At 70.5% G+C, this 111,572-nt stretch carries 107 protein-coding genes, 3 pseudogenes and 1 riboswitch (1 of these 111 running past the window's edge); of the genes and pseudogenes, 44 read left to right on the top strand and 66 right to left on the bottom strand.

Going from position 1 to position 111,572, the window contains the following annotated elements; all coding sequences use genetic code 11:
• The 3 genes from GA0115234_RS39835 to GA0115234_RS39845 form a co-directional block, all read left to right on the top strand.
• Positions 1-199, top strand: a 199-nt coding sequence (locus tag GA0115234_RS39835; protein ID WP_141718544.1) for a transposase, incomplete at its 5' end; no start/stop codon positions are given.
• A gap of 260 nt (positions 200-459) precedes the next feature.
• A complete protein-coding gene (locus GA0115234_RS39840) occupies positions 460-1,374 on the top strand; it encodes a transposase family protein (RefSeq protein WP_176729414.1) in 915 nt (304 codons plus the stop codon).
• 445 nt (positions 1,375-1,819) lie between these two features.
• On the top strand, positions 1,820-2,065 hold the full coding sequence (locus GA0115234_RS39845) for a hypothetical protein (protein ID WP_141718545.1): 246 nt from the start codon (positions 1,820-1,822) through the stop codon (positions 2,063-2,065).
• A 17-nt stretch (positions 2,066-2,082) separates the two neighbouring features.
• On the opposite strand, the gene GA0115234_RS39850 is transcribed toward GA0115234_RS39845, so the two are convergent.
• From GA0115234_RS39850 to GA0115234_RS42685, 4 genes are all read right to left on the bottom strand, one after another.
• On the bottom strand, positions 2,083-2,643 hold the full coding sequence (locus GA0115234_RS39850; protein ID WP_093552001.1) for an SMI1/KNR4 family protein: 561 nt from the start codon (positions 2,641-2,643) through the stop codon (positions 2,083-2,085).
• A 617-nt stretch (positions 2,644-3,260) separates the two neighbouring features.
• Entirely contained in the window at positions 3,261-3,809 is a 549-nt protein-coding gene (locus GA0115234_RS39855) for a DUF1062 domain-containing protein (RefSeq protein ID WP_093551605.1), read from the bottom strand.
• A 596-nt stretch (positions 3,810-4,405) separates the two neighbouring features.
• Positions 4,406-5,074, bottom strand: a complete 669-nt coding sequence (locus tag GA0115234_RS39860; RefSeq protein WP_093552003.1) for a response regulator — start codon at positions 5,072-5,074, stop codon at positions 4,406-4,408.
• A gap of 180 nt (positions 5,075-5,254) precedes the next feature.
• Entirely contained in the window at positions 5,255-5,497 is a 243-nt protein-coding gene (locus GA0115234_RS42685; protein ID WP_093551607.1) for a hypothetical protein, read from the bottom strand.
• A 457-nt stretch (positions 5,498-5,954) separates the two neighbouring features.
• Here GA0115234_RS42685 and GA0115234_RS44560 point away from each other — a divergent pair, with 457 nt between their 5' ends.
• Both GA0115234_RS44560 and GA0115234_RS39875 read left to right on the top strand, forming a co-directional pair.
• Positions 5,955-6,161: a transposase gene (locus tag GA0115234_RS44560; RefSeq protein WP_218107206.1), complete on the top strand. Its 207-nt coding sequence runs from the start codon at positions 5,955-5,957 to the stop codon at positions 6,159-6,161.
• Between the two features lie 56 nt (positions 6,162-6,217).
• Complete coding sequence (locus GA0115234_RS39875; protein ID WP_093551609.1) at positions 6,218-7,009, top strand: class I SAM-dependent methyltransferase; 792 nt, start codon at positions 6,218-6,220, stop codon at positions 7,007-7,009.
• Positions 7,010-7,694: 685 nt separating this feature from the next.
• Here the strand turns inward: GA0115234_RS39875 and GA0115234_RS39880 are convergent.
• From GA0115234_RS39880 to GA0115234_RS39950, 16 genes and pseudogenes are all read right to left on the bottom strand, one after another.
• Positions 7,695-8,717: a S66 peptidase family protein gene (locus GA0115234_RS39880; RefSeq protein ID WP_093551611.1), complete on the bottom strand. Its 1,023-nt coding sequence runs from the start codon at positions 8,715-8,717 to the stop codon at positions 7,695-7,697.
• A gap of 432 nt (positions 8,718-9,149) precedes the next feature.
• A complete protein-coding gene (locus tag GA0115234_RS39885) occupies positions 9,150-10,802 on the bottom strand; it encodes a hypothetical protein (protein WP_093551614.1) in 1,653 nt (550 codons plus the stop codon).
• A 112-nt stretch (positions 10,803-10,914) separates the two neighbouring features.
• Complete coding sequence (locus GA0115234_RS42690; RefSeq protein WP_161275750.1) at positions 10,915-13,035, bottom strand: hypothetical protein; 2,121 nt, start codon at positions 13,033-13,035, stop codon at positions 10,915-10,917.
• The gene (locus GA0115234_RS39895; protein ID WP_107405849.1) at positions 13,035-16,043 is read right to left on the bottom strand and encodes an ATP-binding protein; all 3,009 of its coding nucleotides are present in this window, start codon (positions 16,041-16,043) and stop codon (positions 13,035-13,037) included. The genes GA0115234_RS42690 and GA0115234_RS39895 overlap by 1 nt, the downstream gene beginning before the upstream one ends.
• The gene (locus tag GA0115234_RS39900) at positions 16,040-17,902 is read right to left on the bottom strand and encodes a hypothetical protein (RefSeq protein ID WP_093551618.1); all 1,863 of its coding nucleotides are present in this window, start codon (positions 17,900-17,902) and stop codon (positions 16,040-16,042) included. Before GA0115234_RS39900 ends, GA0115234_RS39895 begins: the two co-directional genes overlap by 4 nt.
• 388 nt (positions 17,903-18,290) lie before the next feature.
• Positions 18,291-19,265, bottom strand: coding sequence for an alpha/beta hydrolase (locus GA0115234_RS39905; RefSeq protein WP_093551620.1), 975 nt, complete (start codon positions 19,263-19,265; stop codon positions 18,291-18,293).
• A gap of 385 nt (positions 19,266-19,650) precedes the next feature.
• Positions 19,651-20,094 (bottom strand): cupin domain-containing protein, encoded by a 444-nt coding sequence (locus GA0115234_RS39910; RefSeq protein ID WP_093551622.1) that lies wholly within the window; start codon positions 20,092-20,094, stop codon positions 19,651-19,653.
• Positions 20,095-20,276: 182 nt separating this feature from the next.
• Positions 20,277-20,669, bottom strand: a complete 393-nt coding sequence (locus GA0115234_RS42050) for a VOC family protein (RefSeq protein WP_093551624.1) — start codon at positions 20,667-20,669, stop codon at positions 20,277-20,279.
• A 104-nt stretch (positions 20,670-20,773) separates the two neighbouring features.
• Complete coding sequence (locus GA0115234_RS44025) at positions 20,774-21,628, bottom strand: hypothetical protein (protein WP_093551626.1); 855 nt, start codon at positions 21,626-21,628, stop codon at positions 20,774-20,776.
• A 62-nt stretch (positions 21,629-21,690) separates the two neighbouring features.
• Positions 21,691-22,206 (bottom strand): annotated as a pseudogene (locus GA0115234_RS44565) (FAD-binding protein); the annotation flags it as partial.
• A complete protein-coding gene (locus GA0115234_RS39925; protein WP_093551628.1) occupies positions 22,152-23,477 on the bottom strand; it encodes a cytochrome P450 in 1,326 nt (441 codons plus the stop codon). The pseudogene GA0115234_RS44565 and the gene GA0115234_RS39925, both read right to left, overlap by 55 nt.
• Positions 23,474-24,418 carry a terpene synthase family protein gene (locus GA0115234_RS42700; protein ID WP_093551630.1) on the bottom strand — a complete coding sequence of 315 codons (945 nt, stop codon included), beginning with the start codon at positions 24,416-24,418 and terminating at the stop codon, positions 23,474-23,476. Before GA0115234_RS42700 ends, GA0115234_RS39925 begins: the two co-directional genes overlap by 4 nt.
• Positions 24,419-24,892: 474 nt before the next feature.
• A complete protein-coding gene (locus tag GA0115234_RS39935) occupies positions 24,893-26,485 on the bottom strand; it encodes an oleate hydratase (RefSeq protein WP_093551633.1) in 1,593 nt (530 codons plus the stop codon).
• A gap of 311 nt (positions 26,486-26,796) precedes the next feature.
• Positions 26,797-27,201 carry a GFA family protein gene (locus GA0115234_RS39940; protein WP_093551635.1) on the bottom strand — a complete coding sequence of 135 codons (405 nt, stop codon included), beginning with the start codon at positions 27,199-27,201 and terminating at the stop codon, positions 26,797-26,799.
• Between the two features lie 904 nt (positions 27,202-28,105).
• Positions 28,106-28,276, bottom strand: a complete 171-nt coding sequence (locus GA0115234_RS44035) for a hypothetical protein (RefSeq protein ID WP_237542126.1) — start codon at positions 28,274-28,276, stop codon at positions 28,106-28,108.
• Positions 28,277-28,906: 630 nt separating this feature from the next.
• The gene (locus GA0115234_RS39950) at positions 28,907-29,818 is read right to left on the bottom strand and encodes an ATP-grasp domain-containing protein (RefSeq protein ID WP_256088931.1); all 912 of its coding nucleotides are present in this window, start codon (positions 29,816-29,818) and stop codon (positions 28,907-28,909) included.
• A gap of 233 nt (positions 29,819-30,051) precedes the next feature.
• On the opposite strand from GA0115234_RS39950, the gene GA0115234_RS39955 reads away from it, so the two are divergent.
• Positions 30,052-30,309, top strand: coding sequence for a hypothetical protein (locus GA0115234_RS39955; RefSeq protein WP_256088932.1), 258 nt, complete (start codon positions 30,052-30,054; stop codon positions 30,307-30,309).
• A 32-nt stretch (positions 30,310-30,341) separates the two neighbouring features.
• On the opposite strand, the gene GA0115234_RS44040 is transcribed toward GA0115234_RS39955, so the two are convergent.
• Complete coding sequence (locus tag GA0115234_RS44040) at positions 30,342-30,488, bottom strand: hypothetical protein (RefSeq protein WP_237542130.1); 147 nt, start codon at positions 30,486-30,488, stop codon at positions 30,342-30,344.
• Between the two features lie 62 nt (positions 30,489-30,550).
• On the opposite strand from GA0115234_RS44040, the gene GA0115234_RS44045 reads away from it, so the two are divergent.
• A complete protein-coding gene (locus tag GA0115234_RS44045) occupies positions 30,551-30,829 on the top strand; it encodes a hypothetical protein (RefSeq protein ID WP_237542131.1) in 279 nt (92 codons plus the stop codon).
• A gap of 75 nt (positions 30,830-30,904) precedes the next feature.
• Here the strand turns inward: GA0115234_RS44045 and GA0115234_RS39965 are convergent, their stop codons facing one another.
• From GA0115234_RS39965 to GA0115234_RS39975, 4 genes and pseudogenes are all read right to left on the bottom strand, one after another.
• Positions 30,905-31,612: a B3/B4 domain-containing protein gene (locus tag GA0115234_RS39965; protein ID WP_093551639.1), complete on the bottom strand. Its 708-nt coding sequence runs from the start codon at positions 31,610-31,612 to the stop codon at positions 30,905-30,907.
• Positions 31,613-31,656: 44 nt separating this feature from the next.
• Positions 31,657-31,851: a hypothetical protein gene (locus tag GA0115234_RS44570; RefSeq protein WP_365356529.1), complete on the bottom strand. Its 195-nt coding sequence runs from the start codon at positions 31,849-31,851 to the stop codon at positions 31,657-31,659.
• A gap of 80 nt (positions 31,852-31,931) precedes the next feature.
• Positions 31,932-32,303, bottom strand: a pseudogene (locus GA0115234_RS44575) (FMN-binding negative transcriptional regulator); the annotation flags it as partial.
• Between the two features lie 44 nt (positions 32,304-32,347).
• Positions 32,348-33,184 (bottom strand): EamA family transporter, encoded by an 837-nt coding sequence (locus GA0115234_RS39975; RefSeq protein ID WP_093551640.1) that lies wholly within the window; start codon positions 33,182-33,184, stop codon positions 32,348-32,350.
• A 116-nt stretch (positions 33,185-33,300) separates the two neighbouring features.
• On the opposite strand from GA0115234_RS39975, the gene GA0115234_RS39980 reads away from it, so the two are divergent.
• Positions 33,301-33,885 carry a helix-turn-helix domain-containing protein gene (locus tag GA0115234_RS39980; protein WP_093551642.1) on the top strand — a complete coding sequence of 195 codons (585 nt, stop codon included), beginning with the start codon at positions 33,301-33,303 and terminating at the stop codon, positions 33,883-33,885.
• Between the two features lie 175 nt (positions 33,886-34,060).
• Here the strand turns inward: GA0115234_RS39980 and GA0115234_RS39985 are convergent, their stop codons facing one another.
• The 3 genes from GA0115234_RS39985 to GA0115234_RS39995 form a co-directional block, all read right to left on the bottom strand.
• Positions 34,061-36,286 carry a WD40 repeat domain-containing protein gene (locus GA0115234_RS39985; protein WP_161275751.1) on the bottom strand — a complete coding sequence of 742 codons (2,226 nt, stop codon included), beginning with the start codon at positions 36,284-36,286 and terminating at the stop codon, positions 34,061-34,063.
• 4 nt (positions 36,287-36,290) lie between these two features.
• Complete coding sequence (locus GA0115234_RS39990) at positions 36,291-38,201, bottom strand: outer membrane protein assembly factor BamB family protein (RefSeq protein ID WP_161275752.1); 1,911 nt, start codon at positions 38,199-38,201, stop codon at positions 36,291-36,293.
• A 227-nt stretch (positions 38,202-38,428) separates the two neighbouring features.
• Entirely contained in the window at positions 38,429-39,019 is a 591-nt protein-coding gene (locus GA0115234_RS39995) for an isochorismatase family protein (protein ID WP_093551648.1), read from the bottom strand.
• Between the two features lie 371 nt (positions 39,020-39,390).
• On the opposite strand from GA0115234_RS39995, the pseudogene GA0115234_RS44050 reads away from it, so the two are divergent.
• Positions 39,391-39,549: pseudogene (locus GA0115234_RS44050) on the top strand (histidine phosphatase family protein); the annotation flags it as partial.
• A gap of 264 nt (positions 39,550-39,813) precedes the next feature.
• Here the strand turns inward: GA0115234_RS44050 and GA0115234_RS40005 are convergent.
• Positions 39,814-40,830, bottom strand: coding sequence for a carbon-nitrogen hydrolase family protein (locus GA0115234_RS40005; RefSeq protein WP_093551650.1), 1,017 nt, complete (start codon positions 40,828-40,830; stop codon positions 39,814-39,816).
• A gap of 447 nt (positions 40,831-41,277) precedes the next feature.
• On the opposite strand from GA0115234_RS40005, the gene GA0115234_RS40010 reads away from it, so the two are divergent.
• Entirely contained in the window at positions 41,278-41,895 is a 618-nt protein-coding gene (locus tag GA0115234_RS40010) for a TOPRIM nucleotidyl transferase/hydrolase domain-containing protein (RefSeq protein ID WP_093551652.1), read from the top strand.
• Between the two features lie 565 nt (positions 41,896-42,460).
• Here GA0115234_RS40010 and GA0115234_RS42705 read toward each other — a convergent pair.
• The 3 genes from GA0115234_RS42705 to GA0115234_RS40025 all read right to left on the bottom strand — a co-directional run bounded on the left by GA0115234_RS42705 (position 42,461) and on the right by GA0115234_RS40025 (position 44,884).
• Positions 42,461-42,634 (bottom strand): hypothetical protein, encoded by a 174-nt coding sequence (locus GA0115234_RS42705; protein ID WP_176729407.1) that lies wholly within the window; start codon positions 42,632-42,634, stop codon positions 42,461-42,463.
• Positions 42,635-42,864: 230 nt separating this feature from the next.
• Positions 42,865-43,377, bottom strand: coding sequence for a hypothetical protein (locus tag GA0115234_RS40020; protein ID WP_093551654.1), 513 nt, complete (start codon positions 43,375-43,377; stop codon positions 42,865-42,867).
• Positions 43,378-43,453: 76 nt separating this feature from the next.
• On the bottom strand, positions 43,454-44,884 hold the full coding sequence (locus GA0115234_RS40025) for an amidase (protein WP_093551656.1): 1,431 nt from the start codon (positions 44,882-44,884) through the stop codon (positions 43,454-43,456).
• Positions 44,885-45,025: 141 nt separating this feature from the next.
• Here GA0115234_RS40025 and GA0115234_RS40030 point away from each other — a divergent pair, with 141 nt between their 5' ends.
• Positions 45,026-45,670 (top strand): TetR/AcrR family transcriptional regulator, encoded by a 645-nt coding sequence (locus GA0115234_RS40030; RefSeq protein WP_093551658.1) that lies wholly within the window; start codon positions 45,026-45,028, stop codon positions 45,668-45,670.
• Between the two features lie 45 nt (positions 45,671-45,715).
• Here GA0115234_RS40030 and GA0115234_RS40035 read toward each other — a convergent pair whose 3' ends face one another.
• The gene (locus GA0115234_RS40035) at positions 45,716-46,672 is read right to left on the bottom strand and encodes a LysR family transcriptional regulator (protein WP_093551659.1); all 957 of its coding nucleotides are present in this window, start codon (positions 46,670-46,672) and stop codon (positions 45,716-45,718) included.
• 92 nt (positions 46,673-46,764) lie between these two features.
• Between GA0115234_RS40035 and GA0115234_RS40040 the strand changes: the two genes are divergently transcribed.
• Positions 46,765-47,610 carry an alpha/beta hydrolase gene (locus tag GA0115234_RS40040; RefSeq protein WP_093551661.1) on the top strand — a complete coding sequence of 282 codons (846 nt, stop codon included), beginning with the start codon at positions 46,765-46,767 and terminating at the stop codon, positions 47,608-47,610.
• A gap of 102 nt (positions 47,611-47,712) precedes the next feature.
• Here GA0115234_RS40040 and GA0115234_RS40045 read toward each other — a convergent pair whose 3' ends face one another.
• On the bottom strand, positions 47,713-48,663 hold the full coding sequence (locus GA0115234_RS40045) for a helix-turn-helix domain-containing protein (RefSeq protein WP_093551663.1): 951 nt from the start codon (positions 48,661-48,663) through the stop codon (positions 47,713-47,715).
• Positions 48,664-48,733: 70 nt separating this feature from the next.
• Between GA0115234_RS40045 and GA0115234_RS40050 the strand changes: the two genes are divergently transcribed.
• The gene (locus GA0115234_RS40050) at positions 48,734-49,066 is read left to right on the top strand and encodes a cupin domain-containing protein (protein WP_093552005.1); all 333 of its coding nucleotides are present in this window, start codon (positions 48,734-48,736) and stop codon (positions 49,064-49,066) included.
• A 222-nt stretch (positions 49,067-49,288) separates the two neighbouring features.
• On the opposite strand, the gene GA0115234_RS40055 is transcribed toward GA0115234_RS40050, so the two are convergent.
• Positions 49,289-50,230 carry an SDR family oxidoreductase gene (locus tag GA0115234_RS40055; protein WP_093551665.1) on the bottom strand — a complete coding sequence of 314 codons (942 nt, stop codon included), beginning with the start codon at positions 50,228-50,230 and terminating at the stop codon, positions 49,289-49,291.
• A 122-nt stretch (positions 50,231-50,352) separates the two neighbouring features.
• Between GA0115234_RS40055 and GA0115234_RS40060 the strand changes: the two genes are divergently transcribed.
• Positions 50,353-50,916 (top strand): TetR family transcriptional regulator, encoded by a 564-nt coding sequence (locus tag GA0115234_RS40060; RefSeq protein WP_093552006.1) that lies wholly within the window; start codon positions 50,353-50,355, stop codon positions 50,914-50,916.
• A 130-nt stretch (positions 50,917-51,046) separates the two neighbouring features.
• Here GA0115234_RS40060 and GA0115234_RS40065 read toward each other — a convergent pair whose 3' ends face one another.
• On the bottom strand, positions 51,047-51,283 hold the full coding sequence (locus tag GA0115234_RS40065) for a hypothetical protein (protein ID WP_176729409.1): 237 nt from the start codon (positions 51,281-51,283) through the stop codon (positions 51,047-51,049).
• Positions 51,284-51,638: 355 nt separating this feature from the next.
• Between GA0115234_RS40065 and GA0115234_RS40070 the strand changes: the two genes are divergently transcribed.
• Positions 51,639-52,598 carry an SDR family oxidoreductase gene (locus GA0115234_RS40070; protein ID WP_161275753.1) on the top strand — a complete coding sequence of 320 codons (960 nt, stop codon included), beginning with the start codon at positions 51,639-51,641 and terminating at the stop codon, positions 52,596-52,598.
• 51 nt (positions 52,599-52,649) lie between these two features.
• On the opposite strand, the gene GA0115234_RS40075 is transcribed toward GA0115234_RS40070, so the two are convergent.
• The gene (locus tag GA0115234_RS40075) at positions 52,650-54,158 is read right to left on the bottom strand and encodes a carotenoid oxygenase family protein (protein ID WP_093551669.1); all 1,509 of its coding nucleotides are present in this window, start codon (positions 54,156-54,158) and stop codon (positions 52,650-52,652) included.
• A 536-nt stretch (positions 54,159-54,694) separates the two neighbouring features.
• Here GA0115234_RS40075 and GA0115234_RS40080 point away from each other — a divergent pair.
• Entirely contained in the window at positions 54,695-55,219 is a 525-nt protein-coding gene (locus tag GA0115234_RS40080; RefSeq protein WP_093551671.1) for a GNAT family N-acetyltransferase, read from the top strand.
• A 66-nt stretch (positions 55,220-55,285) separates the two neighbouring features.
• Here GA0115234_RS40080 and GA0115234_RS40085 read toward each other — a convergent pair whose 3' ends face one another.
• Positions 55,286-56,089, bottom strand: coding sequence for a sulfite exporter TauE/SafE family protein (locus tag GA0115234_RS40085; protein ID WP_093551673.1), 804 nt, complete (start codon positions 56,087-56,089; stop codon positions 55,286-55,288).
• Positions 56,090-56,174: 85 nt separating this feature from the next.
• Here GA0115234_RS40085 and GA0115234_RS40090 point away from each other — a divergent pair, with 85 nt between their 5' ends.
• Both GA0115234_RS40090 and GA0115234_RS40095 read left to right on the top strand, forming a co-directional pair.
• Positions 56,175-56,957, top strand: a complete 783-nt coding sequence (locus GA0115234_RS40090) for an AraC family transcriptional regulator (RefSeq protein WP_093551675.1) — start codon at positions 56,175-56,177, stop codon at positions 56,955-56,957.
• Positions 56,958-57,109: 152 nt separating this feature from the next.
• Positions 57,110-58,321, top strand: a complete 1,212-nt coding sequence (locus GA0115234_RS40095) for a hypothetical protein (RefSeq protein WP_093551677.1) — start codon at positions 57,110-57,112, stop codon at positions 58,319-58,321.
• A gap of 112 nt (positions 58,322-58,433) precedes the next feature.
• On the opposite strand, the gene GA0115234_RS40100 is transcribed toward GA0115234_RS40095, so the two are convergent.
• The 4 genes from GA0115234_RS40100 to GA0115234_RS40115 all read right to left on the bottom strand — a co-directional run bounded on the left by GA0115234_RS40100 (position 58,434) and on the right by GA0115234_RS40115 (position 62,935).
• Positions 58,434-59,357, bottom strand: a complete 924-nt coding sequence (locus GA0115234_RS40100) for a carbohydrate ABC transporter permease (RefSeq protein WP_093551679.1) — start codon at positions 59,355-59,357, stop codon at positions 58,434-58,436.
• Positions 59,354-60,502, bottom strand: a complete 1,149-nt coding sequence (locus GA0115234_RS40105) for a carbohydrate ABC transporter permease (RefSeq protein ID WP_237542134.1) — start codon at positions 60,500-60,502, stop codon at positions 59,354-59,356. Before GA0115234_RS40105 ends, GA0115234_RS40100 begins: the two co-directional genes overlap by 4 nt.
• 5 nt (positions 60,503-60,507) lie before the next feature.
• Positions 60,508-61,752 carry a sugar ABC transporter substrate-binding protein gene (locus GA0115234_RS40110; RefSeq protein WP_093552012.1) on the bottom strand — a complete coding sequence of 415 codons (1,245 nt, stop codon included), beginning with the start codon at positions 61,750-61,752 and terminating at the stop codon, positions 60,508-60,510.
• Positions 61,753-61,885: 133 nt separating this feature from the next.
• On the bottom strand, positions 61,886-62,935 hold the full coding sequence (locus GA0115234_RS40115; RefSeq protein ID WP_093551681.1) for a LacI family DNA-binding transcriptional regulator: 1,050 nt from the start codon (positions 62,933-62,935) through the stop codon (positions 61,886-61,888).
• Between the two features lie 221 nt (positions 62,936-63,156).
• Here GA0115234_RS40115 and GA0115234_RS40120 point away from each other — a divergent pair, with 221 nt between their 5' ends.
• Complete coding sequence (locus GA0115234_RS40120; protein WP_256088934.1) at positions 63,157-65,184, top strand: glycogen debranching N-terminal domain-containing protein; 2,028 nt, start codon at positions 63,157-63,159, stop codon at positions 65,182-65,184.
• A gap of 113 nt (positions 65,185-65,297) precedes the next feature.
• Here GA0115234_RS40120 and GA0115234_RS40125 read toward each other — a convergent pair whose 3' ends face one another.
• The gene (locus tag GA0115234_RS40125) at positions 65,298-66,413 is read right to left on the bottom strand and encodes an AI-2E family transporter (protein WP_093551685.1); all 1,116 of its coding nucleotides are present in this window, start codon (positions 66,411-66,413) and stop codon (positions 65,298-65,300) included.
• 398 nt (positions 66,414-66,811) lie between these two features.
• Between GA0115234_RS40125 and GA0115234_RS40130 the strand changes: the two genes are divergently transcribed.
• Positions 66,812-68,128: a phosphatase PAP2 family protein gene (locus tag GA0115234_RS40130; RefSeq protein WP_093551687.1), complete on the top strand. Its 1,317-nt coding sequence runs from the start codon at positions 66,812-66,814 to the stop codon at positions 68,126-68,128.
• A 65-nt stretch (positions 68,129-68,193) separates the two neighbouring features.
• Here the strand turns inward: GA0115234_RS40130 and GA0115234_RS40135 are convergent, their stop codons facing one another.
• From GA0115234_RS40135 to GA0115234_RS40155, 5 genes are all read right to left on the bottom strand, one after another.
• Positions 68,194-69,075 carry an alpha/beta fold hydrolase gene (locus tag GA0115234_RS40135; protein ID WP_093551689.1) on the bottom strand — a complete coding sequence of 294 codons (882 nt, stop codon included), beginning with the start codon at positions 69,073-69,075 and terminating at the stop codon, positions 68,194-68,196.
• Between the two features lie 68 nt (positions 69,076-69,143).
• Positions 69,144-69,617 carry a nuclear transport factor 2 family protein gene (locus tag GA0115234_RS40140; protein WP_093551691.1) on the bottom strand — a complete coding sequence of 158 codons (474 nt, stop codon included), beginning with the start codon at positions 69,615-69,617 and terminating at the stop codon, positions 69,144-69,146.
• Between the two features lie 27 nt (positions 69,618-69,644).
• Positions 69,645-70,202 carry a TetR/AcrR family transcriptional regulator gene (locus GA0115234_RS40145; protein ID WP_093551693.1) on the bottom strand — a complete coding sequence of 186 codons (558 nt, stop codon included), beginning with the start codon at positions 70,200-70,202 and terminating at the stop codon, positions 69,645-69,647.
• A 10-nt stretch (positions 70,203-70,212) separates the two neighbouring features.
• Positions 70,213-70,794 (bottom strand): sugar O-acetyltransferase, encoded by a 582-nt coding sequence (locus GA0115234_RS40150; protein ID WP_093551695.1) that lies wholly within the window; start codon positions 70,792-70,794, stop codon positions 70,213-70,215.
• Positions 70,795-70,889: 95 nt separating this feature from the next.
• Positions 70,890-71,792: a LysR family transcriptional regulator gene (locus GA0115234_RS40155; protein WP_093551697.1), complete on the bottom strand. Its 903-nt coding sequence runs from the start codon at positions 71,790-71,792 to the stop codon at positions 70,890-70,892.
• A gap of 69 nt (positions 71,793-71,861) precedes the next feature.
• On the opposite strand from GA0115234_RS40155, the gene GA0115234_RS40160 reads away from it, so the two are divergent.
• From GA0115234_RS40160 to GA0115234_RS40170, 4 genes are all read left to right on the top strand, one after another.
• Positions 71,862-72,770, top strand: a complete 909-nt coding sequence (locus tag GA0115234_RS40160; protein ID WP_237542138.1) for an EamA family transporter — start codon at positions 71,862-71,864, stop codon at positions 72,768-72,770.
• 167 nt (positions 72,771-72,937) lie between these two features.
• The gene (locus GA0115234_RS42710; protein WP_161275754.1) at positions 72,938-73,105 is read left to right on the top strand and encodes a hypothetical protein; all 168 of its coding nucleotides are present in this window, start codon (positions 72,938-72,940) and stop codon (positions 73,103-73,105) included.
• Between the two features lie 65 nt (positions 73,106-73,170).
• Positions 73,171-74,124, top strand: a complete 954-nt coding sequence (locus tag GA0115234_RS40165) for an N-acetylmuramoyl-L-alanine amidase (RefSeq protein ID WP_093551699.1) — start codon at positions 73,171-73,173, stop codon at positions 74,122-74,124.
• Positions 74,124-74,366: a holin gene (locus GA0115234_RS40170; RefSeq protein WP_093551701.1), complete on the top strand. Its 243-nt coding sequence runs from the start codon at positions 74,124-74,126 to the stop codon at positions 74,364-74,366. The genes GA0115234_RS40165 and GA0115234_RS40170 overlap by 1 nt, the downstream gene beginning before the upstream one ends.
• Before the next feature lie 36 nt (positions 74,367-74,402).
• Here the strand turns inward: GA0115234_RS40170 and GA0115234_RS40175 are convergent, their stop codons facing one another.
• Positions 74,403-74,945 carry a CGNR zinc finger domain-containing protein gene (locus GA0115234_RS40175; RefSeq protein ID WP_093551703.1) on the bottom strand — a complete coding sequence of 181 codons (543 nt, stop codon included), beginning with the start codon at positions 74,943-74,945 and terminating at the stop codon, positions 74,403-74,405.
• A 172-nt stretch (positions 74,946-75,117) separates the two neighbouring features.
• On the opposite strand from GA0115234_RS40175, the gene GA0115234_RS40180 reads away from it, so the two are divergent.
• The gene (locus GA0115234_RS40180; protein WP_093551705.1) at positions 75,118-76,695 is read left to right on the top strand and encodes an FAD-dependent monooxygenase; all 1,578 of its coding nucleotides are present in this window, start codon (positions 75,118-75,120) and stop codon (positions 76,693-76,695) included.
• A gap of 164 nt (positions 76,696-76,859) precedes the next feature.
• Here the strand turns inward: GA0115234_RS40180 and GA0115234_RS42715 are convergent, their stop codons facing one another.
• Complete coding sequence (locus GA0115234_RS42715) at positions 76,860-79,820, bottom strand: hypothetical protein (protein ID WP_093551707.1); 2,961 nt, start codon at positions 79,818-79,820, stop codon at positions 76,860-76,862.
• Between the two features lie 202 nt (positions 79,821-80,022).
• Between GA0115234_RS42715 and GA0115234_RS40190 the strand changes: the two genes are divergently transcribed.
• The gene (locus GA0115234_RS40190) at positions 80,023-80,682 is read left to right on the top strand and encodes a hypothetical protein (RefSeq protein WP_202554685.1); all 660 of its coding nucleotides are present in this window, start codon (positions 80,023-80,025) and stop codon (positions 80,680-80,682) included.
• 82 nt (positions 80,683-80,764) lie between these two features.
• Here the strand turns inward: GA0115234_RS40190 and GA0115234_RS40195 are convergent, their stop codons facing one another.
• The 3 genes from GA0115234_RS40195 to GA0115234_RS40205 all read right to left on the bottom strand — a co-directional run bounded on the left by GA0115234_RS40195 (position 80,765) and on the right by GA0115234_RS40205 (position 84,296).
• Positions 80,765-82,867 (bottom strand): HEAT repeat domain-containing protein, encoded by a 2,103-nt coding sequence (locus tag GA0115234_RS40195; protein WP_093551711.1) that lies wholly within the window; start codon positions 82,865-82,867, stop codon positions 80,765-80,767.
• 180 nt (positions 82,868-83,047) lie between these two features.
• Positions 83,048-83,266 carry a hypothetical protein gene (locus tag GA0115234_RS40200; RefSeq protein ID WP_141718550.1) on the bottom strand — a complete coding sequence of 73 codons (219 nt, stop codon included), beginning with the start codon at positions 83,264-83,266 and terminating at the stop codon, positions 83,048-83,050.
• Between the two features lie 214 nt (positions 83,267-83,480).
• On the bottom strand, positions 83,481-84,296 hold the full coding sequence (locus GA0115234_RS40205; RefSeq protein ID WP_093551715.1) for a hypothetical protein: 816 nt from the start codon (positions 84,294-84,296) through the stop codon (positions 83,481-83,483).
• A gap of 178 nt (positions 84,297-84,474) precedes the next feature.
• On the opposite strand from GA0115234_RS40205, the gene GA0115234_RS44055 reads away from it, so the two are divergent.
• Positions 84,475-84,651 carry a peptidoglycan-binding protein gene (locus GA0115234_RS44055; protein ID WP_256088936.1) on the top strand — a complete coding sequence of 59 codons (177 nt, stop codon included), beginning with the start codon at positions 84,475-84,477 and terminating at the stop codon, positions 84,649-84,651.
• Between the two features lie 73 nt (positions 84,652-84,724).
• Here the strand turns inward: GA0115234_RS44055 and GA0115234_RS40215 are convergent, their stop codons facing one another.
• The 3 genes from GA0115234_RS40215 to GA0115234_RS40225 all read right to left on the bottom strand — a co-directional run bounded on the left by GA0115234_RS40215 (position 84,725) and on the right by GA0115234_RS40225 (position 87,252).
• Positions 84,725-85,300 (bottom strand): cysteine hydrolase family protein, encoded by a 576-nt coding sequence (locus tag GA0115234_RS40215; protein ID WP_202554686.1) that lies wholly within the window; start codon positions 85,298-85,300, stop codon positions 84,725-84,727.
• 67 nt (positions 85,301-85,367) lie between these two features.
• Positions 85,368-86,690, bottom strand: a complete 1,323-nt coding sequence (locus GA0115234_RS40220) for an MFS transporter (RefSeq protein WP_370804803.1) — start codon at positions 86,688-86,690, stop codon at positions 85,368-85,370.
• A 97-nt stretch (positions 86,691-86,787) separates the two neighbouring features.
• Positions 86,788-87,252, bottom strand: a complete 465-nt coding sequence (locus tag GA0115234_RS40225; protein ID WP_093551721.1) for a MarR family winged helix-turn-helix transcriptional regulator — start codon at positions 87,250-87,252, stop codon at positions 86,788-86,790.
• Positions 87,253-87,396: 144 nt separating this feature from the next.
• Between GA0115234_RS40225 and GA0115234_RS40230 the strand changes: the two genes are divergently transcribed.
• The 3 genes from GA0115234_RS40230 (at position 87,397) to GA0115234_RS40240 (ending at position 89,485) form a co-directional block, all read left to right on the top strand.
• The gene (locus GA0115234_RS40230) at positions 87,397-88,287 is read left to right on the top strand and encodes a metalloregulator ArsR/SmtB family transcription factor (protein ID WP_093551723.1); all 891 of its coding nucleotides are present in this window, start codon (positions 87,397-87,399) and stop codon (positions 88,285-88,287) included.
• Positions 88,284-88,886: a dihydrofolate reductase family protein gene (locus tag GA0115234_RS40235; protein ID WP_093551725.1), complete on the top strand. Its 603-nt coding sequence runs from the start codon at positions 88,284-88,286 to the stop codon at positions 88,884-88,886. The genes GA0115234_RS40230 and GA0115234_RS40235 overlap by 4 nt, the downstream gene beginning before the upstream one ends.
• A gap of 74 nt (positions 88,887-88,960) precedes the next feature.
• Entirely contained in the window at positions 88,961-89,485 is a 525-nt protein-coding gene (locus GA0115234_RS40240; RefSeq protein WP_093551727.1) for a hypothetical protein, read from the top strand.
• 105 nt (positions 89,486-89,590) lie between these two features.
• On the opposite strand, the gene GA0115234_RS40245 is transcribed toward GA0115234_RS40240, so the two are convergent.
• From GA0115234_RS40245 to GA0115234_RS40260, 4 genes are all read right to left on the bottom strand, one after another.
• Positions 89,591-90,049: a PaaI family thioesterase gene (locus tag GA0115234_RS40245; RefSeq protein WP_093551729.1), complete on the bottom strand. Its 459-nt coding sequence runs from the start codon at positions 90,047-90,049 to the stop codon at positions 89,591-89,593.
• Between the two features lie 86 nt (positions 90,050-90,135).
• Positions 90,136-91,404 carry an MFS transporter gene (locus tag GA0115234_RS40250; RefSeq protein WP_176729415.1) on the bottom strand — a complete coding sequence of 423 codons (1,269 nt, stop codon included), beginning with the start codon at positions 91,402-91,404 and terminating at the stop codon, positions 90,136-90,138.
• A gap of 11 nt (positions 91,405-91,415) precedes the next feature.
• The gene (locus GA0115234_RS40255) at positions 91,416-92,030 is read right to left on the bottom strand and encodes an ArsR/SmtB family transcription factor (protein ID WP_093551733.1); all 615 of its coding nucleotides are present in this window, start codon (positions 92,028-92,030) and stop codon (positions 91,416-91,418) included.
• Positions 92,031-92,115: 85 nt separating this feature from the next.
• Positions 92,116-93,246 (bottom strand): hypothetical protein, encoded by a 1,131-nt coding sequence (locus GA0115234_RS40260; protein ID WP_141718551.1) that lies wholly within the window; start codon positions 93,244-93,246, stop codon positions 92,116-92,118.
• 275 nt (positions 93,247-93,521) lie between these two features.
• Here GA0115234_RS40260 and GA0115234_RS40265 point away from each other — a divergent pair, with 275 nt between their 5' ends.
• A complete protein-coding gene (locus GA0115234_RS40265) occupies positions 93,522-94,124 on the top strand; it encodes a dihydrofolate reductase family protein (RefSeq protein ID WP_093552019.1) in 603 nt (200 codons plus the stop codon).
• A gap of 209 nt (positions 94,125-94,333) precedes the next feature.
• Here GA0115234_RS40265 and GA0115234_RS40270 read toward each other — a convergent pair whose 3' ends face one another.
• On the bottom strand, positions 94,334-95,251 hold the full coding sequence (locus tag GA0115234_RS40270) for a hypothetical protein (protein WP_093551736.1): 918 nt from the start codon (positions 95,249-95,251) through the stop codon (positions 94,334-94,336).
• 282 nt (positions 95,252-95,533) lie between these two features.
• On the opposite strand from GA0115234_RS40270, the gene GA0115234_RS40275 reads away from it, so the two are divergent.
• Both GA0115234_RS40275 and GA0115234_RS40280 read left to right on the top strand, forming a co-directional pair.
• Positions 95,534-95,887 (top strand): hypothetical protein, encoded by a 354-nt coding sequence (locus GA0115234_RS40275; protein WP_093551738.1) that lies wholly within the window; start codon positions 95,534-95,536, stop codon positions 95,885-95,887.
• Positions 95,888-95,971: 84 nt separating this feature from the next.
• The gene (locus GA0115234_RS40280) at positions 95,972-96,484 is read left to right on the top strand and encodes a GNAT family N-acetyltransferase (RefSeq protein ID WP_093551740.1); all 513 of its coding nucleotides are present in this window, start codon (positions 95,972-95,974) and stop codon (positions 96,482-96,484) included.
• A 34-nt stretch (positions 96,485-96,518) separates the two neighbouring features.
• Here GA0115234_RS40280 and GA0115234_RS40285 read toward each other — a convergent pair whose 3' ends face one another.
• Entirely contained in the window at positions 96,519-97,070 is a 552-nt protein-coding gene (locus GA0115234_RS40285) for a MarR family winged helix-turn-helix transcriptional regulator (protein ID WP_093551742.1), read from the bottom strand.
• 179 nt (positions 97,071-97,249) lie between these two features.
• Here GA0115234_RS40285 and GA0115234_RS40290 point away from each other — a divergent pair, with 179 nt between their 5' ends.
• The 8 genes from GA0115234_RS40290 (at position 97,250) to GA0115234_RS40325 (ending at position 106,231) form a co-directional block, all read left to right on the top strand.
• Complete coding sequence (locus GA0115234_RS40290; RefSeq protein ID WP_093551744.1) at positions 97,250-98,047, top strand: SDR family NAD(P)-dependent oxidoreductase; 798 nt, start codon at positions 97,250-97,252, stop codon at positions 98,045-98,047.
• Between the two features lie 177 nt (positions 98,048-98,224).
• A complete protein-coding gene (locus GA0115234_RS40295; RefSeq protein WP_093551746.1) occupies positions 98,225-98,719 on the top strand; it encodes an NUDIX domain-containing protein in 495 nt (164 codons plus the stop codon).
• A gap of 126 nt (positions 98,720-98,845) precedes the next feature.
• Positions 98,846-99,946: a helix-turn-helix domain-containing protein gene (locus GA0115234_RS40300; protein ID WP_093551748.1), complete on the top strand. Its 1,101-nt coding sequence runs from the start codon at positions 98,846-98,848 to the stop codon at positions 99,944-99,946.
• A 276-nt stretch (positions 99,947-100,222) separates the two neighbouring features.
• The gene (locus tag GA0115234_RS40305) at positions 100,223-101,176 is read left to right on the top strand and encodes an alpha/beta hydrolase (RefSeq protein WP_256088937.1); all 954 of its coding nucleotides are present in this window, start codon (positions 100,223-100,225) and stop codon (positions 101,174-101,176) included.
• A 116-nt stretch (positions 101,177-101,292) separates the two neighbouring features.
• A complete protein-coding gene (locus GA0115234_RS40310) occupies positions 101,293-102,918 on the top strand; it encodes a flavin-containing monooxygenase (protein ID WP_093551752.1) in 1,626 nt (541 codons plus the stop codon).
• Positions 102,915-103,826 carry an SDR family NAD(P)-dependent oxidoreductase gene (locus GA0115234_RS40315; RefSeq protein ID WP_093551754.1) on the top strand — a complete coding sequence of 304 codons (912 nt, stop codon included), beginning with the start codon at positions 102,915-102,917 and terminating at the stop codon, positions 103,824-103,826. The genes GA0115234_RS40310 and GA0115234_RS40315 overlap by 4 nt, the downstream gene beginning before the upstream one ends.
• A gap of 91 nt (positions 103,827-103,917) precedes the next feature.
• Complete coding sequence (locus tag GA0115234_RS40320; RefSeq protein ID WP_093552021.1) at positions 103,918-104,523, top strand: acyl-CoA-like ligand-binding transcription factor; 606 nt, start codon at positions 103,918-103,920, stop codon at positions 104,521-104,523.
• Between the two features lie 100 nt (positions 104,524-104,623).
• Positions 104,624-106,231: an MDR family MFS transporter gene (locus GA0115234_RS40325; protein ID WP_093551756.1), complete on the top strand. Its 1,608-nt coding sequence runs from the start codon at positions 104,624-104,626 to the stop codon at positions 106,229-106,231.
• Between the two features lie 116 nt (positions 106,232-106,347).
• Here the strand turns inward: GA0115234_RS40325 and GA0115234_RS40330 are convergent, their stop codons facing one another.
• Positions 106,348-107,124 carry a hypothetical protein gene (locus tag GA0115234_RS40330; RefSeq protein WP_093551758.1) on the bottom strand — a complete coding sequence of 259 codons (777 nt, stop codon included), beginning with the start codon at positions 107,122-107,124 and terminating at the stop codon, positions 106,348-106,350.
• Between the two features lie 244 nt (positions 107,125-107,368).
• The gene (locus GA0115234_RS40335) at positions 107,369-108,205 is read right to left on the bottom strand and encodes an alpha/beta fold hydrolase (protein ID WP_093551760.1); all 837 of its coding nucleotides are present in this window, start codon (positions 108,203-108,205) and stop codon (positions 107,369-107,371) included.
• 58 nt (positions 108,206-108,263) lie between these two features.
• Between GA0115234_RS40335 and GA0115234_RS40340 the strand changes: the two genes are divergently transcribed.
• Positions 108,264-108,851 carry a TetR/AcrR family transcriptional regulator gene (locus tag GA0115234_RS40340; protein ID WP_093551762.1) on the top strand — a complete coding sequence of 196 codons (588 nt, stop codon included), beginning with the start codon at positions 108,264-108,266 and terminating at the stop codon, positions 108,849-108,851.
• A 51-nt stretch (positions 108,852-108,902) separates the two neighbouring features.
• Here the strand turns inward: GA0115234_RS40340 and GA0115234_RS40345 are convergent, their stop codons facing one another.
• A complete protein-coding gene (locus GA0115234_RS40345) occupies positions 108,903-109,769 on the bottom strand; it encodes a bifunctional 5,10-methylenetetrahydrofolate dehydrogenase/5,10-methenyltetrahydrofolate cyclohydrolase (protein WP_093551764.1) in 867 nt (288 codons plus the stop codon).
• 21 nt (positions 109,770-109,790) lie between these two features.
• Positions 109,791-109,877: riboswitch (ZMP/ZTP riboswitch) on the bottom strand.
• Positions 109,878-109,969: 92 nt separating this feature from the next.
• Positions 109,970-110,827, bottom strand: coding sequence for a class I SAM-dependent methyltransferase (locus GA0115234_RS40350; protein WP_093551766.1), 858 nt, complete (start codon positions 110,825-110,827; stop codon positions 109,970-109,972).
• Positions 110,828-110,937: 110 nt separating this feature from the next.
• Between GA0115234_RS40350 and GA0115234_RS44060 the strand changes: the two genes are divergently transcribed.
• Both GA0115234_RS44060 and GA0115234_RS44065 read left to right on the top strand, forming a co-directional pair.
• Positions 110,938-111,330 (top strand): ankyrin repeat domain-containing protein, encoded by a 393-nt coding sequence (locus GA0115234_RS44060; protein ID WP_107405855.1) that lies wholly within the window; start codon positions 110,938-110,940, stop codon positions 111,328-111,330.
• A gap of 159 nt (positions 111,331-111,489) precedes the next feature.
• A protein-coding gene (locus GA0115234_RS44065) for a DUF1203 domain-containing protein (protein ID WP_107405856.1) crosses the window boundary here: on the top strand, positions 111,490-111,572 show its start. Its footprint extends 589 nt past the window's final position; 83 of the gene's 672 nt are visible here — the first part of the coding sequence; its start codon is at positions 111,490-111,492; its stop codon lies beyond the right edge, outside the window.

Here is a 111,572-nt window from a genome sequence, read left to right on the forward strand (position 1 = left end):
GACCCGGGACCTGGTCCGCCTCGCGAAGTTACGGTGGCGCATCGAGCACGACTACCGCGAGCTGAAGACCACCCTCGGACTCGACCACTTCGAAGGCCGCTCATTCACCGGCCGGCACCGCCACGTCACCCTCGTCACCGCCGCCCACCTGTTCCTGACCGAACAGCGGACCTGCCCAAAAGTCCCTGCCAGGGCCTGACCCTCTACCAGGCCCTGGACCTCCTCCAACATCTGCTGGCCACCTGGACCGGAACCTGCCCCACCTGCCGACAACCCACCCCATGGCAGCCCTACGACACCACCTAACAAAGCCCTACTAGGGACTGTCCGATGGGTCATGCAATGGCGTTCGTGCATGCGGAGTCGCCCCCCGGCAGCCTCAGGCCGGTTCACGAGTTGGTGCGTGATAACGGGTGGGGCGTCGTTGCTGGCAGGTGGGATGATTCGGGTGTGGCGATCATGGTCAATCGGACGGTGCTGGCGCATCGGCTGTTCACGGGGCCCTCCCGGCATCATCTTGCATGTCTGGTCGCGGAGTTGGCCGAGCCATGGCAGGCCGGGGTCGAGGGTCGTCGCCATGCTGCGCGAGGCGGGGCCCGTAAGCGGGCCGCAGGAGCCGGCGCCCGCCATCAGCTGGTGTTCGTCGACCGGCTGGTGGCCACGCTGATCCATCTGCGGCACGACCTGCCGCATGCCGTTTTGGCCCTGTTGTACGGGGTGGACCGTTCCACTGTCACCCGGGCGATCGGAGAGGTGCGCACGCTCCTGGCGGAGCGGGGGTGCGCGGTTCCCGACCGTCCCGGCCTGCGGCTTCGGACGCTGACGGACGTGTTCGCCTACGCCCGGGTCGAAGGCGTCGAGCTGCGTATGGATGCCACGGAGGTCCAGGTCCGCCGGCCACCGGCCCACCGCGGCGGCCGGCGCGCGTTCGTCTCGGGCAAGAAGAAGCAGAACACGATGAAGGCCACCGTGATGGCCGACCGGCGGGGCCGCACATTATGGACCGATGCCCTGCGACCTGGGCGTATGCACGATGCCACGGCCGCACGCAACGAAGGCATCGCCGTCTGCTTCCGGCACTTCCCCGACGTCGATGTCCTGTTGGACGACTGCTACCTGGGCCTGAGCCGCGACCACCGCGGGCAAGCGATCACACCGCCGAGAAAACCCCGGCCGGGAGCACTGCCCGGCAGAGTCGAACAGTGGGAACGCGACCGCCACGGCCACTCGTCCGACCGCATCACCGTCGAACACGCCCTCGCTGATCACAAGCGCTGGAAGCAACTGACCCGCTGGACACATCGCCGCGACCGCCTGCCCGACACCTACCGAGCCATCGCCGGCCTCGTCTCCGACCGCACCAACAACATCTGAAGGCCGCCGTGAGCAAGACAAACACACCTCACCCGCTATCACGCACCAACTCGTCAACCGCCGCGCTCGCCGGAACCGGCTACGACTTTCGGCAGGTCCTGGACTATGGCGGCCACGGCCTCCACCAAAGTGGCCTCCTGCTCCCCGATGTCCTCCGCTGGCTACGGTGATCCGACAAGGCTGAGTTCCGCCTGGAGTTGGTCAGCAACCTTGAGGGGCGGGGACACTCGGCGTCACGTGCTCCTCGCCACCGCTGTCTCCCGGACGAGCTCGGAAATTCAGCCGGTGCAGGTCCAGGACCAGATCGCGAGGCCGGTGGTGACCGGGCAGGCCAAGGCGGCGGTGAAGAGCGGGCGATCGTCCGCGGTCCAAGCAGCATCGCACTCCCTCCAACTCGCCGTCCCACAACGCGCCTACCAGAAGTTGCTCGCGAAACGCGCAGCGTGTGGCCCCAGGCATTGGTGCCGACCACGAGCACGGCTGGGCGATGTATCTGGACGGCAATCACCTGATCGGTCTGCCCTACACCGTGCGCCGCCCGATGTCAGTCCCGTACTCGCACTGGCGCCCGGGGCCTGATCTGCTCAACTCGCCGAAGCTGCGGTTTTACCCGGTCAGGCACGCACAGATGGTGGGCCACGCCCTTGCCGCAGGTTGCGAGGTCGATTCCGGCAGCGGAGGCGAGCTCTGATCAGAGTCGTTCGCGCGTCATTCCACGTCGAACCAGGGCTTGTTGGCAGCCCAGTGCTTCACCCAACCTGCGAATCCGGGTTCAGCCGTGGTGGACCCGAATCCGGCTCCGAATGGAGTCGCCCCTTCGCCGGCGATGAACCATATGTGTCCGCGATGTGGACCAGTGACGACGAGGTGCCAGTACATACCGCAGCCGTCTGTCCCGAGCACGATTGTCCCGTGATTGAACATCTGGTCCAGAATCGGCTCGATCTCCTCCTCCGGCCTTGAGTCTTCGTCCCACAGCCAACTCGAGGTGAGCGGGAAAGGCCGACTCAGATCGCGTTCCCCCCGGCCGTCACCCCAGTCATCAGGCATCTCTGCCAGCCCCACCAACCCATAGTCCGGCGGACCGGTGTGCGATCCGTTGGTGACCTCGGCGACGAAGGTCCGGTAGGGCTCTGGCAGGACTATGCCGTGCTCTGCCTCGAAGGCTTGCACTGCTTCCCAGCCCAGCGCGGACTCACCGCCGTCGTCGACGTCGAAGGCCGCACGAATCGCAGCGAGGTCGTGAGGATCTGCATGCTCGGTGTTCATGCAACCCATTGATACCAGCCAGCAGTGACAGCGACTCTGGTGCATGGCCCTGGGCTGACTACTGCCGCTCCCCTCTGGGTCCTGAACGGCCTCGACGTTACGAACTGAGTCTGCTTCGAAGCGGTCGAGGTACTCGGACATGGGCCCGTCCCTTCCTCATGGCCCGTGCCCGGGACTGTGGAAGTGGAAGTGGGAGTGGAAGAAGACCATGCCGCTCGGATACGGGGGGCTGCCTGCGAGCTCGCACCTGCCTGCACAAGAAGCGCACGTCGCACGGCCGGGTTGGGGTCTCGGCACCGCTCAGGTGGTGCGACTGGTCGATGATTCGGCAATGCGACGGCGGTCTCACCCCGTGACCGGAACCCGCTTGGGGGTGCTTCGGACGATCGAGGCCCTTCGAGAATCGTCAGGCCAGGAAGGGCGGCCGAACCGCCTCCTGGACGGGCTTTCGGCCTCGGCAGCGTGAACCGACCAAACGGTGGTGACCGGGGCAGCCCGAGTAGACCATCGGGATGCCCACCATGCGGGTGGGCATATTGCCCTCGTTGCTTCAGTTCATCTGGACCGGGGCCTGCCCGACAGATGTTGCCGGACAGACCCTCGGTCGCGAGGAGGGCTCAGCGCTTGAGTGTGAAGGTGAAGTCTCCGGAGAGCTTGCTGGTCAGCCGGACTGCCGAGACGAGCTTCCCCTCCGTGATCAGTCGCTCGGCCTCGGCCCTCGAAAGACCGCAACCTTCAGCGATCAGTCGCACCGGCCGGACAGGGATCCGCGCCGCGAAGCGGACCGAGACGTCGACCACCTCGCGGTCCAAGTGATCCGATCCGCCGGTGTCCAGGCGCCACGCGTTGTCCCAGTCGAGCGCGATGCGATTGCGGCGCCGTACGACCGGATCCTGGAGCAGTTCGGCTATCAGGCCGGTGTCGTTGTCATGCAGCCGGTCCAGCAGTCCAGGTCGTACGGAGCGTACGTTCATCCGCTCCAGGACCGTGAGCTTGGCAGTTTCCCCGCATGCGGTACAGAGCACGAGGAGCCAGGCATCGATGAGCTTGTGGTTTGCGTTGACACGAAATCTGCCGCTTGCCCGAAAGCGATCGGACGCGCATATGTGGCAACGACGGATCACGAGCGGCAGGCAGGTGGGAGCGACCACCCAGTTATTGAGCACAGAAGTACACCGGTTTCAGTGAGCAGTCCGCAGCAAAAAGGAGCACGGCGCAGATGCGCGACGCGCGACGATTCAGCGCTTGGGAGGTCTCACAGGGTGTACAACGGCGTGTCCTTGTTCAGACGACTTGGTTCGGCAGCACGGTAACGGCCCACAGCGCGCTGCTCCACTGGTTTTCCAGCACCTCACCGCCAGGTTCTGTCCGGCGAATCATGGACGGAGCCGAGGCCGGATCGCGGTGCTGGTGACGGTAGCGGTGCCGAGGAAAACGTAAGCCCGTTGGTCGTGCCTCGTGGCCACGGCCCGGAAGTGATTGAGCCTCAGGAATCCACCAAGACAACAGTCCGAGTGGCTGTCGCGGTTGGTGCGTGAGTGGGGTGGTGACGCCGCGAGTTGGTCGGCCCCCGCGCCATTCGCTGGCGAAGTGGGTGCTGCTGATCACTATTCGTCGGCACCCGAACCTCACCACGCGGCAGCTCACACCTCTGTTCGGCGTCTCGTAAGCCGTCGTGTGCCAGGGCACCCGGCAATGGGCCCTCAGTTCGCCGTCCGCTCCCGGCTGTGGTGTGTGCGGAATGCTCGTGTGCGTCGCTGTCTCAGAAAGGCTCGACCAGGCGATAGCCGATCCTGCGGACGGCCTGGATCAGGTCCGGGGGTCCGAGCCGACGGCGGAGAGTGCCGATCAACGCGTCGACCGCGTGCGATGTCGGCTGGTCCCGTTCGGCAGCACAGGCCCTGGCCAGGTTGTCCCGGGTGACCAGTGCGCCGCCGGCCAGGATCAATGCCCGAAGGACCGCAGCCTCCATGACGGTCAAAGACAGCGGTACCCCGGCGCGGGTGAACGCGTCGTTGCTTCGGCACCATTCCAACTCGCCCACGCATAGCCGGGGCGCCTGGGCGAGAGTCACAGGGAGACGGCAGAGGTTGCGCATCCGACTGGCCAGTTCGGCGGTACTGAAAGGCTTGACCAGGTAGTCGTCCGCGCCCTGCTCGATGAGAGCTGCTCGTTCGGCGTGCGAATCGAGTGCGGTGAGCATCATGACCGGGCGAGTCCAGCCTGCCCTGCGATGGGCGGCAACCAGGCGAAGGGCGTCTCCGTCGGGCTGGGCTCGATCGGCAACAAGGCCATGGCACTCAGTAGTGCCCAACTTGAGCTCGGCGTCGGCGAGATCGGCAGCCACGTCGACGGCAAAGCCAGTGCTTCGTAGACACTCGGCAATCGCTGCCGCCAGCTCCGGGTCGTGCTGCACGACAAGTATCCGCATGCTGTCCGATTTTAGGCGACGAGTGCCACAGCCGAAGGCCCTGAGGTGAGCGGACCAGACCGAGGCGAGGACAGCCTTGCCCACTCGGGAGTCCGCAGAGCATCGGCTGACAGGCCCCCTCACTCACCTTGCGCAGCGCTCCATCCGCCATGCCTCGCCGAAGGAAGTCCTGGCAACTGGTCACGGAACGGCCGACTCCAGGCGCTCTCCCGGCACCTCCACCCTGGGCTGATGGCCGTCGGGCCGCAGGGCGAATACCAATAAGGCCGCTCCGATAGGTGCGATCACCATCGTCCACACCGCGGTGCCGTGCATCGCGTGGATGAATGCGTCGTCGGCAAGGAGATGCTCCGCGGACTGGAACAGGAGGGGCTGATCGAACAGTTCGGGAATCCGGTCGATCGGCGCAGCCACCAGATCCACGTCACCGAGTCGGAGGTAAAGCGCCCTTGATCACTTCACCCCGGCTAGTTTCTCCACGCCGGCCACCCGGACAGACCTTCGCCCGCCGCGCCCCAGATGTCGAGACGGTCGGCCAGGGCGCCGCGGCAGTTCCTCCTCGCGGACGAACTGCTGGGCGAGCACGTCGGGGTCGGCCATGGGCGACGGTGGCGACGACCAGACGGAGGGAAGGGCAGCGGCCATGAGCGGCGACATATCGGCTGCCGCCCACGCTCCCCGGGACCGTCAGGCTCGTGGTCGCCCTGAAGCCGCGCCGAATTCCTCCTGGACCTGCTTGCCACCGCCCGGACCCGCCTGGACCGGGAGCAGGTCCGCGATCTGCTGTACCGGTTCTACCGCCGATGCGCCGATGCGCCGATGCGCCGACCTTCCCGAACTGCAGCGCCTGGCCGCAACCGTCGAGACATGATGGCCAGAGATCCTTGCGTTCCTGCACACCGGGATCACCAACGCCGGCTCCGAAGGCACCAACCGGGTCATCAAGACCATCGCCCGCGACGCCTACGGCTTTCGCAACCCCGGCAACCAGCGCATACGCACCCGCTGCGCACCACCCGTCGAGCCCGTGGACACCTCGATGCCCGCTAATTTCGTTGAGCCCGCACCCTGCAATCGTGTTGGCTAGCGGCACCGAACCGTCAGTACCGCAGGTGTCTGCTTGGCTGTAGCAGGGAGTTAGACGTGCAGGACATTGTTGTCGACCCCGTTGCCCACAATCGGGCAGCCTGGGACAAGTATGTTCAAGAGGGCAACGAGTGGTCGAGGCCGGTGAGTGCTGAGGATGTCGAGCGCGCCCGCATGGGCGACTGGTCGATTGTTCTCATCGGGCGTGAGCCAGTCGACCGCTCCTGGCTGCCGACGGACCTGACCGGCAAGAACGTGTTGTGCCTGGCCTCCGGCGGTGGCCAGCAGGGTCCAATCCTCGCCGCCGCAGGGGCGCGGGTCACCGTATTCGACAACTCCCCCCGCCAGCTCGGCCAGGACCAGATGGTGGCGGCGCGCGACGGACTCGAGCTGCGCACCGTCCTAGGCGACATGCGCGACCTCAGCGCCTTCGGCGACGCAACATTCGACGTCGTATTCCATCCGGTCTCTAACCTATTCGTACCAGACCTGGCACCGGTGTGGCGTGAGTGCTTCCGCATCCTGCGACCGGGCGGAACTCTGCTCGTGGGCTTCCTCAACCCTGATGTGTACTTGTTCGACCACGAGGCGCTCGACGAGCGCGGCGAGCTGATCGTCGTGCACAAGCTGCCCTACAGCGATGTCACGCAGTACTCCGCCGAGGAACGCGCCACGAAGTTCGGCGCGGATGCCCCTCTTGAATACAGCCACACCCTCACCGACCAGATCGGCGGGCAACTCGCCGCGGGGTTCGTCCTCACCGGCCTCGCGGAAGCGCCGCACCAATCCAACGCATCCGCTCAATACATGTCGCACTATTTTGCGACGCTGGCGGTCAAGCCGGGCTGACCCAGCCGTGGGGCCGGCCGAGACGGCCGTGTATCCGAATGGCCAAGTGGAGCGCTGTGCCAGCCCGACCCCACTGACTTCGCTGAGCCCATATGCCGCGTCCCCGGAGTGCGGGACTTGGTCCAGCCGTATTCACGGTTCGTACCTGCGGTTTCCCGCGGGCTGGGGCAGCGGGTGCCATCGTTGAGCGAGGGAGTCCGAGCAGCTTGCGTGTGTGTCCGGGATGTCACTGGTGTCGAACGCGCGGAGGACCAGTCGCGTGCTGTGCAAAACCGTCCCGGGGAACATATCCGGCTCCGTTCGCAACCGACCGATTGGTCCGAGAGAGGGTAGCGAGAGCCGCCGGTCCGAAGATCGGCGACCTGTAGCCAACTTACTTCCGCCGCATACGCCACCAAGCGCCCCGAGTAGGAGCCCACCGTAAGGCTCGCCAGGGAGATCTTCCCCCTCCGGCGTCGTCGCTCTCGTCGTCAATGAAACGCAAGCGTCTCAACTGTGGCATCGAACTCTCCATGTTCACTGAGTGGTTGAAGGAGAGGAACGACGAATCTCCAAGCGTTGAAGGATGAACTCGCCTCCTTCGCAAGTGAATACGAGCGGAGCAACAACACTCGGGTGCCAGACACCAGAGCATGAGTCGGCCCCGGGGTACCGCCGAGGTCGTCGGCTCACTGATCGGCTTCGCTCAGTCGCCCTGGCCCGTCACCATGAGCGGCCGGACCGCAGGTTCGAGCAGCGACAACGTCCGCTGCTGCGCATCCAGGCCGGCGTGGATGCCGACCGGCATCGGCAGATTCGGGCCGGCATGCCCGAACTCGACGTTGCCCAGGACTGGGATGTCACGGTCGCCGAGGACATCGAGGACGATCTCGGGGAGGGGCGGGGTCGCGTCGGACGTCCCAAGTCCGCCGATCTCGCGCGGCACACCCACGACCATGCCGGAGATCCGGTCGAGGACGCCGCAGTGCCGCAGCACCTGCAGATCACTCCACACCCACGATGCTTGGCCGCCCATCTCTTCCCAGAACAGCACCGCGCCGTCGAACCATTCGAGCGGCAGCGCGAAGCGCGTCGCCTGCGCCCGTACAATGCGGTTGAGCACCCCGCCGATCAACCGCCCTTCGGTACGACCGGCACGCCAGCACTCCCACGACGGGCTTGCAGGCAGCGCACCGATCGCCTCCGCACCGGTCAGCAGTGTCGCGTAGAGCCTCTCAAGTTCTGCTCTACGCGCAGCGGGCGCAGCCTGCCACGCCCCACCGAGTCCAGGCGTGGCCAAGTCGGCATGAAACCCGACCAGACCGGTGCGCGCATACAGCACCAGATGCAGGAGCGAGATGTCGCTGTAGCCGAGAATCGGCTTGGGGTCGGCAGTGATCGCTTCAACATCGATCAGGTCGAGGTAACCCAGCACCGTCTGGCCGCCGTCATGCGCGATGATCGCGCGCACCTCAGGATCACGCAGAAGAGCGTTGAACTCCTCGGCGATCTCCGCCGACGGAGCCGCGCTCCACCAATGCTGCCGCCCTGTTTCGAGTAGCGGTGCCCGCCGCACGCGGAATCCCATCCGCTCAAGCACGGCCACCGACCGCTCAAGTTCGGGCACCTGGCCGATATCGAGCGGGCCGGACAGCGATGCAATGACGACTAGATCTCCAGGCGCCAGGGCGCGAGGCCGAAGCGGTTGAGGCAGTGCAGCACGGGTCATCGACGCAGTATCCCGACACCCACAACAACACGCGACACATTTACTGGCTGGATGATCACTGGCTCGCCGTTTCCGCCGATGGAGGCCAGTAATATCGCTCGGCAATGACGCATCGAGTCGGCCCGGCCCGGCGCACGATCTGTAGCTGTTTCGCCGCCTGAGCCGTCCCCGCGGGCGGCGCTTCGGGCTATGGCTCCACGGTGCCGTCGCCGCAGCGTTCGGGCGGCGGATCAGCGTCCGGTCCTCGTGGTCGGCGCGGTGCCAGTTGTGGATTCGCGACGAGGTTGCCGATTACGTCCAGAGGTGGCTGCATCTCGGCAGCCAGCGCGAAAGGAGATCGGGCCGGGCAGCTCGATGAACTCCCAGCCCACCGCTCCCCCACCCCGAACGCCCCGTCGGCCGGATCACGGCCGCGCTACTGCCAGCCGCCCCTCACTCCTGCTCCTTCGGCACGGCATCCGTCTCCATCTCTCCGACGCGGTGGATGAATATGGGCGTGGTCATCTCAATGTTTGGGTTGTGCGGGTCCTTGGCGCGTTTCAGGAGTTCCTCAGCCCGGTGGTTTCCCTGCCCTATCACACCCGGATTGTCAATGTGTGTCGATATGTACTGCCCGTCACGAGGCGCAAAGACAGAGTTGATCAGATCTCCATCCGGGCGGAGCTTCGCATTGACGTCCTTGTATCCGATGACACCATTTCCTCGCCCGATCTTTTCCAGGTCGGCGACCACCGCGTTGGCCGGAGGGCGCGCGCCATCAAGACTCCGGTGCAATGCGCGATTACTCTTCCACGGCTCCATGGGCCTTCCTGCCAGAAGGCGTCCGAGATAAGTGTCGTTCGCCCAGTTCCTCGCCGCTCCGACCGCCTGTCGTATTCTTTCCTGAATGTTCGAGGGTGGCTGCCTGGAGTCTGCCTCAAGCTCCGAATCCGTCTGTCCGCGTGAATCGGGTCCACCCTGTTGTACGTCAGAGTCTTCCTCTGCCCGGGAATCGCCTGCGGCTGCACCGTCTTGGGGTTCCTGGGTCCGGGATTCATGGGTATCCGATTCCGTTGCGGCGTTCTCGGCTCCTTCCTCCAGTTCGGCGTCCCCTGTCGTTTCGGCCGCGCTGTCGGACTCCGCGACGTCGATGGCTTCACCGACGCTCCCGGCCTCCGGTGACCGCTCCTCGCTACCTTCAGCGAGGCGCGCTTCCGCTGGTTCCTCCGATCCTTCAGTGGGCTCTGCCTTGTCGTCGGGCCCGGCGTCGGACTCGTGCGGCACGGGGATGGTGTCGGCATCGCGGGCCTCCCCGGCATCGCCGGTCTCGGCTGCCTCGGTACGGTTTGGGGCAGCCGGGCCCGTGTCCCTCTCCCTGCTCGCTTCCGGGGCGGGTGGCTGCTGTTCCTCGGCCTGTTCGAGGGGCGTCGGCTTCTCTTCAGGATCGCCCGGCTGATCGGAACGTGCTGTTCCGGCGGACGTGTCATCCGCATCACCTTGTGCCTCGTCCGGCGCAGCCTCGGCCTGCTCGAGGCGTTCGGCTGCCTCCCGCCGCTGCGACGGGTCATCCGCCGGGGCGGCTGGGGTGTTCTCCGGCTCGGAGTCCGAGTCCGACTTCAGGCTCCGGTCCGGGCGGTCCACCGGCGTCGGGGAATCATCAATCGCCACCTGATCCGTAGCAGTTGGGGAATCCGAAAGCTTCCGATTCCTCCCCGCCTCCTCGACCGCGATCGGTTCCTCCGGCGGCACGGAGCGGTCCGGGCGGTCGGGCGGGTCCGCGGACGTCGGCGGTCGTGGTGGTTCGGTGCCGCCCGGTGGCTGCTGTCCCGCCGACGCCGGTTCGACCGCCGACTGTTCCGCCGTCGTCTCGCGCACGCCGATGTCACCGTCCCCGAACTCCTCGGCGCCAGTGGCCTGCACCTCCGCCGTGTGCTCGGGATCAGGGACGTCGCCGTCCCCTGCGTCGTCCGCCGCCACCTGTCCTGCATTCTCCACACCACTGCCCGCGTCGCCCTCCTCCGGGACGTCCCCGTCGCCGGGCGCCTTCGCGTCGACCGGAGGCGGCGGAGACGGAGGTGCGTCGGAGATGTCGTTGACTTCGCTCATGAACTATTCCTCTCCCGTCGGTGCGCAACTTCGCCCCCGTGCTGCCGTCTTCCTCGCCATCTGGCGCGGTTGCGGCACCTCGACGTAGGCGCCGGTGTTCAGCCTCCACCATTCACCCCAGGCCCAGGCCCTTCCCGAGGCCCAGCCCCCGGCGCTGTGCCAGATCCTGTCGCAGGGCCTTGGTGACGCCTGGCGCCACGTCGGGCACACTGTTCACGCGGTTCACCGTGGCCCGGGTCACGTCGGCGAAGCCCAGTGCGGCGACGTTGCGCGATGGCTCAAGGGCCCGCTTGTTCGGTTTCCCCGGTGCTTCGCGCTCCTGGTCCGGGCTCTCCCGGCCTTCCTGAGCCCGGTTCGCTCCCTCCCGGTCCTGGGCCTGTCGCGAAGCGTCGTGCGCCTGTTGGGCCTCCATGGCTCGGGCCCTTCTGGCCTCGTGCATGCGCTCGGCATCCGGTTCGAGCTTGAGCTCCTCGGGCTTGAGTTCCCTCGTCTCGACGTCGGACCGATCCTCGTCGTCCCCACCCTTGTCGTCACGGGGCGAGGCACTGAGGTGGGCAGGGGTGTCGTCGGCGTCGGATTCGCCGGAGTCTGCGGATTCCGCGGGCGCGGGCTCGCCCGGTACGTCTTCGTCCTCGGGATCGTCACCGGGGTCGTCCGGACGGCTCGGACTGCCCGGACCGTCCGGAGGCACCCTGGCTCCCCCTCCGTCCGTTGCCGCGTGCGTCGCTGGTTGGCCAAGGTTGAGCCACGGGTTGGGGCGCTGCTCACTGATCGTCCCGGCCTGCTCCGGCTCCTCCATACCTGCCGCCGGAGGGTCACCATCCTCCCACTCACCGTCCGACGCCCTGCCCTGCGCGGGCGTTACTGCGTCCGATCGCGTGTCCGGCGTCCCCTCGACGGCGGCCCCCGCACGAGCGGCATCGGCCTCGAAGGATGCGCTGCCGACAGCCTCGTCCAAGGCATTCATGGCCTGCCCGACAAGGCCCACAGCAGTCTCCGCCACGGCGACGGCGACCTTGGCCACTCCGCCGGCCGTCGCCTCCACGGCCTGGTTGGCCTCGTCTCCCGGGCTCGAAGAGGTCTGGCCGTCCCAGGCGTCAGGCTCCGATTGTTCCTGGCGGTCTGGATCCAGGTCCCGGTTCGTGGCGCTATCCGGGGCTTCTGTGGCAGCGTACGGCTGCTGCTGGTCGTCCTGGTCGGGGACGTCCGACTGCTCGGGCCGGGCAGGCCCGGCGGACGTATGGTCCGGGCTGTCCCCTTCATCGGACGCAGCCTCGGTCCCGTCCGCAGCCCTGGCCTCGGTCCGATCAGGCGCCTCGGACGGGGCTTCTGTCGAGTCACTCAGCTGGGTGCCGTCCGGCACATCCTCCGTTGCCTGACTTTCGCCCCCGGGCTCCTGTACTGGCCTCTCTTCTGCCTTGGATTCAGCCTCGGGCTGGGACTCCGGGGCAGCTTCCGCCTGCGGGCCGGGCTCAGGATCGAGTTCGGGGCCGGGCTCGGGCTCGGGATCGGATTCGGGGTCGGGCTCGGGATCGGATTCGGGATCGGATTCGGGCTCGGGATCGGGATCGGATTCGGGGTCGGGCTCGGGATCGGATTCGGGATCGGGTCTCGCCTCCGGCTGCGATTCCTGCTCACGCGCAGGTGTGCGTTCCGGGTCCGGATCGGCCTCAGGCTCAGGCTCAGGCTCAGGCTCAGGCTCCTGCGAAGGCTCAGCCTCCGGTTCCGGTTCCGGTTCCGGTTCCTGCGAGGGCTCAGGTTCCGGTTCGGGCTCAGGTTTCGAGTCTGGTTTCTTGTCAGACTCCGGTTTCTGGTCAGACTCCGGGTCCGGCTCAGGTTGGTCCGGACCCGTTGGCGCGTCCCCCGTCGGGGGCTCGTCCGGCGGCTCCGTGGAATCCGGCCCGTCCGCTGGAGAGTCACCGTCCTTTGGAAAGTCACCCTCCGCCGAAGAGTCACCCTCTGCCGGAGGATCACCATCCGCTGGGGTTTCAGCGGCAGGCGGCAGCGGCTCGGCAGGTTCGGGGGCGGGTTCCTGGGCGTCGTCACGCTCCGGGGCATCGGAACTCCGGGCGTCGTCCGCCCGCTCCGGGGTGGCCTCCCGCGGCACCCCGGTGTTCTCGTCGGACCCGTCCGGTACGTCTCCGTCCCCGCGAGCATGCGCGTCCTTCGGCGGCGGGGGCGGTGGAGGGGGTGGTGGGGCGTCGGGAACTCCGCCGCCGAGTTCGCTGCTCATCAGCGGGCTCCCGTCGCACCGGCGCACACCTGCGCCACGCGTGCCGCCGTCTCCGCCACCACCGCGCGCAGACGCGGGCCGTCCGCGCAGGCCAGGGCGAAGGCCCGCCGTACGTGTTCCTCTGTCGTGCCGCCCGTCACCGCCGCCACCGCGTCACGCAGACCGCTGCGGTGCACATCGCCGATCCGGGCATGGACCTTCTCCGGACCGTACCCGGGCAGGGCGCGGACCTGGAGGCGGTGCTCAGCGCCCGAGGTTCCGGTCAGGACCAGGCCGCGCGACGCCCATTCGGCCTCGTGTTCCGGGTAGCTGTGGGGCCCGTCCGGGGCGGCCTTCCGGGCCCGTTGGACGGCTTCCAGCACGTCCCGGAAGCGGTAATTGGCGAACGTGTAGCGGCGTCGGTCCCCGGCCGGAGGCGACTCCGCGCCCGACAGCCCGGCCGACAGCACGGCGTACAGGCGCTCCGCGAAGTCCGCCGGGTCGACCTCGTCGCGCATCAGGGCCTCCCGCGCGGCGACGGCGCGCTCCGCCGCGTAGACAAGGGTGCACTCCAGATCGCGCGCGGCGAGCGCCGTCAGCGCCGTCCGTACTCCCGTGGCCGGATCGGGGGCGACCATGCCCATCGCCTGCGCGCAGGCGGCCGCCTCCACCCAGATCAGGTGCAGCGGCTTCATGGACCGGTGATGGGCATCGTTCATCGTGCGCAGGGTGCAGGGTGCACTGCGGCACGAGGCCCCGCAGAGGCGGCTGCGGCTGCCGAGCAGCGGTGGGTCTCCGCAGGCCCCCTGTGTGCTCTCGTCGTGTTCACCGTGCGGGATCGCCGTGAGGACGGGCCGGTCCATGCCGTCGGCGGCGACGGCGGCGCGCCCCGGCGGCAGGGCGACGACGTTCTCGCTCTGTTCCTGCTGGAGGTTCATGGTGGCGCCCACGGAGCGGCGGTCGTCCTCCGCCGGCAGCCTGTGCATGATCTTCAGTGCGCTGTTCTTGATCACGTCGGGGAGGATCTTGCTGGGGATCTGCTCCACGATGACGACGCCCTCGCCGTACGCCCGGATCTCGGCGAGCAGCGAGGCGAACAGTTCGACGGCCGCGGCCGCGGGCCCGTCCTCGACGTTCTTGAGGAGCCGGTGCGCCTCCTCCACGACGACCACGTGGCGCAGGGGCACGCCGCCCGCGCCGTGGTGAACCCTGAGGTGTTCCACGAGGCGGATGAGGACGGCTCCGATGAGAAACGCCTTGTCCTGGTCGTTCGTGATCGTTTCGAGTTCGAGGACCACGTTCCCGGAGAGCAGGCCTGCGATGTCCAGTGGGTGGCCGCCCTCGAAGAACCGTCCCGGTGTGCCTTCCCGCAGCGATCCCATACGGACGTCGACGAAGCCCCGTACGTCGGCGGTGACCTCCTTGCCGTACCCGATCATCTCGACGACCTGACCGGCGGTCGCCTGGAGTTCACCGAGGGTCGGGTAGACCGCCGTCCGGGGCGCGTCGGGCTCGTCCAGCACGAACTTCGGCTTGTGGGCGGGGCGCGGCTCGCCCGTCACGAGGTCCCATCCGGCGTCCGTGTAGCACTGGGAGAGCGCCCGCGCCAGGACCTGGGGGAAGGGTTCGTGCCCCTCGAAGGCGGCCAGGAACAGGGCCCGTACCAGGTCCACGTGGCTCTGCAGCGGGAAGCCGGGTTCCGGTTCCAGCGGGTTGAGGGAGGCGGGCGGGACGTCCACATCCCCCGGGCGGATCACGGTGACCCGCCGGGCACCCTTCGGTCCGCTCGCCGCGCCGAGGCGCCCGGCCATGCGCGCGTACTCGGCCTTCGCCGGTTCGATCGCCAGCCAGGGGACGGGCCGTTCGTGCGTGGACAGGGCGCTGAGCAGGCTCCGTACGGTCTGGGACTTGCCCGAGCCGGTGGCTCCGCAGACGAAGGCGTGCCGATTGAGGGTCGAGCGCGACACATGGACCCGGCCCGCTGCCGACAGCGACTCGTCGAGGATCTCGCCGATCAGGAAGCCGTCGGTGGCCGTGGCCTCCGCCGTGTCGTCGGAGGTGACGTCGAAGGAGTTCGGCGCCACCGTGCGGATGCCCGGGAGTTCCCGCTCCGGTGGCCGGGCGAGCGCCGCCACGAGTTCCGCGGGGGCGACGAAGGGGGTGCTGCCCGGCGGTCCGGGTCCGTCGGTGGCCGGGATGATCGTGCTCAGCGCGTCGGCGAGAGGTACGGGGCGCCGTACCGGGACGAGGACGTACGGCAGTTCGTCCAGGTCGCCCGAACCGCACAGCAGCGCCGCCGCGGCGAGCGCCGGACCGGGCTGCTCGGCGCCGACCAGCACGCGTACGTTCCACACCCCGGTGGCGCGTGCCCTCGTGAGCTCCCGGTAGCGGGCCTCGGCCCGTTCGGCCGCCACCCGGTCGGGCGCGGAGTTCTCCCGCTGGCGCAGCCGGGGCAGCTGTACGGACAGCGCGGCGCGCTCCTGTTCCAGCCGCTCGTACGGAAGGGGTTCGGCCAGGAGCAGCCAGGCGAAGGCGTCCGGGAGATGGGCGACGGCGTCGTCGAACGATCCGCGGCGTTCCGTGGGCAGCGCGCGCTGGTCGTCGCCCATGCGCAGGACGTCGTGGGAGCCGAGGCAGGGCAGCCAGTACGGCATCCGCTCCAGCAGTGCGGCTGCCTCGCCGGGCGGGACGTCGCGGGCCGTCGCCCCGGGCGGGTATCTCAGCGGGTGCTCGGCCGTGTCGGGGGGCCGGTCCCCGGCGGGCGGGAAGAAGGGGGCGCCGCCCACGAGGAAGTGCATCGGCCGGTGCGGGCCGGGGCGTACCCACGCGGCGGCGAGCCCGGCCGGCCGGCCGTCGCCGTGCCGGCCGAGCACGGCGTGGGCCGCTGTCACCGCCGCAGTCAACTGGGCGGCCGTACGGTCTTCCGTACGGGGGTCCTCCGGTCGGCGGGGCACGGTGAGCAGGCGGTGGAAGCGGTACGCGCCGAGCGCGGAGAGCCCACCCTGGCCGGCCCCGACGCCTGCGGTCATGTCAGGCTCGCGCGGGGCCGGGAGGACAGCCGGGGAAGGAAGTTGATTCCGGGGTTGCAGTCCCCGAACACGACGCGTCGGCCGCCCGGACCGGCTTCGACGAGGACCAGTCCGGTCACCGGTAGGGCCTGGAGCTGGGTGGGTTCGACCGCGAACTCGTAGACACGGCTGAGGTTCTCGCCAGTTGTCGTCGATTGGGCGGTCGAGGTGTTGGTGGAGTCCTGCCAGCTGCGGGAGAGGGAGGTCGAGAAGGAACGTGAACTCCCCCAGTTGCTGCCGGACATGCCGCCGCCCCGGTTGAAGCCGTCCGTGTCCGACACACCCCGCTGGTAGCCGTAGCTGCTGCCGCGGCCCTCGGTGAGGGTCTCCCCGGTCTGCCGGGTCAGCTGGTTCACGAGGAATTTGTGCTCCTGCCCGATGAACTGCGCGGCTGCCTTGGCCTCCTCGCCGTTGCCCATGCGCATGAACACGGTTGCGCTGTCCGACCCACCGGCCACCTGCACGGTGTCTTCGCGCAGGTGTTCGAGGAGAAACACGAGCCTGACGCCGGCCGTCCTCGCCTCCCGGGCCATCGATTCCAGGGCGTCGCGGCCGAGATGGCCGGCTCCGGCGACGATGAGCGTCCCCGATCCGTTCGGCACGGCGCGCTTGCGGAGCACGTGGAGCAGCCGGAAGAACACGAAGCGATCCGTGAGGTCCTTGCGGCGGCGCACGGAGTCCTCGGTCGTGACGATCGTCAGCCCGGCGGCCTGCCACCACTCCGCTGCCCGGCCGCCGGGGGCCGCGACCTCGTCCTTCCTCGGCGTGAGCAGTTCCGTCTGTGCCCGCATGTAGCGGAGCTCGTTCTGGACGCGCTCGCCCTGGCCCAGGAGGTCGATGGCCCGGGTGATGGACTCGACCTCGGAGAGGCTGAGCGTGCCCGGTGCGTCCGGGGCGGTGTCGTAGACGCGGAGCAGGACGCGCAGGCCGGCGGCGAGACGGGTGAAGGTCACCGGTCCTTCGAGCAGTTCCGCGACAGTCTGGACCACGTCCACGTCGATGGTGTGGAGGTCCACGTCGGCGCCGGGCGGGCGCATGGTGCCCAGCGCTTCCGCGATTGTCTCGGCCAGTTCCTCGGGAGTGAACTCGTCTCGAAGATCCATGTCGAGCAGGGCGCCCGGCATGGGCACGTGCGTGACGGCGATGTCACGGCTTGCGGCGAGCCCGGCCAGTTCGAGTGCGACGGCCTGTTGGGTGAGGTCGAGGACGACGAGTGGCTGACCGCTGCCGAGGAGTGGGCCGCCGACCGTGGCGAGCAGGCTCGCCCAGCCGTTGCCCGTGCCGCCGAAGACGTCGATCCGGCTGGGCCTGGACGCAAGGGAGAGCGGGAACCACGTGTCCAGCGTCTCGTTGTGCCTCAGGTGCTCCTCGCGGTGGGCGTCGATCCGGCTCTGCCAGGCACGCCGACGCCGCTCGTGGTCACGCCGGGCGTGGGCCCGAGACGTCTCCAAGCGGTTTCGGGCGGCCTTCAGCCGGGCGCTCGGGGAGCTGGCCATCAGTACGACGATGACGAGGCAGACGACGATCGCCGCGGCGGTCCCTCCGCCGACGGCGAAGCCGACGATGCCTGCCAGCAGCACGAGGCAGCCGGAGCCTTTGTTCTTCTTCCCGATCATGGCCCGCTCCTCCATGGCGCGGACCTCTTCGCCGGAGGGCTCGGTGTACACGGGCGGGTTGTGGGCGTCCCGGTGTGCGGGCGGCGCGGGCGGCTGGACGAACTCCCAGCCCCAGCGTTCCTCCCCGGTGAAGACACGCAGAGCCAGTTCCGCTCCGGCCTCCGGCTCGCCTTCTCCGCGGCGTTCGTTCTCGGCAGTACTCATCACGCCCCCCGTCGATGTCGGAGCATCGTGACCTGCGTGGTGGCGCCTGTCAGTACCCCGACACCTGGCCAGGTGGTTTTGACCGGAAGTCGCCTACGCGTGACTGGACTTGATGGTCCGTCGCGCATCTGGAAGGAGGGGCTCCGCAGCCGGGCCTCTGGCCAATCACCCCGGCCATGCACCGCCTGGTCTGTACGGGACATGGCCAACCCTGCTCATGTGTGGCGGAGTTGATGTGCCGGGAGTTCGTGTCCGGGGGTGGCTGAGAACGGCTCCCGGTCTGCCGATCGCTTTCGCGTCGGATCACCGGCGGGGCCCCGCCGGGCCGGGCGTCGTCCACGGCGGGCGACAGCGCTCCTCCGACGGGGCAGTGATCCGGATGGGGCCCTCAACTGCCGTGCAGGGCCTTCTCCAGGAAGGTGACGGCGAGTCCGCGGGCGACATTGGCGGCACGGGTGTCGCGGAGGCTGTCCAGGAGGAGGAAGTCGTGGACCATGCCGGCCACCCGGACCGAGGTGACGTCCACCCGGGCCTCGCGCAGCCTGTTGGCGTACTGCTCGCCCTCGTCGCGCAGCACGTCGGCCTCGTCGGTGATGACGAGGGTGGTGGGCAGTCCCCGGAGCTGCTCCAGGGATGCCCGGAGCGGGGAGGCGTAAGCCTCGGTGCGCTGGGAGGGGTCGGTGGTGTAGGCGTCCCAGAACCACTTCATGCCGTCGCGGGTGAGGTAGTAGCCCTCGGCGAACTGGAGGTAGGAGGAGGTGTCGAAGTCGGCGTTGGTCACCGGATAGAGCAGGACCTGAGCCTTGAGGTCGATCCCGCCGCGCTCCTTGTTCATCAGCGCGAACACTGCCGACATGCAGCCGCCGACCGAGTCACCGGCGACGGCCACGCGTGAAGGATCGAGGCCGTGGTCCGCGCCGTGGTCCACGATCCATTGGCCCACAGCGTAATTCTGTTCCACCTGGGTGGGGTACTTCGCCTCCGGTGCCCGATCGTAGACGGGGAAGACGCCTGCGGCGCCCGCGCCGACGGTGAGTTCACGGAAGAGACGGTCGTGGGTCCTGTCGTCGCCGAAGACCCAACCGGCACCGTGGATGAAGAGCACCACCGGTAGCGGGCCGTCCGTTCCCTTGGGCCGGATGATGCGGGTGCGGACCTTGCCCCATGGTCCGGCGTCGATGTCGACCCACTCCTCGTCGACGTCCGGGCGAGGCACACCGGGGTCGCTCTGCAAGCCGAGCAGGATGTCCCGGCCCTTCTCCGGAGGGACCTCGTAGATCCGGGGGTGAGAGTCGGTGGCCTCGGCCAGTTCCTTGGCAGCCGGTTCGAGGCTGGGCGTGAGGGGCGGCGGAAGCTCGGTCATGTTCGCTCCATATCGCGGGCACGCATGTGGGCTGCGGACCGTGTCGCGGGATTTCGGCGATCAGCGCAGGCGATGACCGCCTACGGGCGGAGATTCCCCCCTGCCCTCCATGGTTGGTGCCGCGGTCGGCGAGTGCAACCGCCACCGGGGAAGGCATGGTCAGAGGGCCGGGCTCCAGGGGCGAAATCCCTGGTATTCCACCCCTGGAGCCGTTGCGAACCTTCACTTCCCTGACAGAGTCGCCCACCAGCACCCGGCGCTATCCGGCGGAGGAGCATGTCGCGGCCTCGCCGGAACCAGATCCAGTTCCCTGCCCCCGAGTACAAGGAGTCGATCGGGCACAAGGAGCCGATGCCTGATGTGGTCGGCAGTCCACGCCCGCCTCCTAGCGCGCGCCCGTCTCAGTCAGTTGGTACAGCTCGGGCAGCGAGACCTTGATCGGCTCCTGGGTGGTCCGTGCGATCACGACGACCACGGGCTCGTCCGGGTCCGGGTTCTCCTCGCGATGCGGAACGAACGGGGGCACGAGCAGGAAGTCGCCGGGACCGGCGGAGATCCGTACCTCCTGCACGCCGTCGTGGTAGACGAACACGGGGTGTCCGCTGACCACGTAGATCCCCGCCTCCGAATCGCCGTGGTGGTGGTTGTCCGTCGCGCTCAACGGCGGATTCTCCACCAGCCCCATCCAGAGCTTCTTCGAGCCGACCGTACCGCCGCTGAGAGCGGCGTGACCGTCCAGCTCACCTGCTCGTACGTGATGGACCCGGTTGCCGGAAGGGGCGCTGTCGTCGGTACTCGGTGCGGACTCGATGCCCTTGCGGGTGGTCATCTGTGGCCTCCTGTGCTGTTGTCGACGGCCTTCGGTCGAACACCAGGCTGCGACCAGCAACCACAAAACAGCAACCATTCTTGCCGCAACAGCAAAGCGCATGGGTGGGCAACGAGAGTACGAACACCGTGAGGCGCTGGAATCCCCGCCCGGGGCGGGCAGCGGGCCGCCCCGGGCAGCGCTCAGTACGTCTGGATCTCCAGCAGATTCCCGTCCGGATCGTGCAGGTGCGCCGCCCGCAACCCCCACCCCGGCAGATCCCGGGCCGGCGCCACCAGAACCCCGCCGTGCCGCCGGCACAGCGCGACCGCCGCGTCCACCGCCGCAGCGTCCGCGGCGGGCACCACGAAGGTCGCACCGCCCGCCGGAGGAGCCGATGAGACCTCACCGGCGAACGCATCCCGCTGGATCACCGCGAATGCGGTCGTCCCTTCGGGCGTGTCCCAACTGGCGTACCCGGACGCCGCATCACCCCGCACGAGCGCATATCCCATCAGCGCGGGCAGTACAGCCTCATAGAAGGCAAAGACAGCCGGGTAGTTGCCGGCGAGTACACGCGGATACAGAGTAAACACAAGTCCCAACCTACTGGTCAGGTGCTCTCCTCCGGGGCGGACGTCGCTAATCCAGGCCGGAGTTGATACGGGCGACAGCCGTGGAGTGGTCGTGTCGGCCGCTGTCAGGGGTGTCCGGCGAGTTCGGCCACCCGTCGATGGCGGCCGATCGCCTCGGCGGCGGTCGGTGGCCTTCTCCGGCAGGGACGCAGCGCGGCGAAGGCAACTGCGGGGGCGGCCAGGCGGGCCGCAGGGGCGGTGAGGGCGAACACGTCGAAGTACGCGGCGAAGACGGCCGGGTCGGTGAGTGCGGCGCGGGCCAGCCGGTCACCGTACCAACGGGCGAGACGGTCCATGGGGCCTTTGGCGGAGAGGCCGTTCGACTTCGCGCCGGGGAAGCCCCGGTCCTGTTCCTCGGCCATGGTCCACGGTGTGTCGACGACCTGGGCGACCCGCCGTTGGATCGAAGTGCCCACGCCGGGGTGCAGGCCTTCGATGCGGAGGACGGCCCGGATGGCGGCGGCGCACTGGGCGGCGACCGTCATGCCGTGCCCGTACACCGGATTCAGCGCGGCCACCGCGTCACCGACCGCCGTGAACCCGGCCGGGGCACCGTCCTCGTGGAAGCGGCGGCGATTGAGGGTGCTGCGGCAGGTGCGGATCGGGCCGATCGGGCGGGCGGCGCGGACCAGACCGTGAACCACCGGGTGGTCCAGGGAGCTGAGGAACGCTTCGAAACCGGCCTCGCTCCGGGAGGGTTCACCGCCGCGGGTGCCGGAGAGGGTGACGATCCAGCGGCCGCCCTCGATGGGGATGACCGTGGCGCCGCGTCCGGGTACACGGCGGCCGGGGACGGGGACGATGCTGACGACCGGGAAGCCGTCGTTGCCGCCTGGCGCGTCGAAGAGCCGTGCGGCGTAAGCGAGTCCGGCGTCGACCGCTCCTCGCGCACCTCCTCGGAGCCCAGGGCGCGCAGCCACTCCGGGGCCCGGGAGTGGCGACCGGTGGCATCGACGACCAGGTCGGCCGGCAGCGTCTCGCGCGTCCCGTCCCGGTTCTCCACGAGCACTCCGTCGACCCGGCCCGCGTCTCCCAGCAGGCCCAGGACGGAGGTTCGCGTACGGACCGCTACGGCCAGGCCGCTCATCCGCTCCCGCACGACGTGGTCGAGCAGGTGCCGGCTGCAGGCGATCAGGAACGTGGTCGAGTCGTGGTCCGGGAGCCAGCCCGTCCCCAGGCGCATCAGCAGTCCGGAGGGGATCTGCCGGTGGTGGGCCCCGGCCGCGCGCAGCGCGTCGACGGTGCCGGGCAGCAGGGAGTCGAGCGCGTCGGCGCCACCCCCGAGAAGGATGTGGCCGAAGTGGCCCTGGGGCACTTCTCTGCGCGGCTCCGGCCCGTCCGGCAGATTGCCCTGTTCGATGACGGTGACCTGCCGGGCATGGGGTGCGAGGGCTGCGGCGGCCAGCAGTCCGGCCAGGCCGCCCCCGAGGACCAGGGCGGTGCTCACGGGATGGTTCCGGTCGGGTCGGGGGCGTGGTGCCGGGTCGCGCGCATCCACACCGGGCCGGGGCGCAGGGTGGCGAGCGGCACTTCGCGTACCGGCCTGCCGGGTACGTGGTCCAACTGCCAGGTTCGCATGATCGTGGCGAGCAGCAGGGTCGATTCCGTCAGCCCGAACTGCTCACCGACACAGCGGCGCGGCCCGGCGCCGAACCCGATGAACGGGCCCCGCTGCGGGTGGATGCCGAGCCAGCGGTCGGGGTCGAAGCGATCCGGCTCGGGGAAGTACCGGGACTGGCGGTGCAGGAGGTAGGGGCTGTAGACGACCGCGGTGTCCTGGGGTAGTTGGTGCCCACCGAGATCGGTGTCGGTGGTGGTGACGCGGGTGAGAAGCCAGCCGGGCGAGTAGAGGCGGACGGCCTCGCGGATGACGCGGCCGGTCAGTTCCAGTCCTTCGACGCTCCCCGGTGCGGCGGCCGCCCCCACGGTGTCGGCCTCGGCCCGGACACGGTCGGCGATCCGCGGGTGCTGGGCGAGGAGATGCAGGGCCCAGACCGTGGAGTTGGCGATGGTGTCGAAGCCTGCTGCGAAGATCGTCATGATCTGGTCGGTGATCTCCGCACCGGTCAGCATGTGCCCGTTCTCGTCGGCGGCCACCAGCATCGACACCAGGTCGCCCCGGTCGTCCGGATCGGCGCGGTAGGCGGTGACGACCTCGTCGACCAGGCGCGTGAGCCGGGAGCGTGCGCCGTCGTAGCGGCGATTGGCCGGCAGCGGGATCCGGTTGAACCGGTGCGGCAGCAGCATGCGCCGGTACGAGCCCCCGATGAGAAGCACGAAGTCCTCGACGGTCTCCCTCAGCCCGGTGAAGGGCAACTGGGTGAACAGTGCCGCGACCAGGCTGCGGCCCGCGGTGAGGCTCAGTTCCGCGGTGAGGTCGACCTCCTGGCCGTCGTGCCAGGAACCTGTCAGGCGCCGCGCCTCGCGCTCCATCACCTCGGCGTACTGGCCGATCCGCTCGTTGCGGAAGGCGGGCTGCACGTAGCGGCGCTGGCGGCGGTGGTCGGCATGCGGGCACGTCACTAGGCCGTTCCCGGCGAAGTCCCTGATGCGTTCGAACAGGAAGCCGCCCTTGTCGAAGACCCGGTCCTCGCGCAGCACCTGCCGGGTCAGTTCCAGATCGCAGACCACGACCACGGTGACCGGGCCGAGCCGGATCCGGACGAGGTCCCCGTGCTGCGGCAGGGAACGCAGGAACACCAGCGGATCCCGCAGGAAGGGCACCAGGTGTCCCAGTACCGGGAGCGCCCCGGGCGGTCGGGGAATCATCGACGTACCTCCATCGTGCGGTAGCGCCTTGCCGTCGCGGTCCAGTGGACGAGGGCATGGGCGAAACGGAGCAGTGCCCGGGAGAACGCCCGGACCTCCTCCGGCCACGACGGGCCCCGCGCGATGCCGTCGGCCAGGAACTCGAACGTCATCAGCTCGGCCTCGCACAGCGCGCCGACCCGGGCCGCGGCGCTGTCGGGCGTGAGGTCCTCGTGGACGGTCAGGGAGCGAAGGAGGTTCTTGCCGTTGCCGGCGGCGGATTCGCCCTGGGCCGAGTAGAGGTCATTGACCCAGCAGACGACGTGGTTGAAGCGCATCAGCACGTCCACCACCTGCGGGTGGCCGTACACCTCGTCGGAGATGTCCAGGCCGTGTGCCAGTTCGGTCCAGCCTGCCGCGCACAGCACGGCCCCGTCCCGGTCCCGGTGGAAGAGGTACTCCGGGAGCGTGGGAACGGTCTCCCCGGCGGTGCTCGCCTCCAGGTAGTCCAGCGAGGCATACAGGTAGGAGCGAAAGTGCGCCGCGTAGCGTGCCCGCCACGCCGGCGTGGTCAGAGCGGCTGTCTCGTCCCACAGCACGGCGAACACCCGGACCAGCGGATCCGCTGGTCCGGTGTGCCCGGTTCCCCCGGTCTTCCCTGTGCTTTCGGTCTTCCGGCAGGCGCGGCCATCAGCCGACCCGTGTGTCGGCCGGGGGGCTTCCAGAACGTCGGTGAGGGCGCGGACGGTCTGCCGGGCCCCGGCCGGCGGCCGGCCGATCCACTGGTCGTCGAACCGATCGTCGAGAATCCAGGTGAGCATCAGCCATTTCGCCGCCGCGGCCAGACCCGGGCCGCAGGGAGCGTCACCCCACGCGCGCACGATCAGGTCGACATGCCCCTGCGCCAGGAACGTCCGAGGACTCCCGCCGAGAACACCGGTGGCGGTCAGCCATGCCTCCACCCGCTTCCCGATGGTCCCCGCGTCGGGGTGCGGCGAGGGGCTGGGGACCGCCCCGAGGAAGAACGGGGTGTGGGGTGAGGACCCATCCGATGGCCCGTCCGACCCGCCCGACTCATTCAGGAGGACCTGCTTGGCCGACTCGTCCGGCCCGGCCGCGCCATGAGTCCGGCTGTACGGTGACGCATCCCGCCCCACGCTCCACCTCCGAGCCCCGTCATCGGCCGGTCGGCCGGAGGCCCAGTCTGGCCAGGCGCGGCGACTGTTGAGGCCACAACCACATTCAGTCCCCCGCACGAGTGCATCGGGTCGACCAGGTTGACGCTCTCCGCCGAGGGGCCCTCCGGCAGGGGCTTGAATCCGCCATCGGCCGGCGTCCACGTGCCAGGCATCATGAGGGGCACGTGTCCAGAACGGACACGGCCCCCACCGAACCTCCTCCGACACCGTTCAAGTGGTGCGTGGTCCGCTTCGGAATCAGGCGAAGGCGGTCCTCAGCGCGGACCAGGCGATCTTCGGATCGGAGAGACCGTGGTACATCGTCGGGATCTTCTTGTCGACGCCGAAGTGATGATAGACAGCGAGCATGGCGGCGCGGACCGAGTACTCGACGGTGAAGACCACGTCCTCGGGGATCTCGACGAACTGGCCGAGGAACGCGAAGTTCTCGGCGCCGTCGGGAACGACCAGCGGCCGGTCCGTGACGGCGCGACGCTGGAACTGGGCGTCGATGTAGGGCATCTGGACCGTGGTCACCTTGGTGGTGGCCCGGACCTCGTCGGCGATGTCGTCGAAACCGAGATGTCCGAGGAGCTCGTCAAGGATCTCGGCGCCGGTGCAGTCGTCCATCTTCTTCGGTACGTGGTCGCCTGGGACGTCGCCGAACAGCGCGTATCCCCACAGCGTGTACGTGTTCTCCTGCTGGTCCCGGAAGTGCGGCTGGGCCGGCACGACGACCGAGAGGAGCCAGCGCGAGTCCTTCCAGGTCATCAGGGCACCCTCGCCGGGGACGTTGCCGGTGTACTCCTGGATGCGGTCCAGGAGAGTGCTGCCCGTCATGGTGAGGGTGAAGGACTCCCACTTGGTCTCGTCGATGTTGCCGCAGAACGCGGTCGGGCGGCCGAAGTCCGGGGCCTTCCTGGCGATCGACTCCCACAGCCGCCAGGATCCGTCGCGCCTGTCGCGGATCAGCTCCGGGACAGTGGAGCGGTCGCCGTACGTGGTGTCGGCCGTCATCGACCCGATCGTCAGGAACGCGTAGTCCTCCTCGCCCAGCTCGATCGTTCCCGCCTCGACGCCGTCGCGCTCCAGGTGCAATCGGGAGATCCGTCGAGCGGCGGGGTCGGAGAAGTCCACGTCGGCCACGGTCACCCCGAACTCGGTCCGCACGCCCTGGGCGGTGAGCCACTCCTGGATCGGGCGGATGACGGAGTCGTACTGGTTGTACTTGCTGCGCCGCACCCCGGACAACGTGTGGATACGGTCGAATTCCTGGACGAAGGCAAGGAAGTAACGCTTCAGCTCGATCGCCGAATGCCAGGTCTGGAATGCGAAGGTCGTACGCCACATGCACCAGAAGTTGGTGGCGAAGAAGTGCGGCTGGAAGAAGTCGTCGATACGACGCGCGCCGATGACCCGCTCGGGCAGCGCGAGCAGCCGGGTCATGTCGACGCGGTCGCGGGCGTCCAGACCGAGCTGGGAGGCGTCGGCGATGGTGCGGTCGCCGTTGATGATCCGGGCCTTGGCGTTCGTGGGGTGCTCGATGTTGAAGGCGAGCACCTCCTGTCGTACCGAGATCGCCGGATCGTCCAGGGTCGGAATCGTCTCCAGGAGGTTCCACAGGCACACGTAGTGCTCTTCCTCGAACATCCGGCCGCCACGGGTGACGTAACCGCCCTCGGTGGTCGGGGCGGGGGCTCCGTCCATCGACCCGCCGAGGATCGGCAGCTGTTCCAGGATGTGTACGTTCTCGCCGGGCACCCCGGCGTCTCGTACGAGGAAGGCGGCTGCGGCGAGCGAGGCGATGCCGCCGCCGACGAGGTGGACCTGGGAGTTCTTCGATGCCGACACGAGTTGACCTCCGGTACGGCGGAGCGAGCACGGAACGGCCGCGGCGGGCGATGTGGCCCGTCGGCCCTCACCGAGCCTCTCCCACCTCCGCACATCGCGCGAACGGAGCCGGCCGGGCGGTCACCGAACCGGATGAGCCGCCGGACGGGTCTGCCGCGCGCCAACGGTCGGCGTGCTCATCCGCTGCGACTGCGGCACCTCGGCACATGGGCGGTGCGGACGGCGCACGGTCCCCGGTCCGCCTGGCCCGGACACGCCGTCCATGACCCGACCGTCGTCGGCACTCACCGGGTCGCCCCGAGGTCGGCAGATCAGAACGTCGGCCGGGTGGAGGGAATGGGCGGAAGCCAGGTGGGGGTCCTGTCGCGGAAGCTGTGACCGATCGGGGTGATCTCGTCGCAGTCGTCCAGGGCCGAGAGGCAGACACCGAGGAGATCCTCCCCGTCACCCGCCGCCCCCAGGGGCGTGGCGCACACGGGACAGAACCACCGCTCCAACGTGGGCCAGGACCGGAACGAGGCGGGCATGCCGGGACCGGTCCAGGTGAAGGCGGTCCGCTGGAAGCCGACCCAGCCCATGAAGGGGCCGCCGGACAAGCGGGTGCAGTGGGGGCAGGAACACAGGTGGGGGTCGTAGGGCTCGCCGGTGGCTTCGAAACGGATGTGCCCGCACAGGCAGCCGCCGGTGAGCACCTCTGGTGTGGAGTCGTCGGTCATCGGGTTCCTCGCTGTCGGGTGGTGGACGCGCGTCGCTGGGCCGCAGAAGCGCAGCGGGGCGGGTGGCGCCGCGGTGGACGGCAGCCTGGCACGGTGGCTCGGCGGCGAGGCTTCGGCCGTGTGGAATCGGGCCATTGCTGCCACCGTGACGCCGCGCGGCGTGCGTCTTCGCCGCGCAGTTGCTGCACGGAGCGGCCAGGGATTCAGGTTGGCCGGAAACCCTCGGAGCAAGCGGCCGAACGGGCGACCATCCCTCGAACGAGGACGTTTGGGAGGGCCGTCCCCGTAACGCTGGGCATCCGCTGCAGATTCGTACACATGCCCCGCATTGCCCTCGCTGTCACCCGTTACGGCGAGGCAGAAGCCCCGTTTCTAGAGCATCCGTGCCATCCGACGGTCTGCTGGAGGACACGATGAATCCTGCACTCGCTCCCTGTGCCTCAGCCCCTCGGATTCGAACGACGGCTGCTCGTCCGGCCATGCCGTCTGAAGTCCTGGACCTTTCACGACTCCGCTCACTTCACTCCCTCCCCTGCCCGTCATGTCGCTCCGCGACGTTGACGCTCACCCTGCTTTTGTCGCAGTCAGTAGCCGTCGGATGTTCCGTGCGCCGATACATCCTGGCGATGGCTGCACACTGGACGGCCATCGCCAGCGCCATGGCCAGGCGGATGCCGGGCAGCCCCGATCCCGACAGGCCGTATGCAAGCGCGAGTTGGAGTGCCACGCCGCACGCGGTGATCCGCGCGAGGGCCGGGCTGCCACCACTGCCCTCGAACACCCCGCCCAGCTGGAGCGGGAGGCGGAGCAGCGGTACCCGGGGATCTTCGAGCGCCTGAACACGGAACGCTCGGCAGCCGGGGCCACTGTCCCCCTCGTGGTGCTGGCTACCGGTGGCCCGGGTTCACGAGGTGTTGGCACACACCACTACACCAGTATCGGGACGGACGTCGAAGACGTCTTCCGCATGCAGGGCATCCCCCTGCCGACGGACGCTCGCATTCCAGTCTTCGTAGACCAGGTGGTAGTCATCGGCCAGCTCGTCATAGAAGTGTGCCACCGATATTCCAGGCATGGCGCGAAGGCTACCGTGGCTGCTCTCCGCAAGGCACCGCAGACGCTGGCACCTGTGATCGGCGTGACGCTCACCCCGCTGGCGATCGTGCCGTCATCTCTCGGCCAGTGAATCGGTTTCCGTGGCGCGCACGCCAGGGTGAGTCCCGACGGCCCCGGATTCCGACGGCGTGCACTGGAAGTGTTCTAGGTTGAAACGCATGAGCATGCGGGGGCGGTGTTACCGGTACGTCGGACCGGTCGATCTCGAAGCGGTGGTCCGACCGGGCAGTGGTGGCTGCCGCATCGGCTCGACGACGGACTTCGGCGTCTGGGTCGATGAGCGATCGGCGACGGAGCCGGCCGAGCCGTTCCGTCGTGGGCATGGGGATGATCGTTCCCAGCCTGTCGACAGGCTGCCCGGATACCGATCCGGAACCCTCCAGCAACCACCACGCCGTGGGTGTCATCCGTCTTCCCCGCTGAGCCTGCCGTTTCGACCACTGGCCTGGCGCGCGGTCATGGCGGCGGCGGGCCTTCTCGTGATAGCTCGGTCACCGCTTCCGAGCCGCCGCGAGCACGGTTCGAGAAAGTTGACAGACTTCGGAGCAGGACGGGTGAACAGGGTGCGCTCCGCACGGGGAAGGCTGTCTCAGGCAGGTCCTGGCTCCGTGTGCGGCCAGGCTTTGAGGCGGCGGTCGATGCAGTCGGTGATGGCGGGAGCCACCGCTGTCATCTGAGGACGCCAGCCGGGGACGGCGTTGACCTCGCAAATGGTGTACGTGTCCTCGGAGGCGAACAGGAGGTCTACCCCGGCGATCGCGAGTCCCACGGCCCCGGCAGCCCGGACGGCCAGGTCCTCCGCCTCCGGATAGCGGCCCAGACACAGGGTGGCAGTGCCTCCCTGCCCGACGTTCGAGGTGAGACTACCGTCGCGGGAGGTACGGACCGCGGCGGCCACGGGTACGCCGTCGACCACGATCAGGCGCAGGTCCCGGCCGTGCGAGTGGGACACGTATTCCTGGAAGAGGTGCGGTGTCTCATGTGCCAGGGCGCCCGCCACTCCGTGCAGCAGATCTGCGTCGGGGGCGAGGAACACCTGCTTGCCCTTGTGGCCGGTGACCGATTTGACCACGCACGGCGTGTCGATGTGGCGGGTGCGTACGACGCCTTCCAGGGGGGCGGTCGCGTAAGAGAGAGTGTCGGGCACCGGCAGTCCGGCACGGGCCAGTTCCTGCAACTGCCAGATCTTGTTCCGGCACACGAGCTGCGCGTCCAGCGGGTTGAGGAGCGTGGCCCCCATGCGCTCCAGATGCCGCAGGAGGGTCACCTCTCGGTCGTAATGCATCGAGCCGGGCATCTGACGCACGCACACGACCTTCGGGGCTGGAATATCCGCGCCGCCCAGCGTCCGCAGAATCAGCTTCCCCTCACGGACACCGAAGACGAACTCGTCGGTGTGCCAGACGGCGAACCGAGGTCCGTGGAGCGCCACGAGCGCGTCGACCAGCTCGCGGGTCGCGCCTTGCAGCGGAACCGGACGCTCTCGTACCAGCAACCACACATCGACAGGTGACAGTAACGCCGCGCGCGCCATACCTGCCCCCCTTTCCCGCCTCGGCACCAGGACGGTAGAAACTTATCCCGGCGGACGAGAGGCCATCACGAAGTCCTGCAGCTCCGCCAGGTCAACTCACGGCACGTTCTCCGAGCCGCTGTCAGAGCCGACGGTGTCGAGATCGCCACGTCGGCGATTGCGGTGTCGGAGTCGGAGTCGGACAACGCTACAACGTGGCCGTGATCGAGGTGCGCGGCGGCGTGGGCCGCCCGCCGATGCCGGAGACCGCGAGCGAAGCGATGCCGTCGGACGACGAAATCACCCACGTCCGCCGACTGGTGCAACGCGTCCGCCAGGACCTCGAAGACCTCACCGACGAGGACCGCTCCCAGATCCAGAAAGCGATCACGGTGGTCCGCCGCACCCGCACCGTCTCCCTCGGCATGCCCCGCATCCGCCAGCCACTGCCCGACCTGCGTCCCGGAAGAACCGCATGACCAACCCCATGGCCAACGGCCGCCGTGCCGACTCAGCCCGCCGCCGCGAACGCGTCCTCACCGCCCTCGACACCGCCCTGCGAGACAACCAGGACATCACCGTCTCCGGCCTCGCCCGCGCGGCACGCGTCGACCGCACCTTCCTCTACCGCCACCGTGACCTGCTCGAACGCGTCCATGCCGCCGCCATCACCCCACCGCAAGACAAGAGGGGCGGATCGCGGCGGTCAGCCGAGTCTCAATGCAAACCGACCTGGCCAACGCGCTGGAGCGCAACAGCCGCTTGTCGTCCAGAGTGCGGCAACTGGAGAAGCGTCTGTCCGCCATACCCGGCGAGGCGGCCTGGACCGAATCCGGCCTCGGGGCTGCGACCGACATCGACCAGCTCCAGCGACGCATCACGATGCTCGACCAGGAACTCGTTGCCACACAAGGTCGACTCGACGAACGGACCGAAGAGCTGGAGGCCGCCCGCTCCGCCAACCGCGAGCTGACACGAGCCCTGAACCAACGCACGTGAACGGCCCGGACGAGCTCACGGAATCTTGGAAAGCTTCCCTGCCGCGGGTCCGAGGCTGAGGACCGGGGCCGATCCTCAGATGGTGAACTGAGGCTGGTCCGGGCTGAGGTAGTACACGGCGGTCTGTTCGGCATGTGGGACGAGGAGCCCCTGCAGTTCCAGCGCTGCGGCCTTGAGGAGGTGGCCGTCGCGGGTGGTATGGAGGGTTTCGAGAACGAAGGCGACGTGGGTGGAGTCTTCGGTGACTCGGGTGCGGTGGGCGTCGCGGTGGTTCCAGTGGCGGGTCAGGACGCCGGTGGTATCCGTGTAGATGATCTCGCCGGGCTTAGGGTTCTCGACGGCCTCGGGCTCGCCAAGCGGGGTGAATTCCTCGGTGCCGTCGGCGTACCGGATGTCGACGTCACCGGTGACGTGGTCGAGATCGAAGGCGCCGGCGGGCAGGCCGTGCTGGACGGATACGGTGTTGTAGGAGTCGACGGCCGGGTTGATGCGCGGCAGGGTTCCCTTCTTCGTGAGGCGGCGGCCGAGCGCGTCGACGCTGGGGCGGATGCGGCGGGGGTTGGTGCCGAAGGAGCGGTAGGCGGTGTGCCACGCCTCGATCCTCGGGTCGGTCTCGTCGGCGGGCTGCCAGGTGCCATCGGCGAGCTGCTGCTCCAGGTCCTGAAGGGCGGTGGTGGTGGAGGGCCAGGACTCGTGGCCGCGGAGGCCGGTGGCGGTGACCACGGCGATGAGGGTGTCGGGGAAGGCGTCGGCGACGGCGGGGGCAATACGGAAGGCGGTCATGGAGGGCTCCGTTACTCGGTGCGTGTGGGCGTGCGGGGTGGGGGTTACGGCTTCCAGGGGCCGAGGCGGTCCAGGCGGCGGCGCTGATGCCGTGCGGTGGGAACGTCGAGATCCTGTCCGCGTTCGGTGAGGCGGTCGGCGACGTCGGCCCGCTGTTCGACGGGCTTGTGGTCGTCGTACTTGGACTTCGCCCGCACGTCGGTGACCTGAAGGCGCAGGCCGCGGATGCCGGGCAGCATTCGGCCGTAGGGCGGCCGGTCGACAGCGACCAGGGCGTGATCGCCGTCGGGCTGGAAGTGGGCGAGCTGGCGGCGCAGCAGTTCGGCCTTGGCCTCGGGTCGTCGACCAGGTGGGCGTGGCAGGTGAACTGCACGGCCGCGTAGTAGCTGGTGGGGACGCCGTCGGTGGGCGGGATGTCCGGCTTGGCGCGCCAGGGGCCGGGGATGAAGGCGTAGTCGCCGATGACGGTGAAAGTGACGTTCGGGTCGTGCTCTATCACCTTCCAGACCGGGTTGGGCCGGGCGAGGTGGATCAGCAGGTCACCGTTGTCAGTGGTGAAGTGAGTGGGGACGACGGTGGGCGGCCGGCCGGGCGGGCCGTTGACACTGAGCTGTCCGAAGTCGTGGCCGGCGGCGATCCAGGTCTGCCATTCGGCCTCGTCCAGGGCGGCGTCCCAGGGTTGAATGAACATGCTTCTCTCCTTGCGCGATCCATGGGTCGGGCCGCGCGGTGGGCTCAGGTCAGGGCGAGGAGGCTGACGGCTACGGCGGCGGCTCCGAGCCCGACCAACTGGCCTCGGTGGATACGCTCGGCGAGCACGCTGCGGGCGAGCAGGACGGTGCCCGCCGGGTACAGGGCGGTGATGACGGCGACGACGGCGAGGTCCCCGCTGCGGGCGGCCATGAGGAACAGCAGGTTCGCCAGCGAGTCCAGCACACCCGCGGCAGCCGACACCGCGTAGGCGGGCCGTTCGGATCCCAGTCTGCGGAACATCAGCCCGGCCGCGGCCAGGGTGATGGCCGAGGAGACCGCGCGGCCCACGATCAGCGGTGCCACCCCGCTGTCGGATGGCGCCTGGTGCAGGAAGACCAGCTGGAGCGCGATGGCCGCGCCGGCACCGAGGGCCAGCAGCAGGGCGGTACGCGGTGGCCGCGCCGACCCTGCGCCGTGACCGGCACTGACCATCACCACCGCGGCCAGCGCGAGCGGCAGGCCCACCAGTCCCGCGACGCCCAGGTGCTCCCCCTGGAACAGGCCCACGCCGACGGGAAGTATGGCGGACACCAGCGCTGTCACGGGCGAGAGCACGTTCATGGGGCCGATCGCCAGGGTGCGGTAGAGCAGGGAGAACGCGGCAGCCGAGGCGACTCCGGACGCGGCACCCCAGCCGACGGCGCCGACACCGAACGAGGCACCGAGCACCGGCCACAGCATCAGCTCGACCGCGAGGGAAGCCGGGGCCGCGATCATCACGGTGCGCAGAACGTGGACCTTGCGGGCGCCGAGGCCGCCGAGGAAGTCGGCGCACCCGTAGGCCAGGGAGCTGCCCAGTGCCAGCAGCAGAGCGATCACGACACATCCCCTACTATTCAGTGAAACGACCGAACCGTACAACGGACCGACCGTCTCGTGTCAACCAACCGACCGTACGGTGCATTCCAGTGGTCCACCTGCAAGGAAGTGATCGGATGACCGAGACGGACGCGGCTCTGCGGACGCTCGCGCACAACGTCAGGGCGGCACGCACCCGCGCCGGGCTCTCCCTGGACGAACTCGGCCGACGGGCCAAGGTCAGCAAGGGCGCCCTGGTCGCGCTGGAGAAGGCGCAGGGGAACCCGAACTTCGCGACCCTGGTCCGGCTGGCCGATACCCTCGGCGTCTCCGTGTCCGCCCTCATGGAAGGGCGGACCGAGGGCCGTGTCCGCGTTGTGACCGCCGACACCATGATGCCGTTGTGGACCGGCGAGCAAGGCGGCGAAGCCCGGCTGATGCTGACGACATCCGGCCCGGCCCCGGTCGAGGTCTGGCGGTGGCAGCTTCGGCCGGGCGAGGAATACCCCAGCCATCCCCACCAGGCCGGGGTCGTCGAGACCATCAGTGTCACCTCCGGCGGGATGACCCTGGTGGTCGACGGCGCCGAGCACTCCGTCGAAGCCGGGCAGACCGCTGCCTTCGACGGCGACTCCCCCCACGCCTACCGCGGTGTCGGCACCGAAACCTGCCACCTGATCATGACCGTCCACCTGCCGCCCGGCCCCGCCTCCACGGCCTGACACCCACAACGCAGGCCGATGGACACGCCTTACGAGCCGACTGCTCGTTGAGCGGCATTCGCCGACCACCCTGCTTCCCCCCTTCGGCCGCCTTCGACAACCAACCGTCGAGTCCGGGCTGAGCGCCCTGGCGGACCACCACACGGAACCACGCGCACTGGTCCGGACAGCCGGATCAGCGGAGAGCATCCGCGAGGTCTGCCCGGGGCAGCAGGGCCAGTTCATCGGCGAAGCCGACCAGCAGAGCGCCGCCGTCGACGGAGGTCACGCTGTGCACCCGGTAGGGAAGGCGCAGGGCCCGGAGAATCCGGGTGTGGGTGTGCAGGTCCCAGGCGCGGACGGTGGCGTCGTCGCCACCGGTGACGGCGATGGTCCGGTCGTCGAGCGTGGTGAGGGCCAGGTCCGCGATCCGACGGCGGTGGCCGTACAGCGGCTCGCCGCGCTCCCGGCCCGTCGCCAGGTCCCAGACCCTCGGGTGCGGGTCGTACCCGGCGGCCGTGACGGCGACGGGCGTGCCGTCCACGAGGGCCGTCGCGACCCGCTCCACCGCGCGGGTGTGACCGTGGAGCGGCCGGCCGAGCGAGGTGCGGTCGGCCAGGCCCCAGATCCGGACGGCGCGGTCGGCGTGACCGGTGACGAGGGTGGTGTCGCCGCCGACCGCGATGGCGCCCAGCGCGCGCACGCCCCGGTCGTCGCCGGTGGCCAGGGGCGGTCCGGTCTCCTGCCGTGCGGCCAGGTCCCAGATCCGCACGGTTCCGGCCCGGGTGCCCACCAGGGCGAGGGTCCGGCCATCGACGACGACCGTCGCGAGGGCGGTCGGTTCCGTGTCCCGGCAGTCGAGCGGCGCCCCGAACGTCTCACGGGTCTCCAGATCGGCGATCCGCACGAGTCCGTCCCGTCCCGCGGTGAGCAGGAGGGTGCGCCCCTCCACGACGGCCGTGGCCATGCCCATGGCCAGGACGGCGCCGGTGTGTCCGGGCAGGGGCCGGGTGGCACGCGGACGGGCGAGGTCCCAGAGGTCGACCGTGCCGTCGTACCGGCCCGTGGCCACGACCGGTCGGCGGCCCACGGTGGCCGTGGCCAGCGCCGCGGTCTCCCGGCCCGGCCCGTCGAGGGCGTCGCCGCCGTGTCGATGTGCGGTGAGGTGCCACGTACGCAACTGGCCGTCGGAGGACCGGGCGACCACGACGGGCCGAGCGTCCACAGTGGTGAGCCCCACCTCGCGCACCGGCTGGTCATGGCCGGTGAACGCGTCGGCGAGCTGCGTGCCGGTGAGCGGGTCCCACACCCGGAGGGTGTTGTCCAAGCCTCCGGTGATGGCGAGGATGCGACCGTCGACGCGGGCGGTGGTGACCGCGCTGACGCGGTGGCCGTGGCCGGTGAGTGGGGTGCCGATCTGCCGGCCGGTGGCCAGGTCCCAGACACGGGCCGTGTGGTCCTCGCTCGCGGTGACGGCCAGGGTCCGGCCGTCACCGCAGGTGGTGGCCACCGCCAGGACCGGCGCGGAGTGGCCACTCAGCGGCGGGCCGACCGGGCGGCCGCTGAGCAGGTCCCGGACCAGGACGTGAGGGTCGTACTCCCCCGCGGTGACGGCGACCGGGCGGCCGGCCACCCGCGCGGTCGCGACGGCGGTCACCCGGCCCCGGTGTCCCCCGACAGGCTCGGCGACCTCCCGGCCGGTCGCCGGGTCCCAGACCCGGACCAGCCCGTCCCAGCCGCCGACCAGGAGTGTCCTGCCGTCCACCTGCGCGGACGCCACCGCGGTGACGCAACCATGGGCCACGGCGAACGGCTCGCCCACCGGCTCGCCGGTGCTCAGGTCCCAGGACCGTACGGTGTCGTCGGGCCGCTGCCGGTCGGTGTTCCAGTGCCGGTCGCACGCTTCGTGGCCGGTCAGGACGAGTACCCGCCCGCCCGCCTCGACCGAGCCCAACACCCTGGCGTCCTGCGGGGGCTTGAACAGGTCCGCCGAGGCCCCGTCGAGCACGTCCAGGGCCCGTACCTCGCCGAACGGACCGGCGTCCACGGCGACCAGACGCCCGTTCCGCACGGCCAACGCCGCATGCACGCCGTCGCAGCGCAGCACCCGCACGGTCCGCTCGTCGACGAGTCGTCCCGTCGCCCAGCCGACCCGCCAGGGCGCGGTCGGCTCCCCTGGCGGCGTGGCCGAAGCGAACCGTGCGGCCAGGCCGGGCCACCCGAAGCGGGCCGCCTCCAGGGACAGCAGCTGGGCCCGGCCCACGGTGTCGGCCCCGATGAGCCGCCGGGCCACCGAACGGTAGACGGTCTCCGTACGCCGCCCGGCCTCGTCTGCCGGAGGCGGAGCCGTACGCAGTACCTCGTCCGGATCGGCGCCGACCAGGCGGACCACGTCGGTCCACACCCCCTGCTCCTCTCCCATCTGCTCAGACCCGCATCCTGCGCCGCGCCCGGACGGGCTTGCGGCCTGTCTCGGCGTCCACCGCGAGCACCGTACCGGCGTGCGTGCCCACGTAGACGACCCCGTCGGCATGGACGGGGCCGGTCCCTCGGCCATCCAGTGCGTGCCGCCACAGGACCACGCCCGTGCTCAGGCTGATCTTGAACAGCCCGCGGCCGTACTTGGTGCCGACGATCCACCCGGACGAGCCGCAGATCGCCGGGGAGGAAGCACCGTAACGATCCGGCAGGTGCCAGAGGAGCCCGCCGTCGTTGCCGTCCATCGCGTACACGCCACTGTGGCTGTCGCCCACGAAGACCAGGCCCTCGGCCAGCGCCGGGGTGCTGTCGACCACGCCGGCCGCCTGTGCGCCCCAACGCTGCTGGCCGGTGGCGGCGTCATAGGCGTACAGTCGGCCGGCGCCGGTGCCCGCGCAGACCATGCCTCCCGCGACACTCGGGGTGCAGCAGCTCAACTGGGCGGCGGTGGAGTCCTGGTGCCACAACTCCTCGCCGCTCACCGCGTCGAAGGCGGTCAACTGGGCCCGCGCGCCCTGCACATAGACGCGGCCGTCGGCGACCGCCGCCGCGGCGGCCGACCCGTCGGGCAGCCGCCGAGCCCAGCGTTCCTCGCCGGTCGCGGCGTCCAGCGCGCGGATCCGGGAGGCATCGCGCAGCAGGTTGGCCGGGTGGTGGACGAGGTGGAGCAGGCCGTCGGCGACCACCGGGGCGCCCGAGTGGCCCACCCGCTGCCGCCAGCGCTCCTGCCCGTCCGCGGCGTCGAGCGCGTGCAGCACGCCGGACTGGCCGACGACGTACACCGTCCCGTCGGCGACCGCCGGTGTCTCCTTCAGGGCGCCGACCGCGTCGAAGGACCAACGCGCCGCGCCCGTCACCGCGTCCAGCGCGTAGCAGCGGCCGTCGGAGCAGTTGACGTACACGGTGCCCGCGCAGACGACCGGAGCGGCCACGACAGCGTCCGGCAGCCGCACGCTCCACGCCTCGAAGCCGGCCGGCAGTGTGCCCTTCGGATAGACACCGGTATGGGCCGGGCCCCCGCGGAACATGGCGGACGGTCCGCTGCCGGGCCGGGGCCCCGGCCCTGCGCCGGCAGTGGGAACGGCGTCCGAAACGGCCCGGGGCACGGTGTCCGGCACGGCCGGTGGCACCGCATCCGCCGAGCCGCCCTCGGCATCGCCGGGATTCCCCTCCGTCTCCACTTCCATCTCCGTCTCCGCCGCCGCACGGCCCTCGCCGACACCAGGGGCCGCACCCGCTGCCTCGCCCCACAGGCCCGGGTCCATGGCCTCCACCAGGTCGACCAGGGAACGCAGTTCGGTCAGGATCGTGTGGGAGTCGTCCTGCTCCCTGCGCGACCCTGGAGGCGCCGCGTAGACGAGGTAGCCGCCCTCCACCTGCCACTGCAGCCAGCGGCGGTCGTCGGCGAGGTCACGCACGGCCGGGGTGAGGAGCCGCGCCGCCACCTCCGGGTCCACGCTCTCCACCACATGGTTGGCGTCGTAGGCCAGGTCACCGATCTCGTACAGATCACGGTCGGGGCGCTCGGTGACGAGCCGCTTCAGCAGCGGAACCATGGTGTCCACGGCCAGCGAGTGCCGGCTCACCGCGACCAGCGGGAGCACGGCCGGCAGTTGGACGAGGTATACGGTGCGGGTGGCCGAGGGGTCGTCGGTGACACAGTCGAAGACGCTGAACCAATGGCCGTCCAGGGTGCCACTCACGGCATCCAGGGCCCTCGCCTTCTCGGCATCGACACCGAGCGGCGCCGCGCACAACTGCATGCGCTCGGGATGCCAGTCCGTGTACGTCCACCTGCGCTCCTTCGCCAGGCGACGCCGCGCTGCACTGTGATCCCGCTGATCCTTCTTCCTCGACATGCCCTCCCCCTCCCAATGGCCCAGGGAGCCTACCTCGCCCCCAACTCCCTGAGTGGCAAGGGCGCCAGGCCTCACACCGGGTGACGCGTCGACCACGGTGATCCGGGCTGGCTGGTGACGGATGGCCAAGCGCACGGCATGCCGGGCCGGTTCGGCGGGACCGCAGTCAGTGGCCGGCCGAACCCATCGGTGCATGTCCCGACCACCACCTGACGGGACCAGCCGGTTCAGGCGGCGACGACGGGGTGGCCGCTCAGTGCGACTCCGGCTCGGCGCAGCTCGTCAACTGCGGTGCGTGTGGTGTCGGCGGCGACACCGGCGGTGTAGTCGAGCAGGACCCGTACCGTGAAGCCCGCGCGTACACCGTCCAAGGCGGTGGCTTTCACGCAGTGATCGGTTGCGATGCCGACGACATCGAGGTCGGTGACGTCACGGGCCTTGAGCCAGGCGGACAGTGTCGTGCCGTCCTGGGTGAAGCCTTCGAAACCGCTCTTCGATGCGGAGTGCGCGCCTTTGAACACGACCTCGTCGACGTGTCCGGATTCGACGGCGGGCGCGAAGTCCGGATGGAACTCGCCTCCCTCGCTGCCGACGACGCAATGCACGGGGAACGATTCCTGGAAGTCCGGGTGGTCGGAGAAGTGGGCACCCGGGTCGATGTGGTGGTCACGGGTGGCGACGACGAAGGCGTACCGCTCGTCAGGGCGCCGGACCAGGTCGGCGATGGCCGCTGCCCGGTCCGCGCCGCCCTTCACCGGAACGCTGCCGCCTTCGCAGAAGTCCTTCTGCACATCGACGATGATCAGTGCACGACGCATGGAATGGGCCCTTTCCCTCGGATATGGCCAATCCCCCGATGGTCGCCTTTCCATGAGCGGGCGGGCTCGCCCCTCGCCGGTCGTTCACCCGACCGGCGAGGCACGCACGGCAATGAGGTGCAATGCACTCTCCTGTGCGGGGACGCTGGGCCGGAGCAGCCGGCCGCATCGAAACACTCACGAGCAGTGGAGCTGTTCTCCTCGGATCTCCAGCGCACCCTGCGGACTGGCCGAGGAGGTGGCCGAACGGTTCGGTGTGAAGCCGGTACTGGATCGCAGGCTGCGGGAGAAGTCCTACGGTGGGGCAGGGGGGAAGGCCCCAGGAGCGGCTGGACCGGCGCTACGTCCCACCGCCGGCTGTCGGGGAACGGATGAACCACGACGAGAGTGTGGCGGGTGCGGAGACCAAGGCCGTGTGTGCGCAGCGTATCCACGCAGCCATGGACGAGATCCTGCAGAGCCCTTGCGCACACCAGATCATCGTGACGCACGGCGGTTCCCTGACGTTCGTCGTGGCGTCCTGGATCAGGATGCCGATCGAGTCGGCAGGTTCTGCCGGTTTCCGGGCGCCTTCAGACAGCATCACCACACTGCGGGAGGACGACTTCTTCCACAACCGCCAAGTCGTCAGCCTCGGCGATACCCGCCATCTCCCCAGGTCCGGGCGATGTTCCGGCCTTCCCCGAGCCGGCCGAGCACCAGCAGATCCGGCCACACCGACGACCCGGAATCCGAGGGGTTCGCGGCGCGGGAGTCCTCCCGTACCCGCGAATCCCTCGGATTCTGTTTCGGCGCTAGAAGGTCGCGGTCCGGTCTTGGCTGCGCGGGTCGGTCACCTGGTGCTCGGCGTAGACGCCCGCGCGCGACTCGCGGCGCCAGGGACGCGCGTGGGTCACCGATTCGACGGCGGCCTCGGAACTGTCGTCAAGGTTCACCACTGCCACGGATGGCGTGCCGTCCGCGGGGCACCGCTCAATCCAGTCGCCGTTGGGTGCGATGACTCCGGACGGTGCGGTGGCGCTGTGCTGTGCGGGCACCGAGAAGCTGACCCAGTAGCTGTTGACCGCGGCGTGGCCCTGCGCTTGGGCGGAGGCGGCCCCCGGGGAGACACCGGTCGTGGAGAGCAGGACGCAGCCCACGTCCAGCTTCTCGTATTCGGCGAACAGCTCCGGGTAGTGGATCTCCATGCCGATCAGGCAGCCGAAGCGCACACCGTCGACGTCGAAGGTCACCGGCGAGATGCCCGGCGAGTACATGTACGAGACCTTCGTCTTCGACAGCAGGCGCTCGTCGTATCGGGTGACGACCTCGCCGCGATCGGAGATGACGTAGAGGCTGTTGTGCGGGCGGTGCGGCCCGGTCAGACGGTGCACCGAGGCGATCACCGTCCACAACCGCAGTTCGCGTGCCAACGCGGCGATCGCCGCCAGCTCCGACTGGAGCACGGGCCACTGGCACCGGTCCCAGTCCGCCGGGCCGACCGCGTCCGGGCCGTCGACGGACAGGACAAGCTTGTTGGGAAAGCAGATCGCACCTTCCGGGAAGTGCACGATCCTCGCGCCCCGTGTGCCGGCCTCGCGCATCAGCGCACGGACCTCACGGCCGCTTTCGCGCAACGCTTCAGCGTCTCGGGGGTCATCGCGTACGGGGGTCTGCGCCACGGCGAGCCGTACGCTCCTGGGGTCCCTTGCTTCCGGCATGACGTCTCCTGAGGGAGTCGGTCGGAAGTGCCGGAGGGCGGACGTGTAGGACTCGCCGGTCTTGGCGGCGCGGGCACGCACCTGGTGCTTGAAGTTCCTACGGGCAGTCATCTCGGCCTTCCACGCCCAGAGCGACCGTTCCCCAGCAACCTCGCCCGAGGCGATCGGGCTGCAATGACGACCTGAGACGCTGGTCCCTTTGCCTCCGATGGGAGACCGTGCTGGGGACGGTCGCGGGAGGTTCGGCGTAGGCCACGCAGTTGGTCATCATGCCGTCGCCCGTGGGCGCCGTCAACATTCTTCAGCGGGGACGCCGGCGTCGGACATCCCCTGCTCTCCCTCGCCGCCGCAGGGGAGTGTTCGCCTCCGCTCCCCCACTCATCTGCGCATACCAGGGTGGGGGTCCATCGTGCCGGCTGCAAGCCCCGGTGGTGTGGACTTCTCCGCTCTGGTCCCCGGGTCGGTCAATACGGGTGCCCGTGCTTCGGGCTCCGGTTCGCCAGTTCGCTGGTCGATAATCGTGTGCCGTGCCGGTCGGCGGAAGGGCAGACTTGCCGCATGGCGGGCATGCAGGCTTTTCAGGACGCGCTCACTCGCTGGGCGGCCGGCGGTCCCGGCGCACCGGCGAGTGATCTGGCCGTACGGCTGGGGCTGCGGACGGCGGTGCTGTTGGAAGGACCGAGCGACCTCGCGGCTGTCGAAGTGCTGGCCGCACGCCGTGGCCGGGATCTCGCCGCCGAAGGGGTGTGTGTCGTGGCGATGGGCGGGGCCATGAGCGTCGGCCGCTACGCCGGTCTGCTCGGGCCGCCCGGTCTCGGCCTGCGGCTGAGGGGGCTGTGCGACATGGGCGAACAGAGCTTCTACGACCGGGGCCTGAAGCGGGCGCGGGCGCCGCACGAGGGCTTCTTCGTATGCGTGGCGGATCTGGAGGACGAGCTCATCCGCGCGCTGGGCACGGCACGGGTCGAGGAGATCATCGGGGCGGAGGGCGACCTGCGCGCCTGGCAGACCTTCCTGCGCCAGCCCGCGCAGGACGGTCGGCCCCGGCAACAGCAGTTGCGGCGCTTCCTCGGCACGAAGAAGGGCCGCAAGATCCGCTACGGCCGTCTCCTGGTGGAGAGCCTCGGCCCCGGCCAGGTACCGGCTCCGCTCGACGACCTCGTCACGAGCCTGTGACCGGCGCGCACGAAGGCGCGGTCGCAGCCGCCTGGGACACTCTGTCCCGCCGTCCCGCCCGAGGTGGCCTGCAGGAGAGCTCCCTGGTCGGCTGACGCGCCGAGTGCGACGGTGCTGTGCGCCGAGGCGCGGCGCGGCTGCTGTCACCCCGGCCCGACCGAGGGACGCCCACCGCCGCCCTGTCCCGCTCGCCGCTCCTGCTCGTGCTCCTGCTCAGCCCGTACGAGGAGGACTTCTGCGCGCCGTGGCTGACAGGCAGTCGGCGATGGCGGCATGGCTCTGGGCCTCCTGCGCGTGAGCCAGGGCGACGCTTTCGCGACTCGCCAGGGTCGACAGCGCGGCCTCCGCCTTGATGCCCTCGTACCGGCCCAGCTCAGGGCACCCGGCACACGTCGCCGGCATCGTAAAGAAGCCATGCCCAGCGCTGCAGCGCCGGAGCCAGCGTGATCGCCACGCACAGGCCGACGACCAGCGAGTACGCGGCCCAATTCCGCATGTACGCGGATCCGAGGCCAGGGTTTCCATGCCGGTAGTCGGTGGAAGCAGAAGACCAACGCGAGCAGTGTCACCCCGATGCCCCGATGTATGTGGCGAACCACTGCCAGGACCCCTGCGCGAGTGCGGCCGTCAGCACTCCGCCGAGTGCGATTCCGATCACCCCGGGCTGACCGGGGGTGGCCTGTCCCGAGCCCGTGGAGGCCGGTTGCCGGGCTTCCTGAGGGCTGGGGCGGTCGTCCATGGTCTCTCCCGCATGGTTCGGAGGCCCTCAGCATCCGGGCACGACGCGCCCGGACCTGGCGCCATGCCGAACCTGCCCGGAAGTGCCGCCTGGTTGGCGGGGCTTCCGGGCAGGGCGCCGTCGCCGAAGAACGGCCGGGGGCCGGAACCGTTCGTACGCCGCCGCCCCGCCCCGGGCCCAGATCCAGGCCCCGGGCCGTCCCGGGTCTCCGAAGTGCAACGAGTGGTTCATCACTCGTCGTCGATGCCCTCCACGTCGACCGGCCGTGTTCCGTCGAAGGTCACGAGGATTCCGTGCGGGTCCCCCAGACGGAACCTGCTCTCGGCGAAGCGGATCGCCCAGGTCCGGTCGGCCCACACCGTTGCTTCGGGAACGGCCAGTGGCAACTCCGGAAGGTCCAGCCAGCCCAGTTCCTCGGTCGTGAGCTCAAAGCACCGTTCCCGGAGCCGGATACGGCAGTACTCCAGGGCTTGATCGACCAAGGCATCGAAACGGCTCACAACAACGTGAGCGAGTTGGAGGGTGGACTCCTCCGGCGCGGCCGCCGGCTCGACGACCAGACTCACCCCGGCCGGCTCCGTGCCCGCCGGACGCGGAAAACAGCCGGTCCAGCAGGCCAGCGACGGAGGGCTCTCCGTCCGTTCCAGCATGAGCCCGGCGACGAGCAGGGATGCGGGCAGCTCCGCGCCGACGCCGGGCTCTTCCGTACACGAGCCGGTCGATGACGCGCCGTTGTCAGACATTTGCACAGCCTAAGGGCTGTCCCGGTCATGGAGTTGACCCAAGGACTCAAAGGCGCGGAGACTCAAAGGATCAAGCTCAATCGGCCCGGCCTCCCGCCCACGGGTCGACCGGGGCGAGAACCCCGAGCCGGTCCTCGATCGCCTGGGCCGCGTCCAGGCACAGGTCCTCCCGGAACGCGCGGCCGACGATCTGCACCCCGGAAGGGAGCCCCTCGGCCATGCCGGTCGGTACGGCCACGCCGGGGACGCCCACGAAGCTGGTCACGGTGCACAGGCGCATTCCCGACCCGACCCGGTCCCTGCCCGGCCTGTCACGCGACTCCAGCCCCGGCCCGACCGGGGGCTCGGTGAACACCGGGCCGAGCAACAGCGGGTACTCGTCGAGGAATTCGGCCCATGAGCGGCGGATGTTCATCCAGGTTCCCATCACCTTCATCAGCTCGTCCGCGCTCACGGGCGGGGTCCGCTCCATCGTCATCCCGATGAATCGGTCCCCGCCCTTGCCGAGCAGTTTGCGTACCGCCGGCCAGTTCGGAGCGAACTCGGTCATGGTGATCCGGTCGTACGCGTCCAGGGCCTCGCCCATCCGCGGTACGTCCCGCACCTCGCGCACGTCGTATCCGGCGTCGCGGAGCGCATCGGCCGCGGTCTCGATGGCTCCGCGCACCGTCGGGTGGACGCCGTGCCCGCCGGGGTCCGCCACGACCGCGACCTTCAGCGGCCCGGCGAGCGGTTCGCCGTAGGCGGGCACCGGAACGGCCCGTGGGTCTCGCGGGTCCGTCCCGGCCAGCACCTCGTAGGCGAGCCGGAGATCGCCCACGCGCCGGGCCAGCGGGCCGTCGGTGACCAGTATCTGGGATGCCGGGCCCGGGTCGTCCGGCCCGAGAATGCGGTGGTCGGCGGGGAACCGGCCCGTGGACGGCTTCAGCCCGGCCACACCGCAGAACTGGGCCGGGATGCGCACCGACCCGCCGGAGTCGTTTCCGAGCCCCAGCGCCGCCATGCCGGTGGCGACGGCCACCGCGTCGCCTCCGCTGGTACCCCCCGGGGTCCGGCTGCTGTCCCACGGGTTGACCGTGTCTCCGAACAGCTCGCTGCGGGTGTGCATCCCCGCCAGGATCAGGGTGGGGATGTTGCTGTGTCCGATGGGGATGGCCCCGGCCGCGCGCAACCGTGCCACCGGGGGTGCGTCGGCCGGCGCCACCAGATCACGGAAGCGTTCCGTGCCGAACGTGGTCGGCACGCCTTCGACGGCGGTGCTCTCCTTCACCGTGAAGGGCACGCCCGCGAGTGGTCCGAGCGTTTCACCCGCGGCCCGCTGCCGGTCCATCCGTGCCGCGGCCCGGCGTGCGCGCTCCGCCAGGAGCTGCGTGACCGCGTTCACCCGCGGGTTGACCTCGGCGATGCGGTCCAGGTGGCTGTCGACCAGTTCGGCCGCTGACACTTCTGCGTTGCGCACAGCCTCCGCCTGCTCGGCGGCCGACATCTTCCACAGGGCGTCCTGCATGGCCCTCTCTCCTCGCTCACGTACCGATGCGCTTGCATCGAAACAGTACCCCTGGAACCGATACGAGCGCATCGAATAAAGTGCACGGGAAAGCAGTGCGCTGTGAAGCAGAAGCGTTGTGAAACAGGAAGGCGGCCGGGCATGCCCAGGCAGGTCGATCACATGAGCAGACGCCGCCTCATCGCCGAGGCCGTCTGCCGCCTCGCCGACGAACGCGGGCTGGAGGGCGTGACCCTTCGCGATGTCGCCGCCCGTGCGCAGGTGTCGATGGGCGCCGTTCAGCGTTGCTTCCGTACCAAGGAAGAAATGCTCGTGTTCGCCCTCGGGCACATCAGCGACAGGGTCAGCGAGCGCGTACGGGCCCGCCTCGTCAGGAGCCCGGCCCAGTCGGCCGCCACCGCCCTGGGACACGCGGCCGCCGAGATCTCACTACTCCGGGACGAGCACCGCGCCGAGGCCAGGGTCTGGCTCGCCTTCGTCGCGCAGGCGGCTGTCAGCCCGGCACTCGCACAAACGCTGAAGGCGAACTACGCAACCCTGCACGAGGCATTCACCCAGCTCATCGAGGAAGCCGGGGAAGACGCCGACCGCTCCGTTCCCTTCGATCCGCGCCTTGAGGCCCGCACCCTCCTCGCCCTGGCGGACGGCCTCACCACGCACGTCCTCATCGGCCACCTCACCCCGCAGGAGGCCCACGATGTCCTCCACGCCCATCTGTCCGGCCTCTGGGAGCAGCCGGTCCGGCCCTCTCACGCCGACTCGGACCCCACACGGCGGCATTCCTGAACACGCGCCCATGGCCCACCGTTCGCCCTGAAGAACGGCCGTCGGTCAGTGCCGGCCTCCGCGATGAGCTCCGCCTCGTGTGCCGAGCCGGTGGTCGAGTGCGACGCCGACGTCGGGGCAGTTCTTGCGGATGACGTCGAGGAAGGCGTTCAGCGCCGGGGAGCGGTCCTGCGCGGCGAAGGACAGGACCAGATCGGGCAGCGGAGTACGAGGGGCCACCTCGCAGAACCACGTGCCCGCCCGCGGTGCCGACAGCATGCGCGAGGGCCCCAGGCCGACGCCCATCCCGCAGGCGGCAAGCCCGATGATGGTGTGCACGTCCCTCGCGACGGTCGCGCCGGAGAGGGCCGGGGAGTCCTTTCCCAACAGCGCGCGCAGCCCGGTGATGACGGCGGGTTCGTCCTCGCCGGACGCCACGATCAGCGGCTGCCGCCGCAACTGCTCCACACTCACCGACGGTTGTCCCGCATAGGGGTGGCTGCTGCTCACGACCGCGATGAGGTGGTCGTGGCCGATCGGGACGGACACCAATCGCTCGACGCCGACGCCCTGCGGCGGGCCGAGGGTGATCGCCACGTCCAGGTCACCGGCGACCAGGACAGATGTGCTGCAGCTGGTCGCCATCTCGTGGAGTTCAAGTTGCACGTCGGGCCGTTCGCGGCCGAACCGGCAGAGGACGTCCGGCAGGGGTTCCAGCAGAGCCGAGGCGATGAACCCGAGGCGCAGTCGGCCCGTCTCGCCGCGTGCGGCCCGTGCCGCGTCGACCGAGGCCGCCGCGATCTCGTCGAGCGCTCTGCGGGCGCGGGCGAGGAAGGCCGTACCCGCCGCCGTCGGGAACACTCCCCGCCGGGTGCGGTCGAACAACCGGGCACCCACCTCGCGTTCGAGATCGGCGATCTGCTTGGACAGCGGAGGCTGCGCAATGCCGAGGGCGCCTGCCGCCCGGCCGAAGTGCGCGTGCTCCGCCAGGGCCAGCGCGTACCGCAGGTGTCGCGCTTCCATGTCGGCCTCCCGGCGATATCTCCGGAGTATCGCGGATCAGTGTGTCAGATCTTTCACTGTATGGCCGGGGCCGGGTCACGTGGAATGCAGCCATGACTGAACTCTCCCCTGTCGACACCGTCTTCGTCTTCGTGCACGGGGCCTGGCACAGCTCCGGACAGTGGGCGGCGACGCAGCGGGCACTCGCCGGGCGCGGCGCCGCGAGCGTGGCCGTCGACCTGCCGGGGCACGGCTTCGACGCGCCGCTGCCCAGCGGATATCTGCTACCCGGCCAGCCGGGCCTGCTGACCGAGCAGTCCCCGCTCGCCTCCGTGACGATGGACGACTGTGCCGAGGTGGTTCTGGACACGCTGCGTCAGGTCCGCCGTTACCGCAGTGTCGTGCTCGTCGCGCACAGCGCGGGCGGCGGGCCCGCGTCGCTGGCCGCCGAGCGGGCGCCCGAGCTCGTCGACGCGATCGTCTACCTGTCGGCGTTCGTCCCCGCCGGGCGGCCACGGTTCGTGGACTACCTCGGCTCCCTCGAGAACGCCACCGCCCGGGGACAGGGCCTCCATCTCGGCGACCCCGAGGCGCTGGGTGCCATCCGGATCAACCCGCTCTCACCGGATCCCGCCTACGTCGAGGAACTGCGGCAGACGCACTACCAGGACACCCCGACGGAGCGCTTCGGCCGCTGGCGCTCGGCGCTGAGCACGGACCTCCCGCTGGCGATCCCCACCACACCGGTCGTCGTGACCTCCTCGCGGTGGGGACGGATTCCACGGATCTTCCTGCGCTGCGCGGACGACCAAGCGCTGACGCCGCCCGTGCAGGACCTGATGATCGCGGAAGCCGACCGGGCCGTGCCCGAGCACCCGTTCACGGTACGGACCCTCCCGGGCAGCCACAGCCCGTTCGCCGCCCGCCCCCATGAGCTCGCCGCTGCTCTGCTGCCATGAGCGGCGGACACTTCGTACCGCCGGTGGTGCGCCCGGCGCGGGGCACCACCGGCTGCCGGCCGCCGCGAGTTCGCCGCCGTAGCCGGTTGAACCGGTGCGGTGTCATCCCGGACCGGCCCGGAACGCCCGGCGGTACGCCCCCGGCGTGGTACCCAGCATGCCGAGGAAGCGTCTGCGGAGGTTGGTGGCCGAGGAGAGACCTACGCGGCGGGCGACGGCGTCCAGGGGGAGGTCGGAGGACTCCAGCAGGTCCCGTGCCGTGGCGATCCGCCGGGCAAGCAGCCACTGCCCCGGGCTGGTGCCCAGCTGATCGGCGAACCGTCGGGCGAGGGTGCGCGTCGAGACGCCCGCGTGCGCGGCCATGGTCTCGATGGTCATCGGCTCGCCCAGTCGCCCGGTGATCCATTCCAGCAACGGCGCGAGTGTGCCGTCGATCTGTCGGGGATGCGGCGGTGCCGCGTACTGCAGCTGTCCGCCCTCACGGTGGGGCGGCATGACCATGGTCCGTGCGACATGTGCCGCGTACCGGGCGCCGTGGTCGTTACGGACCAGGTGCATGCACAGGTCGATTCCGGCTCCGGCGCCGGCGCTGGTGGCCACGTCACCGTGGTCGACGTACAGCACATCCGGGTCGACGCGGACCTGCGGGAAACGCGCGGCAAGGTCGTCGGCCCGTGCCCAATGGGTGGTCGCCCGGCGTCCGTCGAGCAGCCCGGCGTGCGCCAGCGCGAAGGATCCGGAGCAGATACTGACCACCCGCGCCCCGCGGGAGTGCGCGTGGCGCAGCGCCCGGACGACCGGAGGCGAGGGTGGCTCCTCTGTGGGCGGCCAGCCCGGGACGATCACGGTGTCGGCCCGGTCGAGCGCGTCCAGTCCGTCGGTCACGAGCATGTCGTATCCGGCGTGCGTCGTGACCGGGCCGGGGTGCTCGGTGCACACGCCGAAGGCGTACCGCGTCGGGAGTCCCTGCCGTTCGATCCCGAACACCTGGGCCGCGCAGCCGAGTTCGAAGGTCGATTGGGGTGGATGGACGAGCGCCACTACTCGATGCATGGCAGGAAAGTACCGTGAGATGTCATTCATGACACTCGGCGGGGCGACGGCCGCCCGTCAGGCTGACCCCATGACGACGGAACAGAACGCGCCTGCCTGCGAGTGGTCCACCGTCCGGGACGCTCCGGTCCGCGAACTCTTCCCGGGTATCCGCCTGCGCCCGCTGTGGAACGGGGACAACGGTGCGAAGGCCTACGTGCTGGAGATGGACGCGAACACGCGCTGGCAGGGGGTCGATGTCCACGAACCCGGACCCGAGGAGGTCTTCGTGGTCTCCGGCACCTTCAACGACGGCGACCGGGACTACCCGGTCGGCTCCTTCATCCACGCCCCCGCGGGTTCCTCGCACGTCCCGCAGACGACGACGGGGTGCACGTTGTTCCTGTTCTATCCAGAAGGCTAAGGGCTGTCCCGTAATCCCTGGTGGATCAGCGTGCGGCGTCGGACGCGGTGCATCGCAAGGCGGAGGGACGCCCGAATACTGGATGTATTCGGGCGTTCCGACAACGCGGCGAGGTGCCGTGGCCGTCGTCGCACGCCCACCAGGGATTACGGGACAGCCCTTAGGGACCCTTGTTCGGGGGCGTGTGCCCGCCGCACGGCTCGCCCGGCTGCGCAGTGCGCTTCAGGCGGACGGGGTGATGAAGTAGTGGCCCTTGTCGAGATCGTCGATGAGCCCCGGCCGTGTCGGCTGCCAGCCCGTCAGTTCCCGGGTCAGCGCACTGGAGGCAGGCTGGTCCATGGAGAGCACCGCGGAGAGCCAGCCGAAGTGCTCGGCGGCCTCCTCGGGCGGGACGGCGGCCACCGGAACGTTCAGATGGCGGCCGATCACCTCGGCGATCTCGCGCAGGGACACGCCCTCGTCGGCGACGGCGTGCAGCGTCGAGCCTGCCGGGGCCGCCTCCAGGGCGATGCGGAACATGTGCGCGGAGTCCAGGCGGTGGACGGCCGGCCAGCGGTTGGCCCCGTCGCCGTAGTGGCCCGCCACGCCCTTGTCGCGGGCGGTCCGGACCAGGGAGGCGACAAAACCCTTGTCGCCTTCGCCGTGGTTGGTGCGCGGCAGCCGTACGACGGATGAGCGGACGCCTCGGTCGGCGAGGGAGAGCACCCACTCGGCCGTGGCCAGACGGGTCACCATGCCGACGGCCTCGGGCGGGACGGCGTCGAGCGGGACGTACCCGTGCCCGTCGCGCTCGGTCGCCGCACGACCTGCCTCCACGGGTGTACCGGAGGCGAGGACGAACGGTTTGCCGGTGCCGACCAGCACCTCCCCCATCGTCTCGGCCGCGCGCCGGTCGGCATCGGCGGCGCCCCTGAAGTCGCCCTGCGCGAAGGCGACTTCGTGATGGAACGCCAGGTGGATCACGGCGTCAGCCGCGGCGGACGCCTCCCGCAGGACGTCGAGATCGTCGAGGGAGCCACGGACCACCTCGGTCCCGGCCGCGGCAAGAGCGTCGGCGGAGGCGTCCGAACGGGCGAGGCCGACGACCTGATGACCCCCGGCCATCAGGTCGGGGACGAGCGCGGAGCCGATCCAGCCGGACGCGCCGGTGACGAAGACACGCATGTGAGGGACCTCCTTGTGCCACGGCCTGCGCCGCCCGGCGGCACGGCCACGAGGGTCGATGTCAATGACTGACATCAGCGTAACGGGTGATGACAGAGACTGTCATCGCTATGATCGGGGACATGGGACGATGGGAGCCGAACGCGCGCGGGCGCCTGGAGCAGGCGGCGCTTGATCTGTTCAGCGAGCGCGGGTTCGACGCGACCACCGTCAAGGAGATCGCCGAGCGCGCGGGGCTGACGGAGCGCACGTTCTTCCGTCACTTCGCCGACAAGCGCGAGGTTCTGTTCGGCTCCAGCCCTCTCCAGGAATCCCTCGTCACCGCGCTCGACGCCGGTCCGGACACCGTGGCGCCGATCGACGCGATAGCCGTAGCCCTGCGGGTCACGGCCGATCTGCTCCAGGAGCGCCGGGAGCTCGCCCGTCGGCGCCAGGCCATCATCGACGCCCACACCGAGCTCCAGGAGCGCGAGCTGATCAAGCTCGCCTCGCTCTCCTCGGCGCTCGCCGACGCGCTGCGCCGGCGTGGCGTCGCGGAGCCGGCCGCGAGTCTGGCCGCCGAGGCGGGGATAGCCGTTTTCAAGATCGCTTTCGTGCGCTGGGTCAATGAATCGAACCGGCAGGACCTGCCGGAACTGGTCCAGGACGCGCTCGACGAACTCAAGGCCGTGACCGCGGGCAAGTGACCGTCGCCGCCTCCGCGCCGCCCGGCGCACGGTCGCGGCGCCCCCCGCGCCGGGCGAACCCGTCCGGCTCGTCGGTGACGGAGGTGTTCGTACCGAAGCCCCGAGCCACCCGGTCCGCCGACCGGCGGAGTCAGCGTTCCCGAATACGCCACCACCACCAGCGCCCGGCGGTCCACTCGCTCACCCGGCCCGGGTTCGGGAGGGTACGACGCTCGAACTCCACGTCGATCCGCTCCACCAGGCGACCCAGATCCGCTCGGGCTCCCCGGGGCAGATACCGCAGCGCCACAGCGAGGTCGTCGCGGGCGTCCTCGATCTCGATGCCGGGACTCTCGCCGGGGCCGGTCAAGTAGCGTCCCGGCTGCATGAAAGCCCACTCGAACCGGCTCAGGGCATCGGCGACTGCGTCCGGCCAGAGATGTTCGGCTTCAACACGTCGCACTGCCGCCCGGGTTCGGGCCGATACGCCCGCGATGCGACAGACTCGTATATGTCTGGGCGGCCGCCACCGCTCGGCGCGGACGGCCTTCGGACGCCTACACGGCATCGGCCTTTCGGATCAGAACCATGCCGGCATTCTGCCACGGCCCTCGCCTTCGGAGAGGGCCGGTGGACTCGGCTCCGCTCCGGCGTCCGCCCCGCAGGCCCCACGTGCACTCCGGCAGGAAACCCAGCGAGAAAAGGCGACATGATCTGTCGCCTTTAGCATGCACCGTAGTGCCATGAGCAAGCACACGAACACCCAGCACACCAGCCAGGACGGCCCGCTCGCCGGTCGGATCGCGCTCGTCGCCGGAGCCACCCGCGGCGCCGGACGCGCCCTCGCCGTCGAACTCGGCCGCGCCGGCGCCACCGTCTACGTCACCGGCCGTACCACCCGCGAGCACGTCAGCGAGGTCGGCCGGACCACGGAGACCATCGAGGGAACCGCGGAACTGGTCACCGCGGCCGGTGGCACCGGTATCGCCGTTCCCACCGATCACCTGGACGAGGAGCGGGTACGCGCCCTTGTCGGGCGGATCGACCGCGAACAGGGGCGGCTCGACATCCTGGTCAACGACCTCTGGGGCGGCGAGCACCTGCTCACCGGATCCGTCTTCGGCAAGAAGAGCTGGGAGACACCGCTCGCCGACGGCCTGCGCATCCTCGAACTCGGCGTCCGCTCGCATGTGATCACCGCGGCGCTCGCCCTCCCGCTCCTGGTGCGCTCGGACGCGCCGCTGCACGTGGAGGTCACCGACGGCACGGCGGTCTCCAACCGCCGGTACCGCGAGAACCTCTACTACGACCTCGCGAAGAACGCCCCCATCCGGATCGCCTTCGGACTGGGCCAGGAACTGGCGGAGTACGGAGGGACGGCCGTCGCCGTCACGCCGGGCTTCCTGCGCTCGGAACAGATGCTCGCCCACTTCGGCGTGCGGGAGGAGAACTGGCGCGACGCCATCGCCCAGGAGCCGGGCTTCGCGGTCGCCGAGTCGCCCCACTACCTCGCCCGCGCGATCGCCGCCCTCGCCGCCGACCCGGACCGGGCCACCCGCTGGAACGGGAAGTCCACCTCCAGCGCGGAGCTCGCCAGGACGTATGACATTCGGGACGTGGACGGCAGCCGGCCCGACGCGTGGGCGTACTTCGAGGACGTCACGTACGCCGGGAAGGACAGCTCCCCGGACGACTACCGCTGATCACCGGTCCCGCGCCCGCTGTCCCGCCCCGCAGCCCCCTGGGTGTCCGCCTCACGCGTCCGGCACCCAGCTCCCGTGGAAGCCGAGCGGGACCCGCCCCGGCAGATGGACGCGGGCCAGGGGGCGGCCGGTGAAGTCCTGTGCGGAGAGGATCACCAGGTCGCTCGCGCCGCGGTCGGGGTCGTGCACATAGGACAGGAGGTAGCCGTCGTCCTCGTCCCGTGCCCCGCGGCGCGGCACGAAGACGGGTTCCCCGGCCGCCGCGCCGTCCGGGAAGCGGTGCACCTGTCGGCTGCCGCGCAGCATGTCGTGCTTCACCAGGCAGTTGGTGAACTTGTCGTCCGGCGGCACCCCGTCGACCGTCTCGTAGGCGCGCCACATCTCCGCCGCGCTCGCCGCGTACGCGAAACGGTGCCGACGCGACACCAGGGACTCGTTGACGCGGGGGAACTCCTGCGGCAGGTCGTCGATCCGGGTGCTGTGGACGCGGCCCGCACGCAGGTCGATGGTCCAGCGGTCCAGTACGGGTGTGCCGGTCGCGGAGGGCCCCCCGTTGCCCCGGCCCGCAGCGTAGAACGGCGCGGGCATGGTGGTGAGTTCCATGACGATGGTGTCGCCCTGGTCATAGGCGTTGAGCGTGTGCGAGTAGTACACCGGATCGATCTCGAACCAGCGGGTGGCGCCGCCGGTCCGCGGCATCACCCCCACCCTCATCGGGTGCTCCGGGTTCCAGACGTACGGCACGAGTGCGCCCGCCTCGGCGGCTGCCACGTCGAAGGTGATCGGCAGGTCGACGATCACCACGTACGTCTTCGTGAGGGCGAAGTCGTGCATCATCGGGGCGTCCGCCACCGGAATCCTGGTGGTCCGTGCCACCCGGCCGGTCCGGTCGATCATGAGGTGGCGCACATGGTCCCAGGTCGGGTAGTACGCCACCGCGTGCAGTTCGTCCGCCACCGCGTCGTACTTGGTGTGTGCGGTGAACGCGCCCTCCAGCGTGGAGCGGAAGTCGTAGGGCCGCACCGTGTTCAGCTCGCCGTCCAGTTCGTACGGCAGCGGTCCGCTCTCCTGCAGGGCCAGGATGCGCCCCTTGTACGGGATGACGTGGGTGTTGCAGGCGAAGTCGTCCGGCGGGACCTCGCCCGGGTACGGCTCACCCAGTTTCCGTGCCACCTGCGAGGAGCGGACCCACCGGTTGCGGTACCACTCGGCACGCCCGTCGCGCAGCCGCACCCCGTGCACCATGCCGTCGCCGAGCATCCAGTGGTGGGCCCGCGGGTCCTCGACGCCCAGTGCGTTGGGGCCGGTGCGCAGATAGCGGCCGTCGAGGTCGCGCGGTATCCGGCCGGTCACCCGGAGGCCGAACTCGGTGAGTTCCTCGGTGACCGGGGCGAAGGCGCCCTCCAGGAACGGGAACGAGTCGCTGCCTCCGGCCTCCGTGCCGGGGGCGGCGGCCTGCGCCGCGGTGGCGCAGCGGCCGAGACCGTATCCTCCGACGACGCTTCCGGCCGCCGCGAGTGTCGCTCCCTGGAGGATCCTTCGGCGTGTATGACTGGTCATCGCTCTCCCCGTTCGTGGTCGGTGCCGACGGGTCCTCGTCGGCGCTGGGAAAGAGTCTGCTGCGTGGCCGACGGTGCGTCAGGCGGCCTGGGACCCTTGTGCGGGTGTCGCTGGCACCACCCCTCGCAAGGGCTCAGACCGGGGGCGCCACGAGGCCGGTGATCGCTCTGGTGGCGTACGCGCGGTGGTCGGCCCAATGCCGGGGTCGTCGGCCAGTTGGCCGACCAGAACCTTCAGGACGTGGAGGACGCCGGTTCCGAGCCGGGCGGCGGTGTCGCGTGTGTGCTCGGGAAGCCCGGCGTTCACGGCTTGACGCTCCTCGCCGGTCGGTCCGGTCCGCGAGAGGAACTCCCCCGTGGATCTGATACGTTGCCTGGCAGTACGTACGCCTCCCGGCTGGGTCACACCTCCGCCAGGGAGGCTTTTTTGTGTCCCGGCTCGTCCGCGGGCCGGGTACACCGCGCGCCCACGACGGCCGAGCGACCCCGAAGACGCTACGGCCACTGCCGAACCGCAGAACATGACGGAGGAGATCCATGACCGACCCATCCATGCGGCTCGCATCCGTGCGCCTCGCCGGTCCCGCCGACCGGCCGACGCTGGAGCGCCTCTGGTTGATGTTCCGGCACGACATGTCCGAGTTCGACGGTGTCACGCCCGACCCGGACGGAACCTTCCGAAGCGATCGGCTCCACGCCGCCTTCACCGACGCCGACTACGCGCCCTATCTCCTGACCAGCGGCGCATTCCCCGTGGGTCTGGCTCTCGTTCGTGGCCTGACCGGGCCCACGCGCGTACTGAACAGCTTCTTCGTGGTGCGTGGCGTACGCGGGACGGGGATCGGACTGCGCGCCGTCCAGGAGGTCGTGGCGGCATACCCGGGACCGTGGGCGGTCGCCTTTCAGCAGGGCAATGTCTCCGCGGTCCGGTTCTGGCGTCGCGTCGCCGCCGAGATCGCGGGCGAGGCGTGGACCGAGGAACGCAGGGCGGTGCCGGGCCGCCCGGATCTGCCACCGGACAGCTGGATCTCGTTCACCGCCCCGGCCGGCGGCCAGGGCTGACCGCCGCGTAGCGCCTGCGCCTCTGCCGGTCCGACCAGCCCGCGCAGGCCGGGCCGGCACGGCCGGTCAGACCACGAGCAGCATCGCGACCGTCACGACGACGAGCAGTCCGATGTAGGCCCAGGCGTGGATACGGTCGGGGATACGGGGCGGGCGTCGCCGCAGCACCGCGATCACCGGCAGTGCTCCCAGGAGCAGCGCCGCGGCGGCGCGGAGGTCGATGAGCCCCACCAGATGCACCCGCGCGTGCGCGGCGGCGGGGACCGCTGCCACGTACAGGGAGACCACGGTGGCCGGGAACGCGATCGCGAGGGTGAGGGGGTTGGCCAGCGCGGTCGCCACCTGCATCGTGTGCCCGGCCCGCCGCATCGCCGGGACCGTCATGACGCTGCCGCCCACGCCGAGGAAGGCGGCGACCCCTCCGATCGGTGCGCCGAGGGCGGACGGCAGCGGACGCGGAGCATCCGGTGTCGTCCCGCCCCGGGTGTCCGGGCGCAGGAAGCCGGGGCGCAGGAGCAGGTCGGCGATGGTGAGGGCCACGTACGCGACGAACGCCCAGTGGGCCAGAGCAGCCGGAGCGAGGCGGGTGGCGAACGCGCCGGCCGTGGCACCGGTCGCCAGCAGGAGGAGCAGTGTTCCACTGCCGCGCAGTGAGAGGAGCACCCGCCGGGGTGTGACGGCCGTCGCGAATCCCGCGTTCACCACCATCACCAGGGCCGAGGTGGCCGTCGCCACCCGCATCGCGTCCGTGCCGAGCGCGGCGTCCGCCCAGACCACGACCGGCACCGCGACGAACCCTCCACCGAAGCCGAACAACACGGTCGTCACTCCGGTGAGGAGCCCGACCCCGACCAACATCACGAAGTCCATGCTTCCCACTCCACCAGTTCGGGCAGATTTCTCGCATGCGATGTTCGGCTCAGTTCTTTCGTGTGTCGGCCAGTAAGGTGGACGGGTGAAGAACGTCCCCTTGGCCGATGTCGATGACGTCGACCGGGCCGTCCTGCCGATCGGCACCGACTACCCGCCCGGTCATGTACTGGACTGGCACGAACACCGGCGCGCGCAGTTCCTCTACGGTGCGACCGGGGTCATGGTCGTCGACACCGCCGAGGGGACCTGGACCGTTCCGCCCGAGCGCGCCGTACTGATCCCGCCCACCACCCGTCACCGGGTCCGCATGCTGGGGGTGAGCACCCGGAGTCTGTACATCGAGCCGCATGCCGTCCCCTGGTGGCCTGCCACCTGTACGGTCGTGGACGTTCCGCCGCTGCTGCGGGAACTGCTGCTCGCCGCCGTCGAGTTCGAGGTCGATTACCGTCTGTCCGGGCGGGAGGGGAGCATCGCCGCGCTCCTCCTGTACGAGATCGCCGAGCGTGCCCCGCTCCCGTTCCACGTGGGGATTCCCGCCTCCGCCGACCTCGCGGAGCTCTGCCGCGCGTACCTGGCCGCCCCGGACGCCGACGCCACCAACGCCGTATGGGCCGCCAGGACGGCCATGAGCGAGCGTGCCTTCACCCGGCGTTTCCGCGCCGAGACCGGTGACAGCCCGGCCGTCTGGCGGGGCCGCGCCCGTCTGCTCGCGGCCGTCCCGCTGCTGCGCACCGAGTCGGTCAGCGAGGTCAGTGGCCGTATCGGCTACGCCTCCCCCGCGGCGTTCACCGCTGCCTTCACCCGGGCTTTCGGCCTGCCCCCGTCCCGCTTCTCCGCGAGCCGCCGGAGCGGCGGCCACGGCTGACCACACAGGTGGAAGAGCCGTATCCCGGCCGCCGTCCCCCGGTGCGGGTACCATGTCGGCCGAGCAGTCGCATAACAGTTCCCCCGCCGCTCATCGGGCTGGAGTTGGCCGCTGGTTACCTTCACACGGCAGGCAGCGGCTACGGTGCTGTCGTGGTGATCAACGGGGAGGACACGGCATCCGGGACCGCGCTGCTGATCGCGGCGGCCCCGGTCGGCAAGGGCTGTCTCATCGACGCGACCAGCGTCCTGCCCACACTGGCGGCGGTCCCGCCCGGCATCCTGACCGGTACGACGGCGGCCACCCTCGTCGAACTCGCCGACCCGACCGACCCGCAGACCGTCCTCACCCGCGTCCGCGCCGCGGCCACCACCCCCGGCCCGCTCACCCTCTACATAGCCGGGCAGCTGCACCTCGACCACAAGCAGCACCTGATCCATCTCGCACTCGCCCGTTCCACGCCGACCACCCTGCGCTACACCGCACTGCCCTGGCACTGGCTGGCCGGCGAACTCAAACTGCGCCGACCGGGCACCACCACCGTCGTCACCGACCTGGTCGCCGCCCCGGACGCCTGGCAGAAGCTCAGCTCCGAGGGCCTCGTTCTCGGCTACGGAATCCGGGTATACGGCCGGATCATCCCGCCACCGCCCCGCCGCCAGATCGCGGAACCGGCCTATCTGAAGGCTCTCGCCACCGCCTGGCGCAGCGGGATCAACCCGCCGCTCGCCCAGCTCCACGAACAGGCCGCCGCCCGAAGCGGATCCCCCGACGCGCTGTTCCTGGCCATCGGCAGCACGGCCGTCGCCTCCCCCGCCGCGTCGACCGCCCAGGATCCGAATCCGCCGCACCCGGCTCCGGTACCCGCCGCGGCGGCGCCCGCTCCGTTCCCGGCAGAGACCGGGACGGCCGAAGAGGATCCGTTGCCCGCGATTCTCGCCGCCGCCCACGCCGGGCGGCACGGCGAAGCCGCGTCGCTCGCGGCCATGTGGGAGGGGTGGGCGCTGCGTACCTACGGCGCGGAGTCGGTGCAGGCCACCCACTGGCTGGAGGTCCGGGCCGATCTCGCCCGGCTGGCCGGCGACGCGGCACGCAGCTGCGAGCTGTGGATGGCCGCCGCCGACGCCCGCCTGGCCCGGCAACAGCCCCCGGACGACCCGGCCGTGGAAGGCGCCGTGGACCGCGCCCACCACCAGTGGCAGGAGCTCCACGATCCGCAGCGGTGCCTGGAACTCGGCCCGCCCCTGGTCGCGTTGCGCCTCCATGTGCCTGGCCGGCGCCCCGGCGCGGTCGAAGCTCTCCAGCACCGGCTGGCGCAGCTGGACGGCACGCTCCCCTCGGAGGCCCGACGCGCGGCGCCCTGACGGGCGGCAGACAGGAGCGTCCGTGCACGCCCGGGTGGGGCGTGCACGGACCGGTGTCATCTCGGCGGACCGTCGGTCGCGGGCGGTGCCGCGCGGCCCGTCCGGCCGGAGCTCACTCCTTTACCGCGCCCGCGTTGGCGCCGCTGACGAAGTAGCGCTGGAAGCAGAAGAAGAGCGCGGCCACCGGAAGGGTGGACAGCAGGGCCGCCGCGAGCTTCAGCGGATACTGCGTTCCGCCGCCGAGTCCGCCCGAGACGAAGCGGGCCAGGCCCGTGGTGAGCGTCTCGTACTGGCCGGACTGCGTGCTGACGAGGAAGTGCGTGAACTCGTTCCACGATCCCTGGAACGACAGGATCGTCAGCGTGATCAACGCCGGTCTGGCCATCGGCAGGACGACGGACCAGAAGATCCGGAACACACCCGCCCCGTCGACCCGTGCCGCCTCCTCCACCTCGCGCGGCACCGACTCGAAGAACTGCTTCATGATGAAGATGCCCGCCGCGTCCACCATCAGCGGCAGGATCATGCCGGTGTACGTGTCGAAGAGGCCGAAGGTGTTCAGCACCAGGAACTTCGGGATGAGCAGTGCCACGCCGGGCACCGCCATCACCGCGAGCACGAAGCCGAACAGCACCGAGCGGCCCCGGAAACGCAGCCGCGCCAGCGCGTAACCCGCCATCGAGTCGAACAGCACCCGGCCCGCCGTCACCAGCACCGCGATCAGGGCCGAGTTGCCCAGCCAGCGCAGGAAGGGCACCCCGTCCGCGGCCTGGCTCAGCCCGAACAGCCGTTGGTACGCGGCCGTGGTGGGAGTGGTCGGCAGCAGGGACAGCGGGTGGGCGGCGGCGTCCGGGTCCGTCTTGAAGCCCGTCACCAGCTGGAGGGCGAACGGGAGCAGATAGAGCAGCCCCAGCCCGAGCACCGCGCCGTAGCCCACCAGCCGCCACGGCAGGCGGAACCGGCTCAGGACGGGGCGACCCCGGTCGTGCGGAGCCCGACGAGTCCGTTCGCGTACGGCCGTGGCGGCGGCGGTCATCGGTTCCTCCCGGTGCGTGCGCCGCGCTCCCGCAGCGCCCAGCGCTGGAGCACGGTCAGGACGAGGATCAGGGCGAGCAGGATGAACGCGATAGCCGCGCCCTGACCGAAGTCCGCGTTGTCGAAGCCCGCCGAGTACGACAGGAAGGCGGGGGTGAGCGTCGTGTTGCCCGGAGCGCCCTGGCCCATCACGTACACCTGGTCGAACACCTGCCAGGTGGAGATCAGCCCGAGTGTCAGCACCAGGAACAGCACGGGGCGCAGGGCGGGCAGCGTCACATACCGCAGCATCTGACGGCGGTTGACCCCCTCCATCGCCGCCGACTCCTCCAGCTCCCGGGGGATGTTCTGGAGGGCCGCGAGGAAGATCAGCATGAAGGTGCCGGAGGTCGTCCACACGGCGAGCAGGATGAGCGTGCACATCGCGACCGAGGGGCCCGAGAGCCACTCGAACCACGACAGTCCCATCGTGGAGTGATCCGCCAGCATGCCGGTGGGCCGTTCGGGATCGACGATGCCCAGACCTCCCAGGACCAGGGAGAGCACCCCGCGCGAGTCGGCGAACCAGTTCGGTCCCTTGACCCCGATCCAGGACAGCATGGAGTTGACGGCTCCGCTGCCCTGGAAGAGGAAGAGGAAGACCGTGGAGACGGCGATGGAGCTGGTCACCGACGGGAAGAAGAACGTCGTGCGGAGGGCTCCGCGCCCCCGCAGCAGTCTCTGGTTGACGATCAGGGCGAGGCCCAGTGCCAGCAGGGTCTGCAGGGGGACGGTCAGCAGCACGTAGTAGAGGTTGTTGCGCAGAGACGTGGCGAAGAGGGTGCGGTCCAGGCCGTCCTGGGTGAGCAGCGAACGGTAGTTGTCCAGGCCGGCGAAGTCGGCCTGCCCGGAGAACGGGTTGGACTGTCCGTCCCAGTGCAGCAGGCTCACCCACAGCGCCATCAGGATGGGAAGGACCATGAACAGTCCGAGGACGAGCACCATGGGGCTGACGAACAGCCAGCCCCAGGTGCCCTCCCCGCGAAGGCCCGCGCGCCGGGCGCGGGCCTTCGCGGGCGTGCCGGTCTCGCCGGGGGCGCTGTCAGGTGCGCCGGGCGAGCCGGTCGAACGGGGGGCGCCGCTCACGCGCATCGTGCGGATGGGCATGGGGCTCAGTGGCCCTTCGCGATCGCCTGTTCGCCGTTGCGCTGAAGGTCGGCGAGGATCTTCTTCGGGTCGGCGGTGCGCAGCGACTGCAGTTCGGTGTTGAACTGGCTCAGGACCTTGTCGAAGCCGGCGATCGTCACCGGGCCCTGGGCGTGGGCGCTGCCGTCCACCCAGGCCTTGGCGGTGGGCCGCTTCTCGGCGTACGAGGTGAGGGCGCTCGTCCGCGAGGGCATGACTCCGAACGCGTCGGCGAAGGCGAGCTGCTGCTTGGCGGAGGTCAGGTACTTCACGAGGTCGACGCCCGCGTCGCGGTGCGCGCTGTCGGCGGCGACGCCCCAGCAGTTACTGAAGGCGAGGGTGCCCTGGCCGGCCGGCCCGGCGGGCAGGGGCGCGATGGCGTACTTCACGTCGGGGTAGTCGAGCTTCATGCCGCCTTCGAGCCAGTTGCCCTCGATGGTCATCGCGGCCTTGCCCTTGCCGAGCGCCTCACCGCCCCAGCTGGTGTCCACCTGCTTGGCGAACTTCATCGAGCCCGACTTGAGCAGGGACTGGACGAAGGAGAGCCCCTTGGCGTTCTCCACGGTGTCCGCGGTCATCTTCTTCTGGTCCGCGTCGGTGAGCCAGCCGCCCGCCTGCTTCATGAAGACGCCGAGCCGCTGGTACTCGTCGCTGGTGACCAGGCCGGTGACACCGTTCTTGGTGAGCTTGCCCGCGACGGTCCTCAGCTCCTCCCAGGTCTTGGGGTAGTCCTTCTCCGTCAGCCCGGCCTTCTTCCACAGGTCGGTGTTGATGGCCAGACCGAGGGTGGAGGTGTCCTTCGGCAGACAGACCAGCTTCCCGTCGTACGAGAACGAGGTCCGCAGCTGCTGGGAGAAGTCGTCGGCGTCGGATATCCGGTCCCCGTACGGGTACAGCGAGCCGCCCTTCGCGTAGTTCGCGAACTGGTCGGAGTTGACGTAGAAGACGTCCGGCGGCTTGTGCCCGGCGAAGGCCTGGGCGAGCTGCTGGTTCATGTCCTTGGCGACCTCGACGGAGACCGTGTTCCCCGACTCCTTCGCGTACCCGGCGGCGGCGGCCTTGACCGCCTGGGTCTCGGCGTCCCCCGAGGTGGCGATCAGTACCGTCAGTTTCTGCTTGGCGGCCTTGTCCTGCTCCGGCTCCTTGTCGCTGCCGAAGCTGGACGAGCAGCCGGTCGTGACCAGGAGCGCCGCGCAGGTGGCGAGCGCGGCGAAGGCCGTACGGGTTCCCATGAGTTCCTCCATGAGGGATGAGGCTTGCGGCTCAGCTGCCCGGGGAAGGGGCGTGCTGTGAATGGACGGCCCGCGGAACGGGCGCGTGGGGGTGTGAGGGTGTGAGACGTGGGGTCCGGGGGGCGTCGGTGGCTCAGGCGTCCGACGCGGAGGTGCTGTCGCGGAGGACGAGCGAGGGTTCGAGCAGGACCCGTTCGGGGGGAGCGCCCGCCTCGGACATCCGGGCGAGCAGCAGTCGGACGCATTCGCGGCCGACGGCCTCCAGCGGCTGGGCGACGGTGGAGAGGCCGGGAGACAGCAGCGCCGCCATGGGGTTGTCGTCGAAGCCGACGACGGCGATGTCGGTGCCCGGCACGGCCCGTCGCTCGCGCAGTGCGTGATAGCAGCCCAGGGCGAGCATGTCGCTGGCGGTGATCACCGCGGTCGCGCCCGCGTCCAGCAAGGGTCCGACGGCGGCCTGCGCCGAGGCGATGTCATCGACGCTCTGTGCCCGCCTGCCGCGCACCGGAAGGCCGTGCCGCCGCATGGCGCGCTGCCAGCCCTCGGCGCGGTCGTCACCGACCCCGGACCCGCGCGGCCAGCCGAGGAACGCGATCCTGCGGTGCCCCAGACCCACCAGGTGCTCGACCGCGGCATCCGTGCCCGAGGCGCCGTCGACATCGACCCAGTCGCCGATCTGCCGGCCGGACCACATCCGGCCGAAGGCCACGAACGGCACACCGCGCTTCTCCAGCCAGGCCTGGCGCTGGTCGCCCCGTTCGGTGCCGCTCAGCACGAACCCGTCCACGCTGTGCAGGTCGAGGAGTTCCTCGTACCCGTCGAGACCCGCGCCGCCGGAGGGCGAGGCGAAGAGCAGGATCCGGTAGCCGGCCTCGTCGGCGGTCTGGGACAGGGCGTGCAGGAACCGGTCCATGACCGGGGCCGAGGCGCCCGGGGCGGTGGGGCGGATGCCGTAGCCGATGAGCTTGCTGGAGCGGGTGCGCAGGGTCTGCGCCGCTCGGTGCGGGCGGTAGCCCACCTCGTCGATGGTACGCAGGACCCGGTCCAGGGTCTCCGGACGGAGCAGCTCGGGCGAGTTCAGCGCGTTCGACACCGTCTGGGGAGATACTCCGGCCCGCTGCGCGACCGTGGCCAGGGTGACCGAAGCGGCCTTGGTCGCGGGGTTGTTGGAGGAGCGGGGCATGGGGATCTCCGGAACCGGTTGTGCGAATGGACGAGTTCATTGGAGCGTTCCAAAACCATTGTCAACGCCCTGAGGTCGTCGTTAGGGTTCTTGGAACGCTCCAATGCCTGAGAGGTTCTGCTCTGTTGCACACCACTGTCAAGACCCACGACGTAACAACCTCCGAGACGGGGGCAGGCCCGTCGGTCGAAGGTCTCCAGCCATTCCTGCATGACGCCTGTGTGACGCTGTACGCCCCGAGCTTCGTGATCTCGCGCGAGGACGGCCGGTTCGACGGTGCCGCCGACGGCTTCTACCACGGCGACAGCAGGGCGCTCGCCCGGCTGACCGTCGCTGCGGAGGGAATCGCGCTCGCTCCGGTGGGCGGTGCCCTGGAGGGAGCGGACGGGGCGGGCTTCCGCAGTGTGCTGCGCGGCCTCGGCGAGGACACGGCGGACCCGGCGGTCACCCTGCACCGGCGACGCCGCGTCGCCCCCGGGCGGCTGGAGGAGACCCTCGAAGTCGCCAACGCCGGGCGGCAGCACGTCCGTGCCCGGCTGATCGTCACTGCCGCGACGGACCTCGCCCCGATCGAACGCGTCAAGTCCGGACATGCGCAGAGCCCGGTCACCGCCGCGGTCACCGAGGGCGGACTCGCCTGGTCGCGGGGCACCTTCGCCGTGCGTCTCGGCAGCTCCCCGGAGCCCGTGGCCGTCGATCCGGCCGCCGGGCGGCTGGAGTACGAGATCGAGCTCGCCCCCGGCACCTCATGGACCGCCGTACTGAACTGCGCCGCGGCGCACGAGGACGGCGACCAGTTCCCCGCGCCGCCTGCGGACAGCGTGCCCTGGCGCACGCCGCGACTGCGCAGCGCGGACCGGCGCTTCGACCACTGGCTGAGCCGTTCCACGGACGACCTCGACCGGCTGCGGCTCACCGATCCGGAGAACCCCGCCGATCAGTTCCTGGCCGCCGGGGCCCCGTGGTTCCTCACCCTCTTCGGCCGCGACTCCCTCTGGGCGGCCCGTATGCTGCTGCCGCTGGGTACCGATCTCGCCGCCGGCACGCTGCGTACCCTGGCTCGCAGGCAGGGCACGAAGTCCGACCCGGCGACCGAGGAGCAGCCGGGCAAGATCCTGCACGAAGTGCGCCGCGCCACGCAGAACTTCCACGAGAACTTCGCCCTGCCGCCCTGCTACTACGGCACGGTCGACGCCACCCCGCTCTGGATCACCCTGCTCCACGACTCCTGGCGCTGGGGCCTCGCGCCCGAGCAGGTCGAACAGCTCCTGCCGCACGCGGAGTCCGCGCTCGCCTGGATGCGCGACCACGGCGACCCGGACGGGGACGGGTTCCTCAAGTACATCGACCAGACCGGACGGGGCCTGGCCAATCAGGGCTGGAAGGACTCGGGCGACTCCATCCGCTACAGCGACGGGGGCATCGCGACGTCCCCGATCGCGCTCTGCGAGGTCCAGGCGTACGCGTACGAGGCGGCCCGGGGCGGCGCGGACCTGCTGCGCGCCTTCGGCCGCCCCGGCGCCGACCAGTGGGAGGAGTGGGCCGAGCGGCTCCGCGACCGTTTCCGCAGCCACTTCTGGGTGGAGGACGAGCGGGGACCGTTCCCGGCCGTGGCGCTCGACGGGAACAAGCGGCCGGTGGACTCGGTCACCTCGGGCTTCGGCCACCTGCTGGGCACGGGCCTCCTCGACCACGAGGAGAGCGCCCTGCTGGCCGCCAGGATCAGTGCGCCCGACCTCGACTCGGGCCATGGTCTGCGCACCCTGAGCAGCGACTCCGTGGCCTACAACCCGTACGGCTACCACATCGGTTCCATCTGGCCGCACGACACGGCCATCGCCGTGCACGGCCTGGCCAGAGCGGGATTCCCGGAAGTGGCGGCGTCCCTGTCCGAGGGGCTGCTGAGCGCGTCGACGGCCTTCGACGGCAGGCTTCCCGAGCTGTTCGCCGGCCATGGGGCGTCGGCCGACTCCCGGCCGTCGCCCTATCCCGCGTCGTGCCGCCCGCAGGCCTGGGCTGCGGCCTCGTCCGTGATGGTCCTCCAGTCGGTGCTGGGGCTCTCGGCCGATGTCCCCGGCGGGACGCTCACGGTCGCGCCCGGGTTCGCGGAGGCCTACCGTCCGCTGAAGGTCGAGGGGCTCGACATCGCGGGCGGGCGGCTGGACGTCTCCGTCGATGCCGACGGCACGGCGCATGTCGAGGCGCCGAAGGGCCTGGTGGTGAAGCGGCAGCATCCGACTCCCCGCTGAGGTGAGCCGGTGCGGTGCGGCAGCACCGGCGTACCCGGCCTTCCCGGCCGGGTACGCCGTCTCGGCATCGGCATCGGCATCGGCATCGGCGGATCCTGCCCGGTGCGCCCCGCTCACTCCTCGCCGGACGGGGACCCGCTTGCTCCGCGCAGCGCCTGACGGACCGCCCAGAGGACCGAGACGAGCGGCACCGCCACCACCGCGCCGAGCACTCCCGCCGCGATGGCGCCGCCGATCACCGAGAGCGCGACCACGACCGGGTGCAGGCGGACCGCCCAGCTCATCACGAGCGGGTGCAGCAGATGTCCCTCGATCTGGCCGATGACCACGATCAGGACGAGGACGACGGCCGCCACGATCGGGCCCTTCGCCGCCAGAGCCACCACGGCCGCGACCGCGAGGGCGATCGGCGAACCGATCAGCGGGACGAAGGCGGCGAAGAACTCCAGCAGTGCCAGGGGCAGGGCCAGCGGGACTCCGAGTGCGAACAGGGCCAGTCCCACGAACACGGCGTTGGTCCCTGCCACCAGGATGATGCCGTGGGTGTATCCGGTGAACGTGCGCCAGGCGGCCCGGCCCGCGATCGCCACCCGGGTCCGGGCCTTCCGCGGGAGCTGGTCGCAGAACCAGTTCCACTGCCGGTCGCCCGAGTGGATGAAGAAGACCGAGCAGAACAACGCCAGAACGAATACGGTCACCACCTCGACCAGTCGGCCCACACCGCTGACGGCCGTGCTGATGAGGGCGGAGCGATGGCTCGACAGATACTGACCGATCCGGGACTGGAGGTCGTCGAGCGTCCTGGGGTCCAGCCGGAAGGGCGGCCCCTCCAGCCAGCGTTCGATCCGGCCCAGTCCGTCGCCGAATTCCCTTTCCAGCCCGGCGCGTTCTCCGGCGACCACCTCTCCGACGAGCGTCAGGACACCGAGGACGAGGACGATGCTGCCGAGCAGCGCCACGGCGACGGCGAGCGGCCGCGGCATCGCACGGTCCAGGAGATCCGCGACCGGGCGCAGGACCGCGGCCACGACCAGGCCGAGGAAGACGGCTGCCGCCACCTCGTGGAAGCGTCCCAGCACCGAGAAGACCGCGTACACGACGGCTCCCACCACCAGGATCCGCCAGGCGTAGGCGGCGGTCGTCTGAAAGGTGGGGTTCACGCGGGGCGTGTACCGCGCGCCGAGGGGCGTCTGCCGTGCGCCCGGGTCCCGGCCGGGCGGGGCGGTCATTCCGCGCAGCGCCCGTCGTGACGCGGCGCGGATCCGGTGGCGTCGTGATCCGGACGGTGCGCCGGGGTCCGTCGTGTCGGGCTGCGGATGCGAGGGCCTGGGCATTCCCTGCTGGTATCAGGAGGGGCCGCGCCGTTCCGGCCCCTGGGGCCGACATGCACAGGATGTCACCCCACGGGCGGAATCACCGGCCTACGCACCATTCGTGACCAGGAAAATCCCCACACACTGCTCCGATAGCATGTTCGAGCCCATGGCGAGCGCACTCGTCACCCGTCCTTCACCGGAGAAACCGTGCTATCCGGCATGAAGAGTGACTCGTCCAGCCACCATCTAACAAATCGGCCAAACAATTGATACCTAGAGCATCGCGGGTGTTTTCGCGAAGAGACAACGGCATGGGGGGCGCCGCGTGGCGTCAACCACGGGCGATACTGTGGGCCACAGCGGCGGTGGTGACCCTCGGATTCCTCATCGCGCTGGAGATCGCCGCGCGTCACTACGGCCTACCGGGGCCGATCGTCACCCAGGCGCAAGAAGTGGTGGTCGCCCCCAAGTCGGGCTTCCTGCTGTACGCCAGCATGGGGCTGATGATGCTGGTGCTCACCTGGCGGCAGCGGTTCATCGCACTTGGTGCCGCGATCGGCATCGACCTCGTCTTCATTCTGGTGCGGTGGGCGACCGACACCAAGCTGACCGAGGGCCACCCCTTCGGCAACGGCGCGCTGTGGGTGATCCTGGGCTGTGCCGTCTTCGCCGTCACACGCCGCACGGGACCGGAACGCGTCCTGCTGCTGAAGGGCGTCGGGTTGGGTCTGCTGCTGGTGGCCGGCCGCAAGACCGGCGACACCTGGCTGCTCATCACGTCGAAGACCCGCCCTCTGGTGCTCGACCAGTACGTGGCGACCGCCGATCACGCGCTGGGCAATCCGTCGTGGGTGGTGGGCCGGATGGTCACGGCCACCGGCACGATCGGGGAACACTTCCTCGACTCCATATACACCCAGCTCCCGGTGGCCGCGGTCGCGGTCGCCCTGTACCAGCTGCGCAAGGTGGCGGTCGAGCGCCGCTTCCCGAGCCACCATCTGGTGCGCACCTTCCTGGTCATCGGCCTGCTCGGCCCGGCCATCTACATGATCTTCCCGGTGGTCGGACCGATCTTCGCCTACGGTGCCGACGGCGGGCACTGGGCGGTGGCCGATCTGTGGCCGAACACGCCGCCACCGCTCGGTACCCCGCACCACATGACATTCGACGAGATCACCCCGCGCAACTGCATGCCCAGCCTTCACACGGCATGGGCCACCGCGATCTTCATCCACTCCCGCAAGGGGCCGCGGTTCCTGCGATTCGCGGGCGCGTTCTGGCTGATCGCCACGCTCGCCGCAACGCTGGGATTCGGCTACCACTACGGCGCGGACATCATCGCCGGCGTGGTGTTCACCCTCACGATCGAGGCGGCGCTGCGCTCGCACGAGCGCGGCTGGGACCGGTCGAGGATCCAGCTGGTCTCCTACGGCACCGCGGTCTTCACCGTGCTCCTGGTGGCGTATCGCTATCTGCCGGTGGAAATGGCCACGTACCCATGGGTGTTCGGACCGCTCCTCGTCCTGGCGATGGTCTCGGTGATCTATGCCTACGTGCGGACGACCAGGCAGTGGGAACCGGAGGCCGCGCCCGTGCGGCAGGTGGAACCGCAGCCCGAACTGGTGTGAGCCGTGTTGTGCCCGGGACGCGTACGCGTCCCGGGCACAACACATGGATCCCCGGGCGGGAGCGTTCAGCTGGTGTGCGCGTCCAGGGCGTCGATGATCTCGCGCCACAGCTCGCGTGGCCGGTCGTGCCCCATGTCGGGAAGCAGCAGGAGCTTCGCTCCGGGCACCAGCTCGGCGGTGCGCTTCCCACCGCTCGGGTCGACCAGGACGTCGTCCAGGCCGTGCACCACCAAGGTCGGTACGCGGAGTTCGCGAAGCGCCTCGGCGCGTGAGCTGCTGAGGATCATCGCTCCGAGCTGCCGCCCGGCTCCGGCCGGGTAGTAGGCGCGGTCGTAGCTCCTGGCAGCCAGCTCGCGGAGGAGTGCGGGGTTGCCGTAACGCTTCGAGGACCACATCAGGTCCCGCTCCGCCGCCGCGATGTACCCCTCGCGATCGGACGGCTTCGGGGTGAAGAGGACTGCTTGGGCCTCGGCGCTGGACCGGCCGTATTCGGGCTCGCCGGTCGAGGACATCATCGACGTCAGGGTCAGCAGGCGCTCCGGCCGGCTGATGGCCATCGTCTGGGCGAGCATGCCGCCCATCGAGGATCCGACCACATGGGCCCGTTCGATCCCGAGCGCGGTGAGCAGACCGAGGCCGTCGTCGGCCATGTCCTGCAGCGTGTACGGCACCATCGCGAGGGCGGACGCGATGTCGCCCGAGCTCACCACCTCGATGAGCCGGCCCGTGTCGACGGGGTGATCGTCGAACTTGGTGGACAGCCCGCAGTCGCGGTTGTCGTACCGGATCACATAGCGGCCGCGTTCTGCGAGTGCGTGGCAGAAGTCCTCGTGCCAGCCGATCATCTGCGCGCTGAAGCCCATCACGAGCAGAACAGCCGGATCGGATGGATCACCGAAGGTTTCGTACTCGATGGACACTCCGGGCGACACTTCGACAATCGACATACGGAGAGTGTCCCAGCATCACCCCCTCCGCTCGCACCTGGAAGCGTTCTGGCGTCGCCCTCGATCATTCACGACCGGTCGGGACGGCCGAGTTGCACCGTCTCCCCACCGAACGGCAGGAACGTCACTCGGCCGGCCAGCAGCCAGGCGCCGTCCACCTTCCGGAAGGTGTCCTCGTAGTGGCCCACGTTCGCCGGGAGCACCGGGGGCACCATGCCGCCGGTGTAGCCGTCGATCCGGTAGGTGGCGAAGTAGGAGGTGGCGGTGGCCTCCGACGCGGAATCCACGGTGACCAGGATGTTCGTGGACATGCGGCGTGACAGCCGGTCCTTGGGCCGTGAGCCGAAGTACCTGCGGAGCGCGTCCCGTCCCTCCACCCTTCGGTCACCGTGAGGCCACTGCCACACCCCGTCAGGTGTGAAGAGGTCAGCGACACTGCTCGGATCTCCCAGGTCGAGGCGGCGCACGAACTCCACGATCAGGCGCTCGCAAGCCCGTTCGGCGAGGAGACGTTCCATCGGATCAAGGGTTTCGGTCGACATCGTCCATTGCTATCAGCAGCGCGGGGGTCACCGCGAGGGCTGTATCGCGGTCGTGACGCGGGCGACGGCCAGGCGCGTCGACTCGCGATCGGGCGGGGTGTCGTCCAGGGCCCGGTGGAGGGTCAACCCTTCGATCAGCGCGTCCACCTGGCGCGCGGTGACGGCATCGAAGTGCCGTTCGAGAATGCGGCGGCTCCGTTGCATCCACGCCTGGCACAGCCGCTGGTACTCAGGGCGGCGGGCGGCGAGCGTGTAGAGCTCCTGAGTGAGGATCAGGTCGCGGCGAGGCCCCTCGGAGAGCGTATGGATGAGGTCGGTGATGGCTTCGCGGGCCTCTTCGAGGCTTCCGGCCCGGCCGAGGCGGCGGTCGAAGACGGCCACGATGTGCTCGGCGAACTGCGTGAAGGCTTCGCGCAGCAGATCGTCGATACCGGTGAAGTGATAGGTCATCGAGCCGAGCGGCACATCGGCACGGACGGCGATCTTGCGGTGCGAGACGCCCGCGACGCCTTCGTCGGCGATGAGGTCGAGCGTGGCGGCGAGAATCCGCTCGCGCCGCTGCGGGTCGGTACGTCCGGTGGTCATACGGGCGCCGTCAGAGCTCGCGGACGGGGCGGGCGGGATTACCGACGGCGACGACATCGGCGGGGATGTCCTTGACGACCACCGCGCCCGCACCGATCACCGAGTTCTCACCGATCGTCACCCCGGGGCACACGATGACGCCGCCGCCGAGCCAGACGTTGTCGCCGATGGTGATGGGGCGTGCCGCCTCAAGCTTGTCCCGCCGGGGCTGCGGCTCCACGGGGTGGGTGGGCGTGAGCAACTGGACGTTCGGGCCGATCTGGCAGTGCTCTCCGATGACGATCCGGGCGACGTCCAGCGCCGTCAGGTTGAAGTTGATGAATGTGTGGGCCCCGATGGTGATGTTGCTGCCGTAATCGACGGCGAGCGGCGGCCGTACGTCGACGCCCTCCCCCACGGAGCCGAGCAGTTCGGCGAGCAGCGGCCGGGCGCTGTCGGCGTCCTCGACGTAGGCAGCCTGATAGCGAGCGGCCAGCCTCATCGCCTGCTGCTGGCGCCGGGCGATCTCCGGGTCGTCAGCGATGTAGAGGTCTCCCGCGAGCATCCGCTCCAGGTTGGTGCGTGGGTCGTCAGCGAAGTGGTCGATCAACATGCGTACGACCGTACACCCTGGAATGTACGACCGTACGCTCACCACCCGCCTGGAGCGCGAGTACCGGGCGCCCTCGGTGGAACTCGCGCCACCGCTCATATGCGCGAGCGCGAGGAGCCGCGGCCCTCGCGATAGAGCCCGGCGGCGAGGGCGATCGCGGTGTGAGTGGCGGGGTGGGTGGTCTGGGAACGCCAGATGAGATGGACGGGAATCGGATCGGCGCCGCGCAGGGGGCGGTAGGTGATGCCGTCGCGGCGGTACTGGGCGGCGGTGGCCTGGGGTGTCAGTCCGATGCAGCGGCCGGTGGCGATGGCGGCGAGCCAGTCGTCGATGTCGTGGGTGTACTCGACGGCGGGCCGGTCCTCCTCGGGCCACAGGTCCAGGGCGGTCGTGCCGGTGCGGCGGTCGATGGCCAGGGTGCGGCCGGGGATCTCGTCGAGACGGATGCTGCGGCGGCGGGCCCAGGGGTCGTCGGACGCCAGGGCGACGTAGCGGGCCTCGTATCCGATCCGTGCGTGGGACCACGGCTTCAGGTCGATCGGAGCGCGGATGACGGCGAGGTCGCACAGTCCTTCGGCGAGGCCGCCGGTGGGGGTGTTGTGACGGATGAGGCGCAGGTCGGTCTCGGGATGCTGTTCGTGCCAGCGACGCTGGAACTCGGTGGTGTACCGGCCGAAGGCGGACCAGGCGTGGCCGATGTGCAGTCGGGTATGACCGGTGGCGGCCTCGCGGACGAGTTCGTCGGCGCCGGCGAGCAGGACGCGGGCACGGGCCAGGGCCTGTACACCGGTGCTGGTGGGGGCGACGCTGCGGCTGGTGCGGTGCAGCAGTTGCACCCCGAGAAGGCTTTCGAGACCGGCGAGGGTGCGGGAGACGGCGGCCTGGGAGATGCCGAGTTCGTGCGCCGCGTCGGTGAAGCTGCCGGTGTCGATGATGGCGACCAGGCACCGCAGATGCTTCAGCTCCAGCGAAGCCACTCTGTCTCGCATCTCATCCATGCGTCCAGCGTATAGGTAGGCGCCTGGATGCATTTTGCGCATACGGGCGCCGCGCGCATCGTGGAGGACATGAAACGCGATTCTTCCCTCGCCGCGGGGCCCCGGGGCGCCTTGGTCGACGGCGCCGCGCCGTCACGGGGTACGGGGCGGGGTGCCGGGGTGGCGCTGATGCTGGGCAGCGGACTGTCCAACCAGACGGGGGCCTCCGTCGCGGCACTGGCGTTCCCGGTGCTCGGGCCCCTCGGCGTGGTGGCGGTCCGCCAGTGGGTGGCCGCCGTGGTGCTCGGGGCCGTCGGCCGGCCGCGGCCGCGGGGCTTCACCGCGGCGCAGTGGCGTCCGGTGCTGGGCCTCGCGCTGGTGTTCGCGGCGATGAACCTGTCCCTGTACGAGGCGATCGAGCGGATCGGGCTCGGGCTGGCCGTCACGCTGGAGTTCCTGGGACCGCTGGCCGTGGCCCTGGCCGGATCCCGGCGCCGCGTCGACCTGGTTGCCGCGGTAGTGGCCGCGGGCGCGGTGGTAATCCTCACGCGTCCCACTCCGTCCACCGACTACCTGGGCATCGGCCTGGCTCTGCTCGCCGCGACATGCTGGGCCTGCTACATCCTGCTCAACCGGACCGTCGGGGCCCGTCTGCCCGGTCTGGAGGGCTCGGCCGCCGCCGCGGCCGTGTCCGGTGCCCTCTACCTGCCCGTCGGCGCGTGGGTGCTGTGGCATCACCCGCCGACCGCGGCGGCGCTCGGCTGTGCGCTGGCCGCCGGGGTGCTCTCCTCAGCGGTGCCGTTCCTGACCGATCTGCTGGCGCTGCGCCGGGTTCCGGCGCACTTCTTCGGCGTCTTCATGAGCGTGAACCCGGTCTTCGCGGCCCTGGCCGGTGTAGTTGTCCTCGGGCAGCAGCTCGATGCGCTCGCCTGGATCGCGATCGCCCTGATCGTCAGCGCGAACGCGGCCGTGACCACCCTCACCGGCGGATCGAGCTGAGGCGGACTCCGGCCACCCGTCGCCCGGCGTGTCGTGGCGCCTCATGCCCCCCGCGGAACGCAAGGCCCGGCGTGGGACTGCCCACTGTCGATGGATCAGGCGCACGGGTCGCACACGTGAGCCAAGCACATGGGTCGTACACACTGCTGGCCACGAGGTCGAGTCCGGTGGCCCTTGCGGGGGTATGGAACCTCTATGAACCGAACGTCACCACGGCCCGACTCACCCCCGCGCACACGGTGGCGAACGATACGAAGTACACGGTGACAGCAGCGGATACCGCATGGCACGGTGCGTTCCTCCAGGTGGAGACGGTCGACTCGATCGACGGCTGAACGGACGACGGGTTCATCGGCAAGGTCCGCAACGTCTCGTACACCTCGGGCTGAAAGGGAAACGAATGGCGACTCCTCTGTCCGCCTCCGCTGTTCTCAAGGCATTGCGTGCCGAGGGCGTACGCGTGGTCGAGGTCGGCAACTGGCGTACCCACAACCGCAACTCGAAAGGCCCCTGGGGCCCGGTCAACGGCAGCATCGTGCACCACACCGTGACCAAGGGCACCGCGGCGACGGTCCAGATGGTCCGCGACGGATACGCGGACCTGCCCGGCCCGCTGTGCCACGGAATGATCGCGAAGGACGGCCGGGTGCACATGGTCGGCTGGGGCCGGGCGAATCATGCCGGCGGCGGCGACCCCAAGGTGCTGCAGCAGGTCATAGCCGAGTCGTACGGCACCCGGCCGACTCCCCCCACCCGTGGCAACAACGACGGGGTCGACGGCAACGCACGGTTCTACGGATGGGAGTGCGAGAACCTCGGCAACGGCAAGGACCCCTGGCCGGCCGCCCAGTACAACGCGATCGTCCGCGTCCAGGCCGCGTTGTGCCGGGCGCACAAGTGGTCGGCGAAGTCCGTGATCGGCCACCTGGAGTGGTCGAACGACAAGGTCGACCCCCGTGGTTTCACCATGACCAAGCTCCGCGCCGACGTTGCCGAGCGACTCAAGCACCCCGCGAGCTGGAACCCCGGCTCCGACAACGAGGAGGACCCCATGGCAGGAATCACCAAGCGCGACATCTTCGACGCCGTGTGGAAGACCGACGCGATCAGCGGCCCGACGGACGCGGCGGACCACTCGACGAATCCGACGTGGCAGCCGCAGTCCATCCTCAAGGACATGCAGGCCCGCATCCGGTCCATGGACAAGCGGCTGGCCGCCCAGACCGCCGCGATCACCGCGCTCGCCGGTCACGTCGGTACGGGCGCCGACTCGGAGACCATCGTCACCGCGGTCCGGGCCGCGATCGACAAGGCCGTCGCCGACGGCACCGACAGCAACGCCGGGGAGGACTGATGGCCTCGACGATGTTCACCAAGGCCTTCTGGGTGGCCACGGCGGAACGCACCGTACGGACGGCCGCTCAGACCCTCATAGCGACGCTCGGACTCGATACCACCGGCGTGCTGGACCTCGACTGGGGGCAGGCGTTCTCCCTCACCGGCAGCGCGGCGCTGCTGGCAGTGCTGACCGCGCTCTCCGCGTCCGGGACCGGTGACGGGCCCGGCCTCACCGAGACCGTACGGACACGGACATGAATCCGTGGTGGGTCGGCCGCGTGGGAATCCGGGCAGTCACGACCTGTCGCGCTGGGCCCGGTGCGAGGCCACCCGGACGCGGGTCGCGCAGCGAGGGGCGCAGTAGCGCTGGGGGGTGCGGCGGCCGGTGTCGATGAAGTAGTGGTCGCAGTGGGGAGCGGCGCACTGCCCCCAGGCGCACCGGCCGCGTTCGCTGAGCCAGAGCCCGAGGGCCAGCGCCGTGGTGGACAGCAGCCACTGGGTGGGGCCGGCGTCGCGGGGTGCCCTGGTGTGGAGGGACCAGGGGCGCCCGGGGAAGCGGACCAGATGGGGCCGGGCGGGGAACTCGTCGAGGAGGGCGTTGATCGCCTCGGCCGCCTGGTCCTCGTCGTGCATCGCCAGGATGCGGGTCAGGTGGGCGGTGGCTTCGCGCAGCCGCCGGGCATCGGCCCCGGTGAGCGCGAACGGTGGGCCGCCATGGCGCTCCAGAAGGGCCTGGAGCGCCTCCGCGCCCACTTCCGCGTCGTCCTGGACGGCGTTGGCCAGGTCGGCGATGAAGTGCAGGCCACGGGGGTTGCCCCCGGTCGGGTCCTCGGTCATGGGCTTCACCTTCTCCTGGCGGGTTCGTCCGGCGGGCAGCGACACACCCCATGGTAACGTCCAAAGCAATGATTGAGCGTTACGGCTGGCGCGCGCCCGCCCCGACCGCTCTCGACCCGCCTCGCGGCACACCGCTCCGGCGCCGGCCGTGAACCGCCCCCATGGAGAGCACATGCATGTTCCGACGACGACCCCCGTGCTCATCGTGGGTGGGGGGCCGGTGGGTCTGACCCTGTCGAATCTGTTGTCCCGGTACGGCGTGGACCATCTGCTGATCGAAGCCCGTCCGGGCACTTCGCGTCACCCCAAGGCGCGCGGGGTCTCGGCGCGCTCGATGGAGATCTTCCGGCGCTGCGGACTGGAAGACGCGGTCCGTGGCGCGGGTCTTCCGGCCTCCCAGGTCTTCTTCTACCGGGGCAGGGACCTGGTCGACCCGGACTTCGTCCGCAGCGGCGTGGCCCACGACGCGTCGGACGGTGGCGGTAGCACTCCGTCGCCCGGGGTGATCTGCCCCCAGGACGCGCTGGAACCGGTCCTGCTGGGGCGGGCCCGCGCGTTGGCGGCCGACCGGATCCGGTTCGGCACGCGCTTGCTGTCCTTCATCCAGGACGAGGAAGGGGTGCGCGCCATGCTGGAGAACCGCGCCGACGGCGAGCGGCACACGGTGCGTGCCGAGTGGCTCGTCGGGTGCGACGGTGCTGCCAGTGCGGTCCGTGCCGGTGCGGGCGTCGGTATGGACGGCCCGACGGGCCTGGGCCACTTCCTCAGCGTCCGCTTCGAGGCGCCGCTCGGCAAGGTGGTGGCCGACCGGGCGAGCGCGTCGTACTTCCTCACTCCACCCGGGCGGGGCGGTTTCATGGCGGTGGACAACGACCGCCACTGGATCTACCAGTACCCCTTCGACCCCGATCACCCGCACGGGGATGAGGACTTCACCGACCGGAAGCACCTCGAAGACCTCGTCCGGGCGGCGGCCGGTATCCCCGACCTGGACGTGACCGTACGCGACACCATGGTCTGGCGCATGGACGCCCAGCTGGCCTCCGGCTACCGCAGCGGACGCATCCTCCTGGCCGGAGACGCGGCCCATGTCACCCCGCCGACCGGAGGGCACGGCATGAACACCGGAATCGGCGATGCGGACAACCTGGCCTGGAAAATCGCCGCCGTCACCGCCGGCCGCGCCACCGCGACACTGTTGGACAGTTACCAGGCCGAACGCCGCCCGGTGGCCCGGCAGGTCATCGACCTGTCCACCGACAACGCCCGCGCCGGTGCCGGCTACCGGATCGACGACGAACTCCTGCTCACCGCCGCCTACCGCTCCACCGCCCTCGTCCCCGACCCCGACACACCCGCCCGGCCGCCGCTGGACCTCTCCGGCTACCACCCGAGCGGCGCCCCGGGTGACCGCGCCCCGCACACAAGGCTGGCCGGACCGCCCGGGATCTCCTCCACCCTGGACCTCGTCGGCCCCGGTTTCACCCTGATCACAGCGTCGGACGCCCCGGTCTGGCAGCGGCAGGCCGACGCCGCCGGGGCAGCGGGGATCCCCGTCACCGTCCACCGGCTCGACGACGGACGGCTGCGCGAGGAACACCCCGGTTCCTTCCACCGGTTGTGCGCCATGCCCGTGGCCGGAGCCGTTCTGGTCCGCCCCGACGGCCACATCGCCTGGCGTACTCCTTCTCCGGCCGCCGGCCCGGACCTCCTTCGGATCCTCCGGCGCATCCTCACCAGCGCCCCGTAGCCCACCGCGCAGAGCCCCAGGAGCTTTCATGATGCGTTAAATCCTGGAGGGCCGTGCCGTTTCCCCATTCCACTACGCGTCCGCTCATACCGTGGAGGGCCGAGGGACCGGCCGGCCGTACTCCTCGCCCGGCCTGCGAACCGGCAGGGGCCGTCCGGTCGGGCTCAGGCGGTGATCTCGACCAGCGCGACACCGCTGTACGCGGGCACCCCGTCACGGGTGACGACGGCTCGTACCGTCGCCCAGCCGGTGGCACCGCCGTGCTCCGGCGTGAGCCATACGCTCCCGTCGGCGTCGGTGACCAGGTGCGCGACGGGCCGCCCGTCGAGCTCCCAGGCGATGTCCGCGCCGTCCAGGTCGAGGGGTGTCCCGTCCCACGCGGCGAGGACCAGTGCCGCCCTGGTGGTGCCGCCCGCGGGGAGTTCGGCCGGCGTGGCGGTGAGCCGGAGGTCGGCGTGCACCGAGTCGGAGCGGTACCCGGCCAGATCCGCCGGATACCAGGCGAGTTCGGGCACGAACCGGCCGTCCGTCCAGCGCGCGAGGTAGCCGGGCCGGTGGTGCGCGTCGTCGATGAGCGCGTACGTCGGGGTGCCGTGCTCGCCGGCGACGAAGCCGTGCGGCGCGACGGTCACCGTCCCCTGCCCGCCGGGCAGCGGCAGCGCGCGTGGCTGGAGATCGTGGCTGGCGACGATCTCCACTCCCCCGTCGAATGCCGTCCGCGACACCTTCAGGTCCTCGGTGAGGTACCGGAAGGCTGTCATCGCCCGCCCGAAGTACCGGCCGGCGACCCGTTTCTGCACGAGCGACAGCCCCTTGAGCAGCTCGAACCCGCGCCCCGCTCTGAAGTCCGCCGTCATGTGCTGCGCCTGGTAGTGCAGGTTGAGTCCGAAGGCCAGCGCCCAGCTCAGGTTCTCGGTCGTGTCGACACCGCGGTCGAGGTTGTGCGGGTAGAACGCGACCTTGTCGTGCATGACGGCCGTGCCCAACGGCCACTGCTGCACGACGACGCCGTTGCGGTTGGGCCCGTCGTACGTACTGGCCCGGTCGCCCTGCATGGTGTTGAGGTAGAAGCCGAGGCTCGATGTGAGGCTCTGGAAGATCCGGTCACCGCCGACCCCCTCGGTGCCGATCGGCAGGATCGCGGCGGACTGTGCCGTCTGCTCCACCAGTTCCTCGCAGTATGCGTACGGCGGCGCGCAGAAGTCGGCCGCGTAGTCGTACTCCCGGCGCGCGATCTCGTCCTGGAACATCATGTCCATTCCGTACGTGTCGCGGAACGTGCGGAGTTGGTCGAGGATCAGCGCCCGGGGCGCCTTGCGCCAGCCGCCGATGAGATACCCCAGATTATTGGTGTGCGTCTTGGTGACCAGCTTGCCGCGCCTGTCGCGGATCCCGATCCGCTCGACGCCTCCGAGGGCCGCCACCGCCCGGCTGTCGGGGTGCCACCACGTCGGGTTGGTGTACGCGCTGGCGTAGTGACCGCGGTCGTGGATGGTGTCGATGAGCCGTTGGAATTCCGCCGGACCACCGAGGTAGTCGAAGGTGAGGAAGTCCGGGTAGTGGTGATCGTGCTGTCCGTCGGAGTAGTAGCTGGCGAGTTCGACGCTGTACGGCCCGCCTGGCACCGCGCGCAGGTACTCGAACGCCGCTTCCGGCCGCCCGGTCGCCGAGGTGCCGCCGGTCGGCTGCCAGAGGTCCACCTTGAGGTGCACCGAGTCGGCGAGCCCGGCACGCAACCGGGGGCCCAGCTTGTCCGTGAGGCCGCGCCAGGTGTTCATCCCGTTGTCGGCGCGGTACGCCGCGAACAGGTCGAAGGCACTCTCACCGGCCACCAGCCGGGTCGCGGGAAGCCGCTCCGATCCGCCGGGTGCGATCCAGGCGTCGACCCGGTGCATCAACCCGGTCAACGCCTCGTTGCGGGCCCGGCCGCCCACGAAGCCGAACTGTGCCGGGCGGTACGGCCGCGCGCTCGCCGGCTGCACGGAGTAGACACCGAGGGCCGAGTCGTCCTCCTCGAACAGGATCAGGTCGTGGGTGGCGGTCGGCATGCCGTAGTTGGCGTAGAAACCACCGGCCAGCACCGAACGCGTGTGGGCGAGCCCGCCCCACTTCGGCGCGATGCCGAGCATGGTGCCGTCGGCAGGAATGACCCGGTAGGCCACTTCGGGGCAGGCGACCGACAGGATGGACCGGGACCAGAGGTTGCGTATGGCGGTCGGGCGCAATTCCAGACGTCCCGCACGGAGCCGAACCGTCAGCTGAGCGGTGAGGAAGCCGGGCACGGTGAGACTGACCGCGGCCTCGTCGGCGGCGACCCGGGCGACGTCGACCTCGGCCTCGTCGGAGAACACGCCGGTGCCGTTGTCGTAGTACACGGCGAGCGGCAGCACACCGGGCGACTGGATCCGGCCGCCGGACGTCCAGTCGAGCAGCCGGCCGCGATCGTCGATGAGGACACGGTCCGCGCCGCTGGTCAGCTCCAGCGCACCGGCCCTGCTCCAGGTGGACACCGGCCCGCCGTCGCCGACCACCTCCACGGACTCCACCTCGAAGACGAACGGATCGGCCGACTGCTTGTCGTCGGGGAAGAAGACGAGCACGAGTCGGCGCAGCGGGTAGGTGAGTTTGCCGTCGGCCACCCCGCTCCACGTCATCCGGGCGAGCCGCTGCGGCTCGAACGTCACGCGGGTCCGCCCGTCGAAACCGGTCGGGTCGACACGGGAGGCGAGCGTGCCCCACTCCTCATTGTCCTGGTCGAAGATCTTCAGCCAGAGGTTTCCCTTCTTCGGCGTGACCCCGGTGAGCCACACCGACACCCGGGCGAGGTACGGCGCGTACGGGCTCGGGAACGCCACCGAGAACTCGCTGTACGCACCGGCCATGGTGACCCGCGTCCGCCCTGCCGTGCCGGTCGCCTCGATCGTCGTCCGGTACACCGTGGTCGGCGGGAGATCGTGCGGCACACCGTCGATGACGAGGCGCAGGGTCGCGGCGGTGTCAGCGCCGGAGAGCGGCGCGGCGGAGGGGAAAGCGGCGGCTGCGGGCGCCGCCGTCATGGCAGTTGCGGCGGTCACGGCGGGGACGGACACGGCGGTGGTTCCGGCGAGGAAGGTGCGGCGCTTCATGGGTACGCTCCGGCGTCAGCTCGATGTGTACAGCGTGTGCGCACCGTAAGACCCTGCCATTAGCGCGTCAATACCCTTGCCGCACACCGCAGTTGACGAACCAATTAATGCGTTAAAGAAACTCGGCAGAGCTCACACCATGGACGGACCTCCGTTGCCCTGGCCACCGAGCCGGTGCCGAAGGCCCGGTAGCGTGATCGTCGTGCTTGATGGAATCGCGTGGATCGGTGAGTTCAGCAACGAGAACGCCGCACGTCGTGGGCCCGGGATGCGCGCCGCCATCTCGCTGACAGCCGCCCGCGGTGTGGAGCCCGAGGAGTTCCTGGTCCGTCTCGGCGCGGACAGCGGGCAGCTCCGGTGTCACGACATGTACCTGGAGAGGGGCGCACTGGCTCTGGGACCCGATGCGCAGCATGCCCGCGTCGCGATGTACGGGACGTGCGGAGAGTGGCTGTATGTGCTCGAAGACTGGGGGATGGCGACCTGGTACGCGGGCCACCGCACTGTCGCGGCGATGGAACCACTCACGGGCGAGGAGGTCGTCTGCCTGACGATGAACACCTGGGATCCCCCGAAGCTGATCCTTCACGCGCCGGGCGACGGCCGTGTGTGGCAGGCCGAGTTCGCCGAGGACACCGGGCGGTCATCGACGCTGGACGCGGCACTGCGGGCGGCGGGGGCCGTGCTTCCTTCCGTGCGGGAGGCCCCCGAGGAAGAGGTGGCGCTGTACTTCGAGGAGCACTGGGAAGAGCTCCCGACGGCTGTGTTCACCGCTGTCGGCGATTACTGCGGCCTGTCGATCGATCAGGCCGTTGTGGAGGCCGGAGAACTCCCCCTGGTCATTCTCCCCTCGGTGCGGTGACCTGGTGCGAGCCGCCGGGGCACTTCTCGGGCATGCCTCGGCCAGGTCCGGCCGGGTTCGGCGGGTGCCCGTATCTGACCGGTCATCCGCACACCTGGAGTACGGCTCGGCCGTGCCGCAGCAGCCGTTCGTCGTCGGCGCACCGGTATCGCATCCGGCCTGTTCCGCCCGTGTTGTTGTGGCGTCGGACGGCCGCGAGTTCCTGACGGAGCAGTGGGACTGCCGGGGCGGCCGCGGAGCCCATCTGTGCCCAGATCCCGGCCACATCGGAGCGGTTGTCATGATGCGCCGACCACGCGCGCAGCAGCACGGGCATGGATTCCTCCGCATCCCTCCCCGCCTGCCACAACGCCACCGCGAGGGCGCCCGCGACCCAGCCGCCGTTCTCCTCCGGGTTCTCCACGAGTCGGCGCAGCCCAGGCAGCAGCCCAGCTGCTTCGGTACCCATGCGTGCGACCGCCTGTAGCGCGTCGTGCCGCTGATACCAGCGCTCGGCCATGAGGCTCTCGGAGAGCACGGGCAGAACGGTGTCCAGCTCGCCGCCGACCGCCCACAGCGCCGCAGCCGCGTCCATGCGGTGGTACGACTCGGCGTCTCTGGCCAGCTCCCGCAGCTCCGGCACTGTCTCTGGGGCCGCTGTGCCGAGCCGTGCCAGTGCCCGCAGTGCCGCGCCCCGCACCTGGCCGCCCTGGCTTCCGGAGGCTCGCAGGATGTGGGCGATCGGCTCCGCGAACTCGGGCGAGCCGGTGGCGGCCGCGGCCTTCAGCAGACTCTCGGTGCGTTGCGGCCAGTCCACGGGGTCGATCTCGGAGATCCGCCGGACCAGCACCGGGAGCAGCGCGGCTGCCGCGTCCGGGTCCATACGGTCGATCCAGTCACCCAGTTCTTCCGGCACGTGTCCGAAGCGCAGCACTTCGACGAGCCATGGCACGGCGCGTGCGTCGCCCTGCGCCGCGAGCGCGCCCAGCACCGCCCCGTAGGAGGTCTCGTCCCACTGCGCCTGGGGAAGGTGGTCCGGCCCGGCCGCCACCCGTTCCGCCAGTGCCCCGGCCGCCGGGCCGCCGATGGCGTACAACAATGCCAGCTCCGAGGAAGCCCACCGGACGATGCGGTGGTCGGCCTCCCGGGTCTGCTCGCCGAGGAGTCGCACGGCCTCCTCGTGCGGGCCCCGCCACCCTGTCAGGAGCAGACCGCTCATGTCGATCGCCTCGCGCCGCTGCCCCCAGTCAGGGCTGCGCAGCTGGTCCTCCAACAGCGCGAAGCGCTCGGCAACCCGGTCGTCCAGGGCATGGTGCAGCTCCCCGAGCAGATCGGTCGCCCACGGAGCCTTCACCGAACCGCGCTGCGATGCCTTCAGACGGCGCAGATACGAGATCATCGTCGGCGTCCGTGCGACCGGCTCCGCGTCCTTCGCCGCCGCGTCCGCCTTCTCCTCCTCCGACCCCCGTGCCTCCCGCATCACGTCGATGGCTGTCTCCACGGTCCGGTCCGGCAGCCGGCCGGGTGCGCAGCGTGCCAGCTGCACCAGGGCTGCGAGCCGGAGCCCCGGATCGGTCGGGCCGTCGCCGGGAAGTGCGAGCGCTTCCAGGGCGTCACCCGACTGATCCGCGAACTCCGGTTGCCGGACTGCCAGTTCACCGAGTGCCGTCGCCAGGGCTCGCAGTACGCCCACGTCCTGTTCCGCCGCGAGCCGTCGGCGCAGGGCCGCGAGCACGATTCCGGAGTCGTCGTGCAGTTGCACCAGGGCTCCCGGCAGCGCGCGCCGCAGCCCCGCCTCCGGGTCGTCGAGGAGACCCAGCAGGAGTCCGCTGCGGGCCCGGGTGTCCGACTCCGCCCGGGTGATGGTGCGGGCCCAGGCCTCGTACTCGTCCTCGTCGTCGGACCAGAAGTCCATCTCTTCGACGTCGCGGCCGTCGCCGTCGATGCTGCGGAGCAGGTCGACCACCTCGCCCCGCCCCGGCAGGCCGCTCGTCGCTATCAGCTCGTACAGGAACGGGATGCACGCGACCGTGCTGTCGTACACATCCCCCTGGTGATGCACCGCGCCATACATGCCGTCGAGCGCGATCTCCCGTTCGGCCGCGTCGGCGGAGGCCAGCCCCCGCAGCAGGTCCGGCACGTCGGAGGCATCGCCGTACGCGTGGCCCATGGACGCCCAGTCGATGTCATCGATCCCTGTGAACATGACCGCAAGTCTGCCGGACACCACTGACAACGCCGGTCCGCGATCGGCGTCGGCGGTCGGTGGTGCTCGTCTTCGGGAACCGGGTGTCTTGACGGACATCCCATGAGCCGGCGTGTCAAACAGCGAGTGCGTGGGCCCGGCGGGACCAGGCGGTCGGCTCGCCGCGCGGCTGCCGGTCGCTCAGACCGAACGAAGGCCTGGCCTCGGCAGATGACGCTCTGCAGGCGGCGACCACATGTACCGCCGGAACCCCAGAAACCGTTTCAGTCGGCCCGCGCTGCCGTCGGCAGGGCGTTCCTCGTCGAGCATCGTGGCGTCGCACGGCCCGGCGGTGGCACCGGACTTCTCCAGGATCTCCAGCCATGGTGCGGGCAGTTCGCGGTCGGTGCTCTGCGGCATGACGTTCAGCAGGGTGCCGCGTACCGCGGGGTCCTGCCGGGGCTCGAAACCCCGCCGGTGAGTGCACGGTTGTGACCGGACCGGATTCCGGATCACGATGCCGGAATTGCTTGTCGGCCATCTGCGGCTGCTCCATGGGTAATGTGCCTGGCAGTTCGGTGAGTGAATCGGGAGATGGGTACCCAGGCCGACGGACGAGCTCGCCCAGCGGGCCTCAGCACCCCTCGGGAGCCGCGTCGGCGCGGAAGACCGGCAGGCCCTCGCGCAGCCGTGCGAAGAGCAGGCCGGCGTCGAACATCTCCTCGTCCTCGTTCTCATCCTCGTCGGCGTCCTCGTCCTCATCAGCGGCGAACACCTCGTCCACCAGGAACGCGCGCAGCTGCTCCTGCACGCCGTCCCCGTATCCCTGCTGGTAGTCGTCCAGGTCGAAGTAGAGGTCCGCCTCCACGCCCGCGATCGTCTCGTGGTCGTCCTCGATGACCAGACGGGCGCGGATGGTGCCCGCGTGAAGCGTGCTGTCGTTGTAGTCGCCGTAGACGACGTCGGCCTCGATGTCACCCATGACCAGCATCTCGCCGCTGGTGAGGACCCCCCGAGCCTTCACCGTGCCGCCGATCGCCACCACCGAGTAGGGGGCGCGGTCCCCCACCACACCTTCGACCGTCACCGATCCGGTGACCACGAAGGGCGCGCCCACACCCAGGTCGCCCTTGACCACCAGGTCGCCGTGGTGGAAGAACGGGGTGTCCACTTGCTGGTCGCCGATCAGGGTGCGGGTCGTCGCGGTGTCGCCGAGAGCCTCGGCGCACATCTCCGGGACGTACCCGAGCAGATCGGGGTCGAGGGTGACACGCAGCTGGGCGACGAACTCCTGGTAGCTGTCGAGGTCCCGCTCCACGAGATCGGCAAGCCAGCCGCTGTCGTCGGCCTCGAACGTGGCGGCCCGTTCGGCCTGCATCACCTCGACGGTCCGCCGGATCGCGGCCATATCGATGGGCAGCGGGGTGTCGCCGTTCTTGTCGTCTGCCATGACGTTCGCCTTGTCTGTGATCAGGGAACGGACCGGTGTGGCCCGCCCGTCGGGGGCACCCGCACCAGCAGTGGTGCGAGCAGCGAAGACGCGAACCGCAGGCTACTGGCCCCGCTGCGAGCCCACACCCCGCGCCACCGGCGCGGCCACGACCGGGACAGCGGACTCCGGTCATGGCGTGGCCTGGTTCCAGGCGCATCACGGACTGCCCGCCACCGGGCAGGTCGACGGCGCGACAGCCGGTGCCCTCCGTCACGCCTCCGATGCCGAACTGCTTCGGACGTTCCGTACGGCGGACGATCTCGGCCCCGAGGAACTCGCCACCCTGATACCGCCGAAGGGCTACCCGGCCTGATTCTGCGGGTTCGCAACGTAGGGTCGGGCGACAGCGGCAGCCGCAACCGGCCGCTGTCGCCCGCGCGGCCTCGTCAGCCCTGTGCCGTGGGCAGCGACTTCACCCATTCGTCGACGCTCGGAACGTCCCCGCGCCGGGCGAACACCTTCTCGACGAGGAGGCGGTGCAGCGCGGGGTCGGGGTCGGCACAGCCGTCGGAGAGCACGGTCAGCCGGTAGTCGAGGTCGGCCACGAGACAGGCGGTCGAGAGCACCACACCACCCGTGGCGATCCCTGTCAGCACCAGGTGGTCGATGCCACCGGCCGCGAGGATCTGGTGCAGGTCGTTCCCGGCGAAGGCGTTGACGCGGTTCTTGAAGACCGTGGCCTCGCCGGGGGCCGGGGCCACGGCCGGGTGGAAATCGGTGGCGGGGTCTCCGTGGACGAACGCGTCTTCCGGCAGCGCCGCGAACGTCCTGTTCCGCGGGTGGATCTCGGGGTGGCCAGGGCGGAATCCGATACCGACGTGAATGACGGGCACGCCCGCGTGCCGGGCCGCTTCGATCGCGCGGGTGACACGAGGAAGGTACTCCGGGTCGGAGATGTGCGACGCGACGCCGTTCTGGATGTCCATGACGAGGAGTGCGGTGTGGGCAGCGGAAGCGGGCATGGCGAGTGGTTCCCTTCGGGTTTTACTGCCTGCGGAGTGTGTGTAGCGGGAAACGGTTCGGGGGTGGTCAGGCTGCGAGTGAGTACAGGCTGCGGTCGACAACCGTGCTCAGCAGGTACAGGACGGCCGCGCCGGTCATCACCCAGGCCAGCTCGTGCATACCGCCGGTTCCGGCGTGCTGTCCGAAGGCCCGCGCCGAAGCTGCGGATGCGACCATCGAACCCATGTAGGCGGAGGTGCGCAGCAGCCCGGACGAGGCGCCCATGCGCTCCGGATCGGCCTGCCGGTACAAGGAGTTCTGCAGCGCGAGGCTGTTGAGCCCCTGCGGCACACCGAACACCAGGGCAATGGCGAACAGCATCCAGATCGGGCTGCTCGCGTGGAGGGACAGCAGCAGCGCACAGGCGACGATCTGGCCGACCGCGCCGACGACGAGTTTGCCCCGGACGCCCTTGCGGCGGCCGGTGAGCGTCGATACGACGATGGCCAGCGCGAACATCGGCAGCTGCACGAGCCCGGCCTCGGAGGCGGAGAGGCCGCGGCCTTCCTCCACCCACTGGGTGAAGCCGTAGAGGAAGGCGTAGGAGACGATGTACGCGACCAGGCTGCGCCCGTAGGTGGCGAGCAGGGGTGCGTTTCCGCCGAGGACCCGCAGGTCGATGAAAGGTTCGTCGGTGCGCAGCTCGCGCCGGGCGAACGCGACGGCCGCCAGGACGGACATCGCGAGGAGGTCCAGCGATTCGACGCTCAGATTCATCAGGAACAGCAGCAGGGTGACGAGCATGGCTGCGAACAGGCCGATCCCGGGAAGGTCGAGGCGCGCGACGGCACCCCTTCGGCCCCCGGGCAGAGTGAGCGGGGTCTTCGGCAGCCGCAGCGCGCCGAGCACCAGCGCGGCCGCGGCGAGCGGGATGTTCAGGGCGAAGGTGCTGCGCCAGCCGCCGGCGCCGATCAGCAGGCCGCCGAGTGTGGGGCCGATGACGGCAATGGTCTGGTTGGCGACGGCGAGTAGGGTGAGCACCCCGCCGGGACTGTCGTTCCCGGTGCGGTCGGCCTCGCGGCGCAGCAGCGACATCGCCGCCGGATATCCGGCGCAGGTACCGAAGCCGAGCAGCACCCGGGCCCCGATGAGGACGCCCAGGCCGGGGGCGAGCATTCCGACGATGCCTGCGGCGCCGACGAGGGCGGTGCCGATCAGGAAGAGCCGACGCGGGCCGAAGAGGTCGATGAGGCGCCCGACGACGGGCTGGCCGATCGCGGTGGCGAGGTAGAGCGCCGAGACGAGCCAGGCGGTCTCCGAGGGCGGGGCGCCGAATGCGGCTCCGATCGGGACGAGCGCGACGGCGATGATCGTCGAGTTGATTGGGTTGAGGACCGACCCGAGGATCATCGGGGGTATCAGGCGCCGGTCGAAGCGACCGCCCGGCTCGGCCCGCGCGCCGTCGCCCTCGTGGGGCGCCGAGTCGGCGGGTATGGGTGGCTTGCCCTCACTCATGGTCGATCTCATGGTCGATCAGCTTTTCCAGGACGGCCATCGCCGCCACGACCGTCTGCCGCTCGTCCTCCGTACATCGCTCCTCCAGCGCGCGGGTCAGCCAGGCGTGACGGGCCTCCCGGTCGCCCTCGGCGCGTTCGCGGCCGGGAGCGGTGAGGGTGACGCGCTGCTTGCGGCCGTCCCCGGGGTCGGGGTGGCGTTCCACGAGTCCGAGGCGGGAGAGCGCCGCGACCGTGGTGGCCATGGATTGCGGGCGCACTCCTTCCACGGCCGCGAGATCGCTGGCCGTGGTGGGCCCGTTCTTGGAGAGCCGGGCGAGGACGGAAGCCTGGGAGGGCGTGATGTCCGCGGCGTCGTTCACGCTCCGGATGCGGCGGCGCAGACGGCCGACGGTCACCACGATGGCACGGGCGGCACGGACGGCGGACGCGGATGCGCTCTCGGTCTTCTTGGTCATGCCCCGACCGTAGATCCATCAGTTTTGACTGTCCAGTTTCAATTGAACAGTTTGCCTGTCTTATACGAACGCGAACCGACGCGGTATCGACCGAGTCAAGATATTCCTTGACACGAATATTCTTCACTGAGCATACTTCTCTCCATGGACGCACTCCTCTCCGCACTGGCCGACCCGGTCCGCTGGCGGCTCGTGAGCCTGTTGGCCGAGCGGCCGCGCCCGGTCGGCGTCCTCGCCCAGCTGGCCGATGCACGCCAGCCGCAGACGACCAAGCACCTGCAGACCCTTGAGCGCGCCGGTGCCGTCACCTCGCAGCGCACCGGCCAGCGACGCGTCTACGCCCTCCGCCCCGCCGCCCTGCGGGACCTGGCGGCCGCACTCGGCCGGCTCGCCGATGCCGCGGACCAGGCCCACGGCCCACAGGCGACCTTCGCGCACTACGGGCGCGCCCTCGACGCGGAGCGGCTCGCCGCTCGGGAGTCGGGGTGGGCCGACGACCGTTCGTTCCGGTTCCTCCGGTCACTGGCGGGGCGCCCCGAGCTGGTGTGGCGTCACCTGACCGAGTCCCCGCTTCTCGCCCGGTGGTGGACACCGGACGACCTCCGCGTCTCCGAGCTCGTCTTCGAGGCGCGACCGGGTGGGCGGATCGTCCAGGAGTACCGCGATGCCGAGGACATCGACGGCTCCGACCCGGTCGCCGGGCGCGCGGAGGGAGTCGTCGAGGAGATGCTCGCCGGCGAGCGCCTCGCCTACCGGCTCTCCCCGCTGCTCCCCGATGGTGATCTCGCCTTCACCGCCCATGTCGACCTCGGCCTCCGGCCCACCGACGTCGGCACGGACCTCGACGTCCACTGGCGGATCTCCGAAAGCACCGTGGACTCCGCGGACTTCATCGCAGGCATCGGGATCGGCTTCGGCCAGAGCCTCGACAAGCTCGCTGCGGTACTCACCGCCGACTCGCACGACACCGGTGGCACCGAGCACGGCACCGATACCGATGCCGATGCCGACATCCACACAAGGAGCGCGAAGTGACAGAGCAGTCCGTCGGCCGCAGGGTCGTCATCAACATGAGCCTCTCCCTCGACGGCCACTACGCCGGGCCGCGCGACCCCGAGGACAACGGCTGGGTCATGCCGTACGCGCACACCGATGTGGCCCGCGACCATATGGCCAGCATTCACCAGACGGCGACGACGGCCCTGCTCGGACGGGTCAACGCCGAGGGATTCCTCGGTTTCTGGCCGACCGTCATCGGCACGCAAGGCGTCGACCCGCGCGACGAGGGCTTCGCCGAGTGGCTCCTCGGCACCGAGAAGGTGGTCCTGTCCTCCACCCTCGGCCAGGCACCGTGGGAGCGGACGACGATCGTCGACAAACCGGCCGCCGAGGTGGTCGCGGACCTCAAGGCCACCAAAGGCGCAGACATCCTCGTACTCAACAGCGCGAGCGTCATCAAGGCACTGCTGGCGGCCGACGAGGTCGACCGGTTGGCGCTCACGGTCTTCCCGGTCTTCCTCGGCGGCGGTCCGCGCCTGTTCGACGACGGCCTGCCCGCCGGGCGGTGGTCACTCGTCAGCCAGGCCGCGGGTGAGCACGGCACGTTGGCTCTCGTGTACGACCGGGTCCGCTGAGCCGACCGGTCCACGGGCATGACCGCGCGCCAACCCCCGAAGGCCGTCAGAAGCCACCCGCTAAGGTTCGGCCCATGCACTCGCTGATCACCGCCGTCGTCGCCCATGACGAGGCCGCCCGCTTCCTGGCCTGGCCGGGCGACTTCGAGCTCGGCCGAGGCGACCATGTCGAGAGTGTCCACCTCGCGTCAGGCGCGGCGTTGGAGGGTTTCGCGGGTGATGGAGCAGGGGGCACGTACTTCTTCTGCGGCGACGGTGGCGAGGAACGTCCGGTCCTGTACGCGGACTCCGAAGGCGGCGCGGCTCTGGTCGCGATCGGTCTGCCGGAGCTGCTGCGGCTGCTCCTGGTCGCACCCTGGTGGCGCGACTGCCGCGCGTTCACCGAGGCGGAGAGCCGCGAGTTGGCCGCCGAGTATCTGGAGGACATGCCCGACCTGACAGTTCGACGGGACCGTGCGGCCGAGGCGCTCGGCCTCGCCCTTCCCACCGAGGCCGAAGTCCTGACCCGTCTGCACCAGGTCGCCACCGGGGCGGGCAAGGACTTCGTGCTGGTCCTCACGGCGGAGGACGAGCCCTACGATCCGCTCATCCAGGGCTGAGCGACACCGTCCCCCTGTCACGCCTCGCGTCACCGACCGGCTCCCCTGACCGGACGGACCTCGCATCGCGGAAGCGGTGTTCCCCGTCCCCGCGTCCCCGCCGGGTCACTTCGCGGGCCTGTCCACACGGATCAGCGTCTGCTGGCCGTTGGCGACGAGTTTCCGCTCGCCGTCGCCCCGGACGCCGTACACCTCCAACTGGCAGACGGTCAGGGTGCGTCCGGGCTTCAGGACGATGCCGATCGCTTCGAGGTGGTCCCCCGCGGCGGGCGCGAGGAGGTTGATCTTGTACTCGACGGTGAGGACATCGGATTCCTCGGGGAACAGCGTGAGCGCCGCGTAGCCACCGGCGCTGTCCGCGATGGCACTGGTGGCGCCCGCGTGGACGTATCCGTGCTGCTGGGTCACCTCGGGACGGGCCGGAAGCCCGATGTGCACCCGGCCGGGGCCGACGTGGGTGATGCGCGCGCCGAGATGGGCCATCAGTCCCTGGCGGCCGAAGCTCTCCCGGATGCGCTTCTGGGCCTCGAGGCTCGCCTGTTCCTGCTGCGGCCGCTCTCCCATGTGCCCTCCTACGTCTGTGTACGGGGTCAGGCGGGTCCGTAGGCCGGTCGGGCATTCCGTCGGCAGGAACCCTCCGGTGACGATCATCATGGCACCGGCGGCCCGGAGGGGAACGGCGCGGTCGGCGTGACGGACCCCGGCGGTTGGAGTTCGGCGCGCCGCAACGCGGGAACGGAGAGGCCGAGCACCGCGGCCAGCAGGCAGATCGCACCGCATCCGGCGAAGAACGCGTCGGCTCCCCACAGGGCCACCGTGACTCCGACGGCCGGGAAGAGTGCGGGTGCGAGGCCGAGCGTGCACAAGGTCGTGACCGAGGTGACCCGGCCGAGGTAGCGGGGGTCGCTCTCCGTCTGAATCAGGGCACCGGTCACCGCTGTGGTGAACCCGCTGGTCAGGCCGATCAAAGCGCCGAACATCACGGCGACGGGCAGTGCCGGTTCGCGCCCCAGGGCGACCGCTCCCGCCGCGGTGACGAGCAACGCACCGGACATCGCCGGTCCGGCGCGCGGTATTCGGGACGCCACGGTGAGCAGTAACGCGGCGGCCGCGGCGCCCACGCTGAACGCGCTCGCGACCCACCCCATGCCGGGGGCGCCCCAGCCGCGTTCGTCCGCCAGGAGCACCAGGCCGGTGGCGACCGGACCGCTGAAGCACATCTCACTCAGACCGATCACCGCGACCAGCGGCGCGAGCATCCGGTGGCGGCGGACATACCGCAGGCCATCCCCCAACTCACGCCAGGCGGAGGCGCGCCGGGGTGCCGCCTCCGCCGGAGCGGCGATCCGCACCGTGAGCAGCACGGCGAGCGAGGCGGCGAACAGGACGCCCGCGAGCGTGAACGCACCGGCCGCATGCCCGATCGCCATCACCGATCCCGCCAGGAGGGGGCCGACTGCGTTGCTCAGCCGGATCGACAGCCCGCGCATCCCCTGGACCCGGGCAAGTTGCTCGGGCGACGTGATGCGTGGCGGAAGGGCACCCACCGCCGGCATGAACACCGCGTCGACCACGCCGAAGATCAGCGCGACCACGACCAGGAGCCACACGCTCGGGAAGGTGAGCACCACGGCCACGGCCACGGCGAGGACGACCGCGCAGCGGATCGCATCGCTGACGACGGCGACCCGGAGCGGCCCGAACCGGTCGGCCACCACACCCCCGCCGAGCATGAGCACCGCACGGGGAAGTGCCCCGGCCGCGACCACCAGGCCCATCTGCGACGGCCCACCGACACGGGTGGCCGCCCAGGACAGGGCGAGGAAGTACACGACGTCGCCCGTGACCGAAGCCGTGTAAGCGGTGAGCCAGCGCAGGACGTTGGCATCCCGGTACGCGGCCCGCGCAGGCGGGGCCATCTCGTGCGCGCTCACGCGCCACCGGCCGGTGGCAGAGCCGTTCCGGCCGCCGGGAACGCCTGCACCTGCAGGACCACCGGGGAGGATCCTTCGGGCGCCTCGCCCTCGCCGTGCCGGTACCGGGAGATCACCTCGAAGATCTCGGTCCGCATCCGGTCCACGTCGCCAGGGGTCAGGTACAGCAGGAAGTCGCTGTACGCGGTGACGTCGAGCCATTCCTCGGGGAGGAGGGCCACCTCCTGCGCGGCCCGGCGCAGTCGGTCGGCGGCGGCCACGGCGACTGCCTGCGTGTAGGCGCGCCCGGCCTCGCGCTGCTCCGCGGGCGCGGCCGCGGGATCGTGGATCGACTGACGGTGGACGGATTTCCACCATCGCTCCCGTCCGGTGCCCCTGCCCGGTTCCTCCATGATGAGTCCGCCCGATGCGAGGCGGCGCAGATGGTAGCTGGCTGCGCCGGGGTTGATCCCGAGTTCGTCGCCGATGCGGGTGGCGGTGGAGGGGCCGCGCTCGCGCAGCAGGGTGAGCACGTTCAGGCGCAGCGGATGAGCGAGTACGCGCAGGGCTGCGGTGTCGAGTTCGATGTCCCGTTCCGGGGACTCGGCGGCTGGAGTGAAGGGGGCGGCCATGCGCCGAAGATAGACCCGCAACAGTTGTTTTGAAAGAGATGTTGTGAAGAAGGGATGCCGTGGTGCGGTGAGGGGCGACTGTCTGTCAGACGCGTGCAGCGGCCAGGGAGATCATGCGATGCATGACCGGCGTCGGGATCGACGGGTTCTGGGCGGCGTCCTCGGCGCTGTGCTCATCGAGGAGCAGAGGGATCAGGGCCTTCGGCGGCAGGGCCGGGTTCTGCCAGGCCGAGCGGCGGACATGGTGGTCGGCATCGTGGGCCAGCCGGGCAGCGGATTCGGGAGACAGGCGCGGGTCGTCGGCGGCGCGGCTTCGCACCTGGGCGTCGGGGTCGCGGCTGAACCATTCGACGAGCGAGGCGCTCGACGCGGGGTCGTCGAGCGCCAGAAGGCGTATCCGGGGCTGCGGTTCCTCGGCGAATCGGAGCAGGTCATGGCGGGGGAAGTTGGGGTGATTGCGGGGGCGCCCCGGGAACGAGAAGCTGCCGGACCACCAGCTCCACACCTCCAGGAGCAGGTACGCCGGGGCGTCGTCGCAGGACTCGGTGAGGAAGAGGCGTACGACGCGGTCCTCGTCGTGCGCGAGGAGCTCCACGACGTCCGGCGGAAGGTGCGGGGCGCGGGCCACACTGCGGCGGATCCGGAGGTTCGGGGACACGGCGAGCCTGCGCATCGCGTCGGCGTCGTCGTGAAGGGCCGCGATCCACCACACCGCGTAGGTGATGTCCTCAGGAGCGATGTCGGGAACGGTGGCCGCCATCGCCATGATCTCGGCCGGGCTCGAAGGTGGCCGGGATTCGGAGTCCGGCGCCGGCTCGTTGCCGATCCGTATGCCGGATTTCGGATGCGCGGCCCGCTGCGCCGTCTGCTCGGCCGCCAGCTCCGCCAGGGCCTCCCGGAACGCCGACTTCGGGGTGGCGGCGAGGAGCCGGCACCATTGCGCGGGTGAGAGTCTCCCTGATTCCGCCGCCATGCCGCGGACGGTCCTTGACGGGTGGACGACCGCCGCGTCCCGGACACCGGCCGGAAGGTCGTCGCGGTAGAGGAAATGCACCAGGGGCCGATCCCTCGCGTCGAAGAGGCGGATCAGTACCTCTGCCGGGGCGGCCCGGTTGCCACCCAGACCGCGCAACCACGCGTCGGATAGTTGCTTGGAGGGACGAAGGCCCTCGGGCAGCAGGGCCCAGGCACTCGGGTCGGCACCGGTCTCGGTCATCCGCTGATTGAACAGGCGGGGAATCGGAAGGATCAAGGCACCCTGCTCACCTCCAGGTGGCCGGAGGTCCACCGTGCGGAAGTGGGCGAGTGCACACCGGTTGCACTCGGGGTCGGACGGGCAGGGCGGGGCCGACGGAGCCAAGAGCCTTGCCCCGTAACGGAGACGCGGTGATCATGGAGGCCCAGAGGCTGGGCCGAACGGCTCGCGTCCGCTCCGCGTTCGCCGTCACTCCCCGTTCGGCCACTGCCGAACCGATCAACGGAAGGTCGTCCGTGCGCAAGCTCGTGTACTACATCGCGTCCACTCTCGACGGTTTCATCGCGGGCCCGGACGGCGCCGACCCCACCGGTCCGGACGGTTTCTGGCCGGTTCCCGCGGACTACGTCCAGCACCTCATCACCGAGTACCCGGAGACCCTGCCCGCGCCGGCCCGCGCCGCACTGAACATCACCGACGGCGGCACGCATTTCGACACCGTCCTCGAAGGACGGCGCTCGTACGAGATCGGCCTCCGGGCCGGGCTGACCGACGCCTATCCGCATCTGCGGCACCTGGTGTTCTCCCGGACGCTGAACGAGAGCCCGGACCCGGCGGTGGAGCTGGTCGCGGACGATCCGGTGGCCACCGTGAGGGAGTTGAAGCAGCAGGACGGCAAGGGCATCTGGCTGATAGGCGGGGCCGAGCTCGCCGGTGCGCTGTACTCCGAGATCGACGAACTGGTCGTCAAGCTGAGCCCGATGACCATCGGCGCCGGGATCCCGCTCTTCTCCGACAAGGCGGCATTCGACCCGTGCGGCTGGGAACTCACCGACCACACCGTCCTGCAGTGCGGGGCGATCTTTCTCACCTACGCTCGCAAAACCGCCGCCGAGTAACGGCAGGCCGTTTCCCGCACCGCGTCCGAGGACCGGAGGACCGGAGTAGTCCGCCCTCGGATCCTCGGATCCGCGCCGCCCCAGAACGGCAGTGCCGGTCCCCGCGACCCGAACGGGTCCCGGGGACCGGCGATCGTCACCTCGCGCAAGCCCCGAATCCGCCCTCCGCGCACCTGCGCAGGGGGTGGGCAGCACACGGCGACGGGGTGTCAGGCTCCGCAGAACGGCATGGCCCGCACATATCCGCCGAGGTTCTCGTCGTCGGTCCCCAGGAGGGCGTCGGAGGTACCGGGCAGACACTCCACCGCCTCGATCTTGTATCCCGGGAACGTTCCGAGCACGGCCGGGTGCGCCGCGAGCGTGACCCGCACCCGACCGGCGTCCGACACCGTCACACGGCCCGCGTCACTCACCGCGGAGTCGAACGGGCCGTCGTCACCGGCGTCCGACGCCGAACTCACGATGATCCGGCCGGAGTCGGTCACCGAGATGTCGGAGATGTGGCGCGTGCCCTCACCGGTCGGGTACGCCGCCAGATAGGCCCGGCGCGTCGGAGCGCCGAACTGCGGCTGTCCCCAGGGAGCGAACGTCAGCGGCGCCGCGTACAGCGTGGCGGGACGGTCGGCACCGGCTCCCCGGTCCGCCCAGAGTGCGGCGAGTCTTCCGTCCCGGGCGACGAGCGCGAAGCTCTCGAAGTCGTCGCCCTCGCCGATGCCCGGCAGCGGGGAGTAGTCGAGGACCTCCGCCGCGGAGCCGGTGACCTTCACGTGATAGACAATGCCGCGGCTGGCGAGCGCCAGGTACTCCTCCGGAATCCCGGGGATGGCTTCGATGGCCTCCAGATCGACGGGTTCCGGCCCGTTCCAGGTGATCGGTGCGACGCCGTCGGAGCCCGTCCGGTGGATGAGCCGGGAGAGACGCTGCTGCCCCGACCGCTTATTGTCGTGCACGACCAGCGCGTGCACCCCGGCGCCGTCTGCGGTGCGGCCCTCGTACGCGAGACCGCTGACTCCGCTACGGGCGTCATCGCCGACCTTCCGCCATTCACCGGCCGCGCCGGCCGGGGCACCGGCGAGCATCGTAAGCAACGCGGCCGCCGCGGTGAGCCGAACCACGCGTTGCAACATCGGGAGTTCCACTGGGGGTCGCTCGCCTTCTCTGTCCGACGGCGCGAGGTCACGCGCCGGGCGACAGGGTATTGATCATGGCGGGCTCGGCCCAGCGGCGATTAGCCCATGTGGCGGGGCGCGAAGGCGGACTCGGCAGGCGCGTGCCGCGCCCGGCCCGGCCGGTCCGTGGGGCCGCGCCGGGGACGGAAACGCCGTGGCCGACCGGCATGTCGTACGGGTATCGTCCGGCCCTCGACCAGCCGTATCGGCGGCCTTCCACGTCCGGAGAGAGCGATTCTCATGATCAGCCGCCAAGCGACGACGACCCTGTGGCGCCCGACCGGCCCCCAGGAGCTGGATCTGGTCCGGGAATCGGGCTGGCGCGCGTGGCCGCCTCGCCTGCCCGAGCAGCCCATCTTCTACCCGGTCCTCAACGAGGACTACGCGATCAGGATCGCGAGGGACTGGAACGTGAAGTACGACGGAGCCGGGTTCGTCACACGGTTCGAGGTCGATTCGGAGTTCCTGCGGCGCTACCCCGTTCGGCAGGCCGGTGGGCGAACGATTCTCGAACTGTGGGTTCCGGCCGAGGAGCTCGACGACTTCAACGCCCATATCGTCGGCGAGATCCAGCTGGTCCACGAGTTCCGCTGAACGGCACAGCCCTGGCCGTGACGATCTCGCGATGGTGCGGGGTCGTCACCTGACGTCTGCACGGGCCCGTGCAAGGATCGCGGCGTGAATGATCTACGGACCCGCCTGGCCGACGAAACCGACCTCGCCGCCCTCGTCCGTCTGCGCGACGACGCCGCCCGCTGGATGCTCGCCCGGGGCATTACCGGCCAGTGGCAGCCCGGTGAGCTGGACGAGGACCACTTCCGCCGGATCATGGCGAACGGCGAGGTCTGGATCGCCGAGGACCGTGGCCGCGTGGCCGGGGCCTGGGAGCTGTGGTGGGCGGACGAGGACGCCTGGGGCCCGCAGCCGCCGGTGGCCGGCTATGTGCACCGGCTGATGGTGGACCACGGCAGCGCCCGGCCGGGGACGGGGCGGTGGTTGCTGCGGGCGGCGGAGCGCCGTGTGGCCGAGACGGGGCGGTCGTTCGCCCGTCTGGACTGCCTGGCCACGAACGCCCGCCTGAACGCCTACTACATGGCCGACGGCTATCGGCGCGTCGGTCACAAGGCGGGCAAGCAGCAACCAGGCGGCGTACCCAAGTCGTTCACGCTTCTTGAGAAGACCGTGAGGTGAGGGCGGGCCGGGTTCCCGACATCGGTCAGGAGGCTCACCGCTCACGTATGCCCGCGTCGTCGTAACCCTGCTCGCACCGCGTTTTCCCGGATCGGTCCGTGGGCGAGGGCTCGGCCGCCCGGCCCGTACGGGACCAGGTGAGCCCTTCCAGCCGTTCGATGCTCTGGTTGAACTCCACCAGCAGGGTGACGAACTCCTCGGTCCGCCGGTCCGTCCATCCCGACGCCTCGATGAGACGCGTGGTCCCCGCGCGGCTGACGGCACGATCCGCCGCCAGGCGTTCCAGGCCGAGCGCGGTGGGGCGGAATTTGCGGGCCATCCCCCCTTCGGGGTCGGGGATGCGCTCCACCAGGCCGTTGCGGAGCATGGCGCTGACCTGCCGGTTGATGGTGGAGACGTCGACCTGGAAGGTGAGCGCCAGCTCCTTGAGCGTGAGTGGTTCACCGACTTCCAGCCGGGTGAGCAGCACATAGGCCGAGCGCTCCAGGCTCTGGCCCATGCGGGGGCCGCGCGCGGCGATGAAATGCCGCGACAGCAAGGTCAACTCCCGCTCCAGATCGCTCAGCCGGTGCTCTTGCCCACTCATGCGCCTGCCCCTCTTCCACCGTCGATTCCCCGTCATCATCGCCCATTCCCACCCCGCGTCGAAGGCCACGGCCGATATTTTGTGCACGATGCATATTCTATGTATGGTGCATATTATGTGCACAGCCCCTAGAGGTGTCGCACAGCCGTCTCTCCCTACGCAGACGAAAGGACAGGGCCATGGAACGCCTCAAGGGCAAGGTCGCGGTCATCACCGGTGCGGGCAGCGGTATCGGGAGGTCCGCCGCCGAACTGATGAGCCGGGAAGGCGCCCGGATCGTGGTCGCCGACCACAACACCCGGGGTGCCGAGGAGACCGCCGCGCTCATCGAGGCCGCGGGCGGCCGGGCGCTGCCGGTCACCGTGGACGTCACCGACGAGGGCTCGGTCGCCGACATGGTCGCCGCCGCCGTCGGCGAATTCGGCGACCTGCACGTCCTGTGCAACCACGTCGGCGGAACGAACCCGCGCAAGGACCTGGACCTGCTGCGCATGGACATGGACGAATTCGACCGGGCCGTCGCCCTCAACATGCGCAGCACCCTCCTGGGCGCCCGGCACGCGGTGCCCCACATGATCCGCGCCGGCGGCGGATCCATCATCAACACGGCGTCCGTGGCCGCGCTCGTCGGCGACGTCCTGCAGACCTCGTACGGCGCCGTCAAGGCCGCGGTGGTCAGCATCACCAAGTCGATCGCCGTCCAGTACGGGCCGCAGAACGTGCGCTGCAACGCCGTCGCCCCCGGCGCGGTCATGACTCCCGCCCTGGAGAACAATCTGCCCGAGGACGTCATCGAAGCGCTGAAGAAGGGCAACGCACTCCCGTATCTGGGCTCTCCCGAGGACATCGGGCACACCATGGTGTTCCTCGCCTCCGACGAGTCCCGGTATCTCACCGGCCAACTCCTCGTCGTCGACGGCGGGATGAGCATGCAGTCCTCCGCCGCCCCCGGGCGACGCGCCATGCTTCCCGGATAGTCCCGGCGCCACCACCGGGCATCACACGGCAAGGAGGGCGTCCGGGCGTCCGGCGGAGCCGGAAACGGAGCATGGAGCGTGCACCGACCGTCGCGGTGCACGGCGGGGCTGCTCGGAGTGGCGTCGGCCGGAGCACCCTCGACTCCCGCCCCTGCTCCGGACGGCTAGCGTGTCCTGATGCCCTCCAAGCATCTGCGTCATTCGGTCCGCGCGCTCGTCCTCGACGAGAACGACTGCGTCCTTCTCTGCCGGTTCACCCTTCCGGGGCCGCCGGAAACGGTCGTGTGGACGGCTCCCGGCGGAGGGATCGAGCGGGGCGAGACGCCGCTCACCGCGCTCCGTCGCGAACTGCGGGAGGAGGTGGGCCTCGTGATCGGGACCGATCCGCCGCACGTGTGGCACCAGGAAGTCGTGGCACCGGGACACGCGTCGGGCTGCGACGGCGTCGTCAACGACTACTTCCTCATACGGGCGGCCAGGTTCAGCCCGCGCGGAACACTGTCCGACGAGGCGCTCGCCGCGGAACACATCAGTGGTCTGGAGTGGTGGCACCCGCAGGAAGTCGCCGCCTACGACGGCCCCGAGATCTTCTCCCCGCGCGACCTGGCGACCCTCCTCACCGACGTGATCGCCTCGGGGGTTCCCGCCGCGCCGGTGCCGCTGGGCACCTGAGCGAAGGGCCCGCACCCATGCGCCTCGGCCCCGGCCACACGCACGACTCTTCCCCGCCCCGCTGTGGTGGACGACACTCGTCGCAAGGTCACAGCACCTCTGCGACGGGGAGATCGGGGTAGGCACATGCGGGGTCTCGTGCTGCGGCTCGCCGGTCTCAGCGCCGGGGCGGAGGGCGCCATGCGGCTCATCGGCTTCTTCGACACACTCGTCGAGCAACGGCTCGGCCTCGACGGGGTACTGGGCATGGCGGCCCGGGTCGCCGAGTGCCCGGTCGGGCTGGCCGGGCCCGGTGCCACCGGCCTCATGGCCCGGCCGGACGGCAGTACCCGACCGGGCGGGCCACCTCCGGGCGCGACCGTCCGGGAGCTGCGCGGCGGGCAGTGCGCCTGGCTGGCGCGTACGGGCGCCCCGCAGCCCTTCGACGCACTGCTCCTGGAGCGGCTGGCGCTGGCCTGCGACGCCGTGCTGAGCCGTCGCGGAGGCGAGGCGGTGCCGCTGGACCCGGCGTTGCTGGAGACCGTGATCAGCTCCACGGCCCCGCTGCCCGAGCGGGCGCGCGCACTGCGGCTGCTGGGTTTCGCACCCTCGGCCCCGCTGACCCTCCTGGCCGTCGACGGCGGGCGGGGCCCGCAGGGACTGGCGCCGGTCCTCGACCGGCTCGCGCCCACCTCCGTGAGCCGACGCCGGACGGCCGCGCTCGGCTCCGTTCACGTGGTCGCCGTGACGGGCCCGCTGCCGGAGCGGCTGCTCGCCCCGGCGGGCTTCCGGATCGGGGTCGGTCCCGAGGTCACCGCGAGCGAGGCGCCGCGCTCCTGGGAGGGTGCGGTGCGGGCGCTGCGGTTCGCGGGGACCTCCCGCTCGGACGTGGGTCTGGCCCCGGTCGTGGAGGAGCCCGCGATCTACCACTCCTCGCTCGGCGCCTTCGAGGTGCTCGCGAGGGAACTGTCCGGCCCGGCCATCGCAGACATCGGCGACCTGGCCGTCCTGGACGCGCTCGCCGCCGAGCCGGGCAGCGGTACGGAGCTGCTGACCACGCTGGAGGTCCTGGTGCAGGCGGATTCGCTGCGCGCGGCGGCACGGACGCTGCACCTGCACCACAACTCGGTGGCGGTGCGGGTCGCGCGGGCGGAGGCGGCGCTCGGCTACGGGCTGGGTGAGACGGTGGGCCGTTTCCGGCTCGCGCTGGCCCTCGCCCTGCGCCGCCTGCGGGACAACCCGGCGTAGGGCCGGGTGGTACGGGTGGCGGGCCCGAGGCTCGTACTCGGCATATGAGGGGTGGTCCGCAGGGCAGGGGGAAGCTGTCAGGCAGGCCGCCCCTCTCTCTCTCCTCCGTCTTCCGGGCGCAAGGCTCCAAGCGGCGCGGACGGGGACCGTTCCCGCGCCATCCGGCGCATGCCCCGGCCGGGGCCGCGGGCACAGACTGACGGGCATCAGCAGCGGCCCTCCCGGGCGGCGCTCGCTCCGTCCGGGACCGCTCCGTGTCGTCCGCCGGAGGTCCCCGTGTCACTTCCTCTGCCCGTCGATCCCGAACTCGCCCCGTGGCTCTCCCTGCTGCCCGCCCTCGATGTCGGTGACGCCGCCGCCGCGCGGGCCACCGTCGAGGCGATGGCCGCCGCCGCACCGCCCTTCACCCTTCCCGAGGGCGTCGAGCTGAGCGAGCACAGCGTTCCGGGGGCCGTGGGCACCCCCGAGGTTCCGGTGGCGGTCTTCCGTCCGGCGGGGGCCGGGAACGCGCTGCCCGCCGTGCTCTATGTCCACGGCGGCGGGTTCATCCTGGAGGAGGGGGACGGGGACCGGGCCCTCGCGGCACGCTGGGCGGCCGAACTCGGCGCCGTCGTCGTCTCCGTGCGGTACCGGCTGGCCCCCGAGCACCCCTACCCGGCCGCCACCGACGACTGCTACGCGGCCCTGGAGTGGCTCGCCGCGAACGCCGCCGGTCTCGGGGTGGACCGGGCACGGATCGCCGTCGCCGGGATGAGCGCCGGGGGCGGCCTCACCGCCGCCCTCACCCTGCTCGCCCGGGACCGCGGCGGACCGGTGCCGTGTTTCCAGTTGCTCGACATCCCGGAGCTGGACGACCGCCTGGAGACCTCCTCGATGCGGGAGTTCACCGACACTCCGGTGTGGAACCGCCCCAACGCCGTGCGCAGCTGGCGGGCCTACCTCGGCGCGGACCGCGACCCAGCAGCCCCCGTACCCGCCTACGCCGCGCCCGCCCGCGCCGAGAACCTCGCCGGCCTGCCGCCCGCGTATGTCGCCGTCAGCGACCTCGACCCGCTGCGCGACGAGGGCCTCGACTACGCCCTGCGCCTTGTTCGGGCCGGTGTCCCCACCGAACTGCACCTGTTCCCCGGCACCTTCCACGGCGCGGCGGGCTTCGTTCCCGACACGGCCGTGACCCGTCGCATGAGCGAGGGCGCGCTGGACGCGCTGCGCCGCGGACTCGCCGTCTGAAGCCGCCTCGACCTGCCTGAAGCCTCCTGAACTCGCCCGAGCAGTCGAAGTCGTCGGAGTCGCCCGAAGCGTTCCCGACCGTCCGAAGAGCCCACACACCCGCAAGGAGCCCGCACATGACCGACCCGGCCATCCCCGTCCCGGAGTACGACGCGCTCGTCGTCGGCGCCGGTTTCGGCGGCCTCTACGCCCTGCACCAGCTGCGCGCACACGGATTCAGCTGCCACGCCTTCGAGACGGGCGACGACGTCGGCGGTACGTGGTACTGGAACCGCTACCCCGGAGCCCGCTGCGATGTCGAGAGCCTGGACTACTGCTACTCGTTCTCGCCCGAACTGCACGCCGAATGGAACTGGTCGGAACGTTTCGCCACCCAGCCCGAGATCCTCCGCTACGCCCGGCACGTCGCGGACCGTTTCGACCTGCGGCCGATGATCTCCTTCGAGACGCGGGTCGCCTCCGCAGTATGGGAGGAGGAAGCCAGGACGTGGCTCCTGACCACCGAGGACGGCCGCCGCGCCCGCGCACGCTTCCTCGTCACCGCCGTGGGCTGCCTGTCCGCGTCCCGTGTTCCCGACCTGCCCGGCCTCGGCGCCTTCCGCGGCGAGGTCCACCACACCGGCCGCTGGCCGCACGAAGGCGTGGACCTGGCGGGCAAGCGCGTCGCCGTCATAGGCACCGGCTCCTCCGGCATCCAGGCGGTCCCCGAACTCGCCGCCGACGCCGCACACCTGACCGTATTCCAGCGCACCCCCAACTACAGCCTGCCGGCCCGCAACCGACCGCTTTCGGGCCGGGAGAGCTGGCGGGCCAAGGCGGAGCTGGAGGAGCTGCGCACCCATGCCCGTACCGGATTCTCCGGCTTCTACATCGCCTCCACCGGTCGCTCGGCCCTTGATGTCGGCGAGGAGGAGCGCCGGGCCGCCTTCGAACGCAAGTGGGCCATCGGCGGGACCGAGATCATGTCGGTCTTCACCGACGTGCTGACGGACGGGAAGGCCAACGAGCACCTCGCCGAGTTCGTCCGCGAGAAGATCCGGGCAGCCGTGGACGACCCGGCGACGGCCCGGAAGCTCGTCCCGCTGGACTACCCCATCGGCGCCAAACGCATCTGCGTCGACACGGGCTACTACTCCACCTACAACCGGGAGAACGTCGGTCTCGTCGACCTGCGGGCGGAACCGCTCGTGGAGATCACCGAGGACGGCATCCGCACCGAGGCCGGTACGTACCCGGCCGAGGTGCTGGTGCTGGCCACCGGCTACGACGCGATGACCGGGCCGCTCACCCGTATCGACATCCGGGGGACGGGCGGCCGGTCCCTCAAGGAGCAGTGGGCCTCCGGGCCGCGCAGCTACCTGGGCCTCGCGGTGGCCGGCTTCCCCAATCTGCTGACGGTCACCGGACCGGGCAGCCCCTCGGTGCTGGTCAACATGGTGCGGGCGGTCGAGCAGCACGTCGACTGGATCGTGGGCTGCCTGCGACGGCTGCGCGAGGACGGGGTGGACCGGATCGAGGCGCGGCCCGAGGCCCAGGACTCCTGGGTCGCCCATGTCAACGAGGTCGCCGACACGACCCTCTACCCACGCGCCGACTCCTGGTACGTGGGCGCCAATGTGGAGGGCAAGGCGCGGGTGTTCATGCCGTACGCGGGTGGGCTCAACCACTACCGGGAGCGGTGCGAGGAGGTCGCGCGGTCCGGTTACCGGGGCTTCGCGCTGGGTCCGGAGGTGTCGGCATGACGCGGGACACCCTGAGGCTGGACGGGCGCTCCGTCGTCGTCACCGGCGCGGGCCGGGGACTCGGCCGGGCCTATGCCCTCGATCTCGCCGGGCGCGGCGCCCGTGTCGTCGTCAACGACCTCGGGACGGCGACGGACGGCACCGGGGACCGGGACGCGGGCCCGGCGGCGCGGGTCGTCGAGGAGATCCGGGCGGTGGGCGGGACGGCGGTGGCCAGTACCGCGGACGCGAGCAGCGTCGAGGGGACCCGGTCCCTGATCGACCTGGCCTGCGCCGAGTTCGGTTCGGTCGACGGGATCGTGGCGAACGCCGGGATCTACCGGCCGGGGCTGGAGTTCACCGAGATCGACGAGGGTCTGCTGGAGCGGATGACGGCCATCCACTCCTTCGGCGCCTGGCGGCTGGCGCGGGCCGCCTGGCCGCACTTCATGGAGCGGGGCCGGGGCCGGGTCGTCCTGGTCACCTCGGCGGCCGGGCTGTACGGGATGGCGGGGAACGCCGCGTACGCCCTGCTCAAGGCGGGAATCGTGGGGCTGACGCGGACGCTGGCCGCCGAGGGGGCCCCGCACGGCATCCGGGTCAATGCCGTGGCCCCCGTGGCCTGGTCGCGGATGTCGGCGGCGACCGAGGGCGTGCCGCCCGAGCTGCTGGAGCGGATGCGGCAGGAGGCGCCGCCCGAGGCGGTCGCGCCGGTGGTGGCCGCGCTGCTCGCCGACGAGGTGCCGGTCACGGGCGAGGTGCTGAGCGCGGGGCGCGGCCGCGTGGGCCGGGTGCTGACGGGTGAGGCCCCGGGGATCCGCTCGGCGGACGGCGGGCCGCTGCTCGCGCAGGACCTCGTCGGGCGGATCGGCGAACTCCTCTCCGTGGACGGGATGGTGTACCCGGGCTCGGCGCACGAGACGCCCTGAGCGGTACCCCGTACCGGAGCGGGCGGCGGGGGCGATCCCCTGCCGCCCACAGAATTTTGCACAACGCGCAAACTTGCATAGCATGCACTTCATGAGTGCCGCCGATATGCCCCTCGGGCTGCGTGAGCGCAAGAAGCGCGCGACGCGTGACGCCCTCGCGGATGTGGCGCTGCGCATGGCCGCGGACCGCGGTATCGAGAACGTGACCGTGGAAGCGGTCACCGACGCGGTGGGCGTGTCCGTGCGCACTTTCTTCAACTACTTCCCGTGCCTCGAGGACGCGATCACCCGTCCCGACCAGGACAACGCCGAACGGACCCGCCGGGCGGTGCTCGACGCGCCGAAGGAACTCACCGCGCTCGATGCCCTGCGCGAGGCGATCGGCCAGGAACTCGCGCACATCGAGGAGGACCACGAACGCTGGGAGCTCCAGATGGCGGTGCTCCGGGCGAGCCCTTCGATGCTGTCCCGGTTCCTGGCCGCCCGGGGCGCGGACGAACGCGCGCTGATCGCCGCCGTGGCCGAGCGACTCGGCCAGGATCCCGAGTCCGACCTCTACCCCCGGCTGCTCGCGCACGTGGCGATCGCCGCCGTGCGCGCCGCCGTGGATCTCTGGGTGGCCTCCGGCCGTACCCGCACGTTCCAGAGCATCTACCGCGAGGCGTTCACCTCGCTGGCCGCCGGTCTGAACGCCTGAAGACCTCAAGCACGACTGACTCCTGAAGCACCTGCGAAGCCCCCACCGGGGCCTTTCACCCGAGAATCCAGACGAACCAGAGAATGAGGAACGCCGGCCGATGAGCGCTGCCGTCACACCCGAAACCGGTACGGCCGGTGCGCCCGAAGGGGCCGCACCAGCCATGACGCGTCGTCACATACTCCAGGCCATGTCGGGGCTGATGGCCGGCATGTTCGTGGCCATTCTGGCCTCCACCGTGGTCTCCAACGCACTGCCCCGGATCATCGCCGATCTGCACGGCAGCCAGTCCTCCTACACCTGGGTGGTCACCGCCGAGCTTCTGGCGATGACGGCGACCGTCCCGATCTGGGGCAAGCTGTCCGACCTCTACGACAAGAAGCTGCTCATCCAGCTGTCCCTCTCGATGTTCATCATCGGCTCGCTCGTGGCCGGCTTCTCGCACAGCGTCGGCCTGCTCATCGTGAGCCGCGTGGTGCAGGGCATCGGCGCGGGCGGCCTCACGGCGCTCGCCCAGGTCGTGATGGCGGCGATCATTCCGCCGCGTGAACTCGGCCGCTACTCCGGCATCTTCGGTGCCGTGTTCGCCGTCGGCACCGTCGCGGGTCCGCTCATCGGCGGTGTGCTCGTGGACACCTCCTGGCTGGGATGGCGCTGGTGCTTCTTCATCGGGGTGCCGTTCGCGCTGCTGGCGATCGTACTGCTCCAGCTGACGCTGAAGCTGCCCACGGTGCGCAGAGAAGTCAAGATCGACTATCTCGGCGCGGTCCTCATCATGAGCGGGGTCAGCGCCCTGCTGCTGTGGGTGACACTCGCGGGCAACCGGTTCGACTGGGCGTCGTGGCAGACGGCCGCCCTGGTCACCGCCGGTGTGGTTCTGCTGGCCGCCGCGGTGCTGGTCGAGTCCAGGGTCCAGGAACCGATCATCCCGCTGGACATCTTCCGCAACCGCACCGTGGCACTGACGACCGTGGCGAGCCTGCTGGTCGGCGTGGCCATGTTCGGCGGCACGGTGTTCCTCTCCCAGTACTTCCAGATCTCGCTGGGCAAGACGCCGACCATCGCGGGCCTGATGAGCCTGCCGATGATCCTCGGCCTGATGGTCTCCACGACCGTCGCCGGGCAGATCATCTCCGCCCGGGGCAAGTGGAAGGGCTTCCTGATCGCGGGCGGCATCATCATGACCGCGGGCATGGGCCTGCTCTCCACGATCAGCGCGGACTCCTCGTTCGGACTGCTCAGCGCCTACATGGTGGTGCTCGGCGTGGGTGTCGGCATGCTGATGCAGAACCTGGTGCTGGCGGCCCAGAACGACGTACCCGCGTCGGAGCTCGGCGCCGCGACCTCGGTGCTGTCGTTCTTCCGCAGCCTCGGTGGGGCGATCGGCACGAGCGCGCTCGGCGCCGTGCTCAGCCACCGGGTGGCGAGTGAGATGGCGAAGGGCTTCGGCGGGGCGGCGGACAACGGGGGTGCCGGCCATGGCGTCCCCGACCTCTCCAAGCTTCCCGAGCCGGCCCGGGAGATCGTCGAGCACGCGTACGGGATCGCGACCGCGGATGTCTTCCTGATCGGAGCCCCCTTCGCGTTCCTCGCCCTGATCGCGGTGCTGTTCATCAAGGAGAAGCCGCTCAGGACGCAGAGCGGCATGGAACGGCTCGCGGAGGAGAACGCCGCCGCGGCGAAGACTCCGGCCGCCCCGGCGCACTGAGAGGTACGAAGAGAAGGACGCAGGCCGCCGTGACCCGGCCGGACTCCGCGGACGCACACCATGAGGCGTACGCGTGAGGACGCGCCGCGCACGGCGGCCGCGCTCTTTGTCCGGTGTCAGCCGGCGGGAGCGGTCGGCCAGGCGCCCGGCTGCGCCCCCCGCTTGGGCTTCCGCCCGGCGGAGCGGTTGCTGATGAGGGCCTGCCGGATCTGTGCGGCGGTCGCTCGCGCATGCTCCGAGGTGGAGATCGCGTCGGCGGAGGCGGGTACGAAGCGGTGGGCCGGCTGCCGGCAGTACGGGCAGGGCGCGCCGTCGGCGAGGAGGTAGCCGTCCTCGCACGCCCGGTTCGAGCAGGCACCGGAGCTCACCAGGGCCTCGGCGATCTCCTGGGGTGCCCAGCGGCGACGGTTCTCCTCGTCGCGTTCGTGGATCGCGTGGGACCAGCGGTTGCTCCAGCGCCTTTCGATACGGTCGAGGAGCTGGGCGGCCGTCCGGTGCGTGAGCTCCTCGAACAGGATGTCGGGCAGAGTGCGCGGGACCCGGTGTCCGAGGGCCTGGAGCAGTGGCTGGGGGAAGCCCTGCATGATGAAGCGCATCGGGTCGTTGCCCGGACTCTGCCTCCACTGCCGGCAGTGGCAGACGCCTCCGTCGGGCAGTTGCTTGTGGCAGCGGGTGCACAGTCCGCGGCAGTCCACGCAGATCCCGTCGTTGAGCCCGTCCAGGTGTGGTGCCGGCGCCCTGCCGCACTCACGGCAGCAGGCCGCGCACCGGCCGCAGAGCCGCTCGTTGCCCTGCTGGGTCGTCCAGTTCCGCTGCTGGCAGCGGCAGCACAGACTGGTGTTGCAGTAGTCGCTGTGCTCGCCGTTGTGCCGGCCGAGGGGAGCGAAGGACACGGTGCTTCCTCTTTTCGGACTGGGGCGTGTCGGCGGAGCGCGTGCGGCGGTCCCGGACCCGCGACGGGCACTGCCTCGGCACGGAGCGGAAGCCCCTCCCCCGCACGGTGCTGCTCCGTACAGCCTAAGGGCTGTCCCATGGTCCGGCGGGCGTGCGACGACACGCCCACGGCACCTCGCGAATCGGTGGCGCGGCCGGACGCCGCAAGGAACCGCACCGGCAGAGACCCGCGCGCTCCCGCGCTCAGTCGCTCTCCCCGATGAACCGGCGCAGTTCGCCGACGAGTGCCGCCGGGTTGTCGACGGGGACCAGCGTTCCGGCCCCGGGGATCTCGACGTACCGCCCCTGCGGCAGCAGTTCGGCGAGGCGCCGACCGGTCGCGGGCGGCATCATCCGGTCCTCCGCGCCCCAGGCCACCAGCGCGGGCCGGTCGAAGTGCCGCAGCCGTTCGGCGGCCCGCAGATAGGTGTCCTTCCGCGTGGAGCGCAGAAAGCGGGCGAGGTCCCGGCGGATCGCCCGGTCGGTCAGCAGCGGCCGGTACCAGCGGCGGACCCGCTCGTACGGGATCCCGTGCGCCGTCATACCGCCCAGCGAACTGCCCATCGCCACCAGGAAGGGCACCCGGAAGGACTGGAGGAGCAGGAACAGGCCGCCCGGCATCCGGCTCGCGGCCACCAGGGTGCGGCCCTGGATGCCCGGCGGGTAGTTGTCGAGCGCCTCGCAGGAGATGAGCACCAGCCGGGCGATGCGTTCGTCGCGTACGCCGGGCAGGAGCTGGGCCGTACCCGCGTCGTTCTGCACCAGCGTGACCTCGTGCAGGTCCAGCCGCTCCAGGAACTCGGCGAGCAGATCCGCCACGCCCTGGGCCGACAGGTCCGCGGACGGCCGCATCGGGCGGCGGTGGCTGCCGAGCGGCAGGACGGGGACCACCACGCGGAAGTCCTCGCGCAGATCCGCCACGACGGCGTCCCAGACGGAGTAGTCGAAAGCGAGCCCGTGGACGAGCACCACGGTCCCGCCCGCGCCCTGCCCGGTGTCGGTGTACTCGATGGTTCCGGCGCTCAGTTCGATCTCCGGCATCGCATGGCCTCCCCGCGACCGTGACTTGATAGACCGATCTAGTGAGAGACTATCCGGCATGAGGACCACCGGCGACACCAGGCAGCGGATCGTCACCGCCGCCACCGAACTCTTCCGGCGGCAGGGTTACGCGGCGACCGGAATGAAGCAGATCGTCGCGGAGGCCGGGGCCCCGTACGGCTCGGCGTACCACTTCTTTCCGGGCGGCAAGGCCCAGCTCGGCGAGGAGGTGATCCGCACCTCCGGGGCCGCCTATCTGGAGCTGATCGGCAGTCTGTTCGCCGACCCGGGGGCGGATCCGGCGGCAGCCACCGCTGCCGCCTTCACGGGCGCCGCCGAGACCCTCCGGGAGCTGGACTTCGCCGACCCGTGCCCGATCGCCACCGTGGCCCTGGAGGTCGCCAGTACGCACGAGGGCCTGCGCCGCGCGACGGCGGATGTCTTCGCCTCGTGGATCGAGGCCCTCGCCTCCCGCTACGCCGGGGCGGGCATCGGGGCGGACACCGCCCGGGACACCGCGGGCTCGGTGATCGCCCTGCTGGAAGGCGCCTTCATGCTCGCCCGAGCGGCCCACGACACGGCCCCGGTCCGCACGGCCGCCCGCGCGGCCGCCGCCGTCGTCCGCGATGCGCTGGAGTCCGGCTGAGCGGCATCGCCCCGGCCGGAACCACGGGCCGGGAGGGCCATCGTCCGGAAGCTACAGCCGGGGCACTCCGAGCCGGCGTGCCGCCGCCTCGACCGTCTGGGCAAGGAGCACGGCGATGGTCATGGGCCCCACACCGCCGGGAACAGGGGTGATCAGTCCGGCCCGGTCCCTGGCGGACTCGAAGTCCACGTCCCCGACGTTGCCCGGGTTGTACCCCGCGTCGATCACGACCGCACCTGGCTTGATGTCCGCACCGGTGAGGAAGCGCGGCCGTCCGACGGCTGCGACCAGGATGTCCGCCTGCCGCACGATGCCGGCCAGTCCGGCGGTACGCGAGTGGCAGTAGGTGACCGTGGCGTTCCGCCCGAGGAGGAGCATGCCCACGGGCTTGCCCAGGATCGGGCTGCGCCCCACCACCACCGCGTGCTTCCCGGCGGGGTCCACGCCGTACTCCTCCAGCAGTCGCATGATTCCCCCCGGGGTGCAGGAGACGAAGCCGGGCAGGCCGAAGCTCATCGCCGCGAAGGAGTGCGTGGTCACCCCGTCGACGTCCTTGTCCGGAGCGATCGCCTCGAAGGCCGCGCGTTCGTCGATGTGCGGTCCGACGGGGTGCTGCAGCAGGATGCCGTGCACGCCGGGATCGTCCGAGAGTTCGGTGATCCTCTCGATCAGGCCGTTGGTGCCGACCGAAGCGGGCAGGGACACGTGCCGAGACCGGATGCCCGCCCTCTCGCACCGGGCGCGCTTCATCCGGACGTAGGTCACCGAGGCCGGGTCCTCCCCGACCAGCACGGTGGCCAGGCACGGGGCTGTCCCGGTGCGCCGGTGGATCTCCGCCGCGGTGGCGGAGCTGGTGGCGATGATGCGGCTGGCGGGGCCGGTGCCGTCCATCAGCCGAGCCGTCCGTGTACGAGCCATGTGCCACTCCTGAGCCTCGCGGTGAGTTGCCCAGGCGCACGGCATCGACAGAATGTCGGGGCCGCTCCCCGGTGGTACTCCACCTCAGCGCCAGTCACGGCCCAGCCGTCACCCTAGTGGAACGGACATCGGCACGCCCCGCCTTCACGGTGTCTCCGCTTCCGGGCGCAGTCGTTCGTCCCTGGCCCGGGACGGGCGGGTCAGGTGGTGGCCACCAGCAGGTCCTCTCCGCTCGACGGGCGGAGTCCATCGGTCCGGTCGGCGAAGTAGCGCTCGGCCAGCAGCGCGCCCGGCACGTGCCGGGCGTCCGCGATGCCCGCCCCGCGGGCCAGTGCCAGCATGTCCCGCGGGGTGTAGAGGCTGACGAACGGCGTACCGGACGCCCGGGCGCCCTTCTCCGACTCCTGGAGTCCGGTGCGGTCGGCGTCGTCGAGGAGTTCGGGCGGCAGCAGGAACGTCATGGTGAGGGTCGAACTGGGAGCGAGCGACGCGATCTGACGCAGGGTGGCCGCGGTGGCCTCCCTGGTGAGGTACATCGTGACGCCGGTGGAGACCACGACCGCCGGCCGGTCCGGGTCGAAGCCGACGGCGACCAGCTGCTCCGTCCAGGATTCGCCGGCCTCGAAATCGACCGGTACGAGTCGCAGCCGGTCGGGGACGCCGTAGCCGAGCTCGATCAGGCGTCGGCGCTTCCAGGCCTGGGGGCCGGGCCGGTCGACCTCGAAGATCCGCAGTCGGGAGGCGATGTCCGGCCGGCGCTGGGCGAAGGTGTCCAGGCCGGCGCCCAGTACCACGTACTGGTCGACGCCCCGGCCGGCCTGCTCGGTGACCAGGTCCTCGATGAAGCGGGCGCGGGCCACGACGGCCGCCCGGAACCCGCTGGTGGCACGCGGGTCCATGTCCGGGCGACGGCGCCAGTCGTCGCCGGGGGCCACCAGCCGCAGGCCGGTCTCGTCCTCGAACACATGGGGCGGCGGGTCGACCTGGACGTGCATGGCCCGCCAGAGGGCGACCCGCACGGCCGTGCTGTCGGGCGCCTCGGTCTGCTGGTCCGTCATGACGTTCTCTCCCTACGGTCCTTGCGGTCGGTTCCCGGCCGGAGCCCGGAGGTCCGGACGGGCCGGGAGCGGAGCCCCCTCGACGGGGCCCCCGCGTCGCGCGTACTCCCATGGGAGAGGATGCGCGCCACCGGCACCAGTCGAACCACGCGGAGGCAACCGAGAGTCCAGAGGCACGAGGTCTCGCGTCAGCGGTACGCGCGGGCGACACCCGCGCGGTGCGGGCCCCGCTGGAGAGCGGTGCGGATCCGGACACCGTGGATGCGACCGGACTGCCGGTGCTGTGTGCGGCCGTGGCCGCGGACGACGAGCGTGTCGCAGCCGCGTCGGTGGAGGGCGGCGCGGACCCCGACCGGCTGCTGCCGGACGGGACCACGCCGCTGTGGCGCGCGGTCGAGGGCGGGTCCCCGGCGATCGTCTCGGCGGTGCTGGGCGACGAACCCCGGCCGCGGCTCGCGGGGGCGTCCCGTGCGCGGCTGCTCGCCCTGGCGCGGAGCCGGTAAAGGAGGAGGGCGGACGCCTGGCTGCCTGGGCGGCCGAGGAAACGGAGAGCGAGGTCCTCGCACAGGTGCTCGCCGCCTTGAGCGAGCACGGACATCCGGGCCAGGAGGCCATCGCGCTCCGGTACGCGGACCATCCCGACCCCTCGCGTACGCCGCCGGGTGCCCGAGACCCTCCATGGGGAGGACGCCGCCCGCACAGCCGCTGCCACCAGCGCGTTGCTCGCTCTCGCGCGGGACCCGGA

It is taken from the genome of Streptomyces sp. DvalAA-43, from assembly GCF_900091725.1.
Classification (GTDB): Bacteria; Actinomycetota; Actinomycetes; order Streptomycetales; family Streptomycetaceae; genus Streptomyces; species Streptomyces pulveraceus.

Coding starts and splice junctions, on each gene's coding strand:
- GA0115234_RS39840 (WP_176729414.1), top strand. CDS start 460: ATGGTCAATCGGACGGTGCTGGCGCATCGGCTGTTCACGGGGCCCTCC.
- GA0115234_RS39850 (WP_093552001.1), bottom strand. CDS start 2,643: ATGAACACCGAGCATGCAGATCCTCACGACCTCGCTGCGATTCGTGCG.
- GA0115234_RS39860 (WP_093552003.1), bottom strand. CDS start 5,074: ATGCGGATACTTGTCGTGCAGCACGACCCGGAGCTGGCGGCAGCGATT.
- GA0115234_RS39880 (WP_093551611.1), bottom strand. CDS start 8,717: ATGACCCGTGCTGCACTGCCTCAACCGCTTCGGCCTCGCGCCCTGGCG.
- GA0115234_RS39885 (WP_093551614.1), bottom strand. CDS start 10,802: ATGAGCGAAGTCAACGACATCTCCGACGCACCTCCGTCTCCGCCGCCT.
- GA0115234_RS42690 (WP_161275750.1), bottom strand. CDS start 13,035: ATGAGCAGCGAACTCGGCGGCGGAGTTCCCGACGCCCCACCACCCCCT.
- GA0115234_RS39895 (WP_107405849.1), bottom strand. CDS start 16,043: ATGACCGCAGGCGTCGGGGCCGGCCAGGGTGGGCTCTCCGCGCTCGGC.
- GA0115234_RS39900 (WP_093551618.1), bottom strand. CDS start 17,902: ATGAGTACTGCCGAGAACGAACGCCGCGGAGAAGGCGAGCCGGAGGCC.
- GA0115234_RS39905 (WP_093551620.1), bottom strand. CDS start 19,265: ATGACCGAGCTTCCGCCGCCCCTCACGCCCAGCCTCGAACCGGCTGCC.
- GA0115234_RS39910 (WP_093551622.1), bottom strand. CDS start 20,094: ATGACCACCCGCAAGGGCATCGAGTCCGCACCGAGTACCGACGACAGC.
- GA0115234_RS39925 (WP_093551628.1), bottom strand. CDS start 23,477: ATGATTCCCCGACCGCCCGGGGCGCTCCCGGTACTGGGACACCTGGTG.
- GA0115234_RS39940 (WP_093551635.1), bottom strand. CDS start 27,201: ATGACCGACGACTCCACACCAGAGGTGCTCACCGGCGGCTGCCTGTGC.
- GA0115234_RS44035 (WP_237542126.1), bottom strand. CDS start 28,276: ATGCCTGGAATATCGGTGGCACACTTCTATGACGAGCTGGCCGATGAC.
- GA0115234_RS44040 (WP_237542130.1), bottom strand. CDS start 30,488: ATGGACGCGTTCGAGCAGGTCACGGTGGCGGTAGAGGAAGGTGCGGTC.
- GA0115234_RS44045 (WP_237542131.1), top strand. CDS start 30,551: ATGCAAACCGACCTGGCCAACGCGCTGGAGCGCAACAGCCGCTTGTCG.
- GA0115234_RS39965 (WP_093551639.1), bottom strand. CDS start 31,612: ATGACCGCCTTCCGTATTGCCCCCGCCGTCGCCGACGCCTTCCCCGAC.
- GA0115234_RS44570 (WP_365356529.1), bottom strand. CDS start 31,851: ATGCTGCCCGGCATCCGCGGCCTGCGCCTTCAGGTCACCGACGTGCGG.
- GA0115234_RS39980 (WP_093551642.1), top strand. CDS start 33,301: ATGACCGAGACGGACGCGGCTCTGCGGACGCTCGCGCACAACGTCAGG.
- GA0115234_RS39985 (WP_161275751.1), bottom strand. CDS start 36,286: ATGGGAGAGGAGCAGGGGGTGTGGACCGACGTGGTCCGCCTGGTCGGC.
- GA0115234_RS39990 (WP_161275752.1), bottom strand. CDS start 38,201: ATGTCGAGGAAGAAGGATCAGCGGGATCACAGTGCAGCGCGGCGTCGC.
- GA0115234_RS39995 (WP_093551648.1), bottom strand. CDS start 39,019: ATGCGTCGTGCACTGATCATCGTCGATGTGCAGAAGGACTTCTGCGAA.
- GA0115234_RS40005 (WP_093551650.1), bottom strand. CDS start 40,830: ATGACTGCCCGTAGGAACTTCAAGCACCAGGTGCGTGCCCGCGCCGCC.
- GA0115234_RS40010 (WP_093551652.1), top strand. CDS start 41,278: ATGGCGGGCATGCAGGCTTTTCAGGACGCGCTCACTCGCTGGGCGGCC.
- GA0115234_RS42705 (WP_176729407.1), bottom strand. CDS start 42,634: ATGGACGACCGCCCCAGCCCTCAGGAAGCCCGGCAACCGGCCTCCACG.
- GA0115234_RS40020 (WP_093551654.1), bottom strand. CDS start 43,377: ATGTCTGACAACGGCGCGTCATCGACCGGCTCGTGTACGGAAGAGCCC.
- GA0115234_RS40025 (WP_093551656.1), bottom strand. CDS start 44,884: ATGCAGGACGCCCTGTGGAAGATGTCGGCCGCCGAGCAGGCGGAGGCT.
- GA0115234_RS40030 (WP_093551658.1), top strand. CDS start 45,026: ATGCCCAGGCAGGTCGATCACATGAGCAGACGCCGCCTCATCGCCGAG.
- GA0115234_RS40035 (WP_093551659.1), bottom strand. CDS start 46,672: ATGGAAGCGCGACACCTGCGGTACGCGCTGGCCCTGGCGGAGCACGCG.
- GA0115234_RS40040 (WP_093551661.1), top strand. CDS start 46,765: ATGACTGAACTCTCCCCTGTCGACACCGTCTTCGTCTTCGTGCACGGG.
- GA0115234_RS40045 (WP_093551663.1), bottom strand. CDS start 48,663: ATGCATCGAGTAGTGGCGCTCGTCCATCCACCCCAATCGACCTTCGAA.
- GA0115234_RS40050 (WP_093552005.1), top strand. CDS start 48,734: ATGACGACGGAACAGAACGCGCCTGCCTGCGAGTGGTCCACCGTCCGG.
- GA0115234_RS40055 (WP_093551665.1), bottom strand. CDS start 50,230: ATGCGTGTCTTCGTCACCGGCGCGTCCGGCTGGATCGGCTCCGCGCTC.
- GA0115234_RS40060 (WP_093552006.1), top strand. CDS start 50,353: ATGGGACGATGGGAGCCGAACGCGCGCGGGCGCCTGGAGCAGGCGGCG.
- GA0115234_RS40065 (WP_176729409.1), bottom strand. CDS start 51,283: ATGCAGCCGGGACGCTACTTGACCGGCCCCGGCGAGAGTCCCGGCATC.
- GA0115234_RS40070 (WP_161275753.1), top strand. CDS start 51,639: ATGAGCAAGCACACGAACACCCAGCACACCAGCCAGGACGGCCCGCTC.
- GA0115234_RS40075 (WP_093551669.1), bottom strand. CDS start 54,158: ATGACCAGTCATACACGCCGAAGGATCCTCCAGGGAGCGACACTCGCG.
- GA0115234_RS40080 (WP_093551671.1), top strand. CDS start 54,695: ATGACCGACCCATCCATGCGGCTCGCATCCGTGCGCCTCGCCGGTCCC.
- GA0115234_RS40085 (WP_093551673.1), bottom strand. CDS start 56,089: ATGGACTTCGTGATGTTGGTCGGGGTCGGGCTCCTCACCGGAGTGACG.
- GA0115234_RS40100 (WP_093551679.1), bottom strand. CDS start 59,357: ATGACCGCCGCCGCCACGGCCGTACGCGAACGGACTCGTCGGGCTCCG.
- GA0115234_RS40105 (WP_237542134.1), bottom strand. CDS start 60,502: ATGCCCATCCGCACGATGCGCGTGAGCGGCGCCCCCCGTTCGACCGGC.
- GA0115234_RS40110 (WP_093552012.1), bottom strand. CDS start 61,752: ATGGGAACCCGTACGGCCTTCGCCGCGCTCGCCACCTGCGCGGCGCTC.
- GA0115234_RS40115 (WP_093551681.1), bottom strand. CDS start 62,935: ATGCCCCGCTCCTCCAACAACCCCGCGACCAAGGCCGCTTCGGTCACC.
- GA0115234_RS40125 (WP_093551685.1), bottom strand. CDS start 66,413: ATGACCGCCCCGCCCGGCCGGGACCCGGGCGCACGGCAGACGCCCCTC.
- GA0115234_RS40130 (WP_093551687.1), top strand. CDS start 66,812: ATGGGGGGCGCCGCGTGGCGTCAACCACGGGCGATACTGTGGGCCACA.
- GA0115234_RS40135 (WP_093551689.1), bottom strand. CDS start 69,075: ATGTCGATTGTCGAAGTGTCGCCCGGAGTGTCCATCGAGTACGAAACC.
- GA0115234_RS40140 (WP_093551691.1), bottom strand. CDS start 69,617: ATGTCGACCGAAACCCTTGATCCGATGGAACGTCTCCTCGCCGAACGG.
- GA0115234_RS40145 (WP_093551693.1), bottom strand. CDS start 70,202: ATGACCACCGGACGTACCGACCCGCAGCGGCGCGAGCGGATTCTCGCC.
- GA0115234_RS40150 (WP_093551695.1), bottom strand. CDS start 70,794: ATGTTGATCGACCACTTCGCTGACGACCCACGCACCAACCTGGAGCGG.
- GA0115234_RS40155 (WP_093551697.1), bottom strand. CDS start 71,792: ATGGATGAGATGCGAGACAGAGTGGCTTCGCTGGAGCTGAAGCATCTG.
- GA0115234_RS40160 (WP_237542138.1), top strand. CDS start 71,862: ATGAAACGCGATTCTTCCCTCGCCGCGGGGCCCCGGGGCGCCTTGGTC.
- GA0115234_RS40165 (WP_093551699.1), top strand. CDS start 73,171: ATGGCGACTCCTCTGTCCGCCTCCGCTGTTCTCAAGGCATTGCGTGCC.
- GA0115234_RS40170 (WP_093551701.1), top strand. CDS start 74,124: ATGGCCTCGACGATGTTCACCAAGGCCTTCTGGGTGGCCACGGCGGAA.
- GA0115234_RS40175 (WP_093551703.1), bottom strand. CDS start 74,945: ATGACCGAGGACCCGACCGGGGGCAACCCCCGTGGCCTGCACTTCATC.
- GA0115234_RS40180 (WP_093551705.1), top strand. CDS start 75,118: ATGCATGTTCCGACGACGACCCCCGTGCTCATCGTGGGTGGGGGGCCG.
- GA0115234_RS42715 (WP_093551707.1), bottom strand. CDS start 79,820: ATGAAGCGCCGCACCTTCCTCGCCGGAACCACCGCCGTGTCCGTCCCC.
- GA0115234_RS40195 (WP_093551711.1), bottom strand. CDS start 82,867: ATGTTCACAGGGATCGATGACATCGACTGGGCGTCCATGGGCCACGCG.
- GA0115234_RS40200 (WP_141718550.1), bottom strand. CDS start 83,266: ATGCCGCAGAGCACCGACCGCGAACTGCCCGCACCATGGCTGGAGATC.
- GA0115234_RS40205 (WP_093551715.1), bottom strand. CDS start 84,296: ATGGCAGACGACAAGAACGGCGACACCCCGCTGCCCATCGATATGGCC.
- GA0115234_RS40215 (WP_202554686.1), bottom strand. CDS start 85,300: ATGCCCGCTTCCGCTGCCCACACCGCACTCCTCGTCATGGACATCCAG.
- GA0115234_RS40220 (WP_370804803.1), bottom strand. CDS start 86,690: ATGATCCTCGGGTCGGTCCTCAACCCAATCAACTCGACGATCATCGCC.
- GA0115234_RS40225 (WP_093551721.1), bottom strand. CDS start 87,252: ATGACCAAGAAGACCGAGAGCGCATCCGCGTCCGCCGTCCGTGCCGCC.
- GA0115234_RS40230 (WP_093551723.1), top strand. CDS start 87,397: ATGGACGCACTCCTCTCCGCACTGGCCGACCCGGTCCGCTGGCGGCTC.
- GA0115234_RS40240 (WP_093551727.1), top strand. CDS start 88,961: ATGCACTCGCTGATCACCGCCGTCGTCGCCCATGACGAGGCCGCCCGC.
- GA0115234_RS40245 (WP_093551729.1), bottom strand. CDS start 90,049: ATGGGAGAGCGGCCGCAGCAGGAACAGGCGAGCCTCGAGGCCCAGAAG.
- GA0115234_RS40250 (WP_176729415.1), bottom strand. CDS start 91,404: ATGGCCCCGCCTGCGCGGGCCGCGTACCGGGATGCCAACGTCCTGCGC.
- GA0115234_RS40255 (WP_093551733.1), bottom strand. CDS start 92,030: ATGGCCGCCCCCTTCACTCCAGCCGCCGAGTCCCCGGAACGGGACATC.
- GA0115234_RS40260 (WP_141718551.1), bottom strand. CDS start 93,246: ATGACCGAGACCGGTGCCGACCCGAGTGCCTGGGCCCTGCTGCCCGAG.
- GA0115234_RS40270 (WP_093551736.1), bottom strand. CDS start 95,251: ATGTTGCAACGCGTGGTTCGGCTCACCGCGGCGGCCGCGTTGCTTACG.
- GA0115234_RS40275 (WP_093551738.1), top strand. CDS start 95,534: ATGATCAGCCGCCAAGCGACGACGACCCTGTGGCGCCCGACCGGCCCC.
- GA0115234_RS40285 (WP_093551742.1), bottom strand. CDS start 97,070: ATGAGTGGGCAAGAGCACCGGCTGAGCGATCTGGAGCGGGAGTTGACC.
- GA0115234_RS40290 (WP_093551744.1), top strand. CDS start 97,250: ATGGAACGCCTCAAGGGCAAGGTCGCGGTCATCACCGGTGCGGGCAGC.
- GA0115234_RS40295 (WP_093551746.1), top strand. CDS start 98,225: ATGCCCTCCAAGCATCTGCGTCATTCGGTCCGCGCGCTCGTCCTCGAC.
- GA0115234_RS40300 (WP_093551748.1), top strand. CDS start 98,846: ATGCGGGGTCTCGTGCTGCGGCTCGCCGGTCTCAGCGCCGGGGCGGAG.
- GA0115234_RS40310 (WP_093551752.1), top strand. CDS start 101,293: ATGACCGACCCGGCCATCCCCGTCCCGGAGTACGACGCGCTCGTCGTC.
- GA0115234_RS40315 (WP_093551754.1), top strand. CDS start 102,915: ATGACGCGGGACACCCTGAGGCTGGACGGGCGCTCCGTCGTCGTCACC.
- GA0115234_RS40320 (WP_093552021.1), top strand. CDS start 103,918: ATGAGTGCCGCCGATATGCCCCTCGGGCTGCGTGAGCGCAAGAAGCGC.
- GA0115234_RS40325 (WP_093551756.1), top strand. CDS start 104,624: ATGAGCGCTGCCGTCACACCCGAAACCGGTACGGCCGGTGCGCCCGAA.
- GA0115234_RS40335 (WP_093551760.1), bottom strand. CDS start 108,205: ATGCCGGAGATCGAACTGAGCGCCGGAACCATCGAGTACACCGACACC.
- GA0115234_RS40340 (WP_093551762.1), top strand. CDS start 108,264: ATGAGGACCACCGGCGACACCAGGCAGCGGATCGTCACCGCCGCCACC.
- GA0115234_RS40345 (WP_093551764.1), bottom strand. CDS start 109,769: ATGGCTCGTACACGGACGGCTCGGCTGATGGACGGCACCGGCCCCGCC.
- GA0115234_RS40350 (WP_093551766.1), bottom strand. CDS start 110,827: ATGACGGACCAGCAGACCGAGGCGCCCGACAGCACGGCCGTGCGGGTC.
- GA0115234_RS44060 (WP_107405855.1), top strand. CDS start 110,938: ATGGGAGAGGATGCGCGCCACCGGCACCAGTCGAACCACGCGGAGGCA.